Annotated in this window: 109 protein-coding genes, 1 tRNA gene, 2 rRNA genes and 4 pseudogenes (2 of these 116 cut by a window edge); 51 read left to right on the top strand and 65 right to left on the bottom strand. The window is 70.7% G+C overall.

Features of this window, described 5'->3' with window-relative positions; translation table 11 throughout:
• A protein-coding gene (locus tag ACSP97_RS19605; protein ID WP_364730900.1) for a RidA family protein crosses the window boundary here: on the bottom strand, window positions 1-282 show its 5' portion. It extends 183 nt beyond the left edge of the window; 282 of the gene's 465 nt are visible here — the first part of the coding sequence; its start codon is at window positions 280-282; its stop codon lies beyond the left edge, outside the window.
• The gene (locus tag ACSP97_RS19600) at window positions 279-437 is read right to left on the bottom strand and encodes a DUF4177 domain-containing protein (protein ID WP_071828754.1); all 159 of its coding nucleotides are present in this window, start codon (window positions 435-437) and stop codon (window positions 279-281) included. Before ACSP97_RS19600 ends, ACSP97_RS19605 begins: the two co-directional genes overlap by 4 nt.
• 102 nt (window positions 438-539) lie before the next feature.
• Here ACSP97_RS19600 and ACSP97_RS19595 point away from each other — a divergent pair, with 102 nt between their 5' ends.
• Window positions 540-1,517, top strand: coding sequence for an ArsA family ATPase (locus ACSP97_RS19595; protein ID WP_355149588.1), 978 nt, complete (start codon window positions 540-542; stop codon window positions 1,515-1,517).
• Window positions 1,514-2,860, top strand: a complete 1,347-nt coding sequence (locus ACSP97_RS19590; RefSeq protein WP_440553580.1) for an ArsA family ATPase — start codon at window positions 1,514-1,516, stop codon at window positions 2,858-2,860. Before ACSP97_RS19595 ends, ACSP97_RS19590 begins: the two co-directional genes overlap by 4 nt.
• A 186-nt stretch (window positions 2,861-3,046) precedes the next feature.
• Here ACSP97_RS19590 and ACSP97_RS19585 read toward each other — a convergent pair whose 3' ends face one another.
• Complete coding sequence (locus tag ACSP97_RS19585; protein WP_355149811.1) at window positions 3,047-3,385, bottom strand: WhiB family transcriptional regulator; 339 nt, start codon at window positions 3,383-3,385, stop codon at window positions 3,047-3,049.
• A 496-nt stretch (window positions 3,386-3,881) separates the two neighbouring features.
• Between ACSP97_RS19585 and ACSP97_RS19580 the strand changes: the two genes are divergently transcribed.
• On the top strand, window positions 3,882-6,173 hold the full coding sequence (locus tag ACSP97_RS19580; protein WP_355149584.1) for a transglycosylase domain-containing protein: 2,292 nt from the start codon (window positions 3,882-3,884) through the stop codon (window positions 6,171-6,173).
• Window positions 6,174-6,279: 106 nt separating this feature from the next.
• On the opposite strand, the gene ACSP97_RS19575 is transcribed toward ACSP97_RS19580, so the two are convergent.
• Window positions 6,280-6,747, bottom strand: a complete 468-nt coding sequence (locus tag ACSP97_RS19575; RefSeq protein ID WP_355149582.1) for a GatB/YqeY domain-containing protein — start codon at window positions 6,745-6,747, stop codon at window positions 6,280-6,282.
• 96 nt (window positions 6,748-6,843) lie between these two features.
• Between ACSP97_RS19575 and ACSP97_RS19570 the strand changes: the two genes are divergently transcribed.
• The 3 genes from ACSP97_RS19570 to ACSP97_RS19560 all read left to right on the top strand — a co-directional run bounded on the left by ACSP97_RS19570 (window position 6,844) and on the right by ACSP97_RS19560 (window position 9,003).
• A complete protein-coding gene (locus ACSP97_RS19570; protein WP_440553577.1) occupies window positions 6,844-7,770 on the top strand; it encodes a metallophosphoesterase in 927 nt (308 codons plus the stop codon).
• 342 nt (window positions 7,771-8,112) lie between these two features.
• Window positions 8,113-8,862, top strand: a complete 750-nt coding sequence (locus tag ACSP97_RS19565; protein ID WP_440553575.1) for a Pr6Pr family membrane protein — start codon at window positions 8,113-8,115, stop codon at window positions 8,860-8,862.
• A gap of 67 nt (window positions 8,863-8,929) precedes the next feature.
• Window positions 8,930-9,003 (top strand) — tRNA-Pro (locus ACSP97_RS19560).
• 95 nt (window positions 9,004-9,098) lie between these two features.
• Here the strand turns inward: ACSP97_RS19560 and ACSP97_RS19555 are convergent.
• A complete protein-coding gene (locus tag ACSP97_RS19555) occupies window positions 9,099-10,145 on the bottom strand; it encodes a site-specific integrase (protein ID WP_440553573.1) in 1,047 nt (348 codons plus the stop codon).
• A 36-nt stretch (window positions 10,146-10,181) separates the two neighbouring features.
• On the opposite strand from ACSP97_RS19555, the gene ACSP97_RS19550 reads away from it, so the two are divergent.
• A protein-coding gene (locus ACSP97_RS19550) for an IS5 family transposase (RefSeq protein WP_259332577.1) occupies window positions 10,182-10,981 on the top strand; the annotation gives its coding sequence in 2 pieces (ribosomal slippage) (window positions 10,182-10,517 and window positions 10,520-10,981; 798 coding nt in all).
• Here the strand turns inward: ACSP97_RS19550 and ACSP97_RS19545 are convergent.
• The 11 genes and pseudogenes from ACSP97_RS19545 to ACSP97_RS19495 all read right to left on the bottom strand — a co-directional run.
• Window positions 10,981-11,124 (bottom strand): annotated as a pseudogene (locus ACSP97_RS19545) (site-specific integrase); the annotation flags it as partial. The gene ACSP97_RS19550 and the pseudogene ACSP97_RS19545 sit on opposite strands and share 1 nt — an antisense overlap.
• The gene (locus ACSP97_RS19540; RefSeq protein ID WP_440553571.1) at window positions 11,124-11,306 is read right to left on the bottom strand and encodes a helix-turn-helix domain-containing protein; all 183 of its coding nucleotides are present in this window, start codon (window positions 11,304-11,306) and stop codon (window positions 11,124-11,126) included. The gene ACSP97_RS19540 and the pseudogene ACSP97_RS19545, both read right to left, overlap by 1 nt.
• Window positions 11,299-12,603: pseudogene (locus ACSP97_RS19535) on the bottom strand (replication initiator). The gene ACSP97_RS19540 and the pseudogene ACSP97_RS19535 overlap by 8 nt, the downstream one beginning before the upstream one ends.
• 131 nt (window positions 12,604-12,734) lie before the next feature.
• Entirely contained in the window at window positions 12,735-12,992 is a 258-nt protein-coding gene (locus ACSP97_RS19530) for a SpdD protein (RefSeq protein WP_440553569.1), read from the bottom strand.
• A gap of 14 nt (window positions 12,993-13,006) precedes the next feature.
• Entirely contained in the window at window positions 13,007-13,201 is a 195-nt protein-coding gene (locus tag ACSP97_RS19525; RefSeq protein WP_440553567.1) for a hypothetical protein, read from the bottom strand.
• Between the two features lie 10 nt (window positions 13,202-13,211).
• Complete coding sequence (locus tag ACSP97_RS19520; RefSeq protein ID WP_440553565.1) at window positions 13,212-13,403, bottom strand: mobile element transfer protein; 192 nt, start codon at window positions 13,401-13,403, stop codon at window positions 13,212-13,214.
• Between the two features lie 11 nt (window positions 13,404-13,414).
• Window positions 13,415-13,996 carry a DUF2637 domain-containing protein gene (locus ACSP97_RS19515; protein WP_440553563.1) on the bottom strand — a complete coding sequence of 194 codons (582 nt, stop codon included), beginning with the start codon at window positions 13,994-13,996 and terminating at the stop codon, window positions 13,415-13,417.
• Window positions 13,997-14,075: 79 nt separating this feature from the next.
• Entirely contained in the window at window positions 14,076-15,452 is a 1,377-nt protein-coding gene (locus ACSP97_RS19510) for an FtsK/SpoIIIE domain-containing protein (protein ID WP_440553561.1), read from the bottom strand.
• Window positions 15,452-15,808 (bottom strand): SCO3933 family regulatory protein, encoded by a 357-nt coding sequence (locus ACSP97_RS19505; RefSeq protein ID WP_356341287.1) that lies wholly within the window; start codon window positions 15,806-15,808, stop codon window positions 15,452-15,454. The genes ACSP97_RS19510 and ACSP97_RS19505 overlap by 1 nt, the downstream gene beginning before the upstream one ends.
• Window positions 15,809-16,123: 315 nt before the next feature.
• Entirely contained in the window at window positions 16,124-17,362 is a 1,239-nt protein-coding gene (locus tag ACSP97_RS19500) for a helix-turn-helix domain-containing protein (RefSeq protein ID WP_440553559.1), read from the bottom strand.
• Complete coding sequence (locus ACSP97_RS19495) at window positions 17,343-17,657, bottom strand: putative quinol monooxygenase (protein WP_440553557.1); 315 nt, start codon at window positions 17,655-17,657, stop codon at window positions 17,343-17,345. The genes ACSP97_RS19500 and ACSP97_RS19495 overlap by 20 nt, the downstream gene beginning before the upstream one ends.
• Window positions 17,658-17,870: 213 nt before the next feature.
• On the opposite strand from ACSP97_RS19495, the gene ACSP97_RS19490 reads away from it, so the two are divergent.
• The 3 genes from ACSP97_RS19490 to ACSP97_RS19480 all read left to right on the top strand — a co-directional run bounded on the left by ACSP97_RS19490 (window position 17,871) and on the right by ACSP97_RS19480 (window position 19,616).
• Window positions 17,871-18,371 carry an ATP-binding protein gene (locus ACSP97_RS19490; protein ID WP_440553555.1) on the top strand — a complete coding sequence of 167 codons (501 nt, stop codon included), beginning with the start codon at window positions 17,871-17,873 and terminating at the stop codon, window positions 18,369-18,371.
• A complete protein-coding gene (locus ACSP97_RS19485) occupies window positions 18,371-18,748 on the top strand; it encodes a hypothetical protein (RefSeq protein ID WP_440558451.1) in 378 nt (125 codons plus the stop codon). Before ACSP97_RS19490 ends, ACSP97_RS19485 begins: the two co-directional genes overlap by 1 nt.
• 454 nt (window positions 18,749-19,202) lie before the next feature.
• On the top strand, window positions 19,203-19,616 hold the full coding sequence (locus tag ACSP97_RS19480; protein WP_440553553.1) for a hypothetical protein: 414 nt from the start codon (window positions 19,203-19,205) through the stop codon (window positions 19,614-19,616).
• 55 nt (window positions 19,617-19,671) lie between these two features.
• Here the strand turns inward: ACSP97_RS19480 and ACSP97_RS19475 are convergent, their stop codons facing one another.
• The 11 genes from ACSP97_RS19475 to ACSP97_RS19425 form a co-directional block, all read right to left on the bottom strand.
• Window positions 19,672-21,180, bottom strand: coding sequence for a hypothetical protein (locus ACSP97_RS19475; protein ID WP_440553551.1), 1,509 nt, complete (start codon window positions 21,178-21,180; stop codon window positions 19,672-19,674).
• A gap of 38 nt (window positions 21,181-21,218) precedes the next feature.
• Complete coding sequence (locus ACSP97_RS19470) at window positions 21,219-21,671, bottom strand: hypothetical protein (RefSeq protein ID WP_440553549.1); 453 nt, start codon at window positions 21,669-21,671, stop codon at window positions 21,219-21,221.
• A gap of 968 nt (window positions 21,672-22,639) precedes the next feature.
• Window positions 22,640-23,083 (bottom strand): hypothetical protein, encoded by a 444-nt coding sequence (locus tag ACSP97_RS19465; protein WP_440553547.1) that lies wholly within the window; start codon window positions 23,081-23,083, stop codon window positions 22,640-22,642.
• 13 nt (window positions 23,084-23,096) lie between these two features.
• Complete coding sequence (locus ACSP97_RS19460) at window positions 23,097-27,359, bottom strand: DUF6531 domain-containing protein (RefSeq protein ID WP_440553545.1); 4,263 nt, start codon at window positions 27,357-27,359, stop codon at window positions 23,097-23,099.
• Window positions 27,349-27,714 carry a hypothetical protein gene (locus tag ACSP97_RS19455; RefSeq protein WP_358679183.1) on the bottom strand — a complete coding sequence of 122 codons (366 nt, stop codon included), beginning with the start codon at window positions 27,712-27,714 and terminating at the stop codon, window positions 27,349-27,351. The genes ACSP97_RS19460 and ACSP97_RS19455 overlap by 11 nt, the downstream gene beginning before the upstream one ends.
• A gap of 309 nt (window positions 27,715-28,023) precedes the next feature.
• Window positions 28,024-28,737, bottom strand: a complete 714-nt coding sequence (locus ACSP97_RS19450) for a hypothetical protein (protein WP_440553543.1) — start codon at window positions 28,735-28,737, stop codon at window positions 28,024-28,026.
• A gap of 58 nt (window positions 28,738-28,795) precedes the next feature.
• Window positions 28,796-29,305 carry a SigE family RNA polymerase sigma factor gene (locus ACSP97_RS19445; protein ID WP_358299501.1) on the bottom strand — a complete coding sequence of 170 codons (510 nt, stop codon included), beginning with the start codon at window positions 29,303-29,305 and terminating at the stop codon, window positions 28,796-28,798.
• A 369-nt stretch (window positions 29,306-29,674) separates the two neighbouring features.
• Entirely contained in the window at window positions 29,675-30,184 is a 510-nt protein-coding gene (locus tag ACSP97_RS19440) for a hypothetical protein (RefSeq protein ID WP_440553541.1), read from the bottom strand.
• 38 nt (window positions 30,185-30,222) lie between these two features.
• On the bottom strand, window positions 30,223-31,920 hold the full coding sequence (gene ctaD / locus ACSP97_RS19435) for an aa3-type cytochrome oxidase subunit I (protein WP_440553539.1): 1,698 nt from the start codon (window positions 31,918-31,920) through the stop codon (window positions 30,223-30,225).
• 582 nt (window positions 31,921-32,502) lie between these two features.
• Window positions 32,503-33,162, bottom strand: a complete 660-nt coding sequence (locus ACSP97_RS19430) for a vitamin K epoxide reductase family protein (protein WP_440553537.1) — start codon at window positions 33,160-33,162, stop codon at window positions 32,503-32,505.
• A 357-nt stretch (window positions 33,163-33,519) separates the two neighbouring features.
• Window positions 33,520-33,807 (bottom strand): metal-sensitive transcriptional regulator, encoded by a 288-nt coding sequence (locus ACSP97_RS19425; protein ID WP_355149552.1) that lies wholly within the window; start codon window positions 33,805-33,807, stop codon window positions 33,520-33,522.
• Window positions 33,808-33,911: 104 nt separating this feature from the next.
• Here ACSP97_RS19425 and ACSP97_RS19420 point away from each other — a divergent pair, with 104 nt between their 5' ends.
• From ACSP97_RS19420 to ACSP97_RS19410, 3 genes are all read left to right on the top strand, one after another.
• Window positions 33,912-35,969: an NAD(+) synthase gene (locus ACSP97_RS19420; protein WP_440553535.1), complete on the top strand. Its 2,058-nt coding sequence runs from the start codon at window positions 33,912-33,914 to the stop codon at window positions 35,967-35,969.
• A gap of 104 nt (window positions 35,970-36,073) precedes the next feature.
• On the top strand, window positions 36,074-37,873 hold the full coding sequence (locus ACSP97_RS19415; protein WP_355149548.1) for an NAD-binding protein: 1,800 nt from the start codon (window positions 36,074-36,076) through the stop codon (window positions 37,871-37,873).
• 359 nt (window positions 37,874-38,232) lie between these two features.
• Window positions 38,233-39,528, top strand: coding sequence for a fused response regulator/phosphatase (locus ACSP97_RS19410; protein ID WP_355149546.1), 1,296 nt, complete (start codon window positions 38,233-38,235; stop codon window positions 39,526-39,528).
• Window positions 39,529-39,543: 15 nt separating this feature from the next.
• On the opposite strand, the gene ACSP97_RS19405 is transcribed toward ACSP97_RS19410, so the two are convergent.
• The 5 genes from ACSP97_RS19405 to ACSP97_RS19385 form a co-directional block, all read right to left on the bottom strand.
• Window positions 39,544-39,888 carry a DUF2516 family protein gene (locus tag ACSP97_RS19405; RefSeq protein ID WP_177330071.1) on the bottom strand — a complete coding sequence of 115 codons (345 nt, stop codon included), beginning with the start codon at window positions 39,886-39,888 and terminating at the stop codon, window positions 39,544-39,546.
• A 111-nt stretch (window positions 39,889-39,999) separates the two neighbouring features.
• The gene (locus ACSP97_RS19400; RefSeq protein ID WP_355327975.1) at window positions 40,000-40,608 is read right to left on the bottom strand and encodes a hypothetical protein; all 609 of its coding nucleotides are present in this window, start codon (window positions 40,606-40,608) and stop codon (window positions 40,000-40,002) included.
• 76 nt (window positions 40,609-40,684) lie between these two features.
• Window positions 40,685-41,119, bottom strand: coding sequence for a helix-turn-helix domain-containing protein (locus ACSP97_RS19395; RefSeq protein ID WP_355149542.1), 435 nt, complete (start codon window positions 41,117-41,119; stop codon window positions 40,685-40,687).
• Between the two features lie 100 nt (window positions 41,120-41,219).
• The gene (locus ACSP97_RS19390) at window positions 41,220-41,591 is read right to left on the bottom strand and encodes a VOC family protein (protein WP_355149540.1); all 372 of its coding nucleotides are present in this window, start codon (window positions 41,589-41,591) and stop codon (window positions 41,220-41,222) included.
• Window positions 41,592-41,594: 3 nt separating this feature from the next.
• On the bottom strand, window positions 41,595-42,164 hold the full coding sequence (locus ACSP97_RS19385; RefSeq protein WP_440553530.1) for a DUF6817 domain-containing protein: 570 nt from the start codon (window positions 42,162-42,164) through the stop codon (window positions 41,595-41,597).
• A gap of 177 nt (window positions 42,165-42,341) precedes the next feature.
• Here ACSP97_RS19385 and ACSP97_RS19380 point away from each other — a divergent pair, with 177 nt between their 5' ends.
• A complete protein-coding gene (locus ACSP97_RS19380; RefSeq protein WP_355327971.1) occupies window positions 42,342-43,265 on the top strand; it encodes a LysR family transcriptional regulator in 924 nt (307 codons plus the stop codon).
• Between the two features lie 21 nt (window positions 43,266-43,286).
• On the opposite strand, the gene ACSP97_RS19375 is transcribed toward ACSP97_RS19380, so the two are convergent.
• Window positions 43,287-44,564, bottom strand: coding sequence for an MFS transporter (locus ACSP97_RS19375; protein WP_364730861.1), 1,278 nt, complete (start codon window positions 44,562-44,564; stop codon window positions 43,287-43,289).
• Between the two features lie 234 nt (window positions 44,565-44,798).
• On the opposite strand from ACSP97_RS19375, the gene ACSP97_RS19370 reads away from it, so the two are divergent.
• On the top strand, window positions 44,799-47,168 hold the full coding sequence (locus ACSP97_RS19370) for an ATP-binding cassette domain-containing protein (protein ID WP_440553527.1): 2,370 nt from the start codon (window positions 44,799-44,801) through the stop codon (window positions 47,166-47,168).
• Window positions 47,169-47,240: 72 nt separating this feature from the next.
• Here the strand turns inward: ACSP97_RS19370 and ACSP97_RS19365 are convergent, their stop codons facing one another.
• The 5 genes from ACSP97_RS19365 to ACSP97_RS19345 all read right to left on the bottom strand — a co-directional run bounded on the left by ACSP97_RS19365 (window position 47,241) and on the right by ACSP97_RS19345 (window position 53,838).
• Window positions 47,241-49,298, bottom strand: a complete 2,058-nt coding sequence (locus ACSP97_RS19365; protein WP_440553525.1) for a phosphotransferase family protein — start codon at window positions 49,296-49,298, stop codon at window positions 47,241-47,243.
• 329 nt (window positions 49,299-49,627) lie between these two features.
• Window positions 49,628-50,365 carry an HAD family hydrolase gene (locus ACSP97_RS19360; RefSeq protein WP_355149529.1) on the bottom strand — a complete coding sequence of 246 codons (738 nt, stop codon included), beginning with the start codon at window positions 50,363-50,365 and terminating at the stop codon, window positions 49,628-49,630.
• Window positions 50,365-51,246: a winged helix-turn-helix domain-containing protein gene (locus ACSP97_RS19355; protein WP_440553523.1), complete on the bottom strand. Its 882-nt coding sequence runs from the start codon at window positions 51,244-51,246 to the stop codon at window positions 50,365-50,367. The genes ACSP97_RS19360 and ACSP97_RS19355 overlap by 1 nt, the downstream gene beginning before the upstream one ends.
• Before the next feature lie 701 nt (window positions 51,247-51,947).
• On the bottom strand, window positions 51,948-53,183 hold the full coding sequence (locus ACSP97_RS19350) for a GNAT family N-acetyltransferase (RefSeq protein ID WP_364730847.1): 1,236 nt from the start codon (window positions 53,181-53,183) through the stop codon (window positions 51,948-51,950).
• A 49-nt stretch (window positions 53,184-53,232) separates the two neighbouring features.
• Window positions 53,233-53,838, bottom strand: a complete 606-nt coding sequence (locus ACSP97_RS19345) for an RsiG family protein (protein ID WP_355149523.1) — start codon at window positions 53,836-53,838, stop codon at window positions 53,233-53,235.
• A gap of 158 nt (window positions 53,839-53,996) precedes the next feature.
• Here ACSP97_RS19345 and dtd point away from each other — a divergent pair, with 158 nt between their 5' ends.
• Window positions 53,997-54,422 (top strand): D-aminoacyl-tRNA deacylase, encoded by a 426-nt coding sequence (gene dtd, locus ACSP97_RS19340; RefSeq protein ID WP_355149809.1) that lies wholly within the window; start codon window positions 53,997-53,999, stop codon window positions 54,420-54,422.
• A 77-nt stretch (window positions 54,423-54,499) separates the two neighbouring features.
• Here the strand turns inward: dtd and ygfZ are convergent, their stop codons facing one another.
• The 7 genes from ygfZ to ACSP97_RS19305 all read right to left on the bottom strand — a co-directional run bounded on the left by ygfZ (window position 54,500) and on the right by ACSP97_RS19305 (window position 59,323).
• A complete protein-coding gene (gene ygfZ / locus ACSP97_RS19335; RefSeq protein ID WP_355149521.1) occupies window positions 54,500-55,465 on the bottom strand; it encodes a CAF17-like 4Fe-4S cluster assembly/insertion protein YgfZ in 966 nt (321 codons plus the stop codon).
• A 10-nt stretch (window positions 55,466-55,475) separates the two neighbouring features.
• Window positions 55,476-55,913 (bottom strand): Fur family transcriptional regulator, encoded by a 438-nt coding sequence (locus tag ACSP97_RS19330; RefSeq protein WP_070025152.1) that lies wholly within the window; start codon window positions 55,911-55,913, stop codon window positions 55,476-55,478.
• Window positions 55,914-55,962: 49 nt separating this feature from the next.
• Entirely contained in the window at window positions 55,963-56,538 is a 576-nt protein-coding gene (locus ACSP97_RS19325; RefSeq protein ID WP_070025151.1) for an FABP family protein, read from the bottom strand.
• 459 nt (window positions 56,539-56,997) lie between these two features.
• Entirely contained in the window at window positions 56,998-57,285 is a 288-nt protein-coding gene (locus tag ACSP97_RS19320) for a DUF1416 domain-containing protein (RefSeq protein ID WP_070025150.1), read from the bottom strand.
• Between the two features lie 30 nt (window positions 57,286-57,315).
• On the bottom strand, window positions 57,316-58,161 hold the full coding sequence (locus ACSP97_RS19315) for a sulfurtransferase (RefSeq protein WP_180330128.1): 846 nt from the start codon (window positions 58,159-58,161) through the stop codon (window positions 57,316-57,318).
• A 123-nt stretch (window positions 58,162-58,284) separates the two neighbouring features.
• Entirely contained in the window at window positions 58,285-58,365 is an 81-nt protein-coding gene (locus ACSP97_RS19310; protein WP_350751515.1) for an Ms5788A family Cys-rich leader peptide, read from the bottom strand.
• Between the two features lie 211 nt (window positions 58,366-58,576).
• Window positions 58,577-59,323 (bottom strand): LmeA family phospholipid-binding protein, encoded by a 747-nt coding sequence (locus ACSP97_RS19305; RefSeq protein ID WP_355149516.1) that lies wholly within the window; start codon window positions 59,321-59,323, stop codon window positions 58,577-58,579.
• Between the two features lie 349 nt (window positions 59,324-59,672).
• On the opposite strand from ACSP97_RS19305, the gene ACSP97_RS19300 reads away from it, so the two are divergent.
• Entirely contained in the window at window positions 59,673-59,936 is a 264-nt protein-coding gene (locus ACSP97_RS19300; RefSeq protein ID WP_180330130.1) for a DUF3099 domain-containing protein, read from the top strand.
• A 5-nt stretch (window positions 59,937-59,941) separates the two neighbouring features.
• Here the strand turns inward: ACSP97_RS19300 and ACSP97_RS19295 are convergent, their stop codons facing one another.
• From ACSP97_RS19295 to ACSP97_RS19285, 3 genes are read right to left on the bottom strand one after another with little or no spacing between them, the layout of a single operon-like run.
• The gene (locus ACSP97_RS19295; protein WP_440553518.1) at window positions 59,942-60,304 is read right to left on the bottom strand and encodes a DsrE family protein; all 363 of its coding nucleotides are present in this window, start codon (window positions 60,302-60,304) and stop codon (window positions 59,942-59,944) included.
• Between the two features lie 23 nt (window positions 60,305-60,327).
• Window positions 60,328-60,582 carry a hypothetical protein gene (locus tag ACSP97_RS19290; RefSeq protein WP_440553516.1) on the bottom strand — a complete coding sequence of 85 codons (255 nt, stop codon included), beginning with the start codon at window positions 60,580-60,582 and terminating at the stop codon, window positions 60,328-60,330.
• Entirely contained in the window at window positions 60,579-60,854 is a 276-nt protein-coding gene (locus ACSP97_RS19285) for a hypothetical protein (RefSeq protein ID WP_440553514.1), read from the bottom strand. The genes ACSP97_RS19290 and ACSP97_RS19285 overlap by 4 nt, the downstream gene beginning before the upstream one ends.
• Window positions 60,855-61,025: 171 nt before the next feature.
• Between ACSP97_RS19285 and ACSP97_RS19280 the strand changes: the two genes are divergently transcribed.
• The 4 genes from ACSP97_RS19280 (at window position 61,026) to ACSP97_RS19265 (ending at window position 63,120) form a co-directional block, all read left to right on the top strand.
• Window positions 61,026-61,877, top strand: coding sequence for a helix-turn-helix domain-containing protein (locus ACSP97_RS19280; protein ID WP_355327953.1), 852 nt, complete (start codon window positions 61,026-61,028; stop codon window positions 61,875-61,877).
• Entirely contained in the window at window positions 61,850-62,047 is a 198-nt protein-coding gene (locus ACSP97_RS19275; protein WP_440553512.1) for a DUF397 domain-containing protein, read from the top strand. Before ACSP97_RS19280 ends, ACSP97_RS19275 begins: the two co-directional genes overlap by 28 nt.
• A gap of 135 nt (window positions 62,048-62,182) precedes the next feature.
• Complete coding sequence (locus ACSP97_RS19270) at window positions 62,183-62,779, top strand: DUF6232 family protein (RefSeq protein WP_440553510.1); 597 nt, start codon at window positions 62,183-62,185, stop codon at window positions 62,777-62,779.
• A complete protein-coding gene (locus tag ACSP97_RS19265) occupies window positions 62,776-63,120 on the top strand; it encodes a hypothetical protein (RefSeq protein WP_355532362.1) in 345 nt (114 codons plus the stop codon). The genes ACSP97_RS19270 and ACSP97_RS19265 overlap by 4 nt, the downstream gene beginning before the upstream one ends.
• Before the next feature lie 5 nt (window positions 63,121-63,125).
• On the opposite strand, the gene ACSP97_RS19260 is transcribed toward ACSP97_RS19265, so the two are convergent.
• From ACSP97_RS19260 to ACSP97_RS19250, 3 genes are all read right to left on the bottom strand, one after another.
• Window positions 63,126-64,445, bottom strand: coding sequence for a hypothetical protein (locus ACSP97_RS19260; RefSeq protein ID WP_440553507.1), 1,320 nt, complete (start codon window positions 64,443-64,445; stop codon window positions 63,126-63,128).
• 4 nt (window positions 64,446-64,449) lie between these two features.
• The gene (locus ACSP97_RS19255; RefSeq protein ID WP_355149498.1) at window positions 64,450-64,704 is read right to left on the bottom strand and encodes a MoaD/ThiS family protein; all 255 of its coding nucleotides are present in this window, start codon (window positions 64,702-64,704) and stop codon (window positions 64,450-64,452) included.
• An 80-nt stretch (window positions 64,705-64,784) separates the two neighbouring features.
• Window positions 64,785-65,606 carry an alpha/beta hydrolase gene (locus ACSP97_RS19250; RefSeq protein WP_440553505.1) on the bottom strand — a complete coding sequence of 274 codons (822 nt, stop codon included), beginning with the start codon at window positions 65,604-65,606 and terminating at the stop codon, window positions 64,785-64,787.
• A gap of 181 nt (window positions 65,607-65,787) precedes the next feature.
• Here ACSP97_RS19250 and ACSP97_RS19245 point away from each other — a divergent pair, with 181 nt between their 5' ends.
• The 15 genes and pseudogenes from ACSP97_RS19245 (at window position 65,788) to ACSP97_RS19175 (ending at window position 81,139) form a co-directional block, all read left to right on the top strand.
• Complete coding sequence (locus ACSP97_RS19245; protein WP_355149493.1) at window positions 65,788-66,567, top strand: response regulator transcription factor; 780 nt, start codon at window positions 65,788-65,790, stop codon at window positions 66,565-66,567.
• Between the two features lie 126 nt (window positions 66,568-66,693).
• Window positions 66,694-67,719 (top strand): LacI family DNA-binding transcriptional regulator, encoded by a 1,026-nt coding sequence (locus ACSP97_RS19240; protein ID WP_355149491.1) that lies wholly within the window; start codon window positions 66,694-66,696, stop codon window positions 67,717-67,719.
• A 134-nt stretch (window positions 67,720-67,853) separates the two neighbouring features.
• The gene (locus tag ACSP97_RS19235) at window positions 67,854-68,876 is read left to right on the top strand and encodes a S1C family serine protease (protein ID WP_355327939.1); all 1,023 of its coding nucleotides are present in this window, start codon (window positions 67,854-67,856) and stop codon (window positions 68,874-68,876) included.
• Between the two features lie 60 nt (window positions 68,877-68,936).
• Window positions 68,937-69,179 (top strand): hypothetical protein, encoded by a 243-nt coding sequence (locus ACSP97_RS19230; RefSeq protein WP_355149487.1) that lies wholly within the window; start codon window positions 68,937-68,939, stop codon window positions 69,177-69,179.
• A 116-nt stretch (window positions 69,180-69,295) separates the two neighbouring features.
• The gene (locus ACSP97_RS19225) at window positions 69,296-70,030 is read left to right on the top strand and encodes a response regulator transcription factor (protein ID WP_355149485.1); all 735 of its coding nucleotides are present in this window, start codon (window positions 69,296-69,298) and stop codon (window positions 70,028-70,030) included.
• Window positions 70,027-71,508, top strand: coding sequence for a HAMP domain-containing sensor histidine kinase (locus tag ACSP97_RS19220; RefSeq protein WP_355149483.1), 1,482 nt, complete (start codon window positions 70,027-70,029; stop codon window positions 71,506-71,508). Before ACSP97_RS19225 ends, ACSP97_RS19220 begins: the two co-directional genes overlap by 4 nt.
• 103 nt (window positions 71,509-71,611) lie before the next feature.
• Window positions 71,612-72,538, top strand: a complete 927-nt coding sequence (gene mshD / locus ACSP97_RS19215; protein WP_355149481.1) for a mycothiol synthase — start codon at window positions 71,612-71,614, stop codon at window positions 72,536-72,538.
• A gap of 92 nt (window positions 72,539-72,630) precedes the next feature.
• A complete protein-coding gene (locus tag ACSP97_RS19210; RefSeq protein WP_355149478.1) occupies window positions 72,631-73,017 on the top strand; it encodes a GntR family transcriptional regulator in 387 nt (128 codons plus the stop codon).
• Window positions 73,014-73,895 (top strand): ABC transporter ATP-binding protein, encoded by an 882-nt coding sequence (locus ACSP97_RS19205; RefSeq protein ID WP_355532354.1) that lies wholly within the window; start codon window positions 73,014-73,016, stop codon window positions 73,893-73,895. Before ACSP97_RS19210 ends, ACSP97_RS19205 begins: the two co-directional genes overlap by 4 nt.
• Window positions 73,892-74,896 (top strand): ABC transporter permease, encoded by a 1,005-nt coding sequence (locus ACSP97_RS19200; RefSeq protein ID WP_355149473.1) that lies wholly within the window; start codon window positions 73,892-73,894, stop codon window positions 74,894-74,896. Before ACSP97_RS19205 ends, ACSP97_RS19200 begins: the two co-directional genes overlap by 4 nt.
• Before the next feature lie 255 nt (window positions 74,897-75,151).
• Window positions 75,152-77,506 carry an RNA degradosome polyphosphate kinase gene (locus tag ACSP97_RS19195; protein ID WP_440553500.1) on the top strand — a complete coding sequence of 785 codons (2,355 nt, stop codon included), beginning with the start codon at window positions 75,152-75,154 and terminating at the stop codon, window positions 77,504-77,506.
• Window positions 77,487-78,527, top strand: a complete 1,041-nt coding sequence (locus tag ACSP97_RS19190; RefSeq protein WP_440553498.1) for a CHAD domain-containing protein — start codon at window positions 77,487-77,489, stop codon at window positions 78,525-78,527. The genes ACSP97_RS19195 and ACSP97_RS19190 overlap by 20 nt, the downstream gene beginning before the upstream one ends.
• Window positions 78,524-78,940, top strand: a complete 417-nt coding sequence (locus tag ACSP97_RS19185; RefSeq protein WP_358274260.1) for an NUDIX hydrolase — start codon at window positions 78,524-78,526, stop codon at window positions 78,938-78,940. Before ACSP97_RS19190 ends, ACSP97_RS19185 begins: the two co-directional genes overlap by 4 nt.
• Window positions 78,941-78,980: 40 nt before the next feature.
• A pseudogene (locus ACSP97_RS19180) lies at window positions 78,981-79,810 on the top strand (IS5 family transposase).
• 78 nt (window positions 79,811-79,888) lie between these two features.
• A complete protein-coding gene (locus ACSP97_RS19175) occupies window positions 79,889-81,139 on the top strand; it encodes an IS701 family transposase (RefSeq protein ID WP_440553496.1) in 1,251 nt (416 codons plus the stop codon).
• Between the two features lie 91 nt (window positions 81,140-81,230).
• On the opposite strand, the gene ACSP97_RS19170 is transcribed toward ACSP97_RS19175, so the two are convergent.
• Window positions 81,231-81,401: a hypothetical protein gene (locus ACSP97_RS19170; protein ID WP_355533019.1), complete on the bottom strand. Its 171-nt coding sequence runs from the start codon at window positions 81,399-81,401 to the stop codon at window positions 81,231-81,233.
• 113 nt (window positions 81,402-81,514) lie between these two features.
• On the opposite strand from ACSP97_RS19170, the gene ACSP97_RS19165 reads away from it, so the two are divergent.
• A complete protein-coding gene (locus ACSP97_RS19165) occupies window positions 81,515-82,387 on the top strand; it encodes a hypothetical protein (protein ID WP_355155442.1) in 873 nt (290 codons plus the stop codon).
• 120 nt (window positions 82,388-82,507) lie between these two features.
• A complete protein-coding gene (locus ACSP97_RS19160) occupies window positions 82,508-82,687 on the top strand; it encodes a hypothetical protein (protein WP_355155440.1) in 180 nt (59 codons plus the stop codon).
• Between the two features lie 72 nt (window positions 82,688-82,759).
• Here the strand turns inward: ACSP97_RS19160 and ACSP97_RS19155 are convergent, their stop codons facing one another.
• A complete protein-coding gene (locus ACSP97_RS19155) occupies window positions 82,760-83,104 on the bottom strand; it encodes a metal-sensitive transcriptional regulator (protein WP_070025122.1) in 345 nt (114 codons plus the stop codon).
• Between the two features lie 234 nt (window positions 83,105-83,338).
• On the opposite strand from ACSP97_RS19155, the gene ACSP97_RS19150 reads away from it, so the two are divergent.
• Window positions 83,339-83,959 (top strand): DUF47 domain-containing protein, encoded by a 621-nt coding sequence (locus tag ACSP97_RS19150; protein WP_015493282.1) that lies wholly within the window; start codon window positions 83,339-83,341, stop codon window positions 83,957-83,959.
• A gap of 7 nt (window positions 83,960-83,966) precedes the next feature.
• Entirely contained in the window at window positions 83,967-84,965 is a 999-nt protein-coding gene (locus tag ACSP97_RS19145; RefSeq protein WP_070025121.1) for an inorganic phosphate transporter, read from the top strand.
• Between the two features lie 179 nt (window positions 84,966-85,144).
• Here ACSP97_RS19145 and pstB read toward each other — a convergent pair whose 3' ends face one another.
• The 4 genes from pstB to pstS all read right to left on the bottom strand — a co-directional run bounded on the left by pstB (window position 85,145) and on the right by pstS (window position 89,276).
• Complete coding sequence (gene pstB / locus ACSP97_RS19140; RefSeq protein ID WP_355155438.1) at window positions 85,145-85,921, bottom strand: phosphate ABC transporter ATP-binding protein PstB; 777 nt, start codon at window positions 85,919-85,921, stop codon at window positions 85,145-85,147.
• A gap of 35 nt (window positions 85,922-85,956) precedes the next feature.
• Window positions 85,957-87,018, bottom strand: a complete 1,062-nt coding sequence (gene pstA, locus ACSP97_RS19135; protein ID WP_355155436.1) for a phosphate ABC transporter permease PstA — start codon at window positions 87,016-87,018, stop codon at window positions 85,957-85,959.
• Complete coding sequence (gene pstC, locus ACSP97_RS19130; protein WP_355533021.1) at window positions 87,015-88,019, bottom strand: phosphate ABC transporter permease subunit PstC; 1,005 nt, start codon at window positions 88,017-88,019, stop codon at window positions 87,015-87,017. Before pstC ends, pstA begins: the two co-directional genes overlap by 4 nt.
• Window positions 88,020-88,142: 123 nt before the next feature.
• Window positions 88,143-89,276, bottom strand: a complete 1,134-nt coding sequence (pstS, locus tag ACSP97_RS19125) for a phosphate ABC transporter substrate-binding protein PstS (RefSeq protein WP_355155432.1) — start codon at window positions 89,274-89,276, stop codon at window positions 88,143-88,145.
• Window positions 89,277-89,635: 359 nt separating this feature from the next.
• Here pstS and ACSP97_RS19120 point away from each other — a divergent pair, with 359 nt between their 5' ends.
• Window positions 89,636-91,222 carry an FAD-binding oxidoreductase gene (locus tag ACSP97_RS19120; protein ID WP_440553492.1) on the top strand — a complete coding sequence of 529 codons (1,587 nt, stop codon included), beginning with the start codon at window positions 89,636-89,638 and terminating at the stop codon, window positions 91,220-91,222.
• A gap of 95 nt (window positions 91,223-91,317) precedes the next feature.
• Here ACSP97_RS19120 and ACSP97_RS19115 read toward each other — a convergent pair whose 3' ends face one another.
• The 5 genes and pseudogenes from ACSP97_RS19115 to ACSP97_RS19095 form a co-directional block, all read right to left on the bottom strand.
• Window positions 91,318-92,022: a phosphatase PAP2 family protein gene (locus ACSP97_RS19115; protein WP_355327921.1), complete on the bottom strand. Its 705-nt coding sequence runs from the start codon at window positions 92,020-92,022 to the stop codon at window positions 91,318-91,320.
• Between the two features lie 231 nt (window positions 92,023-92,253).
• Window positions 92,254-93,261 (bottom strand): C40 family peptidase, encoded by a 1,008-nt coding sequence (locus tag ACSP97_RS19110; protein ID WP_355155428.1) that lies wholly within the window; start codon window positions 93,259-93,261, stop codon window positions 92,254-92,256.
• 410 nt (window positions 93,262-93,671) lie between these two features.
• Window positions 93,672-94,436, bottom strand: a complete 765-nt coding sequence (locus ACSP97_RS19105; RefSeq protein WP_355155421.1) for a trypsin-like peptidase domain-containing protein — start codon at window positions 94,434-94,436, stop codon at window positions 93,672-93,674.
• Between the two features lie 139 nt (window positions 94,437-94,575).
• Window positions 94,576-95,261: pseudogene (locus ACSP97_RS19100) on the bottom strand (SDR family oxidoreductase).
• A 208-nt stretch (window positions 95,262-95,469) separates the two neighbouring features.
• Window positions 95,470-96,393, bottom strand: a complete 924-nt coding sequence (locus tag ACSP97_RS19095; RefSeq protein WP_355155419.1) for an oxidoreductase — start codon at window positions 96,391-96,393, stop codon at window positions 95,470-95,472.
• Window positions 96,394-96,464: 71 nt separating this feature from the next.
• Between ACSP97_RS19095 and ACSP97_RS19090 the strand changes: the two genes are divergently transcribed.
• The 9 genes from ACSP97_RS19090 (at window position 96,465) to ACSP97_RS19050 (ending at window position 108,049) form a co-directional block, all read left to right on the top strand.
• Window positions 96,465-97,067 (top strand): TetR/AcrR family transcriptional regulator, encoded by a 603-nt coding sequence (locus tag ACSP97_RS19090; protein WP_355155417.1) that lies wholly within the window; start codon window positions 96,465-96,467, stop codon window positions 97,065-97,067.
• 426 nt (window positions 97,068-97,493) lie between these two features.
• Entirely contained in the window at window positions 97,494-98,849 is a 1,356-nt protein-coding gene (locus ACSP97_RS19085) for a S53 family peptidase (protein ID WP_440553488.1), read from the top strand.
• A gap of 363 nt (window positions 98,850-99,212) precedes the next feature.
• Complete coding sequence (locus ACSP97_RS19080) at window positions 99,213-100,523, top strand: S53 family peptidase (RefSeq protein ID WP_440553486.1); 1,311 nt, start codon at window positions 99,213-99,215, stop codon at window positions 100,521-100,523.
• Window positions 100,524-100,881: 358 nt separating this feature from the next.
• Entirely contained in the window at window positions 100,882-101,190 is a 309-nt protein-coding gene (locus ACSP97_RS19075; RefSeq protein ID WP_355155411.1) for a hypothetical protein, read from the top strand.
• Window positions 101,191-101,328: 138 nt separating this feature from the next.
• The gene (locus tag ACSP97_RS19070) at window positions 101,329-102,159 is read left to right on the top strand and encodes a hypothetical protein (protein ID WP_355327915.1); all 831 of its coding nucleotides are present in this window, start codon (window positions 101,329-101,331) and stop codon (window positions 102,157-102,159) included.
• Window positions 102,149-103,489: a hypothetical protein gene (locus ACSP97_RS19065; RefSeq protein WP_355327913.1), complete on the top strand. Its 1,341-nt coding sequence runs from the start codon at window positions 102,149-102,151 to the stop codon at window positions 103,487-103,489. Before ACSP97_RS19070 ends, ACSP97_RS19065 begins: the two co-directional genes overlap by 11 nt.
• Window positions 103,486-105,045: an SCO6880 family protein gene (locus ACSP97_RS19060; protein ID WP_364730779.1), complete on the top strand. Its 1,560-nt coding sequence runs from the start codon at window positions 103,486-103,488 to the stop codon at window positions 105,043-105,045. Before ACSP97_RS19065 ends, ACSP97_RS19060 begins: the two co-directional genes overlap by 4 nt.
• 14 nt (window positions 105,046-105,059) lie before the next feature.
• On the top strand, window positions 105,060-106,472 hold the full coding sequence (locus ACSP97_RS19055) for an ATP-binding protein (RefSeq protein WP_355155404.1): 1,413 nt from the start codon (window positions 105,060-105,062) through the stop codon (window positions 106,470-106,472).
• 14 nt (window positions 106,473-106,486) lie between these two features.
• Window positions 106,487-108,049 (top strand): type IV secretory system conjugative DNA transfer family protein, encoded by a 1,563-nt coding sequence (locus ACSP97_RS19050; RefSeq protein WP_440553483.1) that lies wholly within the window; start codon window positions 106,487-106,489, stop codon window positions 108,047-108,049.
• Between the two features lie 58 nt (window positions 108,050-108,107).
• Here ACSP97_RS19050 and ACSP97_RS19045 read toward each other — a convergent pair whose 3' ends face one another.
• Window positions 108,108-108,665: a GNAT family N-acetyltransferase gene (locus ACSP97_RS19045; RefSeq protein WP_440553481.1), complete on the bottom strand. Its 558-nt coding sequence runs from the start codon at window positions 108,663-108,665 to the stop codon at window positions 108,108-108,110.
• Between the two features lie 53 nt (window positions 108,666-108,718).
• On the opposite strand from ACSP97_RS19045, the gene ACSP97_RS19040 reads away from it, so the two are divergent.
• Complete coding sequence (locus ACSP97_RS19040; protein WP_355155399.1) at window positions 108,719-109,267, top strand: cysteine hydrolase family protein; 549 nt, start codon at window positions 108,719-108,721, stop codon at window positions 109,265-109,267.
• Between the two features lie 99 nt (window positions 109,268-109,366).
• Here ACSP97_RS19040 and rrf read toward each other — a convergent pair.
• A 5S ribosomal RNA gene (gene rrf, locus ACSP97_RS19035) occupies window positions 109,367-109,483 on the bottom strand.
• A 72-nt stretch (window positions 109,484-109,555) separates the two neighbouring features.
• A 23S ribosomal RNA gene (locus ACSP97_RS19030) occupies window positions 109,556-112,664 on the bottom strand (it continues 11 nt past the right edge of the window).

Genomic DNA, 112,664 nt, shown 5'->3' with positions numbered 1-112,664 from the left:
GACCTTCACCACGCGCGCGATCCGGTCCAGGTCGCCGGCCACGGACTTCACGGCGGCCAGCGCGTTCAGCGCGCAGACGCGGGCCAGGTCCTTGGCCTCCTCCGCCGTGACCTCGGCGCCCACCTTGCCGGTGACGGGCAGCTTGCCGTCGACCATCGGCAGCTGGCCGGCGGTGTAGACGTACACGCCGGACTGCACGGCCGGCTGGTACGCGGCCAGCGGCGGTACGACCTCCGGCAGGCTCAGGCCCAGCGCGGCCAGCTTCTCCTCGACCGCGCTCATGCCTGCTTCTCCCGCTTCAGGTAGGCGACGAGCTGCTCGGCGTTCGGCCCGGGCACGACCTGGACGAGCTCCCAGCCGTCCTCGCCCCAGGTGTCAAGAATCTGCTTCGTGGCATGGACGAGCAGCGGCACGGTTGCGTATTCCCACTTGGTCATGGGGCCGACTGTAGCCGCTGTGACCGATCACTCCCTCGCCGTCTCCCCCGTTATCCACAGCCTCCCGCGTGACGGTCGGCCGGACTGGTTAGTCTCGAAGACGTGAGCAGGCTCCAGGTCGTCAGCGGCAAGGGCGGGACCGGAAAGACGACGGTCGCCGCCGCACTCGCGCTGGCCCTCGCGACCGAGGGGAAGCGGACGCTTCTCGTGGAGGTCGAGGGCCGGCAGGGCATCGCCCAGCTCTTCGAAACGGAGGCGTTGCCGTACGAGGAGCGCAAGATCGCGGTCGCGCCCGGGGGCGGGGAGGTGTTCGCCCTGGCCATAGACGCCGAGCTGGCCCTTCTGGACTACCTCCAGATGTTCTACAAACTGGGCGGCGCCGGCCGGGCCCTGAAGAAGCTCGGCGCCATCGACTTCGCCACCACCATCGCGCCGGGCATCCGGGACGTCCTGCTCACCGGCAAGGCGTGCGAGGCGGTGCGCCGCAAGGACCGGGCCGGCCGGTTCGTCTACGACTACGTGGTCATGGACGCCCCGCCGACCGGCCGCGTCACCCGCTTCCTCAACGTCAACGACGAGGTGGCGGGCCTGGCGAAGATCGGCCCGATACACAATCAGGCGCAGGCGGTGATGCGCGTCCTGAAGTCGCCCGAGACCGCGGTCCACCTGGTGACGCTGCTGGAGGAGATGCCCGTCCAGGAGACCGCAGACGGCATCGCCGAACTGCGCGCGGCGCGGCTGCCGGTGGGCCGGGTCATCGTGAACATGGTGCGCCCCGAGGTGTTGGACGCCGCGGACCTGGAACTCGTACGGACGGTGGAGCGTTCCTCCGTCGCCCGCTCCCTGTCGGCCGCGGGTCTCGGCGGCGCGCGGCGCGGCGGGAACGCGGAGAAACTGGTGGGCCCGCTGCTGGACCAGGCCGCGGAGTACGCCGAGCGGTACGCGCTGGAGCAGGAGCAGCGCGCCGTCCTCGGCGAGCTGGGCCTGCCGCTGCACGAACTGCCGCTGCTCGCCGAGGGAATGGACCTGGCGGGCCTGTACGAACTCGCCGCCGACTTGCGGAAGCAGGGGGTGTCATGACGGCCGCGGAACACGACGAGGCCGAGGACCGGGAGGTGGCGGCCCGCAGGCTCGCCTCCTCCCGGGTGCTCGACGTCGACTCGTTGCTGGACGACCCCAAGACCCGCATCGTGGTGTGCTGCGGCTCCGGCGGGGTCGGCAAGACCACGACCGCGGCCGCCCTCGGCCTGCGCGCGGCCGAGCGGGGCCGCAAGGTGGTGGTGCTCACCATCGACCCGGCGCGCAGACTGGCCCAGTCGATGGGCATCGACTCCCTCGACAACGTGCCGCGCCGGGTGAAGGGCACCGACGGCGCGGGCGAGCTGCACGCCATGATGCTCGACATGAAGCGCACCTTCGACGAGGTCGTGGAGGCGCACGCGGACCCGGAGCGGGCGGCCACGATCCTGGCGAACCCCTTCTACCAGTCGCTCTCGGCGGGCTTCGCGGGCACGCAGGAGTACATGGCGATGGAGAAGCTGGGCCAGCTGCGCGCGAAGGACGAGTGGGACCTGATCGTGGTCGACACCCCGCCGTCCCGCTCGGCCCTGGACTTCCTGGACGCCCCCAAGCGGCTCGGCTCGTTCCTGGACGGCCGGCTGATCCGTCTGCTCACCGCGCCCGCCAAGCTGGGCGGCCGTGCGGGCATGGCCTTCCTGAACGTCGGCATGTCGATGATGACCGGCACCCTGGGCAAGCTGCTGGGCGGTCAGCTCCTCAAGGACGTCCAGACGTTCGTGTCCGCGATGGACACCACCTTCGGCGGCTTCCGCACCCGCGCGGACGCCACGTACAAGCTGCTCCAGGCCCCCGGTACGGCGTTCCTGGTGGTGGCGGCGCCGGAGCGGGACGCGCTGCGCGAGGCCGCGTACTTCGTGGAGCGGCTGGCCGCGGAGAAGATGCCGCTGGTGGGGCTGGTGCTCAACCGGGTGCACGGCACCGGCGCCGGCGCACTGTCCGCCGAGCGGGCGCTCGACGCCGCGGAAAATCTTGCGGACCCCGGCATTGTGGATCAGGGGGACGGGAAAGCTGGACTTCGTAACTCCCCCGACACGTACGGCAGTTCACAACCTCCCGCACCCGAGGACGCAGCAGGTGCCACCGCTTCCGACGAAGGCTCCCCCGCCGACCAGGAACGTTCCGTCGACCGACTCGCCGCGGGTCTGTTGAGACTGCACGCCGAACGCATGCATCTGCTGGCGCGCGAGCAGCGCACACGCGACCGCTTCACCGCGCGCCACCCCGAGGTGGCCGTGGTCGACGTGCCCGCGCTCCCCGGTGACGTCCACGACCTCACGGGCCTGCGCGACATCGGCGACCGGCTCGCGGCGGGCGCGGCCATGGGGCGGACGGAGCCGTCGTGACACCGCCGGGCCGGCGAGACCGTCGGCACGCCACCGAACCGGCGCAGCCGTCGTCACACCGCCGGACCAACCGGGCGTCGCGGGACCGTGCGGCCGCCCGGGGCGTCTTGACGAACCCGGGCGCGCTGAACCTGTGCCCGCAGCCGAGCGTGACCTCAGCCGAGCCGACCTCGGCCGAGCGTGCCCTCAGCTGACCGCCGCGTACTCGTCGTACACCTCGTCGCTGTCGAGACGCATGATCCCGGTGCCCCGCTCGTACTCCAAGCGGGCGGTCTCCAGCAGCCTGCGCCACGAGGTCACGGTGGGCCGCCGGCGCAGCAGTGCGCGGCGCTCCCGCTCCGTCATGCCTCCCCACACGCCGAACTCGACGCGATTGTCCAGCGCGTCGGCCAGGCATTCGGTGCGTACCGGGCATCCGGTGCACACCGCCTTGGCTCTGTTCTGCGCTGCTCCCTGAACGAACAGTTCATCCGGATCGGTAGTGCGGCAGGCAGCCTGCGCACTCCAGTCGGTAACCCAGCCCATACCGGCGCCGTCCTCTCCCGAATCGAGGCTCCCCCACGGCGGCAGCGGCATATTCACCGCCGCCAGTTGAGGACGTTACGGAAGGTGGGGACAGCGCAACACCCCCTTCGGGCCCAATCTTGAATGGCCCGAACGGACTATGGGTAAGCGGCAGATCACCCGCGGGAGTGAGCTGGCGACATGCGCGACCATCCCGGCAAACCAGGACAGCTCTGGTGCGCCACAGCGGACACCGGGTGACACACGAGGCGCATTCGGACACATCTCGGCACGCGGCGGGGGTGGTGCGGAGCGATTCGGGGACGCCGGACGCGGTGGTACGGGCCGTACTGCCGTGACAGTTGGGAGCAGCTTAGGCCAAGGGCTGCGCGCCTGTCCGGGAAATGGAAACGTAGGCAGGTCAGGCGGCCCGGCCGGGGGGACGGGACGGCACCGGAACATCCCGAAGGCAAGCCGCTCCCTCAAAACGTTCAGGAGTACGGATTAGGCTGCCCCCATGCCAAAGAAGCGCTCGGGCGGTGGTCTGTCGCCGATGCAGCAGGCCGCGAAGTTCCTCGGTGTCAGTGTCCTCGCGGGAGCCGTGATGGCGGGCATCGCGCTGCCCGGGGCCGGCGCACTGGGTCTCGCGGCCAAGGGCTCGGTGCAGAGCTTCGACGAGATCCCGGACAACCTGAAGAGCCCCCAGCTGAGCCAGCGCACCACGATCCTGGACAGCCGGGGCCGGCAGATCGCGAGCGTCTACTCGCGCGACCGCACGGTGGTCGACCTCAAGGACATCTCGCCGTACATGCAGAAGGCGATCGTCGCGATCGAGGACTCGCGCTTCTACCAGCACGGCGCGATCGACCTCAAGGGCGTGCTGCGCGCCCTGAACAAGAACGCGCAGGAGGGCGGGGTCGCCCAGGGTGCCTCCACGCTCACCCAGCAGCTGGTGAAGAACTACTTCATCGAGGAGGCCGGCGACGACCCGACGAAGGTCGCCGAGGCCACCCAGCAGACCATGGGCCGCAAGGTCCGTGAGCTGAAGTACGCGATCCAGATCGAGGAGAAGCTCGGCAAGAAGAAGATCCTGGAGAACTACCTGAACATCACCTTCTTCGGTGAGCAGGCCTACGGCGTGGAGGCCGCCTCCGAGCGGTACTTCTCCAAGCACGCCAAGGACCTGAACCTCCAGGAGTCCGCCCTGCTGGCCGGCATCGTGCAGTCGCCGAGCCGCTACGACCCGGTCAACGACGAGGCGGAGGCCACCAAGCGGCGCAACATCGTCCTGCAGCGCATGGCCGAAGTGGGCGACATCTCCCCGCAGGAGGCCGCCCAGGCCAAGCGGCAGCCGCTCGGGCTGCACACCAGCCGGCCCAAGAACGGCTGCATCACCGCGGTGCAGGGCGCCGGCTTCTTCTGCGACTACGTGCGCGAGGTCTTCCTGACCGACCCGGTCTTCGGCAAGACCAAGGAGGCCCGCGCCAAGCTGTGGAACCAGGGCGGTCTGACGATCCGTACGACGCTCGACCCGCAGGCCCAGCAGTCCGTGCAGAACTCCATCAAGGACCACGTCTACAAGTCCGACCAGGTGGCGACGGCCGCGACCATCGTCGAGCCCGGCACCGGCAAGATCCTCGCCATGGGCCAGTCCAGGCCGTACGGCTTCGGCACCGACGAGACCCAGATCAATCTGTCGGTGAACCAGGACATGGGCGGCGGCGCCGGCTACCAGCCCGGTTCGACGTTCAAGCCGATCGTCGCGGCGGCCGCGCTGGAGGGCGGCAAGCCGGCGACGCAGGAGTACTCGTCGCCGTACGAGATGCCGTACCCGAGCCCGGTGGCCGCCTGCAACGGCAAGGTCTGGAAGAACGATCCGCGCAAGCCGGCCAAGCTGACCAACGAGAACGAGTCGGAGCACGGCCCGTACAGCATGAAGGAGGCGACCGCGAAGTCGGTCAACACCTACTACGTGCAGCTGATCAGCGACATCGGCATCTGCCCGGTGATCGACATGGCGAAGAAGATGGGTGTGGCGCGCTCCGACGGCCGCAAGATCGACCAGGCCCCCTCGATCGCGCTCGGCACCCAGGAGATGTCCCCGCTGACGATGGCGAGCGCGTACGCCACCTTCGCCTCGCGCGGCATGTACTGCACCCCGATCGCCATCGAGTCGATCACCCAGACGACCGGCAGCCGGGTCAAGTCCCTGCCGGTGCCGAAGTCGACGTGCTCGCGCGCCATGTCCGAGAAGACCGCGGACACCGTCAGCACGCTGCTCAAGGGCGTGGTCGAGGACGGCACCGGCCAGCAGGCCGGTCTCGGCGACCGCCCGAGCGCGGGCAAGACCGGTACGACGGACGAGCGCTTCGCCGCCTGGTTCGTCGGCTACACCCCGAACATGGCGGGCGCGGTCTGGGTCGGCGACCCGCAGCACCGGCGCCGCATGATCAACATCACCATCGGCGGTGTCCCGCACGACAAGGTGTTCGGCGGTGAGGTCCCCGGCCCGATCTGGCGCGACATGATGAACGGCGCCCTGGAGGGCAAGCCCGTGGAGGACTTCAACCTGGTCGACATCCCGGACGACAACAACAGCCCGGGCAACGGCCAGGACCGGGGCGACGGCGGGCAGCACGGCGGCACCACCGGCAACCCGGGGCAGGCGATCGGCGGACTGCTCGGCGGACTGCAGGGCGGCGGCACCGGCGGCCCCAACCCGAACCCGACCTTCACCCTCCCCGGCACCCTCATCCAGGGCCAGACGAACGGGGGCCGCAACGGGCACGGGAACGGGGGCCGGCGGTAGGCGTCCGCCGGACTCCGGTCCACCGACACGACGGTGGGGCCGCTCCCTCTTCCCGAGGGGGCGGCCCCACCGTCGTACGCGCCGTAGGCACCGGCGCCTTCCGGGCTCAGCCCTGGAGGAGCTTCTTCACCGCGGCGGCGACGCGGCCGCCCTCGGCCTGACCGGCCACCTTCGGGTTCACGATCTTCATGACGGCACCCATGGCCTTCGGCCCCTCGGCACCCGCCGCCTTCGCCTCCTGGACGGCCTCGGCGACGATCGCGTTCAGCTCCTCGTCGGACAGCGGCTTGGGCAGGTACTCGGCGAGCACCTCGCCCTCCGCCTTCTCCCGCTCGGCCGACTCGGCGCGACCACCCTGCGCGAAGGCCTCGGCCGCCTCGCGGCGCTTCTTCGCCTCCCGGGTGATCACCTTGAGGACCTCGTCGTCGGACAGCTCCCGCTTCTCCTTGCCCGCGACCTCCTCCTTGGTGATGGCGGCGAGCGTCAGCCGGAGCGTCGAGGAGCGGAGCTCGTTGCGCTCCTTGATCGCGGCGTTGAGGTCGGCCTGCAGCTTCGACTTGAGCATGGTGGTCATGTGGTCGATTGTCTCAGGTGCGGCGGGCCGAACGCCCGCCGATTTAAAGGGGCCGGGCGGTCTCACCACCCCCCTGCGGTCTGACACGATGGTCATATGCGCGCGCGATACGGAGTCCCCCTGGGAATCATGGCGGCAGGCGCCGCCGGTCTGGTGTACGCGGCGGGCTTCGAGGCCCGCTCCTTCCGCCTCCGACGGGTGACCGTCCCCGTCCTCCCGCCGGGCATGCACCCGCTGCGCGTGCTCCAGGTGTCCGACATCCACATGGTGAGCGGACAGCGCAAGAAGCAGCGCTGGCTGCGCTCGCTGGCGGGCCTGCGCCCGGACTTCGTGATCAACACCGGCGACAACCTGTCGGACCCCGAGGGCATCCCGGAGGTGCTGGACGCGCTGGGCCCCCTGATGCAGTTCCCGGGGGCGTACGTCTTCGGCTCCAACGACTACTACGGCCCCAAGCTGCGCAACCCCGCCCGCTACCTACTGGAGAAGGCGAACGGCCGCCACGGCCTGAATGGCAACAAGCCGGCCGTGGGCGCCGTCCACAACCCGTGGGAGGACCTGCGCGACGGCTTCGACGAGGCGGGCTGGGTGAACCTGACCAACACCCGGGGCTCCCTGAAGATCGAGGGCGTGTCGATCGGACTGACCGGCCTGGACGACCCCCACATCAAGCGGGACCGCTACGCACGGGTGGCCGGCGGCCCGTCGGACGCGTACGACTTCTCCCTCGGCGTGGTCCACGCCCCCTACCTGCGCGTCCTCGACGCCTTCACGGCGGACGACTATCCGCTGATCCTGGCCGGCCACACCCACGGCGGCCAGCTGTGCATCCCCTTCTACGGCGCCCTGGTCACCAACTGCGACCTGGACACGGACCGCGTGAAGGGCCTCTCCACCCACACCGCGGAGGGCCGCACCTCCTACCTCCACGTCTCCGCGGGCTGCGGCACCAACCGCTACACCCCGGTCCGCTTCGCGTGCCCGCCGGAGGCGACGCTGCTGACGCTGGTGGCGAAGAAGTAGGACGGACGGGGGGCGGGGAGCGGGGGACGCGCACAACAACTCCTTGGCGGTTCGCGTGGCCGGGCATACGGCGGTGGCCGACACGGCCGCCGCCTTCGGCGACGGCGTCTGGGTGATGGCCCCTCGGCGACGGCGTCTCGGGATGGCCCCTCTGTTATGGCCTCTCGGGATGGCCCCTCGGTGATGGCCTCTCGGGATGGTCCTGGGTACTGCCGCTCGGCTACGGCCCTCGGCCGCCGCCCCTCGCCACCCGCCGCTCGCCGCCCGCCGCTCGGCTGCCGCCCTCACCCACTCGGCCCAGGCCACATGGCCCCTCCCCTCCCCCGCTCCTAGCGTGAGGGCATGACCGCCCCGATACCCAGGGAGATCCCGGACCTGCCCGCGGTCCGGGCCACCACACCCCCACTGCTGCGCCCCCCGGTGCCGGCCACGGCGGTACTGGCCCCGTCCCACCGCCCGAGGGCGGCGGTGTTCCGGCTGCTGACCGCGCTGACCGCGGCGGCCGGCGTCACCCTGGCGATCCTCCGGAGCACCCCGCTCCACGCCCTGAGCCACTTCGCCGTCCAGGCGAACCTGCTGCTGGCCGTGACGATGTTCGTCTCGGCCTCACGGGCCTGGCGAGCCCGCCGCCCCCTCTCCCCCTGGCTGTCCGGCGCGGCCCTTCTCTACACGCTGGTCTCGGCCCTGGCCTACCACCTGCTGCTGGCCCACACCACGCCCCCGTTCTCCATGACCGGCACGCCGACGCCCCCGGAACGCTGGCACCTCCAGTGGGCTGCCCTCCAGCTCCTCCACACGGTGGCCCCTGCGGCAGCGCTGCTGGACTGGCTGTGCCTGACCCCGGCGCCCCGCCTGCACCTGCGCCAGGCCACGAGCTGGCTCCTCTACCCCCTGGCCTACCTGGCCTTCTACCTGGCCCACCCGCTGGTCCACCCCTCGGCCTACCTCTACCCCTTCCTGGACCCGACCGCCCACGGCTACCGCGCCACCCTGGCCAACGCCCTCCTCCTGGGCCTGGCGATCTACGCCCTGGCGGTCCTCCTCATCGCCCTGGACCACACCCGCCCGACCCCGGTCCGACGCCCCCTCTGAATCGGATTTCGTCTCTGGGCCCCCTGTGGGCTAAAGTAAACGACGTCGCCGCGACAAGCAGCGACACCGGGGTGTAGCGCAGCTTGGCAGCGCGCTTCGTTCGGGACGAAGAGGTCGTGGGTTCAAATCCCGCCACCCCGACAGCCAAGTAGCAGGTCAGAGGGCCCTTACCGTTTCGGTGAGGGCCCTCTGACTTTGCTGCGTGTCTATCTGCGTGACTATCGATTTCCGAGTGTCTACGAGCGTCGCGGGTCGGCGCCGAAGATCCCGTCCATGACCACGGCACCGGTCTGGATCACGGGCCGGATCTGCTTCCGGTAGACCTCCTCCGTCACGGCGGTCCCGGAGTGGCCGACGAGCCGGGAGATCTCTTCCAGCGGGACTCCCCGGTCGGAGAGCAGGGATACGAAGCTGTGCCGTAGTTCCCTCGGAGTCCACTCGTCGGCGTTGATCCCGTCGATGCCCTTGAGCGCCTGGCGGAAGGCACGGCGGACGTTGGCGGCATCGAGCGGCTTGCCCACGGCCGAGGAGAAGACGAGGCCGTGTTCCTCCCACGCGTCATCAGCGGCGAGCCGATCCCACCCCTGATCCTCGAACTGCTGCCAGAGAGCTTCGACGCAGCGCGCCGGCAGAGCGAGCGTGCGCCGGGACTTCCGGGTCTTCGTGTCCCCACTCCTCCGGACCGACCGCCAGACGGCGATGTGCGGAGGCTGCGGCGGGTCGAGGTCCGGCCGACCCTTCAGGAAGACGTGGTCCCAGGTGAGGGCCCGCAGTTCCTCGGTGCGGGCCCCGGTCAGCAGGGCGACGACGATGTACGCGTACATCGAGGTCCCCTCGGCGCCCTTGAGCACAGCCTCGGCCTGGGCGAAGGTCAGCGCCTTGGACGGACGCCCCGCCTGGCCCTGAGGCACCGAGCACAGCTCGACGACGTTGCGCTTCACCTTGTCCCGCGCCATGGCCCGCTTGACCGCGCGGTTGAGACAGGAGTGGATTCCCTGGAGCGTGCGCGTGCTGAGCGTCTTCGCCTTGGCGGCCAGCCAGCGATCTACGTCCTCCGCACTCAGCTCGCGCAGCTTGCGGGCGCCGAGCGAGGGGATCACGTGCTTCTGACTCAGGAGTGTCACCGTCTCCACGGTGCTGGGGTCGAGGCCCGCCAAACCGTACGCCAGCCAGTCCATCACAGCGTCCTTGACCGTGTAGTTGGTGGGCGCGATGGCAAGACCGTCTTCGTGGTCCCGCAGCACCTCCTTGAGCTTGTTCTTCGCCTCCGTCTTAGAGTTCATCTCATTTGGCTGAGTAGGCTGTCGGCTGTGGTGGGGATCATTGAGCGGCTGGTGCCGGACGAGCTGTGGGAACTGTTCCAGCGGGTCGCGCCGGAGGCACCATCACGGCCTCAAGGTGGCGGCCGGCGCCGGCACGGCGACCGTGAGGTGCTGGCGGCGATTGTGTTCGTGGCGACGTCGGGCTGCACGTGGCAGCAGCTGCCGAAGTCGTCGTTCGGACCGTCCGGAGCGACAGCTCACCGACGGTTCACCGAATGGACGAAGGCTCGCGTGTGGGCCAAGCTGCACCGCCTGGTCCTGGACGAACTCGGAGCCCGCGGAGACCTGGACTGGTCTCGCTGCGCGATCGACTCGGTGAACTTGCGGGCCCTGAAAAAGGGGAGCTGACGGGTCCGAATCCTGTCGACCGGGGCAAGTACGGCTCGAAGATCCACCTGATCACCGAGCGGACCGGTCTGCCCCTGTCTGTCGGCATCTCCGGTGCCAACGTCCACGACAGCCAGGCTCTGATCCCGCTCGTGAAGGGCATACCGCCGATCCGGTCCCGGCGAGGCCCCCGTAGGCGTAAGCCCGGCAAACTGCACGCGGACAAGGGTTACGACTACTCCCACCTGCGGCGATGGTTATCCCAGCGGGGTATCCGGCACCGCATAGCCCGCAAGGGAGTCGAGACCTCGCAACGGCTCGGCCGACACCGCTGGACCATCGAGCGCACGATGGCCTGGCTCGCCGGCTGCCGCCGACTCCACCGCCGCTACGAGCGCAAGGCCGAACACTTCCTCGCCTTCACGAGCATCGCCTGCACCCTCATCTGCTACCGCAGACTCACCAAATGAGATGACGTCTTAGTCTTGCCACTCCCCCTCTTCACGATCCGCTTGCCACTCGGATCGAAGCCGAGGTTCGCCGTGGCGATCCACCGTTGTCTCTTCTCGTCCCAGTGCAGTCCGCCGGCACCGCGGCTCCGTCGCTTGGTCATCAGGCAGCACGCTCCATCTGCCCGGCGATGAAGTCTCCGAGGGCGGAGGCGGGGATGCGCCGGCACCGCCCGATGGACACGGAGGGCAGACGCCGGGTGCGGATCAGGTCGTAGACCGTCGAACGCCCGACCTTCAGCCGAGCCATGACCTCGGCCACGGTCAGCAGCTCGTCGTCACGCATGCGTGGGTTCTCCTTCTGTTCCGGGGGCGGGCGGGAGTGAGGCGGTGAGCCAGGTTTCGGCGGTGCTGAGGCCGGTGCCGGCGAAGACCCAGTGGGCGAGGACGAGCGTGGTTTCGCCGTCCTGCGGGACGGCCGGAGCCGTCTGGGCGCGGCGCCATTCGGCGCGGGCATCGCGGAGGGCGCCGAGGGTGGTGGAGTAGCGGCGGGACTTGGTGGAGAAGTGGCCGCGGAAGCCGAGCATGTGCGCCCATGCACGGAGGCGGAGGTCTGCCAGCTCGGGGCGTGCGCCGAGGGTCCAGGCGGTACGGATCAGGCGCCGGGCGTGTTCGGTGATCCGGGCTTGAGCCAGTTCGGCGAGAAACCGGATCGGCCGGTCCAGGGTGCCGGTCGCGGTCTCGGCGCCCTTGGTGGCGTACTTGGCGATGTATGCCGCGACGGCCCGTTCGGTCAGCTCCTGGCCGTCGTTGAAGTCGGCGGATCGGATCGGGCGGACGTCGAGCTGGCGGCCGAAGACGAACGCGTGCGACCGGCCGTCGATCTCCGGTCCGTCGACGCGTGCGGCAGCGGCAGCCGTACGGATGGCATGCGTCAGCAACTCGGTGGTGGCCCAGGCCGGTGGAGGCGTGTCGCCGCCTTCCGGGCCGTCGAGGCGGATGACGGCGTGGAAGTGGACGGCGCCCCGCTTCTGATGCTCGGCGACCTTGGCGAACGAGATCCGGGCGTGCTCGCGGAAGTCGCGTTGGGTGAGGCCGGCGCGCTTGGCGACCTCGCGGCGGAGGTAGATCGAGAAGCGCCGCCACAAGGCTCCGGCGTGCGCGTTCCAGAGCACGGCCGCTTCGTAGTCGTAGGTGTCCGGGTCGAGGGGCGAGCCCAGGGCGGGATCCGTCTCGTCGTGCCGGAGGCCGCAGCGGCAGTCCCTCCCGCTGGAGGGCCGGTTGTGGACCGGGCCGAAGCTGGGGGCGGTGAAGGTGGCGAAGACGCGGGGGTGTGTGCCGACCTGTTCCGGCGCGCCCTTGCCGCCCCGCAGGCCGGCGGTGATCAGGTGGAAGGTGTCGCGGCGGTAGGTCTCGGCTCAGGCGGCGCAGCGGGTGGCGCGGCGGTTGTTGCAGCGGACGAGGAGTTGACCGGCGGGCAGGGCGCTGGAGTCGAGGTGGTGCAGGAGGCTGCCGATCTCGCCGGTCGTGGTGTCGACCTGGTACTCGGTGCGGTGGCCGTCGAGCCGGACGGGGTTGGTGCAGCCGCCCAGGCCGGAGAGTTGGCGGGCCAGCTCGGGCATGGTGCCGAGTGAGGCCAGCATGGAGAGTTCCGCCAGCGGCGGCGGAGTCTGCCGGGTGATGATGGGACTTCCTTTCGGCTGTTTCTGCGGTCGGGAGGGACGGCCCCGGGGCGACGGAATGCTTGGCGGCGTTGGTGTCGCCCCGGGGCCGGTCAGCGCTTGTGCGCGTTGCTGACGAGGGAGCGCAGGACCACGGCGGCGATGGCCACGGAGACGGCCGAGATGGCGACCGCGGCCAGGAGCGCGGTCAGCACGATGCCGACGACGACCACGGCGGCGACGGCTCCGGCGCCGATCCCCGCGTACGGGGCGACCGGACGGCCGGCGAAGGGAGCCGGAGCCTGGATCTGCTGAGGCGTGGGGATCGTGGTCGGCAGGGTCGGGACGTCGGGGAGCTTGGGGCGGAGCATGGTGGACCTCCTTGTCACTTGTGGGTGCCGTTGACGACGTCGACCCCGGAGCGGGTGCCGGACTCGATGGCGGGGGCGAGGAAGGTGTGGGAGAGCCAGAAGCCGAACAGGGCGATCACGACGGCGACCCAGAGGCGGACGCCGAGGAACTTGATCGCGGCCCAGGCGATGACGCCCAGGACGAGGACGAGCGGGAGCGAGACGGTCACAGGGGTCTCCTCAGCGGACGGCGCAGCGGTGGGTACGGGCGGCCAGCTCGGCGGCGGCACGGCTGTCGTAGTCGGTCGAGAACCCGCAGCGCGGGGCCGTACAGGCGGCGGTGTGCTTCTCGCGGCCCCGGCCGTCGTAGTACGTGCCGACCTGCACGGGGCCGATGCGGACGACGTTGCGGAAGCGCGGGTTGGCGGGCATGAGAGCTCCTCTCAGAGCTGTGCGGCGATGGCCTCGGCCAGCGGCGCCGGGACGCCGAGCCGAGCGCGCAGAGTTGAGGTGTCGATGACCGACCCGGTCCGGGCACGGTGTTCGGCGGCGACCTTGCGGGCATGAGCGACGAGGGCGGCCGGTACCGGTACGGGCGGAAGTTCCGGCTGCGCCTCGGTGACGGGCTCACCGTCCTGGTCCTTGGCATCAGCAGTTGCCCTCGGTGCCGAATGCGCGAGGAGCGTTCCCCCGAGGAAGGCGACGGCAGGCCAGCCCGCGACGAGGATGCGCAGCCAGGCCGGAACGTCACCGAGGTCGAGGAGGCCGGCGGTGGCGACGTTGGCACCCAAGGACGCAGTGAGGGCGACGACAAACCAGCACCAGGCCGCCGTCTTTGTGACGCCGGAGCGCAGTCGACGCCAGGCAGCGACCAGGAGCAGGTCGACGGAGACGGGGTAGGCCCACGCCTTCCACCCGTCCTGCCCGGCCGCCGAGGCGACGTCATGCAGGTGGGCAAAGGACAGGGCGGCGGCAATGAGCGCCTGGACGAGCACCGCGTCCACGCGGGCAAGCTGGGCACGCATGATGCGGCTCCTTCCGATTTCGGACGTGCCGGGGTAGGGACACGGCGCGAGATGGGCACGCCGGCCGGGGGGAAGTGGGTCAGTCCGTCGCCGGATGCGCACAAACCACCGGAGTGGCTGTCACGACCTGCTGCACGGGGGCGTAGGGCCGGAAGCGCCTCAGCGCAGGCACAGCGGGGACCAGGTGTGCAGACTCCCGACAGACCTGGGCAGCGTCGGCGAGGGAGAGGTACGGCGTGCGGATACGGGACCAGCCGCCGGAGGTGTCGCCTGCCACGGCCAGGCCGGGCCGTTCCGGGGGGATGGAGCAGGCGGCCATGACTGCTTCGGGAGCGATGTCGCCGAGAGCCATCTTTGCGGAGGCTTCGTCGTTGACGCGGTGGCAGACACGGCCTGTGAGCTGGGCGCGAAGCATGGTTGCGCCTTTGCCCAGTTCGGCGCCGAAGCGCTGCCCGCAGACCTCCAGATAGATGCCGGCCGCGCGGCCGAGCTGAGCGAGCCGGATGAGCTGGGTGACCATCTCGTCCCGCCGCTCTTCATCCTTCTTCGTGGCGACGAGGAAGAGTTCGGCAACCTCGTCCACGAACAGCACGATCGGCACGGGACGTTCGATGTCGGGCAGGCCCCAGATGTCGGAGGTGATCTCTTCGTCCGGGGTGCTCGGTGCGATGCCCTGCCGGGCTTTGATCAGGTCGTACCGGTCTTCCATTTCCTTGACCAGTACGGGCAGCAGCTCGGCCGCCTGCTCCGGGTCGGTTGCCAGCGCGGAGAGTCGGGCGGCGAACGGCGCCAGCTCGACACCGCGCTTGCAGTCGATACCGACCAGGGCGACTGGCTGAGGGGCGAGTCCGGCCACCAGGTGCCGTAGGTACATGGACTTCCCGGACAGGGTGGCGCCGAGGGTGAGTTGGTGGGGAATGGCGCGGTAGTCGCGGACGAACGCGGTCGCATCCTCCCTCAGGGCCACCGGCACCTGGAGAAGCCCACCGCCGCTTCGTCGAGGCATCCGCACCTTCCGCAGGACGTCGAAGCCGACGAGCCGGAGTTCCACGACACCCGGCTTGACGTCCCGCACGTACACGGCGTGGACGCCCCAGGCGTGCCGTAGTCGCTCCGCCGAGGCGGCGACGTCCGCCGGTTCCTGGCCGGGAGCCAGCCGCAGCCGGAGCCGCAAGCCCGTCGACGTGGGCCGGATGATGCCTCGCCGCGGAGGCACGGGCCGAACCTCACGTCGAGTCGTTGCCCTCACGGCGAGGGCCCGCAGCCTGGAAGGCTGCACCGTCAGCCCACACGCCTCCATGACGGAGCCGTACGAGCCCAGGAGCCGGGCCGTCGATAACGGCAGGCCGACCGCGGACCAGTAGACGCCCGGGTGACGAGTCCGGGCGTAGGCGGCCCCGCCGCCGAGTGCGGCGAGGGGACCACCCACCTCCAACAGCGTCATCCAGTCCGACATCAGGCGGAGGCCCCGACTGCTGCCGGGAAGGCGGCCGGCGCGACCGCAGCCGCCCGGTAGGCGATGCCGTGACGCTGCTGGCCGTTGAAAACGGTCTCCCACGGCCGGGCCACCAGGCCCACCAGCGAGACCGGGGAGCCGAGGGACAGTCCCTCGGTGATGCCGCTCTCCGGAACGGTGACCTTGATGAGCGAGGACTCCCCGTCCTCGATGTAGACGACGCCGATGGTCATCAGCGCCTCACCGGTGTTCGCATCCTTGGCGATCTCACCGGTCTGCCGGTCGCGGACCTTGGGCTCCGGAGCCTCGGTGAGCAGGATTGTCGCCGCCGACGTCTCCACACGGATTACACGCACAGAACTGCTCTCCCTTGCGTCGCACCGTAGGCACGGTGCATTCAGTGATGAATGACTACGCAACGGGAGGTTGACCTCATACCGACTGGGCGCGATACGCTCCAAGAGCGTTGATGCCAAAGACGCACCCGGCCTGAGTGGGCTGCCTCCCGCTCAGGCCACATCTGCTTTCTGTGGCCCTTTCACTCACGCGCCGGTGCAGGTCTGCCTTCCTGCTCCGGCCCGTTCGCATGCCCGCACGCCAACTCCGCTGGACGCGAAGGAGCGTGCCGACGCCAACCACAGTAACCCGTACTCCAAGTACTGTCTAGTACTTCAGGTACCAGTCCGTACTTCGTGTACGCCCAACTCTCCTGCCAGGGCTCGCAGCTCCTCGGACGGGGGCTGGCTCATGGTCAGAAGGTCCGCCACGAGCTGCTTGACCATCGGCAAGGACCGCACCATCTCGGGCGACTGTTCCCGCGCCTTCAGCAGTGCTGATACGGCGTCAGCAACCTGACGCCGCTGGGCGTACGCCCTGGCCACATCGATCTGGAACCGTGTCTGCCGCTCTGCGGACAGCCCCGACGCGTCAACTGCCTGCGCGGCCCGAAGGGCGACACCGGCGTCTCCGAGGTCGACCGCGACCGACACCTCGTGCAAGCCGACGTTCGTGGGCCCGAATTCGGTGTTGTAGTCGTTGCGCCCATCACCGACCTGCTCGGCCATGGCACGAGCATCGCGAAGGAAGCCGTACGCCTCATCAGCCAGGTTCAGCCGAGCGGCGGCGACCGCCCGTTGCAACGTCAGGGCACCCCGCAGCGCCACCGCCTCGATCTGCCCGGACTCCGCGAGGGGTTGCAAGGCGTCGGCCGCACTGCCCGACGCTTGAGCCGCCTGCTCGAAGTGACGCGCACCGAGGAAGACGATGGAGAGCCGGAACTCGCCGGCCGCCATCAGCAGCGGATCACCGGCTCGCTCGGCGGCGACAACGGCACGGTCAACGGCGATCCAGGCCGCCTCAGGCTCCCCCAGGTTCGCGAGCGCCCCGCTGCACGTGTGATACATGACCGCGAGCAACCGGAAGAGTTCGGGACGCTCGGCCTCTGACACCGAGCGGGTAGCCGACTCCAGCCGAGGAACGAGCCCTTCGAGCAGCTCGGCCAAGTCGGCGTAGTTGCCTTGATGCGTCAGCGACCAGGCACGGTCGACCTCGGCGCGGAGTGCCGGCACATCCGGGGATGCGTCCTGCCGACCGAGGATCGCCTTGAGCGAGTGCGCTGAACTCAGCACCAGTCGCAGCCGACTCGCACCCGGTGGCTCGCCTTCGGCCACGGACGCAACGATGGGGGCCTCGGCCGCCAGCTCGGCGATCGGCACCTCCAGTACTTCGGCGACCTTCTCCAGCACGGTCATCCGGTCGATGCGTCGTACGCCCCTCTCCACCTGGGACACCCACGCTTCCGATCGCCCGAGGAGACCGGCGAACTCCTTCTGCGACAGCCCGCGCCGCTTGCGATGGAAGGCGATCTTGCGACCTAGCGCCTTTTGATACTCAGTGCTCAACGTCCACACCCTTGCCGGACACGAAGTCCAGACGGTCGACCTCTGTGGCGGAAAGGTACTGGTCCCGCTCGGAGAGGAAGGCCCGCACGTACCCCTTCGACTCGTGCTCCTCGAAGGCGCCCTTGTCCCGGTACAGCTCGTAGAACACGCGCTCCAAGGGACGTCCGTCAACGCGGTGCACCGTGTAGATCACCGTCCCGGGCTCGTTCGCCCGGATCAGCTCGCCAGTCCGTGCCACAAGGTCATCGAACGCCGCCGCCGACGTCTCGTCCTTGCAGGTGAAGCGCACCATCAGTCCGAACATGCGAGGTCCTCTCTCCATCGGCTTCCAGGCCAGCACCAGACCACTCGGCGAACGCTATGCGCCGACCGCTCGCACGAAAAGTACGAACCCGCACTCTTAGTACGCGCACATTCGGTACGGTGCTAGTACTAATTGTACGGCTCTGCATGGTCCGTGTCAGCCGGTCGCCCCCGATGGCACGGAAGACAGCAGGTCACCGCCATGGAGGACGCCATGCCCACCCACGGACGCACCTTCCCTGGGCACCCCCAAGAACTCAGCACCGCGCGCCGCTGGACCCGAGCCACCTTGAACGGCCACCCGCGCTCCGAGGACGCCGAGCTGATCGTCACCGAACTCGGCACCAATGCCGTCACACACACCGCCAGCGGCGAGGGCGCCGGCGCCTTCCGCGTCAGCCTCACCATCTCCGATCGGGTGCTCACGATCGCGGTGACCGACTGCGGCCACACGAAGACCACGCCCGAGGTCCAGGACCCACCGCTCAACGCGACGCACGGCCGCGGGCTCGCCCTGGTCACCTCTCTCGCCGACAGCGTCACAGTCCAGGGGGACGAGTCCGGCCGAACGGTCACCGCGGAACTCGGTGTCCACGTGGATCCGGGAGTCGGCGCCGTGTTCCTGAACGCCGAGCGGGACCCCCATGACGTACCGCAGGCATCTCACAGCGACGACAGCAGTCCCAGGACCACGGCAGGAGGCCGCCCGTGTTGATGCAGGGGGCCCGACGCGGCTACTGGTGCGAATGCTGGACGGAGAACCTCACCGAGCAGCGAGGGCCGGCACTACTGGCATCGTTCGACGCCTACGCAGCTCCACAGGCGGACCGGTGGGTAGCGGTCACTCTCCGCACGATCTCATCGGCCCTCGACGCAGACGCGTCGGACGCCGCATGGGAGTGGCTGTACGACGGCCGCATTGAGACCAGGCGTGCGCTCCTGCGTGGCGAGCCCTGCACGGTGTCAGTGACCCACGAGGACATTCGCATCACGTGGACGATTCGACCCGCGGTCTTCCTGCCGCTCTTGCACCGCCAGGGCGCCGAACTCCCAGACTGCGCTCATGACTTCAAGCCCCGGAAGCCCGACTGAGTAACAACTTTCTCTACGGGTTCAAGCCCCGGCTGCGCTCCGCTCCGCCGGGCGCGCTCCCGGCTCCGCTGCGGGCGCCGCTCCAGCCTCCGGCCCGCTCCGCCCGCGCTGCACCGACGCGCGCCCACATGTGGATAGGGCCGGTGGCCATGAGGCGATCACCGCATAGCGCGGTCCACGGTCAAGACGACGCCTCCGGTGTGTGGGTCGACGGCGGACGGGATGGGAGTTGGGGCGAGTGGTGGGCGGGTGTACCGATGTCCACGCCTGAGGTATCACCGACCCCAGCAATCCTTACCCCTGAGCAATCAGGAGAGCTTGCAGCAGGTCAGCCGAGTTCACGGAAAGTCTTCCTAGTGTCATAATTGCCCCCTCCGACGCATCACCTGGAAGGGATGAAAGCCTCAAAACCTTTCCTCATCGACCCAAAACATCATGAAAAGTGGGGGTTGTAGTGTCTTACACCATCGAGGAACTTCTCGGCATTGAGAGCGCTACGCTCGAAGCGATCAAAGAGCTAAATCCCAAGGTCCACAACGCAGTCAACCACATCGACTATTATCACGAAGACCCCGAGGAGGGCATACCAGAGCCAACTGTAGAAATTCACTTTAACTGGTCCGCTGTTCTCGATGAGGATTGGGAGGATGGACCTGATGGCGACCCCCGGGAACTTTGGGTGTACCTGACGCCGAAACGTTGGGAGTTGGCTCACATCCTCGGCGACGGCAATGAAGATTTGCCCATAATCCTCCCCGCTAACACCGATCCGCGCCAAGCAGCAGAAACTCTGGTGAAGGTATTGACTGCCGAAATTCCCATCCCTGCGCATCTTCCGCAACCTCACCAGATCTCAGACGCGCAGTAAGCCGAAAGTGCCCCTCGACATACATCGAGGGGCAACAGTTCAGGCAGGGTCGGCTCTACTTAGCATCGACGTCCGAGCACAGATCCGCCCAAGTGTCGGAGAGGATCTTGTTCAGAACGAAGCCGATCGTTGCAGCCGTATTCTGAGCCTGGCCTTCGACGATCGTCTTCTTCCCACCCTCTGTTCCATCCTTGATTTCCCGTGTCTTCTTCTTTCCGTCCTTATCCAGTTTGTATCCGGTCACCTCGATCCAATGCTTGCGATACCTGATCCAGTCGATCGACGAGAGTCGCGTCTTGAGTTCTTCGAGAGATAGTGCGGGAGTGGGAGGATTGGCCTTCGCCTCCTCGACCAGTTTTCGGTCCGCCTCGATCAATTCATTTGGTGTGGAGTGATCACTGGAAAGACCCAGTCCGGCACCCAACGGTTCTAGTTCATGACGCCTGGCTTCGTGATAGGCAAGCGCGATCGCCTTCTGTGCAAATGCCCATCCATGGATGTATAGACGTCGGTAGGCCTCGTGATGCTTCGGGGTGGGATCTGCCCATTGAGCGCCGAAGGTGTCGCCTAGCAGCGTGAGAAAGTCTCGGCAGTACGGCACAAACCGGTCGACATGGTGATGCTTAATTTGCTCCGGCTTTTTGCCGCCCTTGCAAATTACATTGAGGAGCATCTGATCCATGGTCGAGAGGTCGACAATGTATTTAGTGGCTGTCTCTGAGGTTCCCCCAGTCCGACCGTCTGCAAGGCGGCCATCAAAGATGGTTCCCTTAACCGCCTTCTCCCTGATGATGGCGAGCGCAGACGAGTTGTCGAGGCGAGCGACGAGGTTCTTGTTCTTTTTCGACCCGCGCCCGTTTCGATCAGCGAAGCTCTGGCCCGCCTTGAGCTCGTCGACATTTAGTTCAATCTCAAGGGTAGTGCCGAAGGTGTCGAGCGCACCCGCCTTAATTGCCAAACCTGTCCCCGCAGCCTGAAAAAGTGCTGCTGTCTGTGTTTGCCCGTCGGACTGCATTACCGGAGATTTGGGCAAGTACAGCGTCCCGTAGAGAGCCATTTCATTGCTCTCATCGTACGCGACGAAGATCGTCTGCCCGAAGACGGAACTCGACTGCCATCCACTTACCGTCGGAAGATAAGCGACGCGCTCTCCACGGATGGCCTCGATGTTGTAGTTCCTGAAGTGCGTCAGGTTTTCCTTCTTCGCCCCCTTGAAATCCGATTGCGTTTGCTGATGCGCTTCGCGCATGCCGATTTCGTCATAGTCATCACCTGGCGGGTTCGCCGGATTATACCTGACGATTTCGGTGAATTGCCGAAGCGTTGGATGTAGCGTAGCGGTGATTCGATAGTTAGGCGAGGCCCCTTTGAGGGCGAGGATTACCCCCGGGATTGCATGGCGCCGTCCGATTTCATGTTGAAACTCGTACTTGCTTCCAAGGAAAGCTTCCTGAGCGCTCTTGTCACTCTGGAAACGAACAATTTTGAGACCGAAGAACTTCGCATCCTCGGGGATCTCACTGTCCGGGATGAGGGTAGTAGACGGAATCATCGGAAAGCTCACGGGTGGCATCCTTTTCATTTTCAACGAAGCGAGATTCTTCATTCCGCAGGTTCAGTCGCGAGCGGAATAAAGGGGATGTTGTCGGCATTCACGACCTGCGAAGGCACGCTTCCAGCTCGACGCAACATTGGTGGCAACATGATCATTTCAATGCCGAGATTGAGAGTCTCGTTAGTCTCAATGATCGAATCGGCAAATTCAAAGGCGGCGAGAACTGCCCGAACCTGTCGGCCAGGCGAACTCTTGCGTTCCATGGCTAGATAGGTAAGAACCTGACCCAACCCATTGTAGTCAGCCTGAATTTTGAATTCCCAGACTCGCAGAACGTTGTCCGCATCAACGGTCTTCATGTCGGCACGAAGGCCGACCTCCTGAAACGTCAACTCCGTCCGGACCAGGCGCTCCTGCGGCCGGAAGTCCTCGAGTCGTCGCGCATAGGTGTCCCGGATGGCGCACTCGTGAGCGTACCCATCTGCGAGATCCCCCGTCACATCTCCTCCTTGTTCATTGGTCTCTTGAAGAGGCGTAAGCTTCTCAGCGTGGTGACGAGCTGTCAAACCTTGCTGGTGGCAGGGGCTTCAAGGCGAGCGAGAGCTCCCGTACGTTGGGCTCAGGGCAGGGGACACTCTGCATGGGGCGCCATGGAGCACTTGTGGATGGGCTTGCCGCCAAGCGTCGTCGCGAGGTCCTACTCCCAGCCCACGAGAGCCCACCGGAGCCATGTGCGCCACAGGCCGATGTTGATGAACTGTGTGACGGCACCGGCGACGTGGGGTGGGCAAACTATCCGTGAGACTGAGTTGGGGCGCGCCAACCCCGCGCACCGGGAGCGGCAGCCGATGAGTGTGTAACTGCGTGACAACGCCCACGAACAACGACGAACAAGCCCGGACGTCTGCGGACCGTCAGCGCAGGTAGAGGCCGCGCGAACTCAAGACTGAGCCCAGACTCCAGTTGCTTCGGGACGAAGAGGTCGTGGGTTCAAATCCCGCCACCCCGACGCCGTAGTACCAGGTCAGGGGCCTGATCCGCTTAGCGGGTCGGGCCCCTGAGTGGTTTCCGGAGACACCAAGCACCGCGTAACCCGGTCAGTGGACTACCTCGTGCGCACCACCGCCTGCAGGTACTGGTTTCCGTGCCTCCGCCTGTTTCCGTGCGATGCGTGAACGGTTCCCCTGCTGTGTACCTGCCGTCAGGTCGGGTGATCGCGATCGCGGGTAGCGCAGCGGGTGCAACCACGAACCGCGTGGGCACGAACTCCAGCCCCATATAGGGGACGGGTTGGGTTGCCCGTTGGGCATCAGAGTTTTCCCCTGTGGGGCGGGGCAGCTCGTCGGCTTGCACGGACGGCTTGTGTCCTCCCCCACCTCATGGGCGTCCACGCAGCGGACGGTGTTCGACGCGTCGGTAAGGCGGTCACGTGGACTCAGCGGCCGTCTCCCCCGGTGCTCCCGCTGTGTCAGCGGACCGTCGTGAAGCTCACGACCGGGCCGTCCTCCGTCTCGGTGGCGGTGACGTGGAACGAGCGGTCCGGGAAGGCGTCGTGCAGGCAGCTGTGCCAGGAGCGGGCGATCTCCTCGGCCAGGGCATGGGCCGCGGCCTCGGAGTCGGGATCCTCCGGGATGTCGATGTAGAGCGCCAAGCGGAACCGGTTCAGCATGGCCTCGATCGAGGTGGCGTCCCCCCGTAGCCGCTCGTGCCAGGTGCGGAAGTTGTCAGGCTCGTAGACGCGGTCCCACAGGACGCATCCTTCCACTTCCACGAAGCGCGGCATGAACACGCGGGAGAACGCGGCCCACTCACCCAGTCCCGCCTGCTGCGACAGGTAGTCGAGGTAATCGGCGTCATCGCCGACCGCCTGCGCCCACTCCCGCACATCCCTAACTTTCAGGGGGTCCATCATCCGTCCTTCGCACTCACTGGGGAAGCTCGTCGGGGCGAGCAGGCCTGGGCATCTTCTTCCACGTGAGGAACGTCTGGCCGGTCTTCGGGTTCACGTTCCTGGTGGTCTCCAGCACGTGGGGTGCCGGCACCCCGCCGTGCGGCTTGGAGTCCGGGTCGACGTCGACGCGCTTGATGGGCAGTCCCTGATCGTCGTACACAGCGTAGGCCGTCACGCTCCCGTCATGCTTCCGGCGCACCAGGACCTCGTTGGGCTTCGCGCTATTGGGGAAGCGGCCGCTGTGCGGGGTGGCGCTGGACAGGTCGATTCCGCACTTGGGGGCCAGGCCCAGCGGGTCCGTCCAGCCGAGGGCGTTGACCACGTAGGCATGGGGATTGCTGGAGGGTGCCAGTCCCAGCGGGTCCGGGCTGATGTACCGGGCTGTCTCCGGGTCGTAGTAACGATGGAGGTTGTAGTGCAGCCCGGTCTCGTCGTCGGCGTACTGGCCCGGGAAGCGCAGCGGGCAGTCGACCGAGCCGGTGTCGGGCTCCGGGGGCGGGAACCCGGCGCCCCAGAGAGTGGTGCGATGCTGCCAGACGAGATCGCCCGCGCCGGAGACCAATTCCATGGGGGTGCCGAGGAAGTCCGTCACCACGGCATACAACCGGGGCGCGAGTTCGCAGTCCGACTCCTCGGCCAGTCGGGTCAGGAACGAGGTGGTGCCCGATGTGTCGTGCGGCAGGTGATCGGTTTGGGCCACCGGGCGATGGGTGCCCGGCGCGTAGTCCCAAGTGGTGACTCGTCCGTCCGGACCGGTCTGCTCGGCCAGGGCCGAGTCGTCCCAGGAGAACTCCGTGCGGTCGGCTTCCGTGCCGTCCTTCGACACGCGGTGCTTGGAGATGCGGCGGCCGAGCGGGTCGTAGGCGTAGTGCCAGCAGTCACCGCCCGGTTCCACGACCTGCGTCAGCCGGTCCTCGGCGTTCCACACATAGGTCCATGTGCGGCTTTGGCCGCTCAGCAGTCTGCGGGTCCTGCGGATCAGACGGCCGTGCCCGTCGTAGGCGTACGAGGTTCGGCCGGCCGAGCGGACCAGGGTGCCGTCGAACTCGCGGTCGCCCGGGGTGGCGTGGCCGGGAGCGGTGGCGCGTACGACGTTTCCGGCCGCATCGTAGGCGTAGTCCTCGCTCCAGCCGTGCGCTCGGACGCCGGTGACCCGGCCGGTGGTGTCGAGGTCGAAGCGGCGCGTGCCCGAGGTCAGCTCGCGGATCTCGGTGATGTAACCGTCGGCTCGGTGGGCGTAGGTGCGGTGCTGCAGCAGGCGGTGGGTGGTGGCTTTCGCTCCCGTTGACAGGGTCTGCGCGAGCAGCCTTCCCGTTCCACTCCAGGCCTGCGTCAGTGTGACCTCGGCACCGATGTGGCGCGCCGTCTCACGGCCCGCCGCGTCGTGGACGAAGTCCAGCGTGCCGCCGGGTGAGCGCAGGGCGAGCGGACGCCCTGCCGCGTCGTACGTCCAGGCCGAGGTCAGTCCCGAGGGGGTTGTCCGCCGGGTTCGGCGCCCCAGGGCGTCATAGCCGTGCGTGGTCGTGCGCCCGTTCACCGTCTCGGACACCACGCGGCCAAGGGCGTCCCGTGCCAGGACGACCACGGCGTCGCCGTTGGCGGCTTGCGCCAAGCCGCCGTCGGGACCGTAGGAGAACCTTGTGACGTCCTCCTCGCCGGCCCGCTGCTCCACCACCCGGCCCACCGCGTCCCGTGTGAAGCGCACTGTGTCTCCGGCGCCGTTGGTACGGGAGGCCAGCCGTCCGGCCGCGTCGTGCGTGTACGTCAGCGCATGGCCGTTGAAGTCCGTCTCGGCGACCAGACGTCCGGCCTCGTCGTAGGTGTACGTCCAGGTGCGGCCCTGGGGGTTGGTGACCGCGGTCAGCCGAAGTTCACTGTCGTAGGAGAACTCGTAGCGACTGCCGTCGGGTTCGGTCTGGGTGGCGGGTACGTCGAAGTGGGTCGCCGTGTGATGGGTCGTGTTGCCGGCCGCGTCGGTGTGCGCGAGGAGGTTGCCCTCGGCGTCCCACGTCCACGACTCACGGGCGCCGTCCGGCTGTTCGCGCCAGGACGGCTTGCCCTCGGTCGTCCAGCCCATACGGACACTGTTGCCGAGGGGGTCGGTCACCTTGGTGACGCGACCGAAGGTGTCGCGGCGAACCGTCGTCGTGTGGCCGAGTGAGTCCGTGAGGGAGACGGGCAGGCCTGCCGCGTCGTAGGTCACCGTCCGGGTGTGGCCGAGGGCGTCGGTGATCGCGGCCGGCCGGCCGGCGTCGTCCTGCGTGTACCGGGTCTCGGCGCCGACCGGGTCCACGGTGCTGAGCAGGTTGCCCCGCTCGTCGTACGTGTGCCGCCAGACCGCCCCGCCCGGCTCGACCACCTCCGTGGGCAGGCCGAGGGCGTTGTACTGCGCCTGGGCCACCGAGCCGTCGGGGAGGGCCACTTCGGTGAGGTTGCCGGCGTCGTCGTAGGTGTACCGCGTGGTATGGCCCAGCGGGTCCGTCACCGCGAGCGGGCGGGCACCGTACTCGTCCCACTCCGTACGGGTCGCATGCCCGAGCGGGTCCGTCTCCTCCACGACGAGGCCGTCGGTGTTGTACCGGTGGACCGAGACATGCCCCTGGGAGTCGGTGTACGTCGTGGTGCGGGTGGTGTCGTCGTAGGCGAGGGTGCCGGAGAGGATGCCGTCGATGCCCTCGGTACGGATCACCCGGCCTCGGTCGTCGTAGACGTACGAGAACCAGGTGCCGTTGCGGTCGGTCCAGCGGGTGACGCGGCCTTCGGTGTCGTAGGTGAAGCGGAGGGGTTTGCCGCTGGAGTTGATGACCTCGGTGAGGTTGCCGGCGGTGTCGTAGCCGTAGCGCATGACGACCGTGCCCTCGTCGGGCGCGGCGGACGGGCGGTAGCGGGAGGGCGGTTCGTCCAGCAGACGCAGGGCGGTGATGCGGGGGCCCTGGGTGTCGACGGCGAGGTAGTAGCCGCCGGAGTGGCGGATGCCGAAGGGGATGCCGTCGTCGTCGCGTTCGACGTCGACGCGGTTGCCGTTGCGGTCGGACCAGGAGTCCAGGGCCAGGTGGAAGACGCCGAAGGAGGGGGACGGGACCGGGGCGGCGAAGGTGCGGGTCACACCCGTCGCCGGGTCGGTGACCGTCATCGCGCCGTCCGGCTTGCCGTCCCACTCCAGCGGCCAGCGCGGGCCCTTCACCGGCATCGTGGGAACGCCGGGTTCCGGTACCGGGTAGACCAGGCGCATGCCGTCCGCCGCGGCGAAGACGACACCCTCGTCGTCGATCTGGAGGCACTCGTCCAGGGTCGAGGTCCAGGTCGGGCCGAAGCAGACACCGCCCCGGTAGGAGGACAGGTGGGTGCGGGTGAACTCCAGAGGCAGGGCGCCTGGCAGGGTCAGGTCCGTCTGGGTCATCAGCATGGCGCCGGTCGCCACGTCGATCGGCTCGCCCACGCAGGGGGTGCGTTCGGCGTTGCGGGCGGCTGGGCCCAGGTCGACCAGGTCGGGGCGGAGCGACGGGGGTCGCAGCAGCAGCGGGGTGGTGTCGGTGAGTCCGCCTTCCACGCTGGCCTTGAGCAGGCCGCCGCCTGCCCCGAGCGCACCGCCGAAGATCATGCCGTCCTTGGCTGCCTGGTTGACCTCGTCCAGGCTGAAGCCGTGCTGCAGACCCGTCGCCATCTTCAGCGGCTGGGCCACCGCGAGGTCGACCGCGACCGATTCGATCCCGCCGAACGCGGCGGCGGTGAGGGTACCCGCGGCGATCTCGGCCACCGTCGTGGTGACGGCGATGCCCATCGTGGCGCCGAACTCGATGACCGCGTCGGCCGCCGCGACGGCAGCCCCCGAAGCGAGGCCCGCGGTGAAGAAGGCGAGCGCCACCCCGCCCGCGATCACGGCCGCGTCGATGCCGATGCGTGTCCAGAGCTTGTTGATCGCGTCGTCGATGGCGTCGGCGAACTTGTCCAGCGCGCCCGCCATGTCCCGCGAGGACTTGGCGAGATCGCTCAGCCAGCCGCCGTCCTGGCCCGTGGCGTAGCGGCCCCAGAACTTGCGGAACGCCTCGATCGACTCACCCGTGTTGTTGTGGATGATCCCGGACGCGCTGCGGTGCACCGGGGAACGGACGTCGTCCACGGAGTCGGCGAACGCACGCCAGGCTTTCGCGGCGTCCCGCAGCTTGCCCGAGTCGGCCTCCGGCCACCACAGGCCCAGCTTCAGAAGGATGTGACGGGCCTTGTCCTCAACGCTCACCGGCACCGTCGCTCTGCTGAGGGGTCTTCACTTCCGTGAACATGCCGGCGATGAGCTCGTCGTTGTCCACGTGCCCATCCGCCATGTCGGCCATGGCCTCGTGAATGCTCGTCAGCCCGAGCACCAGAATGCCCGCCGCGCTCTCGATCGACTTCTGGTGCGGCTTGTAGACGCCACCGAACTTGTCGCCTTGTTCGTCGTGGCCCCAGGGCTCGCCCAGACCGTCCAGGGTTTGAATGAGAGTGGTCAGGGCCTTGCCCAGATCGATGGCCCCCTGCTGGAAGGCCGGTGCCGCCGCCTTGATGTCGGCGGTCTTGATGTCCAGGACCTTGCCGGGAACCTTGCCGTCGCCCATCGCCGTCGCCTCCCCCAGTCAGCAGCTGCGGCTCCGACCATACTCGCCTCGCCAACCGGGAGGTGACCAAGGGAGCTGCGGTGATGCCGGCCTGCGCGTCCGCGGGCCTTGGGGACGACCGGGTGGCGCGTAGACGTGCAGAGCTCTTCGGGCGCACGCCCTGGGAAGCACCCGGGGAGCCGACCGGCTCCCCGAGCCCCTTTCAGGCCACGTGGCTCCGACCGAACCTGTCCTTCTGACCCGGGAAAACGCCGTCGAGGCGGGGCGGGGAGGCTCCCGCCCGGATTTCCCACCGCGGTCACGCGGTCATCACTGCCACTGTGAACTGGTCGCGATTGCACGGAGTCGGGTCGTCGTCAGGATCGGGTCGGTGCGGGTCGAGGGGGTGTTCTGGTCCGGGGCCTGCCACTCCATGAGGGTGATGTAGAGGCCGTCGGGGTGCAGGACGTTCACCGTCTGGTGGCCGGGGCCGGGGCCGGGTGGGGACTGGGTGGTCTTGATCAGGGTGCCGTCGGCCGAGGGTGTCGTGCCGGCGAAGACGTGGCTGCGGATGGCGGCGGTGGAGGTCTGCCGGGAGACGTGGATCTCGAGCAGGGACTTGCCGTGTCCGTCGTCCACCCACAGTTGCCCGGAACGTTCGCCGCCGGGGGGACTGGAGTGGGAGAGACCGGGCGGCAGCAACTCGGTCAGGGTGGCGAGGGCGCGAGCGGGGGGCAGGGTGCCGGTGAAGGTCGGTTTCGGGGTGGTGGAGGCCGTGGCCGAGCCGGTCGGGGACGAGGCCGCGGGATCGGCGAGTGTCTGGTTCGCCGGGCGGCTGCCGGACAGTTGGCGAGTGGCGATCGTCGCGCCGAGACCGACGAGTGCGAGTACGGCTGCTCCGCTCACGCCGATGGCCAGGGCGCGGCGGCGGCGCCTGCGCCGGCCGTTGCGGACACCGCCTTGCAGCAGTGAGTGGGTGTTGGGCGGTTCGAAGGTCTGGAGGGTGGTGCGGAGGGCTTCGGTGAAGTCTTCTTCTATGGGCATGCGGTTGCCGCGTTTCCGGAGTCGGTGATGAGGGCGGGGTGGTGCCACGGCACCGGGGTCAGGGGCTGACGAGCTCGGACAGGTCGTGGCCCAGGAGGTCCCGGATGCGGGCGAGCGCGCGCATGCTCTGGTTGCGTACCGCGCCCGGTCGGACGTGCAAAATCTCGGCGGTCTGCTCGACGCTGCGGTCCTCCCAGTAGCGCAGGAGCAGCACGGCCCGGTCCCGGGCGGAGAGGCGGCCGAGGGCGTCGAGCAGTGTGATCCGCAGTGTGGCGTCGTGCTCGGTGACGGCACCGGAGTCCGGCAGGGTGTCGGTGGGCTGTTCGGAACTGCTGCGCCGGCGGCGGTGGGACAGGTACGTCCGCACGAGGACGGTGTGGGTGTAGGCCGCGGGGTCGTCTATCTGCGCGATCTTGCGCCAGTTGGCGTACATCCGGCCCAGCGTGTCCTGCACCAGGTCCTCCGCGAGGTGCACATCACCGCTGGTGAGCACGCACGCGGAGCGGAACAGAGGTGCGGACCGGGCGGCGGCGAACGCCCTGAATTCCTCTTCGTACCGGCGCTTCATCCGAGATCCTGTTCGTCGTCCACACTCTGTAGACGCCGCGGCCGCGGGGTTACGTCCCACCCGGGGAAGGAGAACCTCGGCCAGCGCAGGCGGAACGTTCGGCGCCACTGATGCGGGGCCTCGCGCGTGCGCTCCGTACTTCCGGTGACCGGCGGAGTCGCTTCGTCGCGTGGCTCGGGGATGCCGGGGACGCCTCCGAGTCTGCTCTTGGGTCCGGGTCGGTCGGCGGCCTGGCGCACGCGTACTTCTCCGTGGAAGGGGAGGGTGGCGGCCGTCCGGGTTCCGTTCCCTCCCCGGCCCCGGGGAACGGGCGGGGCGCACCGTGGAGGCCGAGGGAGTGCGCCCCGCCCGGGTCGGGGACGGGGGTGGTCAGCGTGGGGGGCGGCGGTGGTGGGTGGCGCGGGTGTGGGCCGCGGCCAGGGCGACGAAGAGGGCGAGGATCGCCGCGGGGGTGGTGATCGTGGTGAACCACGCCGTCGGGGTGTCGGGGCCCTCGGCCAGTGCGAGGGCGCCGGTGATCGCGGCCGGGGCCAGGCCGGTGGTGATGAGGACGGCGACGACGTGGCGGGTGCGGTCGGGGGTCGGTGGGGGCTGGGAGGGGGACAGCTCGGTCCAGTGGCGGGCCGCTTCGGCGGTCTCCCGGTGGTGGCGTACGGCCGCCCACACACGCAGGGTCGTGGCCGCCAGGGTGCCCGCCGCGGCCACCGCCAGCGGGGGACGCCGGCCGTCCACCGCGAGGAGGAGACCGGCGACCGCGGCGGCCGTTGCCCAGGCCGTCACGCAGGACGCGGCCCTGACGCGGCGGGACAGGGGGCGGTCCGCGCCGGCCCGGAGGTCGGCGAGGGCCGGGAGGTACCAGACGCAGCCGGATGCGGTCACCGCCGCGGTCACAAGGGCCGGTACGGGGTGCGGCATCGCTAGTTCGCCGCCTCTGCTTCGAGGGCCACGATGTCCGGGTGGTGCAGGTCGAAGGCGGGGGATTCGCTGCGGATGCGGGGCAGGGTGGTGAAGTTGTGCCGCGGGGGCGGGCAGGAGGTGGCCCACTCCAGGGAACGGCCGTAGCCCCAGGGGTCGTCCACGCCCACCGGCTCGCCGTACTTCGCGGTCTTCCAGACGTTGTAGAAGAACGGGAGCAGGGAGAGGCCGAGGAGGAACGAGCCGATCGTGGACACGGTGTTCAGGGCGGTGAAGCCGTCGGTGGCCAGGTAGTCCGCGTACCGGCGGGGCATGCCCTCGGCGCCCAGCCAGTGCTGCACCAGGAAGGTGAGGTGGAAGCCGACCGTCAGCGTCCAGAAGGTGATCTTGCCGAGGCGTTCGTCCAGCATCTTGCCGGTGAACTTCGGCCACCAGAAGTGGAATCCGGCGAACATCGCGTACACGACCGTACCGAAGATCGTGTAGTGGAAGTGGGCGACCACGAAGTACGAGTCGGAGACGTGGAAGTCCATCGGCGGGGAGGCCAGGATCACTCCGGTCAGGCCGCCGAAGACGAAGGTGATGAGGAAGCCGGTGGTCCAGAGCATCGGGGTCTCGAAGCTCAGGGAGCCCTTCCACATGGTGCCGATCCAGTTGAAGAACTTCACCCCGGTCGGTACCGCGATCAGGAAGGTCATGAAGGAGAAGAAGGGGAGCAACACGCCGCCGGTGACGTACATGTGGTGCGCCCAGACGGTGACCGACAGGCCGGCGATGGCGATGGTCGCGCCGATCAGGCCCATGTAGCCGAACATCGGCTTGCGGGAGAAGACCGGGACGACCTCGGAGACGATGCCGAAGAACGGCAACGCCAGGATGTAGACCTCCGGATGGCCGAAGAACCAGAAGAGGTGCTGCCACAGCAGCGCGCCGCCGTTGGCCGCGTCGAAGACGTGGCTGCCGAACTTGCGGTCGCACTCCAGGGCGAACAGGGCCGCGGCCAGCACCGGGAAGACGATCAGGACCAGGACGGCGGTCAGCAGCACGTTCCAGGTGAAGATCGGCATGCGGAACATGGTCATGCCGGGGGCGCGCATGCAGATGATCGTGGTGATGAAGTTGACCGCGCCCGCGATCGAGCCGAAGCCGGACAGGGCCACACCCATGATCCACAGGTCCGAGCCGAGCCCCGGCGAGTGCACGGCGTCGGACAGCGGGGCGTACAGGAACCATCCGAAGTCGGCGGCGCCGTCGGGCGTCAGGAAGCCGCCCGCCGCGATCAGCGAGCCGAACAGGAACAGCCAGAAGGCGAGCATGTTCAGCCGTGGGAAGGCGACGTCCGGCGCGCCTATCTGAAGCGGCATGATCCAGTTCGCGAAGCCGGTGAACAGCGGCATCGCGAACAGCAGCAGCATGATCGAACCGTGCATGGTGAAGGCCTGGTTGAACTGCTCGTTGGACATGATCTGCAGTCCGGGCCGGGCCAGTTCGGCGCGCATCAGCAGCGCAAGCACGCCTCCGATCAGGAAGAACGCGAACGACGAGACCAGGTACATCGTCCCGATCCGCTTGTGGTCCGTGGTCGTCAGCCACTGCGTCCACGCGGGCCGCGCGCCTCCTACGGCCGGCTGCCGCCCGGCCGCGGTGACCTCGGCGCCGGGCCGTGCGGTCATCACCTTGTGTGTCTGTGCCTCGTCCACCGGACGGCGTCCCTCCAGCTGTTCATGTCGTGGCGGAGCCGGGAAGCGCCACGCGTGCGGGTCGTGGACCCGGCGCTTCCCGGCCCGCCACATGATCGGCCGGGGGGCACCCCCCGCCGATAGGGCCCAACAGGCCCGGCTCCGGCCGCCGGTAGGGCCGGGCGGCCCTTCTTGCCGAGGCCCCCGCTCGGTGGCGCCGGTAGAGGGGCGGCCCGGGGACCGCCCGGGCCTCCGGTACGACCGCGAGGTCCAGGCTGCGGTCCAGACGGACCCGCGGCAGCGGGTCGGCGGCCGGGTCGCGCACGGTCTCGGTCAACTGGCGGGCGTCTGCCGGGAGTTGGTCTTCCGTGCCGGACGAGGCCGGTACGACGACGAGCCGGGCGTCCGTGTCGTCGTCCGTGGCGGGCGGCAGATGGGTGCGGCGCACGACCCGGGTGGTGGGCCGGGACTGCCTGACGGCCGACGGCGAGGGGGCCGACGGCAGGGTGACCGACGGCGAGTGCCCCGGCACCGCGGGCGGCGTCCCGCGCTCCCGTCAGCGGTGCCGAGCGCCTCGCGCGGGGGCCCGCGGCCGGACGGAGTTCAGAGCAGCGACCGCCAGTAGTCCCACCAGCGGGTGGCGATCAGCATCACGATGGCCAGGTACCAGGTGAGCGGCACCACCCAGTGGAACTCCAGGACGCCCGCCACCACGGCGCGCGGGGCGCGGAGGACGCCGTGCGTCAGGTTGTGCGCGGTGGTGTACCAGAACATGGCGATGGTGGCGGCCCAGGCCAGGCAGCACCACAGGCACAGGGCACCGATCTCGTAGAGCGCCTGGCTCATCAGCCACATGCAGAAGCCCGCGCCGAACAACGTGCCGGCGTTCAGGCCGAGCCAGAACCAGCGCCGGAAGCGGGCGCCGGCCAGCAGCGCGCAGCCGGCGGTGACGACGACGGGGTAGGCGGCGAGGCCGAGGAGGGGGTTGGGGAAGCCGAACACGGACGCCTGGTCGCTGCGCATCACGTCGGCGCACGACAGCACGGGGCTGAGGTCGCAGGAAGGGCTGAAGTGCGGGTCCTGGACCAGCTGGATCTTGTCGACCGTGATCACGTAGGAGGCGAGGATGCCCAGCGCTCCCGTGAGGATCAGCAGCCAGGCGAAGGCGCGGGAGGCGGTGGCCGTGAGGGCCGGGGAGTCCGGTGGGGCGCTCCGGCGGTCCCGCTGTCGTGGGGTGGCGCCGGTGGTCGTGTCACGGGTCATCGGACTGTTCCGCCTTGCCGGTGGAGGTCAGGGGGCCGACGGACCAGTGAAGTCAGGGCGTGCGGGGGCGGACAAGGGCCGAACGGCCCGCGCGCGGGTGCGCGAAGGGCACCCGTGGCGGCGCCGGATCACGACACCGGCACGGCCGAGATCCGCGGCGAGGTGCGCGCACGACGACGGGATCGGCCACCGCGGGGGCGCCACCGACAACGTGATCGGCGACCAGCCGGAACCCGCAGCGTGATCGGCGACCAGCCGGGACCCCGGCGTGATCAGCAACCAGCCGGACCCCACGACGTGATCAGCATCACCGAAGCACACACCCGCGCCCGGCCCACGCCCGGGCCCGGGCCCGGCTCACGCCAGCGACAGGAACAGCCGCTCCATCCGCGCCCGCATCGCCTCCGCGTCCTCGCCGCTCTTGCGGCCCGACTCGATGTCGGCCACGCACTGCTGGAGCCCGGTGGCGATGATCGCGAACCCGGCGCGGTCCAGCGCCCGCGAGGCGGCGGCGAGCTGGGTGACGACGTCCTCGCAGTCCCGCCCCTCCTCGATCATCCGGATCACGCCGGAGATCTGTCCCTGCGCCCGCCGCAGCCGGTTCAGCACGGCCTTCAGGGACGCGCCCTCAAGCTCCAGTTCCACGCTCACTCCTCAAGCGATACCCCTAGGGGTAACTGTACGTCCCGGTTCGGGGCGAAGGCGAGCGCCGGTGACCGCCGTGAAGGAGAAGTTCTAGGCTTCCCTGTGTGAACTTCTGGTCGATCTATCAGCATGGCTTCGCACGCGTCGCCGCGTGCACGGGCCACACCGTCATCGCCGACCCGGGCGCCAACGCCGAAGCGGTCCTGCGCCAGGCGCGCCGGTGCGCCGAGGAGGGCGTCGCCGTCGCCGTCTTCCCCGAGATGGTGCTGAGCGGCTACTCGATCGAGGACCTGCTGCTCCAGGACCCGCTCCTGGACGCGGTCGAGGCGGCCCTGCGGGAGGTGGTCGCCGGGTCCGCGGACCTGCTGCCGGTGCTGGTCGTCGGCGCCCCGCTGCGCCACCGCAACCGGGTCTACAACTGCGCGGTCGTGGTGCACCGCGGCCGGATCCTCGGCGTGGCCCCCAAGTCGTACCCGCCGAACTACCGGGAGTTCTACGAGCGCCGCCAGATCGCCGCGGGCGACGACGAGCGCGGCGGCACCATCCGGATCGACGGCGCGGACGTGCCGTTCGGCGTGGATCTGCTGTTCACCGCGGAGGACGTGCCCGGCCTGGTGCTGCACGCGGAGATCTGCGAGGACATGTGGGTGCCGGTGCCGCCGAGCGCGGAGGCGGCCCTGGCCGGGGCGACGGTGCTCGCCAACCTGTCCGGCAGCCCGATCACCGTCGGCCGCGCCGAGGACCGCAAGCTGCTGTGCCGCTCCGCGTCCTCCCGCTGCCTCGCCGCCTACGTCTACGCGGCGGCCGGTCTGGGCGAGTCGACCACGGACCTGTCCTGGGACGGGCAGACCATGATCTACGAGAACGGGGTGCTGCTGGCCGAGTCCGAGCGCTTCCCGCTCGGCGACCAGTTCGCGGCGGCCGACGTCGACCTCGACCTGCTGCGGCAGGAGCGGCAGCGGATGGGCAGCTTCGACGACAACCGGCGCACCCACGCGGCCCGCACCGCCGACTTCCGTACGGTCTCCTTCCGGCTGGACCCGCCGGTCGGCGCCGACCTGGGGCTGCGCCGCCGCGTGCAGCGGTTCCCGTTCGTGCCCGCCGACCCGGACCGGCTCGCCCTGGACTGCTACGAGGCGTACAACATCCAGGTCGAGGGGCTCCAGCAGCGGCTGGCGGCGATCGGCGGCCCCAAGGTGGTCATCGGCGTCTCCGGCGGCCTGGACTCCACGCACGCGCTGATCGTCGCCGCCCGGGCGATGGACCGGGCGGGCCGGCCGCGCAGCGACATCCTCGCCTTCACCCTGCCCGGCTTCGCCACCAGCGACCACACCAAGGACAACGCGCACCGGCTGATGCGGGCGCTCGGGGTCACCGCGGCGGAGCTGGACATCACGCCGACCGCGCGGCTGATGCTTCAGGAGATGGGCCACCCGTTCGCGGCCGGGGAGCCGGTGTACGACGTCACGTTCGAGAACGTGCAGGCGGGTCTGCGCACCGACTACCTGTTCCGGCTGGCCAACCAGCGCGGCGGCATCGTGCTGGGCACCGGTGACCTCTCGGAGCTGGCGCTGGGCTGGTCGACGTACGGCGTCGGCGACCAGATGAGCCACTACAACGTGAACTCCGGTGTGCCCAAGACGCTGATCCAGCACCTGATCCGCTGGGTGATCAGCAGCGGCCAGTTCGACGAGGAGACCGGTTCGGTCCTGGCCGCGATCCTGGACACCGAGATCAGCCCGGAGCTGGTGCCGGGCGAGGAGATGCAGTCCACCGAGTCGAAGATCGGCCCGTACGCGCTGCACGACTTCACCCTCTTCCACGTGCTGCGCTACGGCTTCCGCCCCTCGAAGATCGCCTTCCTGGCCTGGCACGCCTGGCACGACACCGCGTCCGGCGCCTTCCCGCCGGGCTTCCCCGAGGCCAAGCGGGTGGCGTACGACCTCACGGAGATCGTGCACTGGCTGGAGGTCTTCTGCCGCCGCTTCTTCGCGTTCGCCCAGTTCAAGCGCTCGGCCATGCCGAACGGGCCCAAGGTCTCGGCCGGCGGCTCGCTCTCCCCGCGCGGTGACTGGCGGGCCCCGTCGGACGGCAACGCGCGGGTGTGGCTCGCGGATCTGGCGCGGTTCGACTTCGAGAAGGCGGCCGCGGAAGGTCACTGACCGCCGTCGGCCGCCGGGGCGGCGGTGGAACCAGGCTTCCCGCTGAGGCAGTCTTTCCCTTCGTGGCGAGTGTTCCGTTTCAAGGGGGACCCGGCGCACCCCACATGGTGGTGTGCGGGGACGACGGGCTGGCGCACCGGCTGGCCGCCGAGCTGCGCGGGGTGTACGGCGAGCAGGTCACCCTCGTGGTGCCGCCGAGCGAGCGCACGGCGAGACCACCGGTGGTCGGCCGGGCCCGGGCGGCGTCGGCGGCGCTGCTGGACCGGGTGGTCAGCGCGGCCGTCGGCGCGCGGGGCGGGGTGCCCGTCGCCCCCGTGCCGTCCGCCGCAGCCGGTGCGACGGTCGGCGAACCGGTGCTGGAGGCCGATGCGTTGACCGAGGCGGTGCTCGCGGAGGCCGGGGTGGAGCGGGCCGCCGCGCTCGCCCTGGTGCACGACGACGACGAGACCAACATCCGCGCCGCGCTGACCGCCCGTCGGCTCAATCCCCGGCTGCGGCTCGTACTGCGGCTGTACAACCGGCGGTTGGGCCAGCACATCGAGGAACTTCTCGACCAAGCGGCCGCGTTGGCGAGCGGCGGCAGCGGCGACGCGGGCCGGGAGGCGTCGACCACGGTGCTGTCCGACGCGGACACCGCCGCGCCGGCCCTGGCCGCGACCGCGCTCGCCGGTACCAGCAAGGTCGTCCAGACCGAGGGGCTGCTGCTGCGCGCGGTGGAACGGCCGCTGCCCGCCGACTCCGGGCTGCACACCCTGGCCCTGCTGTCGGTCAGCGACCCCTCGGGGGTGGCCGGCGGGGACCAGGAGCCGCGGCTGCTGCCGGACGACGAGGAGGTGCGGGGGGCCGCCGGGCGGACGGCGATCGTGCTGGAGCAGGTGTCGTCGGCGGGCGGTCCCGAGTCGGCGGCGCCGGGCCGGGGAGCGGGGGTCGTGTCCTCGCTCGCCTTCCTGTTCTCGCGGCGGCTGCGGTGGTCGCTGGCCGGCCTGGTGGGCTGTGTGCTCGCGCTGGCGATCGCCCTGTGGGCGGTGACCCGGATCCATCCGCTGCGGGCCTTCTACCTCACCCTGCTCGACATGTTCGCCATCGACGACCCGGCGCTCGGCGCCCCGCTCGGCCGGCAGTTGCTCCAACTGCTGTCCGCACTGGTGGGGTTGCTGCTGCTGCCGGTGCTGCTGGCCGCGGTGCTGGAGGCGCTGGGGACGTTCCGCACCGCCACCTCGCTGCGCAAGCCGCCGCGCGGGCTCGGCGGACACGTGGTGCTGCTGGGGCTCGGCAAGATCGGGACGCGGGTGCTGACGCGGCTGCGGGAGCTGAACGTGCCCGTGGTGTGCGTCGAGTCCGATCCCGAGGCGCGGGGGCTCGCGACGGCGCGGCGGCTGCGGGTGCCGGTGGTGCTCGGGGACGTCACGCAGGAGGGGGTGCTGGAGTCCGCGAAGATCCATCGGGCGCAGGCGCTGCTCGCGGTGACCAGCGCGGACACCACGAACCTGGAGGCGGCGCTGTACGCGCGGACGGTCCGGCCGGACCTGCGGGTGGTGCTGCGGCTGTACGACGACGACTTCGCGACGGCGGTGTACCGGACCCTGCGGGCCGCGTATCCGCACGCGCTGACCCGGAGCCGGAGTGTCACGCACCTGGCGGCGCCCGCGTTCGCGGGGGCGATGCTCGGGCGGCAGGTGCTCGGCGCGGTCTCGGTGGAGCGGCAGGTGCTGCTGTTCGCCGCGGTCGACGTGGACGGGCATCCGATGCTGGAGGGTCGGACGGTGCGCGAGGCGTTCCGCGCGGGTTCCTGGCGGGTACTGGCGCTGGCGGGCCGCACGGACACACCCGACGACCACGTTCTGGCGAAGGGCGACCGGGTGGTTCTGGCCACCACGCGGACCGGTCTGGCCGCCCTGCGCTGACCCTCCCGGGCCCGCGCGGCGGGGCGGCTCCTGTGTGATCCCGGTCGCGTGAGCCCCGCCATACGTACGGTTTCGTCCCGCTATGTCCGGGGCCGGGCGCGGCGCCGTACGGGTCGTGTGACCCACCGCACCGCCAACCCCCGTGCAAACCGGGGCAGGACGTGAGCTTCGTCATCCCGCCGGGCGCCGCCGGCTGTCCAACTGCGGTAGAGATGGCGGCATATGACAACGGCCCGAACCGGAGCGACGCGGCTCACACCATTCCATCGGGGTGGCCCCACCCGCTATGGTCACCCGTCGGTGGGTCGAGACCCCTCGACACCGCCGTGCCCTCGGGGGGAGGGAAGGAACCCAGGACGATGCCCGTACCCGTACCGCGGCAGAGAGCGATCCCGGCCGTGGAGAGTGGTCAGGCGCCGGCCGCCGGCGCCGTCGGCGCCCCCCTCAAGGAAGAGGCCCACCGCGACGCCGCGCCCGCCGGCGGCACCACTCTCACCCTGCTGCTGATCGAGGACGACCCGGTCGGCTCGCCGATCGTGCCCGAACTGCTGGACTCCTCCGGCAAGCCGATCCGTGTGCGCACCGCCCGCAACCTCACCGAGGCCGAGCGGCTGCTCACCGACGACGTCCACTGCATCCTGCTGGACCTGGCGCTGCCCGCGCCGGGCGGCAAGGAGACCGACGACGAGCTGGCCGTGCTCCGGCACGTCCTCCAGCTCGCGCCCCGGCACGCCGTGCTCGCCCTGACCGGCTCCGGCGACGCCGAGCGCGGCGCCGAGGCGGTGCGCGTCGGCGCGCAGGACTACCTCTTCCGGGACGAACTGGACGGCCGGCTGCTCAGCCGCGCCATCCGGTACGCGGTGGAGCGCAAGCGGTCCGACACCGCCGAGCGGCGGCTCACCGAGAGCAGGCTGCGGGCGCAGGAGAACCGGCGCCTGGAGCGAGGGCTGCTGCCCACGCCGCTCCTCGACGGCTCCTCGCTGCGGTTCGCGGCCCGCTACCGTCCGGGCCGCTCCCGGGCGCTGCTCGGCGGCGACTTCTACGACGCCGTCCGCACCCCCGACGGCACGGTGCACGCCATGATCGGCGACGTCTGCGGGCACGGCCCGGACGAGGCCGCGCTCGGCGTGGAGCTGCGCATCGCGTGGCGCGCGCTGACCCTGGCCGGGCTGTGCGGGGACGAGCTGCTGGGCACGCTCCAGGAGGTGCTGGAGCACGAGCGCGCGGACGAGGAGATCTTCGCGACGCTGTGCACGGTGGACATCGCGCCCGACGGCCGGCACGCGGGCCTGTGCCTGGCCGGCCACCCGGCGCCCCTGCTGGCCCGCCCCGGCCGCCCCGCGAAGCTGCTGCCCTACGACGACAACGGCCCCGCCCTCGGCCTGCTGCCCGGCGTCCACTGGTCGCGCACGCAGGTGGAGCTGGGCGCCGAGTGGAGTCTGATGCTGTACACCGACGGCCTGATCGAGGGCCGGATCGGGACCGGCGGGGAACGGCTCGGCCAGGAGGGGATGGTGGAGATGGTCAGCCGCCAGCTCTCCGAGGGGCTGCACGGCGAGGAACTGCTGCGGGCCGCCGTGCAGGAGGTGCGCCGCCTCAACGGCGGTGAGCTGACGGACGACGTGGCCGTGGTGCTGCTGGACCGGACGGAGTAGAGCGGCCGGGAGGGGTCAGCGGCCGCCGTTGTAGGGGCCGTACGGGCCGTCGCTGCTGCTGCCGCGGCGGCGGCCGAAGCCGTTGCCGCCGGTGACGTGCCGCAGGGCGGGGCGGACGTCCACGATGTACACGATGCTCGCCACCGCGCCGGCGATCGGCAGGATGGACAGGATCGAGAACAGGATGCTGACGACCAGGGCGATGCCCAGGATGATCAGCCAGAAGACCTTGTTCTGCTTGTCGGCCGCGCGGAAGGCGTCCTCGCGGCGCACGGCGGCGTCGACGAGCGCGAACGCGGCCAGGGCCATGAGGACGATCTTCAGGATTCCCATGAATCCGCTGAAGCCCAACATCAGCATGCTTCCCACCGCCCGTGATCTCCCTCTCGGTCCCTACGCCGCCACCGTACCCATAGAACGGGCCGGACACCCCAAAGGTGCCCGGCCCGTTCCGCGTCCGCTACCCCTCGGTCACTTGGCCGGCGGGGTGGTCTTCTTCACGGGGGTGGTCTTGCGGGCGGCCGGGGCCTTCTTGGCGGCGGCCTTCTTCTCCGCGGCGGACTCCGGCGTGACGATCCTGGTCGGGGCGGGCTTGGCGGGCTCGTCCTTGACCTCGACCGGCTCGGGCTTGCCCTCGACCGCGATGGCCAGCTCCTCGATCTCCTCGGCGGCCTCGCCGCGCCAGCCCTTCACGGCCTGCTCGCCGTGCTCGGCGACCTTCTCGTAGGTCTCCCGGGCCTTGACGGCGTACTCGGCGGCGACGCCCACACCGCGCAGGGCGAGGTCCTGGGCCTGCTCGCCGAGCTTCTTCAGGTCGACGTCGAGGCCGCCGAACAGCTCGGTGACCTTGGTCTGCAGGGTCTCCTGCGCCTCCTTGGCCCGGGCGGCGGCCTTCTCCTGCACGGACTTGGGGTCGGTGTTGCGCACCTTGTCGATCCGGGCGGGGGCCTCGGCGCGCAGCTGCTCGACCAGGGCGGGCACCTTCTTGGCCTGCTGGATGGCGAGGTCGGCGGTGCCGGCGGCGAAGTAGAGCGGGGTCGGGTCGCTGAGGGTCTTGCGCAGGTCGTCGGTGATGGCCATGGTGATGGTCCTCCCGGATTCGCGTTCGGCTGAGGTTGTCTGGTTCGCGGTGGGCGCCCGGTGCCCTGGTCCGGCGTCAGCCGGCCGTCCGCCGCGAACCGGCATCGTCGTCGCCGGTTTCCTCCTCCGTACCGTCCGGCGCCTGGGCGGGCTCGCCGATCCCGAATCCGTTCTCTTTCCGGAAGGACTCGTAGATCTGGAGCAGCACCTGCTTCTGCCGCTCGTTGAGCGAGGGATCGGCGAGGATGACGGCACGCGTCTCCACTTCATCCCGGTCCCGCTCGGCGTCGAGGATGCCGGCGCGCACGTACAGCGTCTCGGCGGAGATCCGCAGCGCCTTGGCGACCTGCTGCAACACCTCCGCGCTCGGCTTGCGCAGCCCGCGCTCGATCTGGCTCAGGTACGGATTGGACACCCCGGCGGCATCGGCGAGCTGCCGCAACGACAGCTGCGCGTTTCGCCGCTGCTCGCGCAGGTACTCACCGAGATTGCCGACGTTCAGCGATGCCATGCCTCCACCATGCCCCGCCCCGCTAACAATTGCAAGCACCCGCTTGCAAAAGTGTGTCGGGGGCCGGAGGGGGTGGGGAGGCCCGGACGGAATCCGGCCCTCAGCCTCGGCAGATACAGAAGGGGTGGCCGGCCGGGTCGGTGAGGACCCGGGCGCTTCCGGCGTCGTGAGGCTGGTGATCGGGCTTGCCCGCGCCCAGTTCCAGCAGCCGCGCCTCGGCCTCGTCCAGGTCCGCAACCTCGAAGCAGAGGTGCAGTTGCTGGGGAACCGTCTGCCCGGGCCAGCACGGGGGCCGGTAGTCGTCGACCCGCTGGAATCCGAGGAAGAGCCCGTCCCCGCGGTCGAGACCCGCGAAGTCCGCGTCCGACTTCGGATGCGGCGCGAAGCCGGTGGCCTGCTGGTAGAAGGCGGCCAGGGCCGGCGGGTCGGGGCAGTCGAGCGTGATCGCGACCAGTTTCATCCGTAGGGACATGGCTCAGTCGCCCCGCTCCTGGCCCCGCGGAGCCAGGACCACCTGGCAGGCCGCCCAGGCGCGGTCGGTCAGCAGGGGGCGCAGCCGGGTGAAGAGCGGCAGGAGTTCGGGGGCCTGGGCGGCGCGGAAGGCCGGGTCGACGCGGGCGATGTCGAGTTCGTTGGCCGCCGTCAACTCGGCGAAGTCCCGGGCCAGTTGCGGCTCGGGGACGTGGGTGCGGCCGGTGAAGCGGTCGTGGAAGGGCGCGCCGGGGGCCGGGAGGGCCGGGTAGGTGGCCCCGCGGTCGCAGGAGGCGTAGAGGTGGACGATCGCCTCGGCCTCCGCGCCGATCACCGCGGCGAGTTCGGTACGGCGGTCCGGGGGCAGCAGCCTGGTCGGGAAGCCGTCCGTGCCGTAGCAGGCGTGGCACAGGCCCGCGAGCTGGAGGGCCGGGCGGGCGCCCCAGCCGGCGAGCAGTTCGCGGACGCGCTGGAGGTGCACGAGGAGGGTGCCGCCCGGGTGGGCGACGCGGGTGGCGCCGAGCCGGCGCAGCAGCGCGGTGGCCTGCGCGGAATCGGCAAGGGAAGCGGACACGAGGCGGGTTCCTTCCGTCACTCGGGTCGGCACCCGTCCGTGCCCCCGCCCGGGGTTCCGGACCCCCGCGCGGGCACCGGACGGGTTGCCGCCCTGGGCCCTGCGCCGATCATCCCGAGCCCGCCAATCCCAGTCAATCCTATGGATTTCTCCCTCCATCCAAGCTAAAGCTTGGGTATGACCTTGGATGATCTCCGTGTCTTCGTGGCCGTGTGCCGGGCCGGCAGCCTCAGCGCCGTCGCCCGGGAGCTGGGCCGCACGCAGTCGGCCGTGAGCCAGCATGTGAAGCGGCTGGAGCGGGAGACCGGGGTGAGCCTGCTGGAGCGCCAGCCGCGCGGGGTCGTGCCGACCGAGGCGGGGCGCGTGCTGCGGGACGCCGCGGCCGACGGCATCGCGGGGCTGGACCTGGCGCTGCGGCGCCTCGGGGACCTGGTCAACGGCGACAGCGGCACGGTGCGCGTCACCACGGGCGGCACGACCGTACGGCACTTCATGTCCGAGGCGATCGTCGCCTTCCGGCAGCGCCACCCGAGGGTGAGCCTGGAGTTCCAGACGGAGACCTCCAGCCGGAGCTGCTTCGACGCGCTCGTCGCCGACAAGCTGGACCTCGCCTGGGTCACCATCGGCGGGCCGGTGCGCGGCATCGAGCAGCGCACCGTCGTCGAACTCCCGTGGGTGCTCGCCGTCCGCGCGGACGACCCGCTGGCGGCCCGGTCCCGGATCGACGTCGCCGACCTCGCGGGGATCAGCCTCATCCGGCTGCCGCAGAACTCCACCTCGGGCATCCGCCTCGACGCCGCCTTCGCCGAACTGGGCATCCGCGGCAGCTCCGACACCAGCGTCGCCGACTGGGACACCGCCCTGCTGCTGGCCGAACTCGGCCTCGGACACGCCGTGGTGCCGGCCCTGCCCGGCCGGCCCTCCCCCGGCGACGACGGTCCCCTGCGCCTCGTCCCCATCCCCGGCCTGCCCCCGCTCCCCGTGGGCTGGGCCGTCCGCCGCTGGGACGCGCTGGCCCCGCTCGCCCGCGCCTTCGCCGACACCGTCGCCGCCTGTTGCACGGGGAGGGGCGGGAACGCGCGGGGTGCCGGGGCGCGGTGAGGGGCGGGGGCCGGTCGCCGGTTACGGGGTCCGCGCGCGCAGTCCTCTGACGCCGGGCGCGAGGAGTGCCGCCGCCGTGGCCGCCGTGATCAGCGCCGCGCAGACCGCCAGCGCGTGGGCCGGGCCCACCGCCGTCGCCGCCGGGCCGGCCAGCAGGAGGCCGAGGGGGGCGAAGGAGAGGGAGCCGAACCAGTCGTAGGAGCTGACCCGGGAGAGGGCGTGCTCGGGGACCTCGCGGTGGATGGTCGTGGTCCACAGCACGCCGAAGACGTCGCTCGCGACGCCCGCGCCGAACATCGCGACGGCGATCAGCCAGACCGGGGCCGCGGCCGCGAGCAGGGCGATCGGGACGGCGGCGGGGAAGGTGCACAGGACCGCCACGAGGAGGGGGCGGGAGACCCGCACCCGGGCGGCCAGCCCGGCGCCCGCGATGGTGCCGACCGCCTGCGCCGCCACGACGACCGACCAGGCGCGCGCCCCGCCCAGCCGGCTTTCGGCCATCAGGGGGCCGAGGACGCCCGCGTTGGCGTTCAGCGCGGCGACCACGACGGCGTACTGGGCGACCACCACCCACAGCCACTGCCGGGACGAGAACTCCCGCCAGCCCTCCCGCAGTTCAGTCCAGCCGGAAGTGCCGCCCCGGGGCCGCGCCGGCACCCGCAGCCGTGCCGTCAGCGCCGCGCTGATCCCGAAGGACGCGGCGTTCAGTGCCAGCGCCCAGCCCGCGCCCACCGCCGCCACGGTCACCCCGGACAGCGCGAGGCCCAGCAGCATGGAGCTGTTGGTGCCCATGCGGAGCAGACCGTTGGCGCGTTGCAGACGCTCTTTGGGGACCAGCAGCGGGACCAGGCCCTCGGACGCGGGGGCGAACAGGGCCGTCGCCGTACCGGCCAGAACGGCCAGGACGCACATCCCCGGCAGCGGCGCCACCCCGGTCAGCACCATGGCGGCCAGCGCGCCGTACGCCCCGGCGCCGAGCACGTCCGCCGCGGCCATCAGCGCCGAACGCGACATCCGGTCCGCGATCACCCCACCCACCAGCACGAACAGCAGCTGCGGCAGCGCCTGGCAGGCCACCACCAGGGACAGCCGGCCCGGGCTCGCACCCGGCAGCGACAGCACGGCGAAGGCGAGGGCCACCCGCGCGAAGCCGTTGCCCAGCACGGAGACGACCCGCGCGGACAGCAGGAGGGTGAAGCGGGGATCGCGCCACAGGGGCGGGGCGGCCGCGGGCCCGCCCGGGAGGGTCTCGTCCCGGGGGGTCTCGTCCCGAGGGGTCTCGCGCGAAGGCACCGTCACGGCCGGGCAGTCTAGGGCCTCTCGTTTGGGTCTTGCCGGGCTCGCGGGCCCTGGCACCGCGCCTCGCGGCGTTGTCGTCGGTTGCCATGGCTCCGCCATGTCGCCCTCCTCCGCCTTGCGACGCACGGCACCAGACCCCGCTCCCTGATCCGGCCACATCCAAACGAAAGACCCTAGGGGATCGGTCAGGATTGGAGAAGCACGCCCGCGCCGCTCCCCGTTACGGTGGCCCGCATGGACGAGGTCACCGCACAGCCCGCCGCCGACCGCCACGATCTGATCCGGGTGCACGGGGCACGCGAGAACAATCTGAAGGACATCACCGTCGAGCTGCCCAAGCGCCGGCTGACGGTGTTCACGGGCGTGTCCGGCTCGGGCAAGAGCTCGCTGGTGTTCGACACGATCGCCGCGGAGTCGCAGCGGCTGATCAACGAGACGTACAGCGCGTTCGTGCAGGGCTTCATGCCGACCCTCGCCCGCCCCGACGTGGACGTCCTGGAGGGGCTGACCACCGCGATCATCGTGGACCAGCAGCGGATGGGCGCCGACCCGCGCTCCACCGTCGGCACCGTCACCGACGCGGGCGCCATGCTGCGCATCCTCTACAGCCGGCTCGGCACACCGCACATCGGCTCGCCCAAGGCGTTCTCCTTCAACGTGGCCTCGATCAGCGGGGCCGGCGCGGTCACCGTGGAACGCGGCGGCAAGCAGGTCAAGGAGCGGCGCAGCTTCAGCATCACCGGCGGCATGTGCCCGCGCTGCGAGGGCCGGGGCACCGTCACCGACCTCGACCTCACCCAGCTCTACGACGACTCGAAGTCGCTGCGCGAGGGCGCGCTGATGGTGCCCGGCTACAAGGCGGGCGGCTGGAACCACCGCCTGTACGCCGAGTCCGGTCTGGTCGACCCGGACAAGCCGATCCGCTCGTACACGAAGCGGGAACTGGCCGACTTCCTGCACCGCGAGCCGACCCGGATGAAGATCGCGGGCATCAACATGACGTACGAGGGGCTGATCCCGCGCATCCAGCGGTCGATGCTCGCCAAGGACCGGGAGGGGATGCAGCCGCACATCCGGGAGTTCGTGGACCGCGCGGTCACCTTCACCACCTGCCCCGACTGCGCGGGCACCCGCCTGACCGAGGCGGCCCGCTCCTCGAAGATCGACGGGATCGGCATCGCCGACGCGTGCGCGATGCAGATCAGCGACCTGGCGGACTGGGTGCGGAAGCTGACCGAGCCGTCGGTGGCGCCGCTGCTGGAGTCGCTGCGGCAGACCCTCGACTCGTTCACGGAGATCGGCCTCGGCTACCTCTCGCTGGACCGGCCCGCGGGCACCCTGTCGGGCGGCGAGGCGCAGCGCGTGAAGATGATCCGGCACCTCGGGTCCTCGCTCACCGATGTGACGTACGTCTTCGACGAGCCCTCCATCGGTCTGCACCCGCACGACGTCCAGCGGATGAACGCGCTGCTGCTGCGGCTGCGCGACAAGGGCAACACGGTGCTCGTGGTGGAGCACAAGCCCGAGGTGATCGCGATCGCCGACCATGTGGTGGACCTCGGGCCGGGCGCGGGCACGGCGGGCGGCACGGTCTGCTACGAGGGGAGCCTCGCGGGGCTGCGGGCCGCGGGCACCCTCACCGGACGTCATCTGGACGACCGGGCCACGCTGAAGGAGACGGCGCGCAAGCCCACGGGCGCGCTGGAGATCCGGGGTGCCACCACGCACAACCTGCGCGGGGTCGACGTGGACGTTCCGCTCGGCGTGCTGACCGTGATCACCGGGGTCGCCGGGTCCGGCAAGAGTTCGCTGGTGCACGGGTCGATCCCGGCGGGCGCGGGTGTCGTATCGGTCGACCAGACGCCGATCCGGGGGTCCCGACGCAGCAACCCGGCGACGTACACGGGGCTGCTCGACCCGATCCGCAAGGCCTTCGCCAAGGCCAACGGGGTCAAGCCCGCGCTGTTCAGCGCCAATTCGGAGGGTGCCTGCCCCAACTGCAACGGCGCGGGCGTCGTGTACACCGATCTCGCGATGATGGCCGGGGTCACGACGACGTGCGAGGAGTGCGAGGGCAGGCGGTTCGAGGCGTCCGTGCTCCGGTACCGGCTCGGCGGGCGGGACATCAGCGAGGTGCTGGCGATGCCGGTGACCGAGGCGGCGGAATTCTTCGGCGCGGGCGAGGCGCACACGCCCGCGGCCCACCGGATCCTCGGCCGGATGGCCGACGTGGGTCTCGGCTACCTCACCCTCGGCCAGCCGCTCACCACGCTGTCCGGCGGTGAGCGGCAGCGGCTGAAGCTGGCCACGCACATGGCCGACAAGGGCGGTGTCTACGTCCTGGACGAGCCGACCACCGGTCTGCACCTCGCCGACGTCGACCAACTCCTCGGCCTGCTCGACCGGTTGGTGGACTCCGGCAAGTCCGTGATCGTCGTGGAGCACCATCAGGCGGTCATGGCCCACGCGGACTGGATCATCGACCTCGGCCCGGGGGCGGGACACGACGGCGGCCGGATCGTCTTCGAGGGCACCCCGGCCGACCTGGTCGCGGCCCGCTCGACGCTCACCGGGGAGCACCTGGCGGCGTACGTGGGGGCGTGATCACACCCGCGCCACCCACTCCCCCACCGGCCGGAAGGCGGCCTCCCTCAGGCCGTACCGGGCACGCCCGTGTCACGCGGGTCCCAGCCGGGGCAGCGCGCCCGGGCGTCCCGACAGGCCCAGCGAGGCCGTCGCCGCCGCCAGCGTCATGCCGTACGACGCCACCGCCCGCCGCACGTTCGGCGCGTCCAGGCTCGACCCGGTGACCAGCCGGTCGAGGTCGACGTAGGCCGAGCGGACCAGCTCGATCCAGCGGTAGACCCGCCAGTCCTCGCGCCAGTTCCGGGTGAACCGCTCCGGCAGCCGCTCCTCCCAGCGGCGGAACATCCGGTCCCGGATCTCCGGCCGGGTCGGGGTGAGGTGCATGTGCCGGACCAGCTCGTACAGCGGGTCCCCGACCAGGGCCATCTCCCAGTCGATGAGGGTCAGGGCGGGTCCGTCGTCGCGGCGCACCAGGTTCCACGGGTTCAGGTCGCCGTGCAGCAGGGCGGGGGCGCGGTCGGTGACGCGGTGCCGGGCGAGGATCTCGCGCAGCCGGGGGGCGTCGGGCAGTCCGAGGAAGCGGGCGGCCTGCCGGGACTCGCGGGGCAGGCCCTCGACCAGCGCGACCAGCTGCTCGCTCAGCCAGCCGTGGAAGCCGGGCCGGCCGCCGAGCGGATCGAGTCCGGCGTGGTCGACCCCGGTCAGCGCGGCCAGCTGGTCGACCAGGCAGTCCGCCTCGTGCGGGCGCAGTCCGTGCACCGGGTGGTCGGGACGGCGGCCCAGGTCGCGGGCGCCCTCGTAGGTGTGGACGGCGAAGCGGTCGGCGCGGTAGCGGTGGGCCGGGTCGGTGGCGTGACTGGTGCCCAGGGCGAGGACCCGGGGCGCGGCGACCGGCACCCCGGAGCGTTCGATGGCGGCGAGGACGGCGTGCTCGCTGAGGAAGCTGCGTTCGCGGCGCGGCACGACGGTGACCTCGCGGCGCATGACCACCGGGAAGCCGGTGCCCGGCACCCGCAGCACGGTGGTCAGGTGGGCGGCGCCCTTGAACACCCGCTCGGCCGGTGCGGCGCCCTCCAGGAACAGGGCGTCGGCGACCGCACGGTGCGGGAAGTCGGGGTGCTCGGGGACCCGCCGGTCGGGCACCCAGCCGATGCTGCGGGGGCGCCGGCCCGGCCGGGAGGCGCCGCGCCGGAAGAGGATGCGCTCGATCTCGCGCTCGCCCGGCACCCGGCCGAGGCACAGCGGTTCGGTGGCCGCGCGCAGCGCGTCGCCCACGGTGGCGGTGGCCCGGGCCAGGGCCGCCGGCCCGAAGGAGCGCTCCAGGGCGCGCACGGCCCCGACGACGTCGGCGTAGAGGGCCTGGGCGTGCACGAGCGCGAGGTGGTGGGGCAGGTCCTTGGCCAGTCCGGCGACGGCCGCGGGCCGTACCCGGTGCACCGCCTCGGCCCAGGCCCGCACGGTCGCCTCCCGCTCGGGGCCGCGGCGGCGCGTGCGCACCAGGTGGACGGCGAGGTCGTACAACGGGTCGCCGTAGCTCGCCAGTTCCCAGCCCGTGCAGTGCAAGCCGTCGGCCGTGAGGACGAGCCGGCCGGGGCCCGGGTCGCCGTGGAGGAGGCCGTAGGGCCGGCGGGTGAGCGCGGGCACCCGGTCGGCGAACCGGGTGAGCGCGTCCTCGGGGACGCCGAGGGCGGTGAACAGGCCGCCGTACGCGCGCCAGTCGGGGTGGCGGACCTGCCGGTCGGCGAGGCGGGCCAGGGTGCGCACGAACCCCTGGGAGTCGGTGTGGTTGCGCGGCCAGTGCGCGGGCAGGGGCGGCAGCGCGGGGCCGCGCACCTGGGTGACGGCCGCGAGCAGCGCGGCCGCGGCCTCCGGCGGCGGGCCGTCGCCGGCTTCCGGCACCCGGCCGTCCACATGGCTGTGGATGAGGTAGCCGTCCCCGGCGGCCAGGCATTCGGGGGCCCTCGGCAGCACCCGGTGGACCGCGCGCAGGATCTCCGCCTCGCCGCTCCAGGTGCGGACGGCCGGGGCGGCGTCCGGCCGGGGCAGCCGCACGGTGACGAGCGTGCCCGGGGCGCGGCCGAGCAGACCGGCGAGCGGTTCGGTCAGCGGCAGCACGTGGTCGCGGTGGCGCGGGCCCTCGCGTGTCACCCCCTCGGCCGCGGCACGGGCCGCGAACGCGCGGCAGGCGGCGTCCGTACGCGTGCTTCCGGCACGCTCCGCCGCCGCGGTAGGGGGAACTGGCGGTGCGCCCACTGGCCGCTCCGAGGGTCGATCGCACAAGGGGGAGGACCTGTCGGACGACGGGTCCGGGGAAACGCTATTCCCCCGTGGTGGCCGGTGCGGTCTCCGGGCGCGGTGGAGTAGCCGAACGGGTGGTCCGCCGCCCGGTTGTGCCGGGGCGGCGGCCGGAACCGGTTCGGCGCCGGTTCCGTGCCCGGGTGCGCGCGCGGCGGGCGGTGACCGGCCGCGCCGGCCGGTCAACCGGTCTGCACACCGCCCCTGAGTAGGCGCAACAGCGGTTCCAGCGAACGGACGACGTGTGTGGCGCCGGCCGCGCGCAGCGGCTTCTCCTTGTCCTCGTTGCGGGCGTAGCCCAGGAAGGGGACCCCGGCGTCGCGGGCCGCGGCGAAGTCCGAGGGGGCGTCGCCGATCATCAGGGCGTCGGCGGGGGCGGCGCCGGTCGCGCTGAGCGCGCGCAGCAGGCAGTGCGGGTCCGGCTTGAGGTGGTGCAGTTGCTCGGTACGGCCGTACAGGTGCGGTGCGAAGCAGGCGGTCAGGCCCCTGGACTCCAAGTAGGTGCGCACCACGCGGGGCGAGTTGTTGGTGGTGACGGCGAGCCGGGCGCCGACGGCGGTCCAGGTGCGGATCACGGGGTCGGCGTAGGCGGTGGGCAGGGCGGAGGAGGCGGCGCGCAGTTCCTCCTGGGTGAGGCGTTCCTCCAGGCCGGTGACGAGGTCGCTGCCGGGGCGGCTGCGGCCCACCGCGCGCAGCACCACCTGGGGGTCCGGGGTCGTCCGCTCGGACTCGGTGAGCAGGCCGTGCAGGCCCTGCCGCTCCAGCCAGCCGACCAGGTCGGCGGCGATCCGCTCGGCCTTGTGGGTGGCGAACAGCCGGCAGATGGGGCCGTCGAAGTCCCACAGCACGACCCGGGCGGAAGTGATCAGTACACGAAGCTTCTCGATCTCGTTCGCATCAGAAGTCGTATGAGAAGTCACTAGGAGAGTGTCAGGTCCGTGGAGATGGTTTCCCAGAGGGCGTCGAACCACTTCTGCGATTCCTCCACGAAAGCGGCGTCCCGCTGTCCGGCCCGCTGCTCGAAGGAGAAGAGCAGGGACTCGGAGCCCACCGCGTCGTACATCTCCAGCGTCCCCCGGTCGGTGGCCTCGGCGCGGCGCGTGATCATGTAGTGGGCGAACAGCGCCTCGTCCCCGTTGAGCAGATAGAGCTTCACCGGAGGGGTGAACGGCAGTGCCCGGAAGGTCACGTTCACCTCGATGTCGTGGGTGCCGCGCAGGGCCTGGAGGTTGTACCGGAGCACCTGCCCCTGGGCGTTGCGCATCGCCAGCCAGCGCTGGTGCACCGCGTCGTCCTCCGCGCCGCCGGCCTCGACCGACACCGGGAAGGCGAGGTTGATCTCCCTGGACGGCAGCAGGATCCGGGCATCGATCCGCTCCGGGCGCAGCTTGCCCTCGTGGATCAGGCGCAGCGGCTCGCCGAGGGCGGGGATCAGGCTCTGCGCGGTCAGGCAGAGGGCGTCGATGCGCACGCGCGGCGCCGCGAACGCCTCGGTGAGCCGGGGCGCGAGGGCCACCATGGTCGGCTGCGGCTCGTCGGGCCCGGACTGCGGCACGGCGACGCGCGGCGGACTGCCCTTGGTCACATCGCTGAGCAGACCGTCCTGCTGAAGCTCCCGCAGCGCCTGGCGCACCGCACCGCGCTCCACGCCGAACTCCTCGGCCAGTTCCGCCTGGGTGGGCAGCCGCTCACCCGGCCGCAGGACCCCGGCACGAATGCGTTCGCGCAGGACACCCGCGATCTCCCGAGGGTTGTGCCTGCCGCTGCCGTTCACTGCCACCTGCTCCTGAGTCACAACCAAACGCTACAACTCACTTCCATTCAGCGGCAGTTGTCGTGCAGTTGTTTGTCAAGTGACACCAAGTGGGCCGAACCACGCCGAGGTTGGCTGCCAAGGGTGCCGAGTTGGCCACGGTGGCACCGCGCGGCCCTGGAGGTGCGCACCGCAAGCCGGCGCTCGTGCGGCACCCACACCCCGATCTTGGCCGGTTTCGGTTCGCCCGATCGGATGAGCCGAGGCTGCTCGCCGACGCCCGGCGTGAGCGACACCGAGGTCGTGCAGAGCGCGTCGATCCGCACGCGGGGGGCGGCGAACGCGGCGGCGACCCGCGGGCCGGGCCCCGCCACCGTGGGCTGCGGCAACGCGGCGGGAGACGGGGCCGCGAGCGCCGCGCCACCCGGGCGGGGCTGCCCTTCCCGCCAACTTCCGGCAGTTCACCGACAGCTGGTTACAAGCCGCCCTCCGACGGAGATAAGTGGAGTAAGTTGGCAGCCAACTCGGCTGACATGGTCAAGCTTTCCCGTGGTTGGCCGTACCGGGCCCCGATCCGGAGGGGAGCCGGGAGCCCGGACCGGGGACGGCCGGCGAAGCGCACAGCCACAACTGAAGACGCCGACAACTGAACACGACGCGCACAGCCACAACTGAACACCACCCAGTACAGCCACAACTGAACAGCTCGCTACGGATACCCGGTTCGGCACCGCTGACGAGGGGAGCGGTCAGAAGATGTCCGGGCACCACGGGAGCCCGGGCGAGCGGAACAGGGCGTCGGCCTGACGGACGGCGCCCTCTCGTTCTTCGCGCACCCGGCCCAGCGCCGCGAGCCGCAGCAGCGACTCCCCGCCCAGCCACACCGACGCCAGCTCCCGCACATCCAGGGCGAGATCCGCGCTCGCGGTGGTCGGCGTACAGGAGGCACCGGAGGGCGAGGCGTCCAGCCGGTAGCGGCCGGCGGCGAACCCGGCCTCGTCCGCGATCTCCAGCACCAGCGCGCCCTCCCTCTCGTAGGTGCGCGCCTCCAGGGCCCGTACGACGTCCAGGACGCGCACCCACAGCCAGTCCGACTGCTCGGTGATCCGGGCGGCGCGCGGGTCGGGCAGGCACAGCGGCAGCAGGTCGTCGGGGGCGCGGTAGCCGCTGTCGACCCTGGAGATCCAGTCGATCGAGCACAGGTAGTGCCACAGGCCGCGCTCGGCCGCCGGGGTGGTCCCGAACAGCTTGAAGACGCTCGCGGTCTGGTCGGGCTGCTTGCCCGACCAGGTCTGGTCGCTGGTGTACGACACCAGGCCCTGGGCTTCGCCGCCGGCCGCGCGGTAGAGGGCGTACGTCGGCTCCTTGAACTCGGCGTGGGTGCGCAGCGCCCCGGTGTGCTCCTGCCACCACAGCTCGCCGCGGCTGATCGCGCCGGGCCGGCCGAGGCGGAACCGGTCGTGCAGCTCCGGGCCCAGCTTGCGTACCTCCTCGGCGTCCAGCAGTTCGATCCGGCCACCGTCGTCCGGGCCCGACCAGCGCGGGTCGAGGCCGGCCCGCCGGGCCTCGACGGTCCAGCGGCTCGCCCAGGTGGCCGGGCCGAAGCCGAAGCGGCCGTAGATCGGGTACTCGGCGGCGATCAGCGTGGCCACCACGTCGCCGCGCTCCCGCGCCGCCGCGAGGTCCTGGGCGATCATCCGGCTCAGCATGCCGCGGCGGCGGTGGGTGGGGCTGACGGTGACGCTGCTGATGGCGTCGGCGGGCACCACCCCGCCGCCCACCACGGTCAGCTCCTGCTCGAAGGAGCGCAGGGTGGCCACCCAGCGGCCGCCGTCGACGACCCCCAGGTACCGCCCCGGCACGAACTTCCTCCGGCGGGCGTCGAGTTGTTCGCGGGCGAGGACCGGAGGCTGGGTGAAGCCCACGGCCAGGGCGCGCTGCCAGTCGTCGAAATCGGCCTCGGTGACGGTGCGGACGTCGTTCATGGGCCCACCGTAGGCATCCGCCCCGCGGGGTGTCCCCCCGATTTCCGCCTCACTCCAGCAGGTCGTCGACCTGTGCCTCGCCCATCCGGTAGCGGCGGGCGATCTCCCCGCCGCAGCCGTCGGCGGTGTGCTGCAAGCGCTGGCGGCGCCGCGAGACCTCCTGCTCGTTGCGCACCAACCGGCCCATGGCGACGGTCAGTTCGAGGTCGGTCCGGGCGGTGAGGTCGCTCAGCTCCACCTCGCCGAGCATCTCGGCGGCCAGCCGGCGCACCTCCTCGTTGTGCGGGGGGCCGACGGTCACATGGCGGGCCGAGGAACGGTGCCGGGCCGGGGCGTCCCGCAGGATCTCCGGGAGCCGCTCGACCACGGAGGCGTCCTTCGGCGCGGGCACCGCCGTCCGGCCGCGCCGCGCCAGCTCGGCGCGCAGGATGTCGATCCGGCCCTGCAGCAGCCGCCGCACATAACTGAGGTCGGCCTCGTCGCGCTGGGCGTCGCGGCGCAGCGCGCGCAGTTCGGTCAGGCTCAGCCGGGACAGCTCGGGCTCGGGCGGCCGGGCGGGCGAGGCGGTGACGCCGCTGGGCTCGTCGGCCCGCTGCACGGGCGGCCGGAAGGTCCCCTGCGGGGCCGGCAGCTCGCTGGTGCTGGATGTGCTCATGTGGTGGTGACCGTCCCCTCGACCGGCGTGTGACAGCATCGTGCCACCCCCGGCGCACAGTATGTGACCGAGTGCCCCCGAACAGCCCCGGATGGGCGGTAAGGGTTCCATAAGGTCCGCCTGTGACCGTCCCGCGCCGACCCGGCATCATGGTCCGCATGCGTGCGGTGGTGCAGAGAGTGGACGGCGCGAGCGTCGTCGTGGACGGCGAGACGGTGGGCGCGATCGAGGGCGAGGGCCTGTGCGTGCTCGTCGGCGTGACCCACGACGACACCAAGGAGAAGGCGGCGCAGCTGGCCCGCAAGCTCTGGTCGATCCGGATGCTGACCGGGGAGCGCTCGTGCAGCGATGCCGACGCCCCCCTGCTGGTGATCAGCCAGTTCACCCTGTACGGCGACGCCCGCAAGGGCCGCCGGCCGACGTGGAACGCCGCCGCGCCGGGCGATGTGGCGGAGCCGCTGGTGGAGGAAGTGGTGGCGCAGCTGCGGGCGCTCGGCGCGACGGTGGCGACCGGCCGGTTCGGGGCGCAGATGCGAGTCTCGCTCACCAACGACGGGCCGTTCACGGTGCTGCTGGAGATGTAGCGCGGCCGGCCCGGAGAGGCCGCGCGCCGGTCGCTCACCGGCGCCGCGGCCGGGCGCCGGCCCGCGCCCTCGCGGCGCTACGGCTCGACCACGGTCTCCTGCGCCGCCGCCGTCTCCCCGGCCAGCAGCCGCGCGTCCACCGGCACGTTCCGCTTCACCAGCGCGAGCGCCACCGGACCCAGCTCGTGGTGGCGGACCGACGTCGTCACGAAGCCGATCTTGCGGCCGTCGGGGCCCTCGTCCGCGAGGCGGAGTTCGGTGCCCGGCGCGGGGAGGTGGACCTCGCTGCCGTCGAGGTGCAGGAAGACCAGGCGGCGCGGCGGCTTGCCCAGGTTCTGGACCCGGGCGACGGTCTCCTGCCCCCGGTAGCAGCCCTTCTGGAGGTGCACCGCCGTTCCGATCCAGCCCAGCTCGTGCGGGATCGTGCGGTGGTCGGTCTCGAAGCCGAGCCGGGGCCGGTGCTGCTCCACCCGCAGCGCCTCGTGCGCGAGCAGCCCCGCCGCGGGCCCGTGCGCGGCCGCGAAGGACTCCAGGTCCTCGCGCGGCAGGAAGAGGTCGCGGCCGTACGGCGTCTCGCGTACGGCGACGCCCTCGGGGGCCTGCGCGATGGAGCCGGCGGGCAGGTGGACCACCGCGAAGTCGGCGGTGCGGTCGGCGACGTCCACCCGGTAGAAGAACTTCATCGACTCCAGGTAGGCGACCAGCGCCTCGCGGGTGCCCGGCTCGACGTGCGCCCAGACCGTCGTGCCGTCGTCCACCAGGTAGAGCGCGTGCTCGATGTGTCCGTGCGCGGACAGGATCAGCGCCTCGGTGGCCTGGCCCGCGGGCAGCTCGCTGACGTGCTGGGTGAGCAGGAGGTGCAGCCAGGACAGCCGGTCCTCGCCGGTGACGGTGATGACACCGCGGTGCGAGAGGTCGACGAATCCGGTGCCGTCGGCGAGGGCACGCTGCTCGCGGAACAGGTCGCCGTAGTGGGCGGCGACACCTTCGTCCACGCCCTCGGCGGGGACGGCGCCGGGCAGGGACAGCAGGGGGCTCTTCATATGAGCAAGCCTACGACGTGGCGGACGGGCCCTTCGGCGAACAGTCCTTGCAGCGACCGAAGATCGCGAAGTGCTTCATGTCGGTGTCGAACCCGAACTGCCGGCGCAGTTTGTCCGTGAACTCGGCGGCCACGCTCACATCGGCCTCGATGACGTTCTCGCAGTCCCGGCACACCAGGTGCAGGTGGTGGTGCCGGTCGGCGAGGTGGTACGTCGGCGCACCGTGGCCCAGATGGGCGTGGCTGACCAGGCCCAGCTCCTCCAGCAGCTCCAGCGTGCGGTACACGGTGGAAATGTTGACCCCCGACGCGGTCTTCCTCACTTCCACGAGGATGTCGTCGGGGGTCGCGTGCTCAAGGGTGTCCACGGCTTCGAGGACAAGCTGCCGTTGCGGCGTCAGCCGGTAACCGCGCTGCCTGAGGTCGCTCTTCCAGTCGGTGCTCACCACACCGACGAGTCTAGGGCCTCTCGTTTGGATCAGGCCGGGCTCGCGGGGCCTACTTGAAGAAGGCGATGCCGTCGTCCGGCATGTCGTCCGGGAGGGCCTTGGCCCAGCGTTCGACCTCTTCGGGGGTGACGACCTTCTTCAGGTGGGCGGACATGTAGGGGCGCAGCTCGACCTCGGGGGTCTGCTTCTCGCCGACCCACATGAGGTCGCTCTTGACGTAGCCGTAGAGCCGCTTGCCGCCGGTGTACGGCCGGGCGGCGGCGGTCCGGGCGACGGCGTCCGTCACCAGGTCGATCTGGGGCTTCTTGTCGGCCATCTCGCCGTACCAGATCTCGATGGTGCCGTCGTCACGGGTCATCGTGACCTCGACCTTGCGGTCGGCGTCGATCCGCCAGAAGCCGGACTCCGACTCCAGCGGGCGGACCTTGTTGCCGTCGTTGTCCAGGACCCAGGTGTGGGAGTGGTACTCCAGGAAGTCCCGGCCGTCGTGGCTGAAGGTGACCTCCTGCCCGAAGTTGCACTTCTGCGAGCCGGGGAAGTCGTGCACGCCCGCGCCGGCCCAGTTGCCGAGGAGGAAGGCGAGCGGGACGAGGTCCTTGTGCAGGTCGGACGGGATCTCGATCATGAGCGGAGCTTTCCTGGTGGGAGGGTCAGCGCTGGCCCTGGTACAGCTTCTTCACGGTCAGGTAGGCGAAGGCGAGCACGCCGACGCAGACCAGGACCAGCAGGGTTTCGAAGAAGATCTCCACGGGTGCTCCTTGAGCGAGGGTGGGCATACGACAGAGCCGGAGCCCAGCTTACGCGGCCGGGCGCCGGCTCTCTTTCCGAGGTCGGCCCCAACCGGACCGGAGCAGGTGGATCCGGGTGCGGGTGCCGTCCGCAGTGGTCCAGCCGCGGGCGGCAACGTACCGCAGGCCCCGGTCCCGGAATACCCCGGCGAGCAGGTCCCGGTCGTCCTGGAGGGGGTACTCGTCGACGGCGGCGGCCGTCCTGGGCGGTGGCGAGGCGGGCACGCGCACATGCCGAAGGGCCGCACCCCATCCGGCGTCCAACCCAGGGGTACGGCCCTTCCGCGTGCTGCCGGTCAGACGGCGATGGCGACCTCCGCGAGCCCGCCCTGCTGCGCGACGACCGTGCGGTCGGCGGTGCCACCGGGCACCAGCGCGCGGACGGTCCACGTGCCCTCGGCCGCGTAGAAGCGGAACTGACCGGTCGCCGAGGTCGGAACCTCCGCGGTGAACTCACCGGTCGAGTCGAGCAGACGGACGTAGCCCGTCACCGGCTCGCCGTCACGGGTCACCTGGCCCTGGATGGTGGTCTCACCGGGCTTGATCGCCGAGGCGTCGGGGCCGCCGGCCTTCGCTCCGCACATGCTGTTTCTCCAGAGGTCGCTTGGGGTCGCTTACTTGTTGGCGCCGAGCTCGATCGGCACACCGACGAGGGAGCCGTACTCGGTCCAGGAGCCGTCGTAGTTCTTGACGTTCTCCACGCCGAGCAGCTCGTGCAGCACGAACCAGGTCAGGGCCGAGCGCTCACCGATGCGGCAGTAGGCGATCGTGTCCTTGGCGAGGTCCACGTTCTCGGCGGCGTAGAGCTCCTTGAGCTCCTCGTCCGACTTGAACGTGCCGTCGTCGTTGGCGTTCTTGGACCACGGGATGTTCCGGGCGGTCGGCACGTGGCCGGGGCGCTGGGACTGCTCCTGCGGCAGGTGGGCCGGGGCGAGCAGCTTGCCGGAGAACTCGTCGGGCGAGCGGACGTCGACCAGGTTCTGGGTGCCGATGGCCGCCACGACGTCGTCGCGGAAGGCGCGGATCGAGGCGTCCTGCGGCTTGGCCTTGTACTCGGTCCTGGCGCGCTCGGGCACCTCGTCGCCGGCGACCAGCTCGCGGGCGTCCAGCTCCCACTTCTTGCGGCCGCCGTCGAGGAGCTTGACGTTCTCGTGGCCGTACAGCTTGAAGTACCAGTAGGCGTACGAGGCGAACCAGTTGTTGTTGCCGCCGTAGAGGATCACCGTGTGGTCGTTGCCGATGCCCTTCTCCGACAGGAGCTTCTCGAAGCCCTCCTGGTCGATGAAGTCACGGCGCACCGGGTCCTGGAGGTCCTTGGTCCAGTCGATGCGGATGGCGTTCTTGATGTGGTTCTTCTCGTAGGCGGACGTGTCCTCGTCCACCTCGACGATCGCGATGGTCGGGTCGTCCAGGTGCTCCTGCAGCCAGTCGGCGTCGACCAGGACGTCGCTGCGACTCATGCTCTTTCTCCTCCGGGGCAGTTACGGCGGGCGTGCGGGTACGAAGGGGCGCGCCCGAAGTGCGGGCGGCGCACGGGTGCCCAGCAGGGCGGGGTGAAGGCGCGGAAGTCTCGGACTTTCCGCTCAGAAGGGGCGACAGAGCATGGCGGCAACGCGGCACAGGTCGACTGCCCGCCGCTTCGTGAGATCCGCCTGTCGCTTCATGGTGCCGATCGTAGGGACGTCAGGGCACGCGTGTCACCGGCGTGTCGTATGGCGAGACGCGATCGTCCGAATGGCGGGACGAAAAAGCGCCCGGGTGGCCGGCCGACGGCCTCCGGGCGCTCGCGTCGCGTCCCCGCATCTACGGAACGGACATCACCGTCTCGCCCCTCGGACGAACGGTGTCCGGGCGGGCCGTCCGGCCCCCAGGCCCCTACCCCGCCAGCTTGACGTCCGAACCCCGCACGGTGATCCGCACGCCGTCCTGGGCGGCCTCCACCTTGTCCAGCTTGATGCCGCCGGGCAGCCGGTCGATGGCCTGCTGGAAGTCGGTGATGGTACGGACCCGGTCCTCGGCGAGCGAGAGGCCGGCGACGGCGGGCAGCGAGTCGGCGTGCACCTCGACCTTGTCGTGGACGACGCTGACGGTGCTGAGGACGGAGACGGTGCGGTTGACGGGGATGGCGCCCGCGACGGTGCCGCTCACCTTGGCCGTCACCTTGATCTTCCCGTTGCCGCCGTCCGCGAGGCTGACGACCTGGGCGTTGACCCCGGGCAGGACCTCGGTCGGCTCCGGCTTGGCCGTCTTCAGCAGCTCGTCGTAGGAGATGGTGGCGGTGCCGGTGGCGCTGGAGGCGGTGGCCGAGCTGTAGTCGCCGGAGAAGGAGACGCCCTTCATGTCGGCCTTCAGGTCGTCGATGCGGATCGTCTTGCCGGCGTCGCCGGTGGCCGCGTCGTAGCTCTTGATGCCGACCTCGACGTCGTCCAGGGAGCCGCCGGCGACCTGGGTGAGGAACGGGAAGCCCTTGATGTTCACGTCCGGCGTCGACGCCAGGTTCTCGTTCGCCTTGAGCTTGTCCGCCGCCTGCCCCTGGGCGAAGTGCACCGCCACCCGGTCCACGATCACGAACAGCCCGCCCAGGACGACGACGAGGATCAGCAGTATTCGCAGGGCGCGCATGTGGTGGTTCCCCCGGGTCGGCGTGGCACGGCTACGCCACGGTAACGCCGCGCGGGCGGGGGCACGGAGAATTGTCGATCAGTTGTGACAGGCGCCGCAGCGGCCACCGGACACGATGGGGCCGAACCCGCCGCCCGGTCCCACCCTGGAGACATGTACGCACGGCGACGTCACGTGACCGCTCCCTGACGCGTCCCTCGCACTGCCTCGCAGGCTTCGGGCCGCCGCGCCGGACTCCGTCCGCCGTCTCACCGCGACCCGTCACGCACGGTCTTCGCACCGGCCGCTCCCGCCGACCAGCACCCTCCGCCATGGCGCTGAACCCGCCGCCCGGTCCTACCCTGGAGACATGTACGCACGGCGACGTCACGTGTACTTCGCCATGATGGGGATCTGCGTGGGCCTCTTCGTCCTGGCGTGGGGGGTCGTGCGCATCTGGTCCGTCCCGGCGGCGGTCGGCATGTGCGTCGTGGCCATGGTGATCCCGCCGGTCGCGGCGATGATCGCCAACCGGCGGGGACCGGAGGACCGCTGGTGGGACGACCCCTCCGGCGACCCCGAGTCCGACGAGTGGTGGGACGAACTGGACGGCAAGAAGCGCCCGCGCCGGTAACGGGCTCAGTAGACGAGCGCCTGGGTGTCGTCCGCCAGCGCCTCCTGGACGAAGACCTGCGCACCCGCGATACGGACGCCCTCGATGACGTCCTTCTCGGTGATCTCCCGCCGGGCGGCGCACTGGGTGCACAGCGTGACGCGGCCGGCCGCGAGGAGGGAGTCGAGCAGGTCGGGCAGCGGGGCCGCGTGCGGCAGCTCGAACTCGGCGGCCCGGCCGGGCAGCGCGAACCACGACGACTCCCCGGTCAGCCACAGTGAGACGTCCACCCCACTGGCCACGGCCACCGCCGCGACCGTGAACGCCTGCGAGCAGCGCTCCGGGGCATCGACCCCCGCCGTCACCTTGATCACGAGCTTCTTCGCCATGCGGGAAGCGTAGCCCGGCCCGCTCAGACCGCCACGACGGCGATCGCCACCAGCAGGCTCGCCAGGCTGAGCACGGTCAGCGCACCGCTCACGAACGTGCCGTCGTACGTGCGGGACCTGCGGGATCTGCGGTGCCGTGGCACGGCGACGGGGGCGGGGGCGGGCGCCACCGGCTCCGGCGGACACGGCACCGGCGTCGCCGGGAACAGCGGCGGCGGGATCGCGTATCCGGGGCTGAGCGGGGCGCGGTCTCCCCGCGGGGCGGGTCGCCGGGTCATCCGCGGTGCTCCTGCCGCTGGTGCCGACGCAGCAGCACGTTCGCATCGGCCTCCCCGCTGCGGTCGCACTCGGCCCGCGCCACCGCGCGCCGCTCCCCGAGGGCGAGGCACACCGGGCAGCCGGGCACCGGCCGGGGCGGACGGCTGAGGTCGTCCGGGTCCGCGGGCAGGGCCTGGGCGCGCTCGTTGGCGAGCCGCACCTCGGCGCCGAGGCGCGCGCGGTCGTAGAGGGTGTGCCCGGCCTCGTGGGTGGCCGGATCCGTTCCCGTCATGTTTGCTCCTTTGATCCAACTTCTACACGTAATGCACTTGTTGCACTACTCTGCGTACTCCTGGGGCTGATATGAGGATGGCCCAGCACGGAGGCGGAAACGTACGGATTGGCATCACCTGCCCGCACGTATGGGTCACCTGCCGCAAATTCGACAGTCGGGGAGGGCGCGGTGCCGCAACGACGAGCGATCACGGGTCGCAGCCAGGAGCCGAGGGCTCGTTTCGCCGAGGAGCTGCGCTTACTGCGCGACCAACGCGGCCTGTCCCTACGGGCGTTGGCCGATCTCGCGGGCTGGGACGCGTCCCTCTTCGGCAAGATGGAGAAGGGACAGACGCTCGGGGGCCCGGAGGTCGTGATGGCCCTGGACACGTTCTACGACACGACCGACAAACTGCTGACCTTGTGGGAGTTGGCGAAAGCCGACCCGACGCAGTTCAGGGAGCGGTATCGGCAGTACATGGCCCTGGAGGCCGAAGCGCTCAGCATGTGGCACTTCGGTGGCAGCGTTCTGCACGGGCTGCTTCAGACCCGCGAGTACGCATGGGAGTTGCTCGCTGCGGGCGGCATCGTGGGAGACGAACTGGAACAGCAGGTCGACGCGCGTATGGGGCGCCAGAACGTGTTGAACGAGGAAGGCGCCCCACCGTTTCGAGCCATTCTCTCCGAGGCTGCACTTCGGAACTCACTACAGAATCGCCACCAGTGGCGGCGCCAACTGGAGCATCTGGCGGCCATGTCGGAGCGCCCGAGCGTCACTCTCTATGTACTGCCGTTCGGGGCCGGACTACACGGATTGATGGACACCGCTGTGACATTTCTGCGGCTTCCGGATGCTCGCACCGTTGCCTACGTCGAGACAGCCGTCAGCGGTGAACTCATCGAGGACGCCAACGGGGTTGAGGACTTGCAACGCAGATATGATGCGATTCGTGACGCGGCTCTAAACCCTGCCGCCTCGCAGACATTCATCTTGCGGATGTTGGAGGAAGCGCCATGCGAGCCATCGACCTCAGCACTCTGACCTGGCGCAAGAGCAGCTACAGCAACTCGGACGGCGGCGCCTGCGTCGAGGTCTCCGACAGCCTCCCCTCCCTCGTCCCCGTCCGCGACAGCAAGGACACCACCCGCACCCCCCTCCTCTTCACCGCCCCGGCCTGGACGGCGTTCGTTCAGGGGGTCAAGGTCGGCTGATCGTGCAGGAGGCGGATCCAGCCTCTTCGCCGAGTAGAGGGTTTCTTTGGGTTCCCTTGGTCTGAACGCGAGTTCACACTGGAGAGCCGGAGCATTGGACGCTCATGCACAACGGCATTCGGCCCAGGGGGACACATGAGCATTCCGGACGACAACGGCACACCGCCGCCGCCCGATCCGCCGCCCGTACCGCCCGATCCGCCGCCCGTGCCGCCCGATCCTCCGCCGACACCCGAGGAAGAAGACGAGAACGTCGTCCTCGGCGTTCGCGGGCGCATGCTGTGGATCGGGCCGGCGGCCGTTCCGCTGCGGAACATCACCTTGGTCAACCCCTACATCGACAAGCCCGACCGGTGGTCGGCCGCCGGCCGTCTCCTGATGTGGCTGTTGGGCATCGTCGTGATCATGGCCGGGGTGCAGGCCATCGGCGGGGGTGACATGCGGCTCGGCAGCCCCCTGCTCGTCCTCGTGATCGCTTTCGTCTGCTTCCTCGGCCGGGACCTCTTCGTCTCGGGGAAGCCGGTCCTCGCCGTCGAGACGGCCGGCGGGGCCCAGCTGGTCGTGACCCTGCCGAGCCTGGAGGAGCTGCGGCGCATCGCCGGGCAGATCGTGCACGCGATCAACAACCCGGAAGCCGAGTTCACGGCGATCGTGCACCAGTACAGCAGCAACAACTACGGGCCGGTCGTCAACATGACCGGCGGCCGGGGGAACACGGGGTTCAAGCTGTGAGCGACGGAACGACCAACAACTACGGGCCCGTGGCCAACATGAACGGCGGCCAGGGCAACATCGGCTTCAACTTCGGCACCGCCTACGGCGCCGCCTCCGATCCCGAACTCCACGCCGCCGTCGAGGAACTCACCCACCGGCTGCGGGACCTGCACCAGCACCTCACCGAGGACCAGGCCCGGACCGTCGACGAGGCCCTGCCCGAGCTGGTCCCCGACCGGGGCGTCCTGCGCGAGCGGGGCCTCATGCTGGCCTCGCTCGCGCAGATCGCGGCCGCCGTCGGAACGGTGGGCCGGCCGCTCGCCGAAGCGGTCGGCCGGCTGATCGAGCTGGTGCGCTAGCGGGCCTAACCCAGCACCCTGCCCAGCGCCCACACCACCGGTGCCGCCGCCGACAGCGGCAGGGCGACGCCCGCAGTGAAGTGGACGAAGCGGGAGGGGTAGTCGTAGCTCGCGACGCGGTGGCCGATCAGGGCGCAGGCGGCGGCCAGCGCACCGAGCAGGGCGCCCTTGGTGCCGAAGCCCGTCATGCCGCCCACCGCGATGCCCGCGCCCGCCGCGGCGAGCAGGGCGACGACGACCGAGGCCGGGGTCGGCAGCGGCAGCGCGCGGGCCAGCGCGGCGACCGCCACCGCCGCCGCGCCCACGGTGGCCGCGTGCGGGTCGGCGCCCAGGTAGCCGGTGGCCAGGATCGCCAGCGACGCCGAGGCCACCGTCGCCATCAGGCCGTACATCCGCTCGTCCGGCGAGGCGTGCGAGCGGAGCTGGAGGACCAGGGAGAGGAGGACCCACACGCCGAGCGTGCCGAGGATCGCCGCCGGGGCGGAGCCGCGGCCCGCGGCCAGCACCGCCGCGTCCGCCACCAGACCGCCCAGGAACGCCAGCGCGATGCCCTGCCGGGCCGGCCACATGCCGTTCAGCCGGAACCAGCCCGCCGCCGTCACCGCCTGGAGCACCACCAGCGGGACCACGAGCGCGAACGTACCGAGTCCGGCGGCTCCCGCGAGCAGCAGCCCCAGCAGCGCCGTGAGCAGCGCCGGCTGCATGCCGGGCTCGATGATCGGCGAACGGCCCTCCAGCCGCGCCCGCTGCGCGTCGGTGATCCGGGCGTTGCCGGCGAGCGTGGCGGGACCGTAGGCGGGCTCGCCCTCGGAGGTGCCGGCCGCGGGGGCGGCCACGGAAGCGGCCTCCGCCACCGGCACCGGCTGCGGCTGCGGCTGCGGCTGCGGCTGGGCCATCGGCTGTGCGCCCGAGTGCGTCACCGGCTGCGGCTGGGAATGAGCCATCGGCTGCGGCTGCCCCTGCGGCAGCCCGCCGCCGTACGAGCCCGCGAACGAGCCGTGCTGCACGTCCTGCTGCTGGAAACCCTGGTGCGGGTACGGCTGCTGCTGGTACTGCGGCTGCGGATACTGCTGCTGGTACGGCTGCTGCGGGTGCTGCCGACCGCCCTGCGACTCCCCCACCGGCGGCAGGTACGCCGTCTCCTCCGCCGCCCGCACCGGCTGGACCGGCGCGTGCGTCTGGGTCTCCCAGGTCTGGCCCTGCCAGTGCTGGGTGTCGTCGGGGTCGTAACCGCCCTGGGCGGAGGGGTGCCCCGGCCACTGGGAGTGCTGCTGGTTCGGGTCGTAGCCCTGGTACGGGCCGCCCTGGTACGGCTGGTCGCTCATCGGCTCACCCTCCTGCGAACGGCGGGAGCACCTCGACCGTGCCGCCCTCGGCCAGCCGTACCGTCTCATGCGCGCGCGTGCCGACGGGGTCCCCGTCGACCAGGAAGGAGCAGCGCTGGAGCACGCGGGTGAGTTCACCGGGGTGCCGCTCGCGCACGGCGGTCAGCGCGTCGGCGAGCGTCGCCGCGTCGTACGGCTCCTCGGCGACTCCGGCCGCGGCCTTGGCGGCGGCCCAGTAGCGCACCGTGACCTTGGGCATCTGGTTCCTCAATCGACGGCGGTCGACGGGCCTTCACGGCCGTCGAACGGCTGGGGAATGTCAGTAGGTACAGGGTCAGGCTAGCCGGACCGGCGGGCGGCCCAGCCCCCGATGCGGTCCACCAGGGCGTCGTCCGCCGCGTGCTCCGCGTGGCCCATGCCCGGCTCCAGCCAGAGTTCGGCGTGCCCGCCGGAGGCCTCGGCGAGCATGCGCGGGTGGTCGAGGGGGAAGTAGCCGTCGCGGTCGCCGTGGACGATGAGCAGCGGGGTCGGAGCGATCCGCGGGACCGCCTCCACCGGGGAGAGCGGCACCGGGTCCCAGTCGCGGTGGTGGATGCGGGTGCGCAGGCCGTAGCGGCCGACCAGGCGGCCCGTCGGGCGGGTGACCAGCCAGTGCAGCCGGCGCATCGGGGCGGTGCCCCGGTAGTACCAGCGGGCGGGCGCGCTGACCGCGGCCACCGCGTCGACCGTGCCCGGGTACAGGGCCGCGTGCCGCAGCACCACCGAGCCGCCCATGGAGAAGCCGACCGTCGCCACCCGCTCGTGCCCGAAGCCGCGCGCCCACTCGACGGCCGCGGCGAGGTCCAGCACCTCCTTGTCGCCGACCGTGGAGCGCCCGCCCGAGCGCCCGTGGCCCCGGAAGGAGAAGGTGACGACGGCACCGTGCCGGGCGAGCCCGGCGGCCACCCGGCGCACGTGCGGCCGGTCGACGTCACCCGTGAAGCCGTGCGCGACCACCAGGACCGGGCCGGTGCCGGGCGCGGCCGGGCCCGGCTCGTATACGGCCTCCACGGGTGTCGCATCGGCCGTACGCAGAAATGTCCTGACAGGTCCCCGTCTGCCTGTCTCGTCATCCGGACGTACGGTGGAACGTGCCACATGACCTGCCGGGCGGTTGCTCATGTGGGCTATTCTGCTGGGCAGAGGACTCGGGCAGCGTAGCCACCGGGTCCTTTTGTGCTTTCGGAAGCGTTGTATACAAAGCGGTGATCCTCGGGTGACCGCAGGTGTACGGGGCCTTCGGGAACGCAAGAGCAGTGCCCGTCCGCACAGTTCTCGCAGGGACCGAGGAGGAACCAGATATATGAGTTCTCTGCTGCTCCTGACCAACGCCCTCCAGCCGTCGGCAGAAGTCCTGCCCGCCCTCGGCCTGCTGTTGCACAGCGTCCGGGTGGCCCCGGCCGAGGGACCGGCCCTGGTCGACACCCCGGGCGCCGACGTCATCCTCATCGACGGCCGCCGCGACCTGCCGCAGGTGCGCAGCCTGTGCCAGCTGCTGCGCTCCACCGGCCCCGGCTGTCCCCTGGTCCTCGTGGTCACCGAGGGCGGGCTCGCCGCCGTCACCGCCGACTGGGGCATCGACGACGTGCTGCTCGACACCGCGGGGCCGGCCGAGGTGGAGGCGCGGCTGCGGCTCGCCCTGGGACGCCAGCAGCTCACCCACGACGACTCCCCGATGGAGATCCGCAACGGCGACCTGTCCGTGGACGAGGCGACCTACTCCGCCAAGCTCAAGGGCCGCGTCCTGGATCTCACCTTCAAGGAGTTCGAGCTGCTGAAGTACCTCGCCCAGCACCCGGGCCGGGTCTTCACCCGGGCCCAGCTGCTCCAGGAGGTGTGGGGCTACGACTACTTCGGCGGCACCCGGACGGTCGACGTGCACGTACGGCGGCTGCGGGCGAAGCTCGGCCCGGAGCACGAGTCGCTGATCGGCACCGTGCGGAACGTCGGTTACCGATTCGTTACGCCGGAGAAGGGGGAGCGGAGCGAGGAGAAGGGCAAGGCCGAGGCGAAGCGGACGAAGGCGGACAACAGCGGTGCATCGACCGCGCCGGCGGAGGACCAGGTGCACGCGGAGGCCTGATCCGTCACACCTTCCGGCGAATTCCCGCCACGTCCGCACACGAAAGCGTCGGCCGCGCATGGCCGACGTCCCGCCCGGGCATGGAACACCCTGCCCGAGCTGGGTCAATCCGCGTAGACTCCGCGCGTGGCCAAGGTGACTCGGGATGATGTGGCGCGGCTGGCGGGGACCTCCACCGCCGTTGTCAGCTATGTCATCAACAACGGACCCCGGCCGGTCGCCCCGGCAACGCGCGAGCGTGTCCTCGCCGCGATCAAGGAGCTGGGCTACCGCCCCGACCGGGTCGCCCAGGCGATGGCGTCGCGGCGCACCGACCTCATAGGGCTGATCATCCCGGACGCCCGCCAGCCCTTCTTCGGGGAGATGGCGCACGCCGTGGAACAGGCCGCCTCCGAGCGCGGCAAGATGGTCCTGGTCGGCAACACCGACTACGTCAGCGAGCGCGAGGTCCACTATCTGCGCGCCTTCCTCGGCATGCGGGTCTCCGGACTGATCCTGGTCAGCCACGCGCTGAACGACCTCGCCGCCGCCGAGATCGACGCCTGGGACGCCCGGGTGGTGCTGCTGCACGAACGCCCCGAGGCGATCGACGACGTGGCCGTGGTGACGGACGACCTCGGCGGCGCCCAGCTCGCCGTGCGCCACCTGCTGGAGCACGGCCACCCGTACGTCGCCTGCATGGGCGGCACCGCGGACACCCCGGCCGTCGGCGACCCGGTCTCCGACCACGTCGAGGGCTGGAAGCGGGCCATGGCGGAGGCGGGCCTGAGCACCGAGGGCCGGCTGTTCGAGGCCCCGTACAACCGCTACGACGCCTACCGGGTGGCGCTGGACATCCTGGCCGGGCCCCGGCGGCCCCCGGCGATCTTCTGCTCCACCGACGACCAGGCGATCGGCGTGCTGCGGGCCGCGCGGGAGCTGCGCATCGACGTGCCCCGGGAGCTGGCGGTGGCCGGCTTCGACGACATCAAGGAGGCCGCGTTCGCGGACCCGCCGCTGACCACGGTCGCCTCGGACCGCTCGGCGATGGCCCGCGCGGCGGTCGACCTGGTGCTGGACGACGGGCTGCGGGTGGCCGGGTCCCGGCGCGAGCGGCTGAAGACGTTCCCCTCCCGCCTGGTGGTGCGCGCCTCCTGCGGCTGCGGGGCCTGACGGGCTCGTCTGAGAGGCTGGTGAGAGCCGGTCCCGAGCCCCGAGATGCTTCCTTATATCGGGCAAACGAGGTTCTGCCGGGCTTCTCAGCGAGCACTCAGGAAGCTCTCATGGTCGCCGGGGACGCTTCTTTCATGACCGAGAGCCTCCGCCGCAGCGGCGAGTACGAGTACGACAGTCAGCAGTACGGCTACTCCGCTCCCGTGAACCCCGAGTGGCCGCCCCCGCCGCCGTACGAGCCGGCGGCGACGGCCCCCCTGCCGGCCCCCGAGCCGCCGGCGCGGAAGCGCCCGCGCGGACCCGTCGCCCTCCTCGCGGCGGTCGCCATCGTCGCGGCGGCGGTCGGCGGCGCCACCGCGTACGGCTTCCAGGAGCTGACCGGCAAGGACTCCGTGACCGCCACCGGGACCAGCACCAACGCGGTGCCGGCCGGCAAGCGGGGCAACGTCGCCGCGATCGCGGCCGCGGTCAGCCCGAGCGTGGTGGAGATCAACGCCACCCTCGACAACGGCTCCTCCACCGGCTCCGGCGTGATCATCTCCGGCAACGGCGAGATCGTCACCAACAATCACGTGATCGCGGGCGCCCAGTCGGTCAGGGTCCGCACCAGCGACGGCCGCTCCTACACCGCCGACGTCGTCGGCACCGACCGCTCCAAGGACCTCGCGCTGATCAAGCTGGAGGGCGCCTCCGGGCTGAAGGCGGCGACCCTCGGCAACTCCAGCAGCGTGCAGGTCGGCGACTCGGTCGTGGCGATCGGCTCCCCCGAGGGCCTGACCGGCACCGTCACCAGCGGCATCGTCTCCGCGCTCGACCGGGACGTCACCGTGCCCACCGACGAGAGCCAGGGGCAGGGCGCGGGCGGCGACGGACAGTGGCCGTTCCAGTTCGGCGGCCGCCAGTTCAACGGCGACACCGGCTCGTCCACCACCACCTACAAGGCGATCCAGACGGACGCCTCCCTCAACCCCGGCAACTCGGGCGGCGCGTTGATCGACGCGGCCGGGAACATCATCGGCATCAACTCCGCGATGTACTCGTCGAGCCAGCAGCAGTCCTCGTCCTCGGACGCGGGCAGCATCGGCCTCGGCTTCGCGATCCCCGTCAACACGGTCAAGGCCGACCTGGCCAAGCTGCGGTCGGGCGGGCAGAACTAGCGCACCCGGTCGGGCCCCCGGGCCCGCCACAGCGTCACTCGCAGTGTCTGGAGGAACATCATGATCACGCAGGTTTTCCACCAGGAAGCGGGCCGCGGCCCGGCCGACCTCTCCCTCTCCCTCGCCGTCGCGCGTCAACTGCACGCGCCGGCCGCCCCCGCCCCCCGCGCCCCGGAGATCATCCCGACGCCGGTGCCCCAGCTGATGGGCCTGCGCCGCAGCGCCGCCGACCGCCCCCACCGCCGCAAGGTGCCGCTGCACCGGCTGACCGCGATGCGCAGCCTGGCGGCCCTCGGCACCTGACCCTTGGCGTCCGGGCCCCCGGGCCCGGCACCATGGGAGGCTGTAGACACCGAACCGACGCACCCGGACCCGGGCAGCCCGAACCGAGCCCCCCACCTCCACAAGGAATCGCGAGCATGAGCCCCGCCGAAGGCGACCGTGACACCCAGCGCATCCTGATCGTCGACGACGAGCCGGCCGTACGCGAGGCGCTCCAGCGCAGTCTCGCCTTCGAGGGGTACGACACCGAGGTCGCCGTCGACGGCGCGGACGCGCTGGAGAAGGCCGCGGCGTACAAGCCGGACCTGGTCGTCCTCGACATCCAGATGCCCCGGATGGACGGTCTGACGGCGGCCCGCCGCATCCGGGGCGGCGGGGACACCCTGCCGATCCTCATGCTCACCGCCCGCGACACGGTCGGCGACCGGGTGACCGGCCTGGACGCGGGCGCCGACGACTACCTCGTCAAGCCCTTCGAGCTGGACGAGCTGTTCGCCCGGATCCGCGCCCTGCTGCGGCGCAGCTCCTACGCGGCGGCCGTCTCGCCCGAGGCCCAGGCGGACGAGGCCCTCACCTTCGCCGACCTGCGCATGAACCTGGCGACCCGCGAGGTGACCCGGGGCGGCCGACAGGTCGAACTGACCCGCACCGAGTTCACGCTCCTGGAGATGTTCATGGCGCACCCGCGCCAGGTGCTCACCCGCGAGCAGATCCTCAAGGCGGTGTGGGGCTTCGACTTCGAACCGTCGTCCAACTCGCTCGACGTCTATGTGATGTACCTGCGGCGCAAGACCGAGGCGGGCGGGGAACCCCGGCTCGTGCACACCGTGCGGGGCGTCGGCTACGTCCTGCGGCAGGGCGGCGCCGAGTGAGCCGACTCGTGCGGCGCTACCGTTCGCTGCCGATCAGGGCCCGGCTGGCCGTGCTGGTCGCGGCGGCGGTGGCGTTCGCGGTGGCGGCGGTCTCCGTGACCTGCTGGTTCATCGTGCAGGGCAAGCTGTACGAGCAGGTCGACAACGATCTGCGCCGAACGGCGCCGCGGCCGGCCGCGGAGACGGTGTACAACCTGCTCTCCGCGTGTCCGCAGAAGCCGGCCGACACCTCCCCCTACGGCGTCCTGCGGTCCCGCGAGACCGTCTACACCCAGCTGGTGAAGCCGGACGGCACGCCCTGCGTCCCCAGCGACTCCGCGGGCACGGTGAAGACCACCGAGGCCGACCGGGTGGTGGTGCGCGACGCCGTCACCCACGGCGACGGCATCCTGCGCAACGGGACGGACACGGACGGCAACGACGTCCGGGTGCTCACCATGCCGCTGGTGATCGACACCAACGTGGGCCCCCAGCTGTACCCGGGGGCGGCCATGATGATCGGCGTCCCCCTCAAGAACACCGAGAAGACCCTCAACGACCTGGCGCTCGTCCTGCTGCTGGTGTCCGGGGTGGGCGTGCTGGGCGCGGGGGCCGCGGGCCTCGCGGTGGCCCGCGCCGGACTGCGCCCGGTGGACAAGCTCACCGAGGCCGTGGAGCACCTGGCCCGCACCGAGGACCTGACCATCCGCATCCCGGTCGCGGAGGAGGCCGAGGACGAGGTGGCCCGGCTGTCCCGGTCGTTCAACTCCATGACGGCCTCCCTGGCCGGCTCCCGGGAACTCCAGCAGCAGCTGATCGCGGACGCCGGGCACGAGCTGCGCACACCGCTGACCTCGCTGCGCACCAACATCGAACTGCTCACCCGCAGCGAGGAGACGGGCCGTCCGCTGCCCCCCGAGGACCGCAAGGCGCTGCTGGCCTCGGTGAAGGCGCAGATGACCGAACTCGCCTCCTTGATCGGCGACTTGCAGGAGCTGTCCCGGTCGGAGGGCCAGCACGGCGAGCGGGTCCAGGTGGTCTCCTTCCAGGACACCGTGGAGGCGGCCCTGCGCCGGGCCCGGCTGCGCGGCCCCGAGCTGACCATCACGGCGGACCTGGAGCCCTGGTTCGTGCGCGGGGAGCCGTCCGCGCTGGAGCGGGCCGTGGTGAACGTCCTCGACAACGCGGTGAAGTTCAGCCCCGAGGGCGGCACCGTCGAGGTCCGCCTCACCGGGGGCGTGCTCACCGTCCGCGACCACGGTCCCGGTGTCCCCGAGGACGAACTCCCGCACGTCTTCGACCGGTTCTGGCGCTCCCCCGGCGCCCGCTCGCTGCCCGGCTCCGGCCTCGGCCTGTCCATCGTCGCCCGTACGGTGCAACAGTCCGGCGGCGAGGTCGCCTTGGCCCGCGCGGAGGGCGGCGGCACGGTGGTGACGGTCCGGCTGCCGGGGGCGCCGGTGCCGCCGCCGGAGACGGCCGCGGCCGAGGTGGCCGGATAGGCGGGGCGGCCGCGGCGGCCGGGGACACCCGCGCGGACGCCGTGTCCCTGCGTCCGCCGCCAGTTCCGCCCGCCGCTCCCGCCCGCCCCGTACCCTCGTACACATGAGCAGCGACGACACCGTACGGGCCTTCCCCGCCCGCTCCATCGAGACCCTTTCCGCGCTCACCCCGGACCAGGCCGAGGCCGTGCTCACCCTGCTCGGCGAGGCCGCGCGGGTCGACGGGCAGCAGCCGGTGTCCGAGCAGGGCCGGCTGCAACTGCGCGGGGGTGCCCGCGAGGGCGTCACGCATCTGCTGCTGACCGTCGACGGCGAACTCGCCGGTTACGCCCAGCTGGAGGACACCGACCCGGTCGAGGCGCCGGCCGCCGAACTCGTCGTCCACCCCGCGTGCCGGGGGCACGGGCACGGCCGCGCGCTCGGCTCGGCCCTGCTCGCCGCCTCCGGCAAGCGCCTGCGGGTGTGGGCGCACGGCGGACACCCCGCCGCCCGTCACCTCGCCCAGGTCCTCGGCCTCACCCTGTTCCGCGAACTGCGCCAGATGCGGCGGTCGTTGACCGACCTCGAACTGTCCGAGCCGCGGCTGCCGGAGGGTGTGAGCGTGCGCACCTTCGTGCCCGGCAAGGACGACAGCGCCTGGCTCGCGGTCAACGCGGGCGCGTTCGCCCACCACCCCGAACAGGGCTCGCTGACCCAGCGGGACCTGGACGACCGCAAGGCCCAGCCGTGGTTCGACCCGGCCGGGTTCTTCCTCGCCGAACGGCGCGGGGAGCTGATCGGCTTCCACTGGACCAAGGTGCACGCCGAGGAGGGCCTCGGCGAGGTCTACGTCCTCGGGGTCCGCCCCGGCGAGCAGGGCGGCGGCCTCGGCAAGGCGCTCACCGCCATCGGCCTGCGCCACCTCGCCGCGCAGGGCCTGCCGACCGCGATGCTCTACGTCGACGCGGACAACTCGGCCGCGGTGGCGGTGTACGAGCGGCTGGGCTTCGCCACCTACGAGACGGACCTGATGTACCGCACCGAAACGTGAGGTAAGGGGACGGAGGGGGCGGCCGTGTTGACGGCCGCCCCTCTTTTGCACCACCCTTTCACTACTCAATTAGTGAAAGGGTGGTTCTACGCGTGGTCGACTACCGCATCGACCGGCACAGCGGTGTCGCCACCTACCTCCAGATCGTCCAGCAGACCAAGCAGGCCCTGCGCCTCGGACTGCTGCGCCCCGGGGACAAGCTGCCGACGGCCCGGGAGGTCGTCGAGGCCACCGCCATCAACCCCAACACCGTCCTCAAGGCCTACCGCGAACTGGAGCGGGAGGGCCTGGTCGAGGCCCGGCGCGGGCTCGGCACCTTCGTCCGCCGGTCGCTGGGCGCCGCCCCGGCCGACTCCCCGCTGCGCGCGGAGCTGGAGGAGTGGGCCCGGCGCGCCCGCGCGGGCGGCCTGGAACGGGACGACGTGGCCGCGCTCTTCACCGCCGTACTCGACAAGCACTTCCAGGGAGAACCGTCATGAGCAGCGACACGGCCCTGCGGGCCGACGCTCTGGGGAAGAGGTTCGGCCGCCGCGGCGGCTGGGCCCTGCGGGACTGCGCGTTCCGGCTGCCCACCGGGCGCGTGTGCGCCCTCGTAGGGCCCAACGGAGCCGGCAAGTCCACCCTCCTGGCCCTCGCCGCCGGGCTGACGGCCCCCACCGAGGGCGGCCTCACCGTCCTCGGCACCACCCCGGCCGAGGCCCGCCCCCGGGTCGGCTACGTCGCCCAGGACAAGCCCCTGTACCCCCAGCTCACCGTCGCCGAGACGCTGCGCATGGGCGCCGCGCTCAACCCCGAGCGCTGGGACCCGGCCGTCGCCGAGCACGTCGTCACGAGCGGCGGCCTCGACCCCGCGGCCCGCGTCCGCACCCTCTCCGGCGGCCAGCGCACCCGGGTCGCGCTCGCCCTCGCCCTCGGCAAGCGGCCCGAACTGCTGCTCCTGGACGAGCCGATGGCCGACCTCGACCCGCTGGCCCGGCACGACCTGATGGGCACCCTGATGGGACAGGCCGCGCGCTACGGCACCACGATCGTGCTGTCCTCGCACGTCATCGCGGAGCTGGAGGACTCCTGCGACCACCTGCTGCTGGTCGGCGGCGGCCGGGTCCGGCTGGCCGGCGAGATCGACGAGCTGCTCGCCGCCCATCTGCGGATCAGCGGCGCAGCCGCGGACGCCGACCTCGACCCGCACACCGTGGTGGAGTCCCGGGTCACCGGCCGCCAGCTCACCGCGCTGATCCGGCCCGCCGGACCGGTCGCCGACGGCTGGCGCACCACCGCGCCCTCCCTGGAGGAACTCGTCCTCGCCCATCTGCGCAGCCCCGGCGCACCGAGCCTGACCGAGGAGCGTGCCGCATGAGCGCCCTGACCCTGACCACGCCGTCCGCCGAGCGGCCCCGGCAGACCCGCTGGCTGCTGCGGCTGCACCGGCCCGCGCTCTGCGCCTGGGGCGCCCTGGCGGTCGTCCTGGCCGCCCTGCTGCTCGCCCTCGCCGGCCCCCTGGTGAACGCGGCGGCCGACGGCTGGCGGCAGTACCGGGCGTGCGGCATGAACCCGCGGTGCAGCTACGACCAGGCCGCGATCATGCGCTACAAGGACTACTACAACTACGCCACCATCGCGCTGAACCTGCTGCCCTTCGTGGTGGCCGCCTGGGCGGGCGCCGCGCTGACCGGCCGCGAGCTGGAGTCGGGCACCGCCCGGCTCGCCTGGACGCAGGCCGACTCCCCGGCCCGCTGGCTGACCGTGCGCCTCGCCGTCCCGGCGCTCGGCCTGGTGGTCACCACCGGCCTGCTGAGCCGGCTGCACCACCTTGCCTGGGCCGCGGGCGAGGGCCGGATCGACTCCGCCAAGGAGTGGTACGACCGCTACACCTTCCATGCGAACGGCCCCACCCTCGCGGCCCTCACCCTCGCCGGACTCGCGGCCGGCGCCCTGGCCGGCCTGCTGGTGCGCCGGACGCTGCCCGCGCTGGTCGTCGGCGTCCTGGTGACCGGCGGGCTGCGGGCGCTGACCGAGCTGGCACTGCCCCACCTGTGGCCGGCGGTCACCCGCACCGGCTCCGTGGACCGGTTCGTCCCCGGCGACGGACTGCAGGTCGACCAGGGCATGGTGACCCGCGGCGGCGCCCATGTGCCGGCCCCGTCCTGCGACAGCACGGCCGGCTGCGACGCGGCGTACAAGGACTTCACCGGGCGCTACGACGTCTTCCACCCGGCCTCCCACTTCTGGCCGCTCCAGCTGTCCACCAGCGCGCTGCTCCTGGCCGTCACCGCGCTCCTGGTCACCGCCTGCTTCCTGACCCTGCGCCGCCAGACCGGCGCACTGCGCCCGCCGAAGCCGACGAGGACGGCGGCCTGACTTCGGACCGCCCGCCGAAACCCCTCGGTGACCCGGGCCGCCCGCCGAGCCCCCGGCGAGGCCCGCCCGGCCCTTCGCCGCCCGGCTCCGGGACCGTACGCCGCCGCGCGCGTCCGCGCGGTCCCGGCCGGCCGGGGCCGGAGCCGTCGAGGACTCCCCGGAATCCGGGCCGGGACCCCCGGGAGCCGCCCCCCGCTATCCCGCACGTCATGTCGCCGTAACCGTCGATTCAGACGGGCTTGCGACGCTCGGCCAATGAGACCCGACGTGCCAGAACCTTCGCCGCCCCCCGAGGGGCCCGCGGGGAACGGGACCACGACGCTCCCGCCCGCACGTTCCGACGCGCCCGTGAGCCCGGTCGCGCGGAAGAATGGGTCCATGAGTCAGCAAGACACCCAGGCAGAGGCACAGCACCCGCAGCCCTCCGTGGGCTCCATCGCCGCGCACCGCCCGCACACGGTGGCCGCCGCGGTCTCCGACCTGGAACCCGACATCGACGCGGACCTCGACGCGTACGTGGAGTCCGGGGCCGACGGCGCCCCGCTGCCCCACGGCCGGTTCCTCGACCGGGAACGCAGCTGGCTCGCCTTCAACGAACGCGTCCTGGAACTGGCCGAGGACCCGGAGACGCCCCTGCTGGAGCGCGCCAACTTCCTCGCGATCTTCGCCAGCAACCTGGACGAGTTCTTCATGGTCCGGGTGGCCGGACTGAAGCGTCGCATCGCCACCGGCGTGGCCACCCGCTCCGCCTCCGGCCTCCAGCCGCGCGAGGTGCTGGAGATGATCTGGGCCCGCTCGCGCGAGCTGATGGCCCGGCACGCCGCCTGCTACCACGAGGACGTCGCCCCCGCGCTCGCCGAGGAGGGCATCCACCTGGTCCGCTGGAGCGAGCTGACCGACAAGGAACAGGCCCGCCTGTTCACGCTCTTCCGGCACCAGATCTTCCCCGTCCTCACCCCGCTGGCCGTCGACCCCGCGCACCCCTTCCCGTACATCTCCGGCCTGTCCCTGAACCTGGCCGTCGTCGTGCGCAACCCGGTCAGCGGCCACAGGCACTTCGCGCGCGTCAAGGTGCCACCGCTGCTCTCCCGCTTCCTGGAGTCCAGCCCCGGCCGGTACGTCCCCGTCGAGGACGTCATCGCCGCGCACCTGGAAGAGCTGTTCCCGGGCATGGAGGTGCTGGAGCACCACGCCTTCCGGCTCACCCGCAACGAGGACCTGGAGGTCGAGGAGGACGACGCCGAGAACCTCCTCCAGGCCCTGGAGAAGGAACTCATGCGGCGCCGCTTCGGGCCGCCGGTACGCCTGGAGGTCGAGGAGTCCATCGACCGCGAGGTGCTCGACCTGCTGGTGCGCGAGCTGAAGATCTCCGAGGCCGAGGTCTACCCGCTGCCCGGCCCGCTCGACCTCACCGGCCTGTTCCGCATCCACGGCCTGGACCGGCCCGAGCTGAAGTACCCCAAGTTCGTCGCGGGCACCCACCGCGACCTCGCCGAGGTCGAGTCCGCCTCCCCGCCGGACATCTTCGCGGCGCTGCGCCAGCGGGACGTGCTGCTGCACCACCCGTACGACAGCTTCTCCACCTCCGTGCAGGCCTTCCTCCAGCAGGCCGCGGACGACCCGGACGTCCTCGCGATCAAGCAGACCCTGTACCGCACCTCCGGCGACTCCCCGATCGTCGACGCGCTGATAGACGCGGCCGAGTCCGGCAAGCAGGTACTGGTGCTGGTCGAGATCAAGGCCCGCTTCGACGAGCACGCCAACATCAAGTGGGCGAAGAAGCTGGAGGAGGCCGGCTGCCACGTCGTCTACGGCCTGGTCGGCCTGAAGACGCACTGCAAGCTGTCGCTGGTGGTCCGCCAGGAGGGCGAGACCCTGCGCCGCTACAGCCACGTCGGCACCGGCAACTACCACCCCAAGACCGCCCGGCTGTACGAGGACCTCGGCCTGCTCACCGCCGACCCCCAGGTCGGCGCGGACCTCTCCGACCTGTTCAACCGGCTGTCCGGCTACTCCCGCCGGGAAACCTACCGCCGGCTGCTCGTCGCCCCCAAGTCCCTGCGCGACGGCCTGATCTCGCGGATCAACAAGGAGGTCCAGCACCACCGTGCGGGCCGCCCCGCGTTCGTCCGCATCAAGGTCAACTCGATGGTGGACGAGGCGGTCGTCGACGCCCTCTACCGCGCCTCCCAGGCGGGTGTGCCGGTGGACGTGTGGGTCCGCGGCATCTGCGCGATCCGGCCCGGCGTGCCCGGGCTGTCGGAGAACATCCGGGTCCGCTCCGTGCTCGGCCGCTTCCTGGAGCACTCCCGGGTGTTCGCCTTCGGCAACGGCGGCGAGCCCGAGGTGTGGATCGGCAGCGCCGACATGATGCACCGCAACCTCGACCGGCGGATCGAGGCCCTGGTGCGGGTCGTGGACCCCGGCCACCGCGCGGCCCTCAACCGGCTGCTGGACACCGGCATGTCCGACGCCACCGCGTCCTGGCACCTCGGCCCGGACGGCGAGTGGACGCGGCACGCGACCGACGCGGACGGCCAGCCCCTGCGCAACATCCAGGAGATGCTCATAGACGCCCGGAGGCGCCGGCGTGGCACAGCAACACCTTGACCCGGCGGACCCCACGGCCGGCACGGCGACCGGGGACGCCCTCGCGGGCTACCTCCGGGCCCAGGCCACGGAGTTCCTGCGCGCCCTGCGGCTGCACCGGGAGACCGGCGGCGCCGCGGGCGGCGGCGAGGAGTCCGTGGACGCGGCCAGCGCCCTGCGCCGCTCGGCCCGCCGCATCAGCGCCAGCCTGCACACCTACCGCCCGCTCCTCGACCCCGCCTGGACGGAGTCGTTGCGCCCCGAACTGGCCTGGGTGTCCGGCACCCTGGCCCTGGAGCAGGCGTACGAGGCCCGGCTGGAGAGGCTGTTGCAGGCGCTGCACCGGCTGTCGGGGGCGGCGGCGCTCCCGGACCGGGCGCCGGCCGGACCGGGAGGCGGGCCGCCGGCCGCGACGGACCGCGCCAGTCTCACCGTCGGCGCCGCCAAGGCCGGTGCGCTGCTGGACCGGCAGCTCACCCTCGCCCGGACCAGGGCCCACTCCACCGCCCTCCAGGCACTGGGCTCCAGCCGCTTCCACGCCGTCGCCGACAAGGTCGCCGTGCTCGCCAGCGAGGTCCCGCTCGCCCCGGCCGCGCCCGTCACCGGGCTGCACCCCCTGGCCGCCGCCGCGCGGGAGCGCCTGACGGACGCCGTCGCCGCCCTGCCCCTGCTCACCGCGGGCCACCCGTACAACGCGCAGGCCCTGGTCCACGGCCTGTCCCCGGACCCGTCCCCGCACCCCCAGGACGGCCCCTGGCACCAGGTCCGCCTGCTGCTGCGCCTGCACCGGTACGCCCGAGAGGTGCTGCACGGCGACGCAGCCGCCGACGTACGGATCCTGGCGGCCGGGCAGGCGCTCGACCGGCACCGCGACGCCTCCGAGGCCGCCGCGGCGGCGGCCCAGGCGGCCCGCACCCCGCGGATCGCCCCCGCGACGGCATACGCTCTCGGCGTGCTCCACGCCGACCAGCGGCACGAGGTGGAGGCGTCCAGGTTCGCGTTCCAGCGGGCCTGGCAGAAGGAGACGGTGGAGGCGGTGTGAGCGACACCCCGATCCTGGCGGCGGGCTGCGTCCTGTGGCGCCGCGCCCCGGCCGACGGCGCCCTGGAGCTGTGCCTGGTGCACCGGCCCAAGTACGACGACTGGTCGCACCCCAAGGGCAAGCTGGAACCCGGCGAGGACGCGCTCGCGGGCGCGCTGCGGGAGGTCGCGGAGGAGACCGGGTACACGGCGGAGCCGGGCGCGGAACTGCCCACGCTGCGCTACCTGGTGGACGCCCGCCCCAAGCAGGTGCGCTACTGGGCGGCGCGGGCCGCGACGGGCGGCTTCGTCCCCAACCACGAGGTCGACCGCGTCCTGTGGCTGGCCCCCGCCGCCGCCCGCGCCCGCCTCACCCACGACCACGACCGCGGCCTGGTGGACGCGCTGCTCGCCGTGCTCGAAGAGCGGCCCTAGGCCTTGTCCGTAAAGTGGTGGGCTCGTTGGTCTGTTCGTGGTGCGTCGTCATGAGCTGACTGATGAGTCGTGGGCGGTGATCGAGCCGTTGCTGGCTCCGTCGCGGATGGGCAGGCCGGTGCGGGACCGCCGTCAGGTGGTGAACGGGATTCTGTGGAAGCTGTCCACGGGTGCGGCCTGGCGGGACCTGCCCGAGCGGTACGGGCCGTGGAAGACGGTCTACGAGCGCTTCCGCCGCTGGTCGGCCGACGGAACCTGGGACCGGCTCCTGGCCCGTGTCCAGCAGCACTCGGATGCCGTCGGCACGGTCGACTGGACCATCGCGTGCGTCGACTCCACCACCGTGCGGGCCCACCAGCACGCGGCCGGGGCCCGAAAAGGGGGCCCTGGCCGGGCGAGGCGATCGGCCGGTCCCGCGGCGGGCTGACCACGAAGATCCACCTCGCCTGCGACGGCCAGGGCCGGCCCCTCGCCTTCACGATCACGGCCGGGAACGTCAACGACTGCACCCAGTTCGAGCAGGTCATGGCCCGCATCCGCGTCCAGCGGTGCGGTCCCGGCCGGCCCAGGACCCGACCCGAGCGGGTCGCCGCCGACAAGGGCTACTCGTCCGCGAAGATCCGCTCCTACCTCCGCCGCCGAGGCATCAAGGCCGTGATCCCCGAACGGATCGACCAGATCAACGGCCGCCTCCGCCGCGGCGAGAGCCTCTGCCGACTCGACCGGGCCGCCTACCGGCGCCGCAACGTCGTCGAGCGCTGCTTCAACAAGCTCAAACACCACAAGGCCCTGGCCACCCGCTACGACAAACGCGCCCGCCACTACCAGGCCATGGTCACCATCGCCTGCCTACTGCTCTGGCTCCCCTGACTTTACGGACACGACCTAGTACTCCAGCAGCGGTTCGTGTCTTGAGCTGGTGGTTGTCGTTGTCCTGGTATGGAGGGGATGATTGAAGTCGGTTGCTGGGCTGACGAGTTGGAGTCGGTGTTCGCCCGAGTGGCGGGCCGGTTCGGGCGGGCGGATCTGCGGTGGCGGATGCGGGACTACGTCCGCGGTCTGCTGGGCCAAGCGGCACGGAAGAACGGCTGGCAGCTCGCGGAGTGGGCAGGTCATCGCACTCCCGACGGCTTCCAGCGGCTGCTGAACAGCAGCGTCTGGGACGCCGACGCCCTGCGCGACGACGTCCGCGCCTACGTCGGTGAGTCCCTCGGCCCCAATGGCGTGTTGATCATTGACGACACCGGGTTCATCAAGAAGGGCACCACCTCGGCCGGGGTCGGCCGGCAGTACACCGGAACATCGGGAAAGATCGACAACTGCCAGATCGGGGTGTTCGCCGCCTACGCCACCCGCTCGGGCCGGGCCCTGGTCGACCGGGAGCTCTACCTGCCCAAAGCCTGGACCTTGGATCGTGACCGCTGCCGGGCGGCGAAGATCCCCGACGAACGCGGCTTCGCGACCAAGGGAGAGCTGGCCCGGAACATCGTCCGCCGCTGCCTGGCCGCCAGCCTGCCCGCCACTTGGGTCACCGCGGACGAGGCCTACGGGCAGGACTGGCACTTCCGCCGCCTGCTCGAGCAACTCGACATCGGTTATGTGGTGGCGGTGCCCAAGTCGCAGCAGATCAAGTCCCTGGCGGGCATCTGGCGCATCGACCAGCTCATCGATGAAGCGCCCGGTGATGCCTGGCAGCGACTGTCCTGCGGTGACGGGGCGAAGGGTCCGCGGATCTACGACTGGGCCGGGGCCAAGCTGCCCGCCAACATCATCTTCGACCCCGACCCGCCGACCCATCACCGCTGGGTGATGGCCCGCCGCAGCCTGTCCGACCCTGAAGAGGTGGCCTACTACCTGGCCTACGCCCCGGTGAGTGTTGAGATCGCTGAACTGGCCCAGGTGGCCGGGTCCCGCTGGGCGATCGAGGAGTGCTTCCAGGCCGCGAAGAACGAATGCGGCCTGGACGAGTACGAGGTCCGCCGCTATCCCGGCTGGTATCGGCACATCACCCTGGCGATGCTCGCTCATGCCGTCCTTGCCGCACTCGCAGCACGACCCCGGGCCGGCGGCGAGGCCGCAAAGGGGGCTGCAGAAACGGATCAGCCCTCGTCCCGCTCACCGTGGCAGAGATCCGGCGGCTCCTGGACACTCTCCTGCCTCACCCACGAGCCAACCGCGACCCCGTCACCCACGCACTGAAGTGGTCAGCCTGGAGAAGACACCACCAAGCCGTCGCCCGCCGATGCCACTACCGAAAACGCACCTCAGAACACGAACCGCTGCTGGAGTACTAGGGCCTCTCGTCGGCCGCGGCCGAGCCCGCGTGCGCCGCCGCGTCCGTACGGGCCTGGCTGCGGGCCCTGCGGGCCGGTCCGCGCCAGCCGCAGCTGCACCGGGCCACGCAGAAGCGGCCCTGCTCGGTCGTCGTCGTCAGATGGTCCTGCCCGTCCTCCTGCGCCACGCCGTCCACGGTACCGAGGCCCCCGGACGGGGGCGTGACGGCAGTCCCCTACCCGTCGTTAACCGGAACGACAGGGGCCCGTGACGGACGTACCGGCTGGGGGAAGGCAGACCATGGAACGGCGGCAGCACAGACTCACGGGCAGGACGGCCGTCGCACTGGGCGCCACCCTCGCCACCCTCGCCCTGGGCGCGGGCGCCACCGGCTGTTCCGGCCGCGGCGCCGCCGCGGAGGGCGTCCGCAGCGGCGGGGGCGATCCGGTCGCCCTGCTGACCGGCGCCGCCGACACCCTGCGCGCCGCGGGCACCTCCAAGGCCAGTACGGCCATGGAGATGGCCACCGGCGGCACCCGGGTCACCATCCGCGGCAAGGGCGTCTACGACTACGCCCACCGGCTCGGCCGGCTCACCGTCGTCCTCCCCGAGGACCCGGCCGGCGCCGCCGAGCACCGGCCCATCACCGAACTCCTGGCACCCGGCGCCCTGTTCATGAAGAACCGCGGGGCCGGGGTGCCCGCCGACAAATGGGTACGGGTGGAGACGGCCACCCTCTCCGACGGCAACCTCGTCACCGGCGGCGTCACCGACCCCTACACGGCGGCCGAGGTGCTGCGCGGCACCCGGGAGGCCGCCTACGTCGGCCGCACCGAGGTCGGCGGCACCCCCGTGCGGCACTACCGGGGCACCGCGGACCTGACCCGCGCGGCCCGGCACGCCCCGGCCGACGTACGGCGGTCGCTGGCCGCGGCGGCGAAAGGGTTCGCCACGGCCGAGGTGCCCTTCGACGCCTATCTCGACGACCAGGGCCGGCTGCGCAAGCTGCGCCAGCGCTTCAGCTTCGTCAACGGCCGGCAGAAGACACCGGTGGCGGTCGCCTCGACCACCCTGCTGTACGGCTTCGGCGCCCCCGCCGTGGTCGCCCTGCCGCGCGAGCGGGACATCTACGCGGGCCGGATCGCGGAGGACGGCGGAGCCAACGGGGCCTGAATCCGGCCGACTTCCCGCCCCGCACTAGTCCCAGGCGCCCTCTTGCAAGTAGCCCGTCCGTGCCATGCGCGGTAGGTAAGAGGCTGCCTACCCTAGGAGTTCGGTGACGGCAGGGAAGAGGTGAGGCGGGTGGCGGCGGTCGGCGGTACGGCGGTTCAGGACCACGTGGCCCTCGCCGAGATCGAGCTGTGCGGCGAGCTGATCATCGCGGCCTCGGCCGCCGAGGACCGGCTCAGCCTGGAAAGCATCGACGAGGTGCTCCGCGTCGAACGGCAAGAACGCGAGCGCCGCGCGCAGTGAGCGCGCGGCGCCCGGCAGGGACTCCGACGCGGGGCGGGGACGCCCCGCGCGGGACGGAACGGCGGCGGGGGCTCAGGTGCGCAGCAGCCGGCCGATCGCCTTCGTCGCCTCGTCCACCTTCTCGTCGATCTGGTTCCCGCCCGCGAGGGCCGCGTCCGCCACGCAGTGCCGCAGGTGCTCCTCCAGCAGCTGGAGCGCGAAGGACTGCAGCGCCTTGGTGGAGGCGGAGACCTGGGTGAGTATGTCGATGCAGTAGGTGTCCTCGTCGACCATCCGCTGCAGACCCCGGATCTGCCCCTCGATCCGGCGCAGCCGCTTGAGGTGCTCGTCCTTCTGCTTGTGATAGCCGTGCGTGACGTGTTCGGCGCCGTCCGTGTGCTCGGAGGGTGCCGTGGCGCCGGCCTCGGTCGTCGTCATCGCGGGCCTCCATCTCGGGACGGGTGTTTTCGGTCACACACCGGGGGGACATACCGCCCGGCATACCCCTACTGGGTATATGGTACCGAATTTTGCTGGGTATGGGGGCCTTGGTACGCCCCCGTGATGATCGCCGCGCTTCATGGGCGACACTGGAGGGCGGCCCGATAGCCGTGGCCGGATGATGCGCCTAGCATCAGCCTGACCGAAACCGAAGCACCCCGAGGACCCCACGTGCGCTTTCGTCTGACCCCCAGGGAGACGAGCTTCTACGACATGTTCGCCGCATCCGCGGACAACATCGTCACCGGCTCGAAACTCCTGATGGAACTGCTCGGGGCGGACTCCTCCGCCCGAGCCGAGATCGCGGAGCGTATGCGGGCAGCGGAACACGCAGGTGACGACGCCACGCACGCGATCTTCCACCAGCTCAACTCCTCGTTCATCACGCCGTTCGACCGGGAGGACATCTACGCCCTCGCCGGTTCCCTGGACGACATCATGGACTTCATGGAGGAGGCCGTCGACCTCGTCGTCCTCTACAACGTCGAGGAGCTGCCCAAGGGCGTCGAGCAGCAGATCGAGGTGCTGGCCCGCGCGGCCGAGCTGACCGCGGAGGCGATGCCGAACCTCCGCACCATGGACAACCTCACCGAGTACTGGATCGAGGTCAACCGTCTGGAGAACCAGGCCGACCAGATCCACCGCAAGCTGCTGGCCCACCTCTTCAACGGCAAGTACGACGCCATCGAGGTGCTGAAGCTCAAGCAGATCGTGGATGTGCTGGAAGAGGCGGCGGACGCTTTCGAGCACGTGGCGAACACGGTGGAGACCATCGCCGTCAAGGAGTCCTGAGGCGTCGATGGACACCCTGGCTCTGATCGTGACCGTCGCGGTCGCGCTTCTCTTCACGTACACCAACGGCTTCCACGACTCGGCGAACGCGATCGCCACCTCGGTCTCCACGCGGGCGCTGACCCCGCGGGCGGCGCTGGCGATGGCCGCGGTGATGAACCTCGCCGGTGCGTTCCTCGGCTCCGGGGTCGCCAAGACGGTCAGCGAGGGTCTGATCGAGACACCCTCGGGCGGGCTGGGGATGGGCATCCTCTTCGCCGCGCTCATCGGCGCGATCGTCTGGAACCTGACCACCTGGTACTTCGGCCTGCCCTCGTCCTCCTCGCACGCGCTGTTCGGCGGCCTGGTGGGCGCGGCCCTCGCGGGCGGTACGGCGGTGCACTGGGACGGCGTGGTCGACAAGGTCATCGTGCCGATGTTCCTGTCGCCGGTGGTCGGTCTGGTCGTCGGCTATCTGGTGATGCTGCTGATCATGTGGCTGTTCCGGCGCGCCAATCCGCACAAGGCCAAGCGGGGCTTCCGCATAGCCCAGACCGTCTCGGCGGCGGGCATGGCGCTCGGCCACGGCCTCCAGGACGCCCAGAAGACGATGGGTGTCGTGGTGATGGCGCTGGTGATCGCCGGCAACGAGACGTTCGGCGACCCGATCCCGGTCTGGGTGAAGCTGGTCTCGGCCATCATGATGTCGCTCGGTACGTACGCCGGCGGCTGGCGGATCATGCGCACCATGGGCCGCAAGATCATCGAGCTGGATCCGCCGCAGGGTTTCGCGGCGGAGGCGACCGGCGCGTCGATCATGTTCGGCACGGCGTACCTCTTCAAGGCGCCGATCTCCACGACGCACGTCATCACCTCGGCGATCATGGGCGTCGGCGCGACGAAGCGCGTGAACGCGGTGCGCTGGGGCGTGGCCAAGAACATCGTCCTGGGCTGGTTCATCACCATGCCGGCCGCGGCCCTGGTCGCCGCCCTGGTCTTCGGCCTCGTGAAGCTGACGGTGCTCTAGTCCGGCCTCGCCGCCCGACCGCCCGCGCCCACCCGCCGACACTGGCGGGTGGGCGTTTCGCGTCCCGGCGGCGGCCGCGCGGGCGCACGTGAAGGGGCCCGCCCCCGGGAGCCAGGGGCGGGCCCTTCGCGCCCTCGCGGTGGCACCGCCATGCAGCACCGCGAGGAGTTGGTGCCGGCTCAGCCGAAGCGGCCGGAGATGTAGTCCTCCGTCGCCTGGACCGACGGGTTGGAGAAGATCCGCTCCGTGTCGTCGATCTCGATCAGCCGGCCGGGCTGGCCGACCGCCGCGAGGTTGAAGAAGGCCGTGCGGTCGGAGACACGCGCCGCCTGCTGCATGTTGTGCGTCACGATGACGATCGTGAAGCGCTCCTTCAGCTCGCCGATCAGGTCCTCGATGGCGAGGGTGGAGATCGGGTCCAGCGCCGAGCACGGCTCGTCCATCAGAAGCACCTTGGGCTCGACGGCGATCGCCCGCGCGATGCACAGCCGCTGCTGCTGGCCGCCGGAGAGGCCGGCACCCGGCTTGTTCAGGCGGTCCTTCACCTCGTTCCAGAGGTTCGCGCCCTTGAGCGACTTCTCGACGATGTCGTTCAGCTCGCTCTTCTTGTAGTCGCCGTTCAGCCGCAGTCCGGCCGCCACGTTGTCGAATATCGACATCGTGGGGAAGGGGTTCGGGCGCTGGAAGACCATGCCCACCTCGCGCCGCACCGACACGGGGTCGACCCCGGTGCCGTACAGGTCCTCGTCGTCGAGGAGCACCTTGCCCTCGACCCGGCCGCCCGGGGTGACCTCGTGCATGCGGTTGAGCGTGCGCAGGAACGTCGACTTGCCGCAGCCGGACGGCCCGATGAACGCCGTCACCGAGCGCGGCTCGACCGTCATCGAGATGTCCTCGATCGCCTTGTGGGTGCCGTAGTACGCGGTCAGGCCGCTTACGTCGATTCGCTTGGCCATTGCTTGCTTCACTTCCGTCAGTCGCCGAGGCCGCTTCAGCGACCGGTCTTCGGGGCCTTCCAGCGGGCGATGCCGCGGGCCGCCAGGTTGAGGATCATCACGAAGGCGATCAGCGTGAGCGAGGCCGCCCAGGCGCGGTCGTACGCCGCCGTGGAACCGGAGCTCTGCGAGTACTGCTGGTAGATGTACAGCGGCAGCGCCTGCTGGGCACCCGAGAACGGGTTGTTGTTGATGAAGGAGTTGCCCCACACCAGCAGCAGGACCGGCGCCGTCTCACCCGCGATACGGGCGATCGCCAGCATGATGCCCGTGGTGATGCCGCCGATGGAGGTCGGCAGGACCACCTTGAGGATGGTGCGCCACTTGGGCACGCCGAGCGCCAGCGACGCCTCGCGCAGCTCGTTCGGCACGAGCTTGAGCATCTCCTCCGTGGAGCGGACCACGACCGGCATCATCAGGATGGCCAGCGCCAGCGAACCGGCGAAGCCGAAGGGCTGCATGTCGGCCATCAGCATCAGGCTGAGGATGAACAGGCCCGCGACGATCGACGGGATGCCCGTCATCACGTCGACGAAGAAGGTGACCGCTCGGGCGAGGCCGCCGCGGCCGTACTCCACCAGGTAGATCGCGGTGAGCACGCCGACCGGGGCGCCGATCAGGGTGGCGAGGCCGACCTGCTCCAGGCTGCCGATGATCGCGTGGTAGATGCCGCCGCCCGGCTCGGAGTCGGCGACGACGCCCATGGAGTGCGTCAGGAAGTACGGGTCGAGGACCTTCACACCGCGCTTGACGGTCGTCCAGACCAGGGACACCAGCGGGACCACGGCGAGCAGGAAGGCGACCCACACCAGCGAGGTGGCGATGCGGTCCTTGGCCTGCCGCCGGCCCTCCACCGCGGAGGCGATGACGTACGTGCCGAGGACGAACAGCAGCGCGGCTATCAGACCCCACTGGATGTGGCTGGTCAGCCCGGCGCCCGCGCCGATGCCGATCGCGACCACGATCGAGCCGCCGGCGATCGCCCACGGCGACCACTTCGGCAGGCTTGCGCTGCGCAGCGAGCTGCCGCGCTTGTCGGTTGCGGCTGCGGTGCTCATGCGTTGGCCCCCGAGTACTCCTTGCGGCGGGCGATGATCGCGCGGGCCGCGCCGTTGACCAGCAGGGTGATGACGAACAGGACGAGACCGGAGGCGATCAGCGCGTCCCGGCCGTCCTGCGTCGCCTCGCCGAACTTGCTGGCGATGTTCTGGGCGAAGGTGCCGCCGCCCGGGTCGAGCAGGCTGGTCTGGATGGCGAAGGTCGGCGACAGCACGGTGGCCACGGCCATCGTCTCGCCGAGGGCGCGGCCGAGGCCGAGCATCGAGGCGGAGATCACACCGGAGCGGCCGAAGGGCAGCACCGACATGCGGATGACCTCCCAGCGCGTGGCGCCGAGGGCCAGGGCGGCCTCCTCGTGCATCTGCGGGACCTGCCGGAAGACCTCACGGCTCACGTTGGTGATGATCGGCAGGATCATGATCGCGAGCAGGATGCCCACGGTGAGCATCGAGCGGGGCGCGCCGCCCTGCCAGGAGAAGATGCCGGTCCAGCCGAGGTACTCGTCGAGCCAGCCGAACAGGCCGTTCAGGTGCGGTACGAGGATCAGGGCGCCCCACAGGCCGTAGACGATGGACGGCACGGCGGCGAGCAGGTCGATCACGTACGCGACGGGGCCGCTCATCCGGCGCGGGGCGTAGTGGGTGAGGAACAGCGCGATGGCGACCGCGACCGGCACGGCCAGGACCATGGCGATGACCGAGGAGACCACCGTGCCGAAGGCCAGGACCGCGATGCCGAAGGACGGCGGGACCAGGTTGGTGTTCCACTCGAAGGTGGTCAGGAAGTTGCCGTGGTCCTTGCTGATCGCGAGGGACGCGCGGTAGGTGAGGAAGACCGCGATCGCGGCCATGATCACCAGCAGCAGGATGCCGGAGCCGCGGGACAGGCCGAGGAAGACGCGGTCGCCGGGGCGGGTGGCGCCGCGGTTCACACGCTTCTGGGGGTTCGCGGACGGCTGGGACGTGGGGGGAGGGGCGTCGGTTGTCTTCGTTGTGTCCATCGGGTTCTCCGGTCTGCGGAGCCGTCCGCCGAAGGGGCGCGCGGCTCGTGGCGGCGGTGCACCGGACGGTGCGGCCCGGCCCGCGGGGAGGCCGTGGGAACCGGGCCGCACTCTCGGATCGGGTCAGCTCAGGGTCGCGATGGTGCTGCGGACCTTGCTGATGATCGCGTCGGGCATCGGCGCGTAGTCGATGCCGCTGAGCAGCTTCTGGCCGTCCTCGGACGCCATGTAGTTGAGGAAGGACTTGACGGTGGGCAGCGTGTCGGCCTTGTTGCCCTTGTCGCAGGCGATCTCGTACGTCACCAGGGTGATCGGGTAGGCGCCGTCGGCCTTGGTGTTGTAGTTCAGCTTCAGCGAGAGGTCGCTGCCGGTGCCGACGACCTTGGCGTCGGCGATGGCCTTGGTGGCGCTCTCGGTGCTGGGGGCGACCGGCTGGGCGGCACCGGTGTCGATGCTCACCGGCTTGATGCCGTCGCCGACGTAGGACAGCTCGAAGTAGCCGATGGCGCCGTTGGTCTGCTTGACCTGCTGGGCCACGCCGGAGGACTGCGCGGCGGACTGGCCGCCCTTGGCCTGCCAGGTCTTGCCGCCGGAGTACTTCCAGTCGTTCGGGGCGGTGGCGATCAGGTACTTGGTGAAGTTGTCCGTGGTGCCGGAGTCGTCCGAGCGGTGGAAGGCCTGGATCTTCAGGTCGGGGAGCTTCGCCGAGGGGTTCAGCTTCTTGATCGCCTGGTCGTTCCAGTTGGTGATCTTGCCGTCGAAGATCTTGGCGAGCGTCGGGGCGTCCAGGACCAGGTTGTCCACGCCGTTCAGGTTGTAGCCGATGGCGATCGGACCGCCGACCATCGGCAGGTCGATGCCCTGGCCGCCGTTGCAGACCTTCTTGGACGCGGCGACCTCTTCGGGCTTGAGCGCCGAGTCGGAGCCCGCCCACGGGATCTGACCCTGTGTGAAGGAGGTCACGCCGGCGCCGGAACCGCCGGCCTTGTAGTTGATCTGCACACCACAGGCCTGCGAGAAGTTCTTGACCCAGGCGTCGATCGCGTTCTTCTGCGCGGAAGAACCGTCGGAGAGCAGCTGCCCCTTGGCGCCGTCGCACTTGATCGAGGAAGCGTTGGCGGCCGAGGACGAGTTGCCCGAGGCCTTGGAACCGCCGCCGTTGTCGTCGGAGCCGCACGCCGTCAGGGCCAGGGCGCCGGAGACGGCGACAGCACCGAGAGTCAGGGCGCGCAGCCGGTTCTTGCGCTGAAGCTTCACGTTCGGGAGTTCCTTCCAGGAGCCGCCGCTGTCGGCGGCGTGCGAAGTCGTGGGTGCGGGAGCGCATCCATCACCGCACTCCGCACCGGGTACGGCCGAAATTAGGCAGATCAGGTGAAGCCGCCGAAGGCCGTGCATGAACGACGGGTGAACCCCTGCCGTCGGCCCGGTGAGGTAACGGAACGCTCACGGGGAGGCCACGCCCGGATCCCGGCGACCGGCCGGACGGACACCCGTGCGATGTCCGGCACCCGTACGGGGGAACCCCGCGGCGCGCGCCGTCGTCTCGATTCGCGGGGGCCACACGGGGGTCAGGGGGCCCGCGGAGGCCATGAGGGCCGCGGAAAGGCGATGGACACATGGAACGGCGTACGTTCATCTCGGGCGGCGTGGCCGCGCTGGCGACGGCGGTGACCGCGTGCGGTACGGGCGGGAGTCATCCCGCGGCGGCCTCGACACACCCCTCGGGCGGGTCCGGGACCGCCGCGCCGTCGCTCACGGCCGCGAGGACCACCACCGCGAGCACCGCCGCGAGCGCGGCCGCGGACTGGACCGCCCTCGCCCACGACCTCGACGGCACCCTGGTCCGCCCGGGCGACGCCCAGTGGAAGACGGCCCACCAGCTGTACAACACCCGCTTCGACGGGCTGAAGCCCGCCGCGGTCGCCTACGTCGCGCACGCCGCCGACATCCGTACGGTCCTGTCGTACGCGAAGGCCCGGCACATACCGGTGTCGATCCGCAACGGCGGCCACTCCTACGCCGGTTACTCCTCCGGCGACAACCGCCTCGTCGTGGACGTCTCCCGGCTGGGCGGGATCCGGGTGAGCGGCGGCCAGGCGGTGGTCGGCGCCGGCGCCAAGCTGATCGACGTCTACCGGGGGCTGGCCGCGAAGGGCGTGACCATACCCGCCGGCTCCTGCCCCACGGTCGGCGTCTCCGGCCTGGTGCTCGGCGGCGGCCACGGCGTCGTCTCCCGCGCCTACGGACTGACCTGCGACAGCCTCACCCAGGCCACGCTGATCACGGCCGACGGCCGGCAGCTGACCGCCGACGCCAAGAACCACTCCGATCTCTTCTGGGCGCTGCGCGGCGCGGGCAACGGCAACTTCGGCGTCGTCACCGAGCTGCACTTCAGGACGCATCCGGCGCCGCAGGCGGTGACCGCGTACCTGTCCTGGCCGTGGTCGAAGGCGGCGGCGGTGCTCAAGGCCTGGCAGGAGTGGGGGCCGGGCCAGCCGGACGAGATCTGGTCCTCGCTGCACCTGTCCTGCTCCCCGGGCGGCACCCCGGCCGTCTCCGTCTCCTGCTTCTCCCTCGGCACGTACGGCGAGCTCCAGAACGCCGTGGACCGCCTGGCCCACCTGGCCGGCGCCAACGCCTCCGCCGTCTCCCTGCACCGCCGGGGCTACGAGCAGGCCATGGAGATCTACGCCGGCTGCTCCTCCTTCTCGGCGCAGGCCCAGTGCCACCTGCCCGGCGCGACGCCCGGCCGCTCCCCGCACGGCGCGCTCGGCCGCGAGACGTACGCGGCCCGCTCCGACTTCTTCGACCGCTCGCTGTCCACGGCGGGCATCCAGACGGTGCTCCACCAGATCGCCTCCGTGCGGGGCGGCGCGGGCAGCATCGCTTTCACCGCGCTGGGCGGCGCGGTGAACCGGGTCGCCCCGACGGCCACGGCCTTCGTGCACCGCCGCTCGCGCATGCTGGCCCAGTACATCGCGTCCTGGCCGGCGGGCGCCTCCGGCGCGACGGCCCAGTCCTGGCTGACGTCGGCCCACAAGGCCATGGCTCCGCACGCCTCCGGCGCGGCGTACCAGAACTACACGGACCCGACGCTGACGAACTGGCGCAAGGCGTACTACGGGGACGCGGCGGCCCGGCTGGCGCAGGTGAAGGCGCAGTACGACCCGCAGCGGTTCTTCTCGTACGCGCAGGGGATCTGAAGGGGTCGGGAACCGGACACGCGGGGGCGGTCATCGGCTGCCGGTCGGCCCGAGCCGCCTGCTCGTCGCCGGCGCACGCCCCCGCCGCCGTACCGCTACGCGGCCAGGTCCCGTTCCTCCGGGTCCGCCGGCTCCACGGTCCTGCGCGTCCCCGGCACCACGGGGACCTCGGCCGCGGTCCGGCGCCGCACGAGCCGGCCGGCCCGGGGGGACCGTTCCACCGCCCGCATCAGCGGGGTGAGCAGGGCCGAGGCCAGGGGGGCGAGCAGCAGGGCCACCGCCGTGCCGAGGGCGAAGCCGCCGATCACGTCCGTCGGATAGTGGACGCCCATGAACACCCGGCAGAAGCCCTCCAGCAGCGCCAGGCCGATCCCGACGATGCCGAACTTCCGGTTGGCGACGAACAGCCCCACGCCGAGCGCCATCGTCAAGGTGGCGTGATCGCTGACGAAGGAGAAGTCCGTCTTGCCGGCGACGAGGACATCGAGCCCCTGGTGGTCCACGAAGGGGCGCGGCCGTTCCACGAATCCCCGGATCGGGATGTTCACCAGCACCGCGATACCGGCCGCGAGCGGCGCCCACACCAGCGCGGCCATCGAGGACGCCACGTCCTCACCGCCCCGCCGGCGCACGGACCACCAGCACCACACCACCAGCAGCACCATCGCGAGGAGCAGCCCGTACTCGCCCACGAATTCCATGGCGCGGTCGAACCAGTGCGGGGCGTCCTTGGCCAGCCCGTTGATGTCATAGAGCAGTTCGACGTCGGGGTTCGATCCGGATTCGGCGAGTACAGCCATGGTGCTGCGGCCCCTTCGTCGTTTTCCCGGACGCACCTCGTGTGCGTCGCACCGACCCCCGTGGTTCGTAGTTCCGCTTCCGCTGCACTGCTCCGTACTGACGTCGGCCGGGCTACGTCAACAGGAACGCACGGTCACCACCAATACGTTCCACTCTCCACTGAAAGATCACGCAGACGTTACCGAAGAGAGACTCATCATCGCAGCTCAGGGCCCAGTTTCACGCGCGGTTTAGACCGACGTGGGGAGCGCTTTTGCGCCATCTTCCGTTACCCGGGTGGCACCGAAGTAATCCGCGCCGTCGATCGGGTCGAACCGGATCACGGCCCCCGTCCGCGGCGCGTCGATCATGTACCCGCCACCGACGTAGATGCCCACGTGGTGGATGGCCCGGGAGTCGTTGGGGTCGTGCGAGAAGAAGACCAGGTCGCCCGGGAGGAGCTGGCTGCGCGAGGGGTGCGGGCCGGCGTTGTACTGGTCGTTGGCCACGCGCGGCAGCGAGATCCCGACGCTCCGGTACGCGGCCTGGGTCAGCCCCGAGCAGTCGAACCGGCCGCCCTGCGCGGCGGTGCCCTCACCACCCCACAGGTACGGCGTACCGAGCTTCTTCTGCGCGAAGTCGATGGCGCCCGCGGCCTGCCGGGTGGGGTCGAGCCGGGTGGGCGGCGCGGCGAAGCTCTCCGCGAGGCTGCGGATGCGCTGCACGTAGTTCCGCGTCTCGCTGATGGCCGGAACCCCGCCCGCCTGGATGACGCGGTAGGCGCCCGCGTTGTAGGCGGCGAGCATGTTGTCGGAGACGTTGCCCGGAACGTCCTTGACGTACTTGGCCAGTTCGCAGTCGTACGACGCCGCCGACGGGATGGCGTCGTTCGGATCCCAGATGTCGCGCTTGCCGTCGCCGTTTCCGTCGATGCCGTGCGTCGCCCAGGTGCTCGGGATGAACTGCGCGATGCCCCGGGCGTCGGCGGGGCTGACGACGCGCGGGTTCCAGCCGCTCTCCTGGTACAGCTGCGCGGCGAGCAGCGCGGGGCTCAGCGCGGGGCACAGGTTCCCCCACTTCTGCACCAGCTGCTGGTACGCGGCCGGCACCGCCCCCTTGGCCAGCGCGCGCCCGCCCGCCACCATCCCGCCGACCAGGTTCCCCGCGACCAGGTACACCCCGACGACGAGCAGCATGACGAAGGCCAGCCCACCCCCGACGAGGGCGCCACCGACGATCCACCCCTTACGCACCGTCAACCGCCCCTCACCGCCTGCCAGTCCGCCGCACAGCAGTGTAGAAGCCACACCCCGTCAGCACGAGAACGTCCGTCCGAGCCACGACCGATTCGGCCTCCTGGCAGGCCGGCTGCGGACGGAGGAGGGGAGCCCGTGAACACCGATCAGGCCCGCGGATCACCGCGCCCTGTGGCCGCCGTCACAAGCTCTCCGCCTGCTGGGGAGTCCGTTGCGAGGCCCGCGTCGATTCCGCCTTGCCGCGCAGACCTCGCTGCGGTGGCCGGCAGACGCCCCCCATACGGCCTGTCACGTGGGCGGACAGGCCGGTCCAAACTGAACCACCGTGCCGAGGGCGGCCGGTTCCTCTGCTCCGGCCGGGAAGCAATCGGCGAGACGCAGAACTGCACGTGCCGTTCCCCGAGTAGGGGCCGTCAGCTCGTCGCGTCCCGGTACAGTTCCCCCGCCTGCGCCCCCAGCACCACGCTGTACGACACGTCGTCCGTCGAGCCGCCCTCCTCGTGGCCGCCGAGGACGCCGACGACCTGGTGGTCGCCGTTGATCCAGGGGCTGCCGCTGGTGCCGCCGGTGAAGGCGGGGCAGTAGATGCGCTGCTGGGTGGCGCTCTGGCGGCGCGGCTTGTTGGTGCAGCGGATGGGGACCTCGCGGGAGTCCGGGTAACCGGTGACCGTCACCGCCGTCGCCCCGGTGGAGGTGCCGGTGACGAACCGGTTGCCGCCGACCACCTGTTCGATCGTCCGGCCGCGGAGATCGGCCACCGTGGCGAAGGCGAGGTCGCTGTCCTCGTCCTGGTCGGTTGCCCAGCTGTCCGGCAGGAAGCGCCGGGTCACCTTCCACACCCCGTAGGGCGCCTGCCCGTCCCGGTAGCCCGGCACGAACACCAGGTCGGCGTCGGAGCCGCTCACACAGTGCGCGGCGGTGACGATGAGGTCGCCCCGCGGGCTGTGCACCACCGAGGCGGTGCAGAAGTGCCCGCCGGCCAGGCTGTTCGCGCGGTCCGCACCGAACAGCGCGCCGACCCGTGCGGCGCGCGCGGTCGCGACCGCGTCCGCGGTGACCCCGAGGGGTCCCGGCCCGTCGTCGGCGGCGGCCACGGACGCCGACGTCAGGGCGAGCATCACCACAGCCCCGAGCAACGCGGGACGCGAGGTGACCGAGATGCGTGAGATGCGCTTCATCAGGCCTCACTCTGTCTCACGAAGGTGAGAAACCCGCTCCGACTTCGCTGAGATTTTCGGCAGAAACCTCCCGATGGCCGGTGCAGCCACCACGGTACTGGCGCTCCGCCCCGCCCGCCTCCCCACCGGTCACCCGGCGTCAGAACGTCGTCGTCATCCCACCGTCCACCGCGATGGTCCGCCCGGTGATGAAGGTCGCCGCGTCGCTCGCCAGGAAGACGACGACGGCGGCGATCTCCTCCGGCCGGCCCCAACGACCCGGCGCGGTACGGGTGCGCAGCCGGCGTTCCCAGTCGGGGTCGGCCGTCAGCTCGGTGTTGGCCTCGGTGGCGAAGGTGCCCGGCGCGACCGAGTTGACGGTCGTCCCGCTCGGGCCGAGTCGGCCGCGAGTGCCCGGGTCAGACCGTCGAGGCCCGCCTTCGCGGTGGCGTAGCCGACATCACCCGTACGGCCCAACTGCCCCATCACGGACGACACGTTGACGATGCGGCCCGGGACGCCGCGCGCGGCCAGGCCCCGGGCCACCGTCTGGCTCGGCGCGTAGGCCGACGTCAGATCGGTGTCGAGCAGCGCGTGCAGCTCCTGCGGGCTCATCTCGGCCACGCCCCGCCGGTCACGGTGGCCGACGTTGTCGACCAGGATGTCGAGGTCGCCCGGTTCCTCGACGGCGTGCTCGGTCGCCGGCCGGTCCGTGACGTCGAACGCGGCGGTCGTGACGTCGTACCCGACACCCGCCCGCAGCCGCTCGGCCGCCGCCGCGAGGGCCGCCGGGTACCGGCCGTTGAGGACCACCCGCGCGCCCGCCCCGGCGACGCCGCGCGCCATCTCCAGGCCGAGGCCGCGCGCCGACCCCGTCACCAGGGCCGTACGCCCGTCGAGCCGGAAGGTCACCGGCCCGGGACCGGCGCCCGCGCCGGTCCCGATGCCGCCCGTGCCTGCGGCGGTCATGGGTCTCGGTTCCGTAGTCGTCCCGGGGTGTCCCTTTCCGTCACCGTATCCGGTGCCCGGTCACCCGGGCGTTTCCCCGCCGTGTTCAGCCGGGTCCGCCCGCCGCCTTCCACTCGACGCCCGTCAGCTCCTCCGACAGCGTCCACAGCCGCCGGGCCGCCTCCGGGTCGCTCGCCGCGGCACTGCGGGCGACCAGGGTGGGGGCGCCGCGCCACTCGCCGAAGCCGTCGGGGCCGACGTAGGAGGCGCCGGGCAGGTCCTGGACGGCCGCGTACAGGGTGGGCAGGGCCCCGGCCCGGTCGCTCTGCGCGACCAGCCGGCCGGCGACCGACATACCCGCCCTGACCAGCGGGTTCGCGTGGTGGCTGGAAAGGTTGGTGGCCGCGTAGCCCGGATGGGCGGCGAGCGCCCGCACCGGGGAGCCCGCCTCGGTCAGCCGGCGCTGGAGCTCCAGCGTGAACAGCAGGTTGGCCAGCTTGGACTGGGCGTAGGCACGTGCCGGGCGGTAGCGGCCGCGCAGGTTCACGTCCTCGAAGTGGATGCGCCGGCTGCCCCAGCGGTGCGCGGAGGAGGCCACCGTCACCACGCGGTCCGTGACGTACGGCAGCAGCAGGTTGGTCAGCGCGAAGTGCCCGAGGTGATTGGTGCCGAACTGCCGCTCGAAGCCCTGGGCGGTCCGCCCCTCCGGCAGCATCATCACGCCCGCGTTGTTCACGAGCAGGTCCAACGGCCGGTCCCAGCCGGCGGCGAACGCCCGCACCGAGTCCAGGTCCGCCAGGTCGAGCCGGCGCACCTCGGTGCTGCCGCCGACCCGCGCCGCGGCGGCCTCGCCCCGCGCGACGTCCCGTACGGCGAACACCACGTGCGCCCCGGCCCGCGCCAGCGCCTCGGCCGTGACCAGCCCGAGGCCGCTGTTGGCACCGGTGATCACGGCCGTACGGCCGCTCTGGTCGGGCAGGTGGGTCACGTTCCACTTGCGCGCGCCGCGCGCGCCGGTCGTCTCAGCCATCCCCATAATGTAGACAGCGGCAACAATGGTGTCAACGACAACAATGCTGGCGACGTCAACACCGGGATACGATGGTGCGCATGCCCGAAAGCCGCCCCTACCACCACGGAGACCTGCGCGCCGCCCTGCTCAGGAGCGCCGAGCGCACTCTGCGGGAGGAGGGGGCCGGCGCGCTGTCGCTGCGCGCGCTGGCCCGGGACGTCGGCGTCAGCCACGCGGCCCCGGGCCGCCACTTCAAGGACAAGCAGGCCCTGCTCGACGCCCTCGCGCTGGAGGGGTACGAGCGGCTGGAGCGCGCACTGACCGAGGCGGCCGACGCGGGGCCCGGCCTCGACGAACGGATGACGGCGAGCGCACACGCCTACCTCGGCTTCGCCGTCGCGCACCCCGCGCTGCTGGAGCTGATGTTCGCGCGCAAGCACCACCCTGACGGCTCGGCGCGGCTCGCCGCGGCCGCCGACCGCACCCTCGGCTCCCTCACCCGGATGTTCGCGGACGCCCAGGAGCGGGGCGAGATCGTCGAGGGCGACCCCGAGCGCATCGCCCTGACCGCCGCCGCCGGACTGCACGGCCTCGCCGCCCTCATCGCCGGCCGCGCGCTGGACGCCGAGGAGGTCCTGGCCGGACTGGACGACCACGTCCGACTGGTGCTGCACGGCCTCAAGCCCCGCTGACGACCGCTCAGCCCCCGTACCACCACGCTGGTTCGACGACAAGGCGAGTCAACGCCCGGCCGAACGAAGGCCCGTCGGCGAAATGCCCGGTCAACCCCCGTTCGCACGAGCCCGGTCGGCCACACACAAGACCAACGCCCTTACGGATACACACCGTACGAGCCACCGATAGCCAACTTCCCTTCACGCACGGCCTGTCGACACCCCGCCCCCGCTCCCCCCCAGGTCACCTCTCCGCCATCCGCCCGTCATTGATCAGTAAGCCGGGCACCCCGTTTCAGTAACGCGGAAGTCAGTATTCCGAAAACCCCTTGTTGTCGCGTACCCAACAAGCGATGGTCGTCGCGGGCCGCCGCCCCCACCGGCACAACCCGCCGGTGGCCCCCCACCGCAGGCCTCTCCCCATCACTCCCAGGAGGCTGTACGTTGCGTACGACCACCCCCACCCACCCCCACATATCCGGCAGATGGCGCCGGATCGGCTCGGCCGCCGCCGCAGCCACCGCGCTCGCCCTCGCGGGCCTCGGCACCGCCGCCCACGCGGAGGCGGCCACCCCGCACAAGGTGAGCGCCAAGACCATCGCCGCCCAGGTCGCCAAGGCCCATGTGCAGTACGCGAAGGCGTGCGCCGGCACCCCGAAGAAGGGCTACGCCGCCTGTGACGCGCTCCGGGTGACCGGCGGCACCACCGCCTTCATGGAGAAGCAGGCCGCCGTCAAGGGCGTCGCGCCCCGGACGATCAGCCCGAACGCCACCGCCTCCAGCCCCACCGGCTACGGCCCCTCGGACATCCAGTCCGCCTACGGCCTGGCCTCCGCCGCCGCCTCCGAGGGCTCGGGCGAGACCGTCGCCATCGTGGACGCCTACGACGACCCCAACGCGGCGTCCGACCTCAACACGTACCGCTCGTACTACGGCCTGCCGGCCTGCACGACCGCCAACGGCTGCTTCACCAAGGTCGGCCAGACGGGCTCCACCACCTCGCTGCCCACCGCCGACAGCGGCTGGGCAGGTGAGATCTCGCTCGACCTCGACATGGTCAGCGCGACCTGCCCGAACTGCAAGATCCTGCTGGTCGAGGCCAAGACGGCGTCGATGGCCAACCTGGGCACCGCGGTCAACGAGGCCGTGAAGCTGGGCGCCAAGTTCGTCTCCAACAGCTACGGCGGCTCGGAGTCCTCCTCGGACAGCAGCTACGACTCGTCGTACTACAACCACGCGGGCGTCGTCATCACCGCCAGCGCGGGCGACTCGGGCTACGGCGCCGAGTACCCGGCCGGCTCCCGGTACGTGACCGCCGTCGGCGGCACCGCCCTCAAGAAGGCGTCCACCACCCGCGGCTGGAGCGAGAGCGTCTGGAACACCTCCAGCACCGAGGGCACCGGCTCCGGCTGCTCCGCCTACGACGCCAAGCCCAGCTGGCAGACCGACACCGGCTGCACCAAGCGCACCATCGCGGACGTTTCCGCCGTGGCCGACCCCGCCACCGGCGTCTCCGTCTACGACACCTACGGCGCCGACGGCACCGGCTGGAACACCTACGGCGGCACCAGCGCCAGCTCCCCGATCATCGCCTCGGTCTACGCCCTCGCCGGCACCCCGAGCAGCGGCAGCTACCCGGCCAAGTTCCCCTACGCCAAGGCCGGCACCACCGCGCTGAACGACGTCACCAGCGGCAGCAACGGCTCCTGCTCCACCAGCTACCTCTGCACCGCCCGTTCGGGCTACGACGGCCCGACCGGCCTGGGCACCCCCGAGGGCACGGCCGCCTTCACGGGCTGAGCCGCCGACCCGCGAACGGGACACCCCGTCGGGTCACGGGGCGCCGCCGATGAGGGGGGCGTGGGGCCCCCTCGGCGGCACGGAAAGAAGGAGGGCGGACCACGGCAGCCGGCCGTGGTCCGCCCTCCGGCACGTCCTCACCCGGCGCCCGCCACCCCGGCGCCCGCCCATTTCCCGTCCGTCGCCTGTGAGTCGGGTCAAGAGAACGACAACGTTGGGTAAGGCGGAAGCCAGGATTCCCGCGCGGAGGCAATTGCCCTCTTGTTGTCGCGTACTCAACAAGTCATCGTCTTCGTCGTACCGCCGCACGCACCAGCAACGCCCCTGTTCCCACCCCTCGACCGGAACATCAGGAGGCTGCACATGCGTACGTCCCCCGCCGTCGGCACCACGGCCGCACCCGGCCGCCGGCGCCGCATCGGCACCGTCTTCGCCGCCGCTGCCGCGCTCGCGTTCGCCGGGTTCGGCACCGCCGTCCAGGCCGGCGCGGCCACCGCCGCCCCCGCCGGGGCGACCTGGGCCAAGACCCCCTGTGCCACCCCGAAGCACCAGGGTGAACTCGCCTGCAACTCGCTGCGCGTGACCGGCGGACTCACCGCCTTCCAGCAGGAACAGGCCGCCCGCACCGGCATCACGCCCAGGGCCGCCAACGCCTCGACACCCTCCGGGTACGGCCCCTCCGACCTCCAGGCGGCCTACGGCCTCACCTCCGCCGCCGCCTCCAAGGGCTCGGGCGAGACGATCGCGATCGTCGACGCCTACAACGACCCGAACGCCGAGGCCGACCTCGCCAAGTACCGCTCGTACTACGGCCTGCCCGCCTGCACCAAGGCCAGCGGCTGCTTCAAGCAGGTCAGCCAGACCGGCTCCACCACCTCACTGCCCAGCAGCGACGCCGGCTGGTCCGAGGAGATCTCCCTCGACCTCGACATGGCCTCCGCGATCTGCCCCAACTGCAACATCCTGCTGGTCGAGGCCACCACCCCGACGATGGCCAACCTGGGCACCGCGGTGAACGAAGCGGTCAAGCTGGGCGCCAAGTTCGTCTCCAACAGCTACGGCGGCTCGGAGTCCTCCTCCGACAGCAGCTACGACTCCTCCTACTTCAACCACCCGGGCGTCGCCATCACCGTCTCCGCCGGTGACTCCGGCTACGGCGCCGAGTACCCGGCCGCCTCCCAGTACGTGACCGCCGTCGGCGGCACCGCCCTCAAGAAGGCGTCCACCACCCGCGGCTGGAGCGAGACCGTCTGGAACACCTCCAGCACCGAGGGCACCGGCTCCGGCTGCTCCGCCTACGACGCCAAGCCCAGCTGGCAGACCGACACCGGCTGCGCCAAGCGCACCATCGCGGACGTCTCCGCCGTGGCCGACCCCGCCACCGGCGTCTCCGTCTACGACTCGTACGGCATCACCGCCGGCTGGTACACCTTCGGCGGCACCAGCGCCAGCTCCCCGATCATCGCCTCGGTCTACGCCCTCGCCGGCACCCCGAGCAGCGGCAGCTACCCGGCCAAGTTCCCCTACGCCAAGGCCGGCACCACCGCGCTGAACGACGTCACCAGCGGCAGCAACGGCTCCTGCTCCACCAGCTACCTGTGCACCGCCCGTTCGGGCTACGACGGCCCGACCGGCCTGGGCACCCCGGCGGGCGTCTCGGCCTTCACCGGCTGACCCTTCCCGACCCGCACCCCACAGGCCCCGGCGGCACCCGCCGCCGGGGCCCTCGGCCGTTTCAGGGCGCCCCCGCGTGAGACCATCGAAGCGGTCTCTCACCCGACCGGCCGTCAAAAACCGTGCCAGGGCGTAAAGAAGGTCAACGACGGGACCACACGGCAGGTTCCGGTCGGACCTCGTTGCCCGGGGTGACCTGCCGTGATACACAGAGTGACCGTACGACGTATTCGTACGAAACCCGCCAGTCAATGACGTCAAGTCGACATACGACGGCGACGTTGTCGGCGACAATGAGGCCTGACCTCTGCACACCGCAGAGGACTCGCGGAACTACCCACCAGGGGCGGTGACTTACATGTTCTTTGCGGCCGACAAGGGAGACATCAACACCATCATCGGCGGGATCGCTCCGGACTGGGGGCCCTTCGGCAGCCTGGGCAACGAGGCCAAGGTGATGATCGAGGTGGTGATGGCCGTCGCCATCCTGCTCTGCCTCGGCATCGCGGTCTGGGGCGCGGCGAAGCAGCGCATCGGTGCGACGGCGCTGCGCGACACCTTCAGCGCGGAGCAGGGCAAGGGCCTCATCATCGCCGGACTCACCGGAGTCTTCATCATCGGCTCCCTCGGCACGCTGTTCACCATCGTCTACGGCATGGCGGTCTAGCCTCCCTGTCCCCACCCTGTCCGTCGTGCCCACCGGCTGAGGTTGCGTTTCCCTGATGTCGAGTCACCACACCGCGCCCGCGCGGGAACCAGCACGGCTACCGTCGTATGTCTACGAGGTGGAGGGGGCGTACCCGGTATGAGTCCCGCAGACGAGCAGGGTTACTCCGACTACGGCGACACGGGCCACACCCGTACCCGCCTCCCCGACAACGACCCCTACGGCGGCGCCCCCCGCCGCCCCACCCGCTCCTCCTCCCGGGGCCTGATCACGGTCGTCGGCGTCGTCGTCCTCCTGATCGCGGCCATCGCGTTTGCGAACAGGGGCGACCATTCGTCCGCCGACAGCCCCACGGCCTCGTCACGCAAACCACCGGCGACCGACCCCACGGCGGCGAGCGGAACCCGGCCGGTGCAGACGAAGACGATGGGGATCCCCACGGGCTTCGCCCACTCGGAACAAGGAGCCCAGTCGGCCGCCTCGAACTACGCGGTGGCCCTGGGCTCGACGGACATGTTCAAGAAGGACAGCCGCCAGAGGCTGCTGAGCCTCCTGTACGTGCCCGAAGTGGCAGCCCGCCTCCAAGGCGAGATGGACCGGTCCTACACGGCGGACTTCCTCGCCACGATGGGCCTCGACGCGAACGGCAACCCGCCGAAAGGCAGCACGTTCGTCGCCCGGGTGACCCCGGTCGGTGCGACGGTGCAGTCCTACACGGACAACGCGGCCAAGGTCGCGGTCTGGTACGTGGGCCTCATCGGCATGGCCGGCAACGGCTCGACCGATCCCGTCACCTCGACCTGGAAGACATGGACCTTCGACCTGCGCTGGTCCGGCGGCGACTGGAAGATCGCCGCCGACACCCAGAAGAACGGTCCCTCTCCCGTGCCCGGTGACGACCCGGCCGCCACCTCCGACCAGATCTCCAAGGCCATCGAAGAGTACGGAGGGTTCACGTATGCCCGGTAGCCCGCAACGTGCGCTCAAGCTCGCCGGAATCGTGACAGCCGTCCAGACCACGGCCGTACTGCTGGCCACCCGCGCCGTCGCCGCACCATCGCCCTCCCCCACCCCGTCGGGCAGCCCGTCCAGCTCCCCGTCGGGCGGGTTCGACTGCACCAACATCGTCGGCGACGCCAAGAAGTACTGTGCCCGAGGCAACACCTCCAGCGGATCGGGAGGTGCCAACGTCCCGGACACCTCCACCATGGATCCGCTGTCGTCACTCGCCAAAGGCTGTGCCGAAGCCGCCGCCTGGACCGTCAAGAAGCTCAGTTCCGCCGTCAAGGACACCGCCACCGTCGACTTCACCAACGAGAAGTTCCTCCAGCAGTACGCCATCGTCTTCGCCGCGTCCACGATCCTGACGCTGCTGCTGTGGCTGCTGGCCGTCGCCAAGCGCGCGGTGCGGGGTGTGCCGCTGACCACCGCCATCTCGGAGGCCGTCGGCTTCCTGTGGCTGACGGTGATGGCCTCGGCGTTCACGCCGCTGATCCTCTACACCGTCGTCTCCGCCACGGACAGCGTGACGGACGTCCTGGCGAAGGCCACCGGCGACCAGGCCGACACGTTCTTCGGCACCTTCTCCGGCGCCCTCAGCAAGGGCACCGACATCGGCGGCGGCCCCATCATGCTGATCGTCGTCTCCCTGGTCAGCATCCTCGCCGCCGGTGTCCTGTGGCTGGAGCTCGTCATCCGCGCCGCCCTCCTCTACGTCGGCGCCCTCCTCGGCACCGTCGTCTACGCGGGCCTCGTGGACAAGAACCTGTGGGGACACGTCCGCCGCTGGGCGGGCATCATGATCGCCGTGATCCTGGTCAAACCGGTGATCGTGATCGTGCTCGGCCTCGCCGGCGCCCTCTCCTCCGGCAACGGCCCCGACGCCTTCTCCGCCGTCGTCTCCGGCCTCGCCATCATCCTGCTGGCCATCTTCGCCAGCGCCGCGATCTACCGCTTCGTCCCCGGCTTCGGCGACGAGATCGCCAGCGGCCGCAACAACCGGATCATGCAGGGCGCCGAGGGCAAGGCCGCCGCCGTCATCAGCTCCCCCGCCACCCTCGTCGCGCAGGGCATCAAGACCCACAGCTCCCGCGCCGACAGCAACGGCGGAGCCCAGAGCGGCGGCACCAGCACGCCCCGCCCGGCCAACCCCGTCTCCGGCGGCGTCGCGGCCCACAGCAGCCGTACCTCCGGCGGGGGCGGCGGGGCCGCCGCCCCCGCGCCCCGGGCCGCCAGCCCGGTCAACACCCCGCACGCCGGCAACACCCGCAACAACCGCACGGGAGGTGAAGGGCGTTGACGACCGAGTCCCACCTGTCCCATCCGATCACGCCCCGCCGTACGTATCTCATCGGCCGCGCCCGGCCGAACGCGATCATCGGCCGCAACCGCGAGTCCGGTGAGATCGCGCTGATCGTCGTGGGCGCGTTCCTCGGCATGATGTGCGGCCTCCTCGTACCGAACCTGCCCCTGCGGATCGTCCTGCTGACGGGCTTCCCGCTGCTCGCGCTCGCCGCGGTCTACGTGCCGTACAAGCGCCGCACCTTCTACAAGTGGTTCGAGATCAACCGCAGTTACAAGCGCACCCTCAAGCGCGGCGCCACCTACCGCTCGGCCGTCATGGAGGCCGGCACCCGCCTGGACGGCGCCGAGGTCGAGGTCGGCCCGCCCCCGGGCATCGGCCGCATCAGCTGGCTCGCCGCCCCCTTCGGACCCGACGAGATCGCCGTACTGCTGCACGCCGACCGCAAGACCGTCACCGCCGCCATCGAGATCGAGGGCCCCGGCGTCGGCCTGCGCGACTCCGAGGACCAGGAGGCCCTGGTCGACCGGTTCGGCACCCTGCTCAAGCACGTCGCCAACGGCGACGGCTTCGTCACCCGGCTCCAGATGCTCGCCCGCACCCTGCCCGCAGACCCCGACGCGCACGCCAAGGACGTCGCCCAGCGCGGCGACGGACGCGCCCCCGAATGGCTCCAGCGGTCCTACGACCAGCTCCAGTCCATGGTGTCCACCAGCAGCGAGCAGCACCGCGCCTACCTGGTCGCCTGCATGCACTACAGCCGCGAACTGGCCGCCGAGGCCCAGGCGATGGCCCGTGCCGCCCGCCCCCAGTCCGGCCGCAAGCTGGACCGTGACGCCGGCCTCGCCGTCGTCATGGCCCGCGAGCTCACCGACATCTGCTCCCGCCTCCAGGAAGCCGACATCCGCGTCCGCCAGCCGCTCGGCCAGGGCCGGCTCGCGTCCCTGATCCACTCCATGTACGACCCGGACCACCCCATCGACCACATCCAGGCGATGACCCGGCGCAACGCCTGGCCGGCCGAACTGGACGCCACCGAACCGACGTTCCTCCAGGCCAAGACCCGCGAGTCCGCCACCCGCGCCCCCTGGTGCCACGCCACCGCCTGGATCAAGGAGTGGCCCATGACCCCGGTCGGCGTGAACTTCCTGGCGCCCCTGCTCGTGCACACCCCGGACGTCATCCGCACCGTCGCGGTCACGATGGACCTCGAACCCACCGAGGTCGCCATCGAACGCATGCTGACCGAGAAGACCAACGACGAGGCCGAGGCGTCCCGCGCCGCCAAGATGAACCGCACCGTCGACCCCCGCGACCTGGCCGCGCACAACCGGCTCGACCAGCGCGGCGAGGACCTCGCCAGCGGCGCCGCCGGCGTGAACCTGGTCGGCTACATCACCGTCTCCGCCCGTACTCCGGAATCCCTCGCCCGCGACAAGCGCACCATCAGGGCGTCCGCCGGAAAGTCGTACCTCAAGCTGGAGTGGTGCGACCGGGAGCACCACCGCGCCTTCGTGAACACACTTCCTTTCGCCACCGGCATCCGAAGGTAGGGGCTGATTCGCCGATGCGGGATCCGCTGTCCGTCCTCACCGAGGCCTTCACCTCCTTCCTGTTCGGAAAGGTGGAGACGACCCGGCTGCCGGTGCGCACCTCCACGGGCCAGGCCCAGGCGGTCTACCTGCCCACGGCCGCACCGGGCCTCGGCGACTCCGGCGTCATCATCGGCCGCGAGGTCTACTCCGGGAAGGGCTACATCTACGACCCCTTCCAGCTGTACGGCCAGCAGCTCCCGGCCCCCCACTGGCTGGTCCTCGGCGAGTCCGGCAACGGCAAGTCGGCGCTGGAGAAGACGTACGTCCTGCGCCAGCTGCGGTTCCGGGACCGCCAGGTCGTCGTCCTGGACGCCCAGGGCGAGGACGGGGTCGGCGAGTGGAACCTCATCGCCGAGGAGCTGGGCATAACGCCGATCCGGCTGGACCCGACGGCCGCCCTGAACCACGGCATCCGCCTCAACCCGCTGGACCCGGCGATCACCACCACCGGCCAGCTGGCGCTGCTGCGCACCATCATCGAGGTGGCGATGGGTCACGGCCTGGACGAACGCTCCGGCTTCGCCCTCAAGGTCGCCCACTCCTTCGTCAACGAGACGATCGTGGACCGCCAGCCGGTCCTCACCGACATCGTGGAGCGGCTGCGGCACCCCGAGCCGGATTCGGCCGAGGCGATGAACGTCGCCCTGGACGACGTACGGGCCTGGGGCCTGGACGTCGCCCTGGTCCTCGACCGCCTCGTCGACGGTGACCTGCGCGGCATGTTCGACGGCCCCACCACGGTCGGCATCGACCTGGACGCCCCGCTGATCGTCTTCGACCTCTCGCACATCGACCGCAACTCCATCGCCATGCCCATCCTCATGGCGATCGTCGGGGTGTGGCTGGAGCACACCTGGATCCGCCCCGACCGCAAGAAGCGGATCTTCCTGGTCGAAGAGGCCTGGCACATCATCAACAGCCCGTTCGTGGCCCAGCTGTTCCAGCGCCTGCTGAAGTTCGGCCGGCGCCTCGGCCTGTCCTTCGTGGCCGTCGTCCACCACCTTTCCGACGTGGTGGACGGCGCGGCCGCGAAGGAGGCGGCGGCGATCCTGAAGATGGCCTCGACCAGGACGATCTACGCCCAGAAGGCCGACGAGGCCCGGGCCACGGGCCGCGTCCTGGGTCTGCCCCGCTGGGCGGTGGAGATCATCCCGACGCTGACCCCGGGCATCGCGGTCTGGGACGTCAACGGCAACGTGCAGGTGGTCAAACACCTGATCACCGAGACCGAACGGCCGCTGGTCTTCACCGACCGCGCGATGACCGAGTCCTCCAGCGACCTCGCGGCGGACGACGCCCTGCGCGCCGCCGAGCTGGAGGCCGAGGAGCGAGCGGCGGCCTTCGTGGAACAGCACCTGGGCGACTCCGAGTCCACGGTGGCGTAAGGAGGTACGGACGGGTGAGACCGGACGCTCGCGAACCCCGGGAGGAGCGGCGGCAGGGCCAGGGCGGCATCCCGGACGGGCTGCTGCTCGGCGTCCTCGCCTTCCTCCTCGGCATCACGGTGCTGGTGTGGACGGCCACCGGCCTGGCCGCGCTCTTCGCCAAGGGCGCCTGGCCCGCGGGCGTCGCCTTCGTCCGCACCCCTGTGGCCATGCGCCACCTCCTCGGCCGGCCGCACGACCTCGCCGGCGCCTGGCCCGACACCCCCGCGTCCCAGCTGTCCGGCTGGGGCCTGTTCTGGGGGCTGTTCATCGCCCAGCTGATGGTGCTGTTGGTCCTCACCGTGTTCGTGCTGGGTACGGTGGCACGCTGGCGGGCCGCCCGGGCCCGGGCCCGGGCGGCGAAGCGGGCACCGGTGCCGGAGCCACTGCCGCGAGCCGAGCCGGCCGCGGTGGCCCCGGTGCCGGTGGAGGCACCGGGGCGGTACGAAGTCCCCCAGCGGTACGAGGTGCCGGAGCAGCGGCACGAAATGCCGGCCCCGCAGCCGGCACCGCCCGCACCGCAGCCCGTCCTGCCGGTGCCGGAGCCGCCGGTTCGCCTTCCTGCCGACGGCGAGCGCGTGGGCGGCCCGGGCGGCCGGGAGAAGATTCTCGTCGCGCCCGCCGACACCCGCCGTAGGACCGCCGTCCAGGCCGTACGGGACGCGGACGGCCCGCTCGTCGTCGTCACCTCGAACCCGGAACTCTGGTCGGAGACCAAGGACGCCCGCGCGAAGCTGGGCCCCGCCCTGCTCTACGACCCCACCCACCGCTGCGACACGCCGGCCCGCCTCCACTGGTCCCCCACGGCCGGCTGCGAGGACAAGCAGACCGCCCTGCACCGTGCGACCGCGCTCCTCGCCCCGGTGCAGCCCACCGCCCGTATCGACCAGGCGGTCGCGGACACGGCGATCACCCTGCTGCGCAGCTGTCTGCACGCCGCCGCCCTGGAGAACCGCACCGTCCGCCATGTCCACCGCTGGTCCCAGGGCACCCAGGTGCAGGACGCCGTCCGCATCCTGCGCACCCACCCGAAGGCCGCCGCGGGCGCCGCGGGCGAGCTGGAGGCCGCGCTCACCGCGCACCCGGAACGTCGGGACATCGCCCAGGAGTTGACCGGTCGGGCGCTGGCCGCGCTGTCGACGGTCAACATCCGTGAGGCCTGCACCCCCAACCGAACTGATGCCCTCGCCTTGGATTCCTTCGTCCATGAAGGGGGCACGCTTTACGTAGTCGGAGAATCCATCGAGGACCCCAGGAGCACGCCGGGCGCGATGCCCCTGCTGACGGCCCTCGTCTCCAGCGTGGTCGAGCGCGGCCGGCGCATGGCCGAACGGTCATCCTCCGGTCGGCTCGACCCACCACTCACTCTGGTCCTGGACGACATCGCCGCGGTGGCCCCGCTCCCGGAGCTGCCCGACCTGCTGGCTTCCGGCACGGAGCAGGGTCTGGCGACGCTCGCCCTGCTCCGCTCCCGCGAACAGGCCCGCGCCCGCTGGCCGCACCGGGACCTGCCGGGGCCGCCGGGGCTGCCCGTCTAGGGCCTGTCTTCCGGATCTCGCCGCGCCGAGCCGACCTGATCCGGAAGAAAGGCCCTGGTCACCGCTCCAGGACGAACTCCAGCTCGTTCTGTGCCGCGTCCTTCACGAACGGCACCACCAGCCCGCTCGGGCCGAACCCGGCCTTGCGGTAGGCGCCCTGTGCCCGGGTGTTGTCCTCGTGCACCAGCAGCCGGACCCGTTCGGCGCCGTGCCGCCACGCCCAGTCCACGCCGGCGTCCAGCAGGGACTTGATCAGCCCGTTGCCCCGGTGCCCGGGGCGCACGTACACGCCGACGACGTGTCCTTGCCGGCGCTCGATCGTGTACCCCGCCCAGTCCTCGGTGCCGGGCTCCTCCATCAGCACGGTCAGTGAACCGGCCCACGTCCCGTCGGGTACCTCGGCGATGAACTGCTGGGCTGTCGGGGAGCCTTCGCCGGAGCCGGCCGCCCGGTCCTGCCAGAAGAGGTCGGCCTTCGCCGCGGCCTCTTCGTGGCTTTCCAGGAAGGCGAGCGGCGCGGCCGGATCCCGCAGGGCGTCGAGCCGCAGCTCCTTCACTTTCTCCCATTCCTCGGGCCGTATGGCGCGTACGACGTAATCGCTGGAAAGCCTGTTCATGTCCGTCACGGTAGTGCTGCGGGCCGCCTTCGGCACCCCATAAAGTGGCCGCCATGACCACCCTTCACGAACGACCGCACACCGCCTTGCTGGTGATCGACGTCCAGAACGGGGTCGTCGCCGGCTCACCCGGGCTGGCCGACGTTCTCGCCAATATCAACACCCTGGTCGACCGGGCGCGTACGGCGGGGGTCCCGGTGGTGTGGGTGCAGCACCAGGACGAGGAGCTGGTGCCGGGCACCGAGGCCTGGGAGTACGTCCCGGAGCTGAAGCGTCTGGACTCCGAGCCGCTGATCGCCAAGTCCTACCCGGACTCCTTCGAGGCCACCGAGTTGGAGGACGTGCTGGCGGCGCACGGTGTGGGCCGGCTGCTGGTCACCGGCGCCCAGACGGACTGCTGTGTCCGTTCCACGCTGCACGGCGGCCTGGTCCGCGGTTACGACGCGACGCTGGTCGCCGACGCCCACACCACGGAGGACCTCACGGCGTACGGGGCCCCTTCGCCGGAGCTGGTGATCGCGCACACCAACCTGTACTGGAGCAACCAGAGCGCCCCGGGCCGTACGGCGGGCACGGTGCGGACGGCGGACGTGCGTTTCTGACGCCGTCCGTCGGGCGCCGACCATCCCCCCAATCGACGGAAAAGCCCCTGAAACGCGGAAAACCCCCGCACCACAGTGCGGGGGTTCCCCTCAAAAATTGTTCGGCGGCGTCCTACTCTCCCACAGGGTCCCCCCTGCAGTACCATCGGCGCTGTGAGGCTTAGCTTCCGGGTTCGAAATGTAACCGGGCGTTTCCCTCACGCTATAACCACCGAAACACTATGAAACTGACAACCAGCACAATGGTTGTTCGTGGTTTCAGAACCAACACAGTGGACGCGAGCAACTGAGGACAAGCCCTCGGCCTATTAGTACCGGTCACCTCCACCAGTTACCTGGCTTCCAGATCCGGCCTATCAACCCAGTCGTCTACTGGGAGCCTTACCCCATCAAGTGGGTGGGAGTCCTCATCTCGAAGCAGGCTTCCCGCTTAGATGCTTTCAGCGGTTATCCCTCCCGAACGTAGCCAACCAGCCATGCCCTTGGCAGAACAACTGGCACACCAGAGGTTCGTCCGTCCCGGTCCTCTCGTACTAGGGACAGCCCTTCTCAAGACTCCTACGCGCACAGCGGATAGGGACCGAACTGTCTCACGACGTTCTAAACCCAGCTCGCGTACCGCTTTAATGGGCGAACAGCCCAACCCTTGGGACCGACTCCAGCCCCAGGATGCGACGAGCCGACATCGAGGTGCCAAACCATCCCGTCGATATGGACTCTTGGGGAAGATCAGCCTGTTATCCCCGGGGTACCTTTTATCCGTTGAGCGACGGCGCTTCCACAAGCCACCGCCGGATCACTAGTCCCGACTTTCGTCCCTGCTCGACCCGTCGGTCTCACAGTCAAGCTCCCTTGTGCACTTACACTCAACACCTGATTGCCAACCAGGCTGAGGGAACCTTTGGGCGCCTCCGTTACCCTTTAGGAGGCAACCGCCCCAGTTAAACTACCCATCAGACACTGTCCCTGATCCGGATCACGGACCCAGGTTAGACATCCAGCACGACCAGACTGGTATTTCAACGACGACTCCACAACCACTGGCGTGGCCGCTTCACAGTCTCCCAGCTATCCTACACAAGCCGAACCGAACACCAATATCAAACTGTAGTAAAGGTCCCGGGGTCTTTCCGTCCTGCTGCGCGAAACGAGCATCTTTACTCGTAGTGCAATTTCACCGGGCCTATGGTTGAGACAGTCGAGAAGTCGTTACGCCATTCGTGCAGGTCGGAACTTACCCGACAAGGAATTTCGCTACCTTAGGATGGTTATAGTTACCACCGCCGTTTACTGGCGCTTAAGTTCTCAGCTTCGCCTGGACGAATCCAAGCTAACCGGTCCCCTTAACGTTCCAGCACCGGGCAGGCGTCAGTCCGTATACATCGCCTTACGGCTTCGCACGGACCTGTGTTTTTAGTAAACAGTCGCTTCTCGCTGGTCTCTGCGGCCACCCCCAGCTCGAACAGCAAGTGCTCTCACCAGGTGTGGCCCCCCTTCTCCCGAAGTTACGGGGGCATTTTGCCGAGTTCCTTAACCATAGTTCACCCGAACGCCTCGGTATTCTCTACCTGACCACCTGAGTCGGTTTAGGGTACGGGCCGCCATGAAACTCGCTAGAGGCTTTTCTCGACAGCATAGGATCATCCACTTCACCACAATCGGCTCGGCATCAGGTCTCAGACACATGATGTGCGGATTTGCCTACACACCGTCCTACACCCTTACCCCGGGACAACCACCGCCCGGGATGGACTACCTTCCTGCGTCACCCCATCACTCACCTACTAACCGCTTGGTTCAGCGGCTCCACCACTCCCCTTTGCCCGAAGGCTCCGGGGCGGCTTCACGGCCTTAGCATCACGATGCTCGATGTTTGACGCTTCACAGCGGGTACCGGAATATCAACCGGTTATCCATCGACTACGCCTGTCGGCCTCGCCTTAGGTCCCGACTTACCCTGGGCAGATCAGCTTGACCCAGGAACCCTTAGTCAATCGGCGCACACGTTTCTCACGTGTGAATCGCTACTCATGCCTGCATTCTCACTCGTCAACCGTCCACAACTACCTTCCGGTGCTGCTTCACCCGGCAGACGACGCTCCCCTACCCATCACAACACCCGTTAGGGCTATATGCTGCAATGACACGACTTCGGCGGTACGCTTGAGCCCCGCTACATTGTCGGCGCGGAATCACTAGACCAGTGAGCTATTACGCACTCTTTCAAGGGTGGCTGCTTCTAAGCCAACCTCCTGGTTGTCTGTGCGACTCCACATCCTTTCCCACTTAGCGTACGCTTAGGGGCCTTAGTCGATGCTCTGGGCTGTTTCCCTCTCGACCATGGAGCTTATCCCCCACAGTCTCACTGCCGCGCTCTCACTTACCGGCATTCGGAGTTTGGCTAAGGTCAGTAACCCGGTAGGGCCCATCGCCTATCCAGTGCTCTACCTCCGGCAAGAAACACACGACGCTGCACCTAAATGCATTTCGGGGAGAACCAGCTATCACGGAGTTTGATTGGCCTTTCACCCCTAACCACAGGTCATCCCCCAGGTTTTCAACCCTGGTGGGTTCGGTCCTCCACGAAGTCTTACCTCCGCTTCAACCTGCCCATGGCTAGATCACTCCGCTTCGGGTCTTGAGCGTGCTACTAAAAACGCCCTATTCGGACTCGCTTTCGCTACGGCTTCCCCACCCGGGTTAACCTCGCAACACACCGCAAACTCGCAGGCTCATTCTTCAAAAGGCACGCAGTCACGAGAATGTGCAAGCACATTCCGACGCTCCCACGGCTTGTAGGCACACGGTTTCAGGTACTATTTCACTCCCCTCCCGGGGTACTTTTCACCATTCCCTCACGGTACTATCCGCTATCGGTCACCAGGGAATATTTAGGCTTAGCGGGTGGTCCCGCCAGATTCACACGGGATTTCTCGGGCCCCGTGCTACTTGGGTGTCTCTCAAGCAAGCCGCTGACATTTCGACTACGGGGGTCTTACCCTCTACGCCGGACCTTTCGCATGTCCTTCGCCTACATCAACGGTTTCTAACTCGCCCTACGGCCGGCAGACCGTAGAAGAGAGATCCCACAACCCCGCACACGCAACCCCTGCCGGGTCTCACACGCATACGGTTTGGCCTCATCCGGTTTCGCTCGCCACTACTCCCGGAATCACGGTTGTTTTCTCTTCCTGAGGGTACTGAGATGTTTCACTTCCCCTCGTTCCCTCCACACTGCCTATGTGTTCAGCAGCGGGTGACAGCCCATGACGACTGCCGGGTTTCCCCATTCGGAAACCCCCGGATCAAAGCCTGGTTGACGACTCCCCGGGGACTATCGCGGCCTCCCACGTCCTTCATCGGTTCCTGGTGCCAAGGCATCCACCGTGCGCCCTTA

It is taken from the genome of Streptomyces sp. SCPE 10 (assembly GCF_051980735.1).
Lineage (GTDB): Bacteria > Actinomycetota > Actinomycetes > Streptomycetales > Streptomycetaceae > Streptomyces > Streptomyces misionensis.
This window is presented reverse-complemented; position numbering and strand designations above follow the sequence as displayed.

Coding starts and splice junctions, on each gene's coding strand:
- ACSP97_RS19600 (WP_071828754.1), bottom strand. CDS start 437: ATGACCAAGTGGGAATACGCAACCGTGCCGCTGCTCGTCCATGCCACG.
- ACSP97_RS19590 (WP_440553580.1), top strand. CDS start 1,514: ATGACGGCCGCGGAACACGACGAGGCCGAGGACCGGGAGGTGGCGGCC.
- ACSP97_RS19585 (WP_355149811.1), bottom strand. CDS start 3,385: ATGGGCTGGGTTACCGACTGGAGTGCGCAGGCTGCCTGCCGCACTACC.
- ACSP97_RS19580 (WP_355149584.1), top strand. CDS start 3,882: ATGCCAAAGAAGCGCTCGGGCGGTGGTCTGTCGCCGATGCAGCAGGCC.
- ACSP97_RS19575 (WP_355149582.1), bottom strand. CDS start 6,747: ATGACCACCATGCTCAAGTCGAAGCTGCAGGCCGACCTCAACGCCGCG.
- ACSP97_RS19570 (WP_440553577.1), top strand. CDS start 6,844: ATGCGCGCGCGATACGGAGTCCCCCTGGGAATCATGGCGGCAGGCGCC.
- ACSP97_RS19565 (WP_440553575.1), top strand. CDS start 8,113: ATGACCGCCCCGATACCCAGGGAGATCCCGGACCTGCCCGCGGTCCGG.
- ACSP97_RS19555 (WP_440553573.1), bottom strand. CDS start 10,145: ATGAACTCTAAGACGGAGGCGAAGAACAAGCTCAAGGAGGTGCTGCGG.
- ACSP97_RS19540 (WP_440553571.1), bottom strand. CDS start 11,306: ATGCGTGACGACGAGCTGCTGACCGTGGCCGAGGTCATGGCTCGGCTG.
- ACSP97_RS19530 (WP_440553569.1), bottom strand. CDS start 12,992: ATGCTCCGCCCCAAGCTCCCCGACGTCCCGACCCTGCCGACCACGATC.
- ACSP97_RS19520 (WP_440553565.1), bottom strand. CDS start 13,403: ATGCCCGCCAACCCGCGCTTCCGCAACGTCGTCCGCATCGGCCCCGTG.
- ACSP97_RS19515 (WP_440553563.1), bottom strand. CDS start 13,996: ATGCGTGCCCAGCTTGCCCGCGTGGACGCGGTGCTCGTCCAGGCGCTC.
- ACSP97_RS19510 (WP_440553561.1), bottom strand. CDS start 15,452: ATGTCGGACTGGATGACGCTGTTGGAGGTGGGTGGTCCCCTCGCCGCA.
- ACSP97_RS19495 (WP_440553557.1), bottom strand. CDS start 17,657: ATGTTCGGACTGATGGTGCGCTTCACCTGCAAGGACGAGACGTCGGCG.
- ACSP97_RS19490 (WP_440553555.1), top strand. CDS start 17,871: ATGCCCACCCACGGACGCACCTTCCCTGGGCACCCCCAAGAACTCAGC.
- ACSP97_RS19485 (WP_440558451.1), top strand. CDS start 18,371: ATGCAGGGGGCCCGACGCGGCTACTGGTGCGAATGCTGGACGGAGAAC.
- ACSP97_RS19465 (WP_440553547.1), bottom strand. CDS start 23,083: ATGATGGACCCCCTGAAAGTTAGGGATGTGCGGGAGTGGGCGCAGGCG.
- ACSP97_RS19455 (WP_358679183.1), bottom strand. CDS start 27,714: ATGGGCGACGGCAAGGTTCCCGGCAAGGTCCTGGACATCAAGACCGCC.
- ACSP97_RS19450 (WP_440553543.1), bottom strand. CDS start 28,737: ATGCCCATAGAAGAAGACTTCACCGAAGCCCTCCGCACCACCCTCCAG.
- ACSP97_RS19445 (WP_358299501.1), bottom strand. CDS start 29,305: ATGAAGCGCCGGTACGAAGAGGAATTCAGGGCGTTCGCCGCCGCCCGG.
- ACSP97_RS19430 (WP_440553537.1), bottom strand. CDS start 33,162: ATGACCCGTGACACGACCACCGGCGCCACCCCACGACAGCGGGACCGC.
- ACSP97_RS19415 (WP_355149548.1), top strand. CDS start 36,074: ATGGTGGTGTGCGGGGACGACGGGCTGGCGCACCGGCTGGCCGCCGAG.
- ACSP97_RS19410 (WP_355149546.1), top strand. CDS start 38,233: ATGCCCGTACCCGTACCGCGGCAGAGAGCGATCCCGGCCGTGGAGAGT.
- ACSP97_RS19405 (WP_177330071.1), bottom strand. CDS start 39,888: ATGCTGATGTTGGGCTTCAGCGGATTCATGGGAATCCTGAAGATCGTC.
- ACSP97_RS19400 (WP_355327975.1), bottom strand. CDS start 40,608: ATGGCCATCACCGACGACCTGCGCAAGACCCTCAGCGACCCGACCCCG.
- ACSP97_RS19395 (WP_355149542.1), bottom strand. CDS start 41,119: ATGGCATCGCTGAACGTCGGCAATCTCGGTGAGTACCTGCGCGAGCAG.
- ACSP97_RS19390 (WP_355149540.1), bottom strand. CDS start 41,591: ATGTCCCTACGGATGAAACTGGTCGCGATCACGCTCGACTGCCCCGAC.
- ACSP97_RS19380 (WP_355327971.1), top strand. CDS start 42,342: ATGACCTTGGATGATCTCCGTGTCTTCGTGGCCGTGTGCCGGGCCGGC.
- ACSP97_RS19370 (WP_440553527.1), top strand. CDS start 44,799: ATGGACGAGGTCACCGCACAGCCCGCCGCCGACCGCCACGATCTGATC.
- ACSP97_RS19350 (WP_364730847.1), bottom strand. CDS start 53,183: ATGAACGACGTCCGCACCGTCACCGAGGCCGATTTCGACGACTGGCAG.
- ACSP97_RS19345 (WP_355149523.1), bottom strand. CDS start 53,838: ATGAGCACATCCAGCACCAGCGAGCTGCCGGCCCCGCAGGGGACCTTC.
- dtd (WP_355149809.1), top strand. CDS start 53,997: ATGCGTGCGGTGGTGCAGAGAGTGGACGGCGCGAGCGTCGTCGTGGAC.
- ygfZ (WP_355149521.1), bottom strand. CDS start 55,465: ATGAAGAGCCCCCTGCTGTCCCTGCCCGGCGCCGTCCCCGCCGAGGGC.
- ACSP97_RS19325 (WP_070025151.1), bottom strand. CDS start 56,538: ATGATCGAGATCCCGTCCGACCTGCACAAGGACCTCGTCCCGCTCGCC.
- ACSP97_RS19320 (WP_070025150.1), bottom strand. CDS start 57,285: ATGTGCGGAGCGAAGGCCGGCGGCCCCGACGCCTCGGCGATCAAGCCC.
- ACSP97_RS19315 (WP_180330128.1), bottom strand. CDS start 58,161: ATGAGTCGCAGCGACGTCCTGGTCGACGCCGACTGGCTGCAGGAGCAC.
- ACSP97_RS19310 (WP_350751515.1), bottom strand. CDS start 58,365: ATGAAGCGACAGGCGGATCTCACGAAGCGGCGGGCAGTCGACCTGTGC.
- ACSP97_RS19305 (WP_355149516.1), bottom strand. CDS start 59,323: ATGCGCGCCCTGCGAATACTGCTGATCCTCGTCGTCGTCCTGGGCGGG.
- ACSP97_RS19300 (WP_180330130.1), top strand. CDS start 59,673: ATGTACGCACGGCGACGTCACGTGTACTTCGCCATGATGGGGATCTGC.
- ACSP97_RS19295 (WP_440553518.1), bottom strand. CDS start 60,304: ATGGCGAAGAAGCTCGTGATCAAGGTGACGGCGGGGGTCGATGCCCCG.
- ACSP97_RS19290 (WP_440553516.1), bottom strand. CDS start 60,582: ATGACCCGGCGACCCGCCCCGCGGGGAGACCGCGCCCCGCTCAGCCCC.
- ACSP97_RS19285 (WP_440553514.1), bottom strand. CDS start 60,854: ATGACGGGAACGGATCCGGCCACCCACGAGGCCGGGCACACCCTCTAC.
- ACSP97_RS19275 (WP_440553512.1), top strand. CDS start 61,850: ATGCGAGCCATCGACCTCAGCACTCTGACCTGGCGCAAGAGCAGCTAC.
- ACSP97_RS19270 (WP_440553510.1), top strand. CDS start 62,183: ATGAGCATTCCGGACGACAACGGCACACCGCCGCCGCCCGATCCGCCG.
- ACSP97_RS19260 (WP_440553507.1), bottom strand. CDS start 64,445: ATGAGCGACCAGCCGTACCAGGGCGGCCCGTACCAGGGCTACGACCCG.
- ACSP97_RS19255 (WP_355149498.1), bottom strand. CDS start 64,704: ATGCCCAAGGTCACGGTGCGCTACTGGGCCGCCGCCAAGGCCGCGGCC.
- ACSP97_RS19250 (WP_440553505.1), bottom strand. CDS start 65,606: ATGAGCAACCGCCCGGCAGGTCATGTGGCACGTTCCACCGTACGTCCG.
- ACSP97_RS19245 (WP_355149493.1), top strand. CDS start 65,788: ATGAGTTCTCTGCTGCTCCTGACCAACGCCCTCCAGCCGTCGGCAGAA.
- ACSP97_RS19235 (WP_355327939.1), top strand. CDS start 67,854: ATGACCGAGAGCCTCCGCCGCAGCGGCGAGTACGAGTACGACAGTCAG.
- ACSP97_RS19230 (WP_355149487.1), top strand. CDS start 68,937: ATGATCACGCAGGTTTTCCACCAGGAAGCGGGCCGCGGCCCGGCCGAC.
- ACSP97_RS19225 (WP_355149485.1), top strand. CDS start 69,296: ATGAGCCCCGCCGAAGGCGACCGTGACACCCAGCGCATCCTGATCGTC.
- mshD (WP_355149481.1), top strand. CDS start 71,612: ATGAGCAGCGACGACACCGTACGGGCCTTCCCCGCCCGCTCCATCGAG.
- ACSP97_RS19205 (WP_355532354.1), top strand. CDS start 73,014: ATGAGCAGCGACACGGCCCTGCGGGCCGACGCTCTGGGGAAGAGGTTC.
- ACSP97_RS19200 (WP_355149473.1), top strand. CDS start 73,892: ATGAGCGCCCTGACCCTGACCACGCCGTCCGCCGAGCGGCCCCGGCAG.
- ACSP97_RS19195 (WP_440553500.1), top strand. CDS start 75,152: ATGAGACCCGACGTGCCAGAACCTTCGCCGCCCCCCGAGGGGCCCGCG.
- ACSP97_RS19175 (WP_440553496.1), top strand. CDS start 79,889: ATGATTGAAGTCGGTTGCTGGGCTGACGAGTTGGAGTCGGTGTTCGCC.
- ACSP97_RS19165 (WP_355155442.1), top strand. CDS start 81,515: ATGGAACGGCGGCAGCACAGACTCACGGGCAGGACGGCCGTCGCACTG.
- ACSP97_RS19155 (WP_070025122.1), bottom strand. CDS start 83,104: ATGACGACGACCGAGGCCGGCGCCACGGCACCCTCCGAGCACACGGAC.
- ACSP97_RS19145 (WP_070025121.1), top strand. CDS start 83,967: ATGGACACCCTGGCTCTGATCGTGACCGTCGCGGTCGCGCTTCTCTTC.
- pstB (WP_355155438.1), bottom strand. CDS start 85,921: ATGGCCAAGCGAATCGACGTAAGCGGCCTGACCGCGTACTACGGCACC.
- pstA (WP_355155436.1), bottom strand. CDS start 87,018: ATGAGCACCGCAGCCGCAACCGACAAGCGCGGCAGCTCGCTGCGCAGC.
- pstC (WP_355533021.1), bottom strand. CDS start 88,019: ATGGACACAACGAAGACAACCGACGCCCCTCCCCCCACGTCCCAGCCG.
- ACSP97_RS19120 (WP_440553492.1), top strand. CDS start 89,636: ATGGAACGGCGTACGTTCATCTCGGGCGGCGTGGCCGCGCTGGCGACG.
- ACSP97_RS19115 (WP_355327921.1), bottom strand. CDS start 92,022: ATGGCTGTACTCGCCGAATCCGGATCGAACCCCGACGTCGAACTGCTC.
- ACSP97_RS19105 (WP_355155421.1), bottom strand. CDS start 94,436: ATGAAGCGCATCTCACGCATCTCGGTCACCTCGCGTCCCGCGTTGCTC.
- ACSP97_RS19095 (WP_355155419.1), bottom strand. CDS start 96,393: ATGGCTGAGACGACCGGCGCGCGCGGCGCGCGCAAGTGGAACGTGACC.
- ACSP97_RS19090 (WP_355155417.1), top strand. CDS start 96,465: ATGGTGCGCATGCCCGAAAGCCGCCCCTACCACCACGGAGACCTGCGC.
- ACSP97_RS19080 (WP_440553486.1), top strand. CDS start 99,213: ATGCGTACGTCCCCCGCCGTCGGCACCACGGCCGCACCCGGCCGCCGG.
- ACSP97_RS19075 (WP_355155411.1), top strand. CDS start 100,882: ATGTTCTTTGCGGCCGACAAGGGAGACATCAACACCATCATCGGCGGG.
- ACSP97_RS19070 (WP_355327915.1), top strand. CDS start 101,329: ATGAGTCCCGCAGACGAGCAGGGTTACTCCGACTACGGCGACACGGGC.
- ACSP97_RS19065 (WP_355327913.1), top strand. CDS start 102,149: ATGCCCGGTAGCCCGCAACGTGCGCTCAAGCTCGCCGGAATCGTGACA.
- ACSP97_RS19055 (WP_355155404.1), top strand. CDS start 105,060: ATGCGGGATCCGCTGTCCGTCCTCACCGAGGCCTTCACCTCCTTCCTG.
- ACSP97_RS19045 (WP_440553481.1), bottom strand. CDS start 108,665: ATGAACAGGCTTTCCAGCGATTACGTCGTACGCGCCATACGGCCCGAG.
- ACSP97_RS19040 (WP_355155399.1), top strand. CDS start 108,719: ATGACCACCCTTCACGAACGACCGCACACCGCCTTGCTGGTGATCGAC.